This is a genomic window from Mycobacterium europaeum, assembly GCF_002102155.1.
GTDB lineage: Bacteria > Actinomycetota > Actinomycetes > Mycobacteriales > Mycobacteriaceae > Mycobacterium > Mycobacterium europaeum.
Genome location: NZ_LQOU01000015.1, coordinates 1 through 115,343 on the forward strand (window position 1 = coordinate 1; position 115,343 = coordinate 115,343).

The window sequence follows — 115,343 nt, forward strand, 5'->3', positions numbered from 1 at the left end:
CACCGCCTCCTCGACGAGGGCTGGACCACCCGAAAACGCGCCAACGGCGACACCGAATGGATCCCACCGCCGCACCTGGACCGCGGGCAACCACGCACCAACACCTTCCACCACCCCGAAAAGATCCTCGCCGAAGAGGATGACGAAGAAGCCGACGAAGCAGGGGCGGCTTAGCCCGCCGGCCCTCCGGCCTTCGGCGCCGCCGAGCCGACCGCATCACTGAGCGAGGCGAACCCGCCGTCGCGCAGCCGGCGCGCGATGCCGTCGTGAATGCGCTTGGCCCACAGGCCTCCTCCGTAGATGAAGCCGGTGTAGCCCTGCAGCAGCGACGCGCCCGCGGTGATCCGCTCCCACGCGTCGTCGGCGGTCTCGATGCCCCCGACGCTGATCAGCGCCAGGCGATCGCCCACCCGCCCGTAGAGCCGGCGCAGAACCTCGGCGGACCGGTGCGCCACCGGCGGCCCGGAGATGCCGCCGGGGCCCAGCGCGTCGACCCCCGGCGTCTTCAGGCCCTCGCGCGACACGGTGGTGTTGGTGGCGACGATCCCGGCCATGCCCAGCTCGACCGCCAGGTCGGCGACGTCGTCGAGATCGGCGTCGGAAAGGTCCGGCGCGATCTTCACGAGCACCGGTGTGGAGGTGACGGCGGCCTCGGCGAGGACGGCGGACAAGATGGGCCGCAGCGACTCGACGGCCTGCAGGTCGCGCAGGCCCGGCGTGTTCGGCGAGCTGACGTTGACCACCAGATACGACGCCAGCGGCCCGACCAGGCGGGCGCTGGCCCGGTAGTCGGCGACGGCGTCGGCGGCCGGCGTGGACTTGGTCTTGCCGATGTTGACCCCGATCGGGATGTCGGGACGGTGACGCGCGAGTTCGATCGCCAGCGCCCCGGCGCCGAGGTTGTTGAAGCCCATCCGATTCAGCAGGGCGCGGTCGGCGGGCAGCCGGAACATGCGCGGGGGCGGGTTGCCGGGCTGCGCGTTCGCGGTGACGGTCCCGACCTCCGCGTACCCGAAGCCCAACGCGCCCCAGGTCATCAACCCCTTGCCGTCTTTGTCGAAGCCGGCGGCCAGCCCGAGTGGCCCCGGGAAGCGCACCCCGAACACGGTGCTCGCCAGCGCCGGATCGGTGGGCCCGAGCAGGCGGTGCAACACCCGCCGGGCGACGGTGACGGCGGTGGCGCCGCGCAGCACCGCGAAGACCAGCGTGTGGATGCGCTCGGGCGGAATCAGGAAAAAGAGCCGTCGCACCAGGCCGTACACGATGCCTTCGCGAGGTAGGGTCACCGTCACAGTTGCGGCTGGTCGGGTCGCCGGTTGTCCAGTCGAGACTTCTTGCGGCGCAACAACACTCGCCTGCTGCCGTCGGTGTAGAGGCGCACTCGGGTCAGCTCCCAGCCCCGGTATTCGGCCTCGATGGACAGCCGGATGGACGCGCTGAGCCGGGTCACCTCGGGCGGCAGGCGCAGTGGCACCCACTCGTATTCGTCGGACAGTTCGGTGTCCCAGCCCGCGGGCAACTGGCTTCGGTGCGACGCCGTCAACGCCCACCCGCCGCGTTTTCGATGACCTGAACCCCCGCACCGGACCCGGACACCACGTACAAGGTGTCCGACGCTTCGTCGAAGCCCAGTGAGTTCGGTTGCTGCACGGTTGGGTAACGCACCTTTTCGACGGGAATTCCGGTGGACAGATCGTAACCAATGACCATATTAGAAGCGGTCTGCGAAACCCAGGCCAATGCGCGCGAGCCGGCCAGGCCGTACGGCGCCTGGGGCACCGGGTAGGCCTGGCGCAGGATCAGGGGGTCGACGCCGTACACGAGCAGTTGGCCGCCCCGGGTGTCGGCGACCAGGATGCGGCCCCAGGGGTCCGCGGCCATGGTGGTCGCCCCTTCGCCGGCCCGCAGCGCCTGTTGGACCCGGCCGTCGGCGCCTATCGTGGTCACCGAGGTCTGCCCCCGGTCCAGGACCGCCGTCGTATTCCCTTGCGTGGCAAGGCAATCGACGCGCGCGAAGATCTTGGTCCGGCTGCCGGCGGTCGCGGTGGCCACGGCCCCGGGTGTCGGGGAGGTGAGGGTATAGACGGCCCCGTCGGCGCTGCCCAGCACCAGCTTGCCGTCGGCGCGTTGGGCGACCGCGGTGAAGTCGGTCTGCTGAGCGTCGGCGACGCTCACCTCTCCCGTGTGGCCGGTGCGCAGGTCGACCACGAAATAGCCGCCGCGGGCAGCGAGGAAGAGGGTGCCGTGGCCGTCATCGGTCATGGCGCTCGCCGGGCCCGGCAGGTCGATGACGCGCGGTGCGGCCTCCGGGGCGTCGAAGACGGTGACGCTGGACCGCCCCGCCGGGGCGGCGCCGGGCGCCAGCACGGCCAGTCGGTGGGTGCCGCCGTCGAAGGCGGCCGCGGCCGCGTGCACCGGCAGCGGGCGCACCGTGCCGGCGGGGTTGTGTGACACCGGCGGGGACACCGCGGGGGCGGCCGGTTCGATGGTGGGCGGCGCGGACTTGAATGTATTGGACGAACAACCCGTCACCACGCTCAGCAAAATTGCGACGCCGAGTGTAACGCAGTGAGCTGCCGATTGATCACGACCGCGCAGTGACAGCAATTATTTTCCCTCGTGCAGTGAATGTGGACTTCCCACTCTAAGGAACGCCTTCGCATCCAATATCGCCATGTCGCGCACATCAAGTCTCACGGGCGAGGTATGGTCGGCTCATGGCCGTCATCGTTGACCGGCACAGTGCGGAAAAAGAGTTTGCTGTCGAAGACATGTCGACAGGAATATTCGCCAGCGGCTATGGACAAGTCGGTGATGGGCGCAGTTTCTCGTTCCACATCGAGCACGGCTCACTCGTCGTCGAGATTTACCGGCCGCGCCTTGCCGGGCCAGTTCCGCAGGCCGATGAGGTGGTCGCCACCGCGGTCCGCAGCCTGGTCGACATCGACCTCACGGACCAGCGCAGCCTGACCGCCGCCGTGCGGGACTCGGTGGCGCACGCGGTGCCGGTGGCGCGCTAGCCACGCGCTGATCATCGGGTCCGGGTTGCACCGGGTACGGTCGTGATCGTGGTTGACCCAATGTCTCGGACTTCCCGGTTGGGCACCGCGGCATGACGGTGATCCTGCTGCGCCACGGCCGGTCCACCTCGAACACGGCCGGCGTCCTGGCGGGTCGCTCGGAGGGTGTCGACCTCGACGACAAGGGCCGCGATCAGGCCGCCGGGCTGATCGACCGGATCGGCGACCTGCCCATCCGCGCGGTGATCAGTTCCCCGTTGCTGCGCTGCCGGCGCACGGTCGAGCCGCTGGCCACCGCGCTGTGCCTGGAGCCGTCCATCGACGACCGGCTCGCGGAAGTGGACTACGGGGACTGGACCGGCCGCAAGATCGCCGAGCTGGCCGGTGAGCCGCTGTGGAGGGTCGTGCAGGCCCACCCGAGCGCGGCGATGTTTCCCGGCGGCGAGGGTTTGGCGCAGGTGCAGGCCCGCGCCGTGGCGGCCATCCGGGAACACGATCGACGGCTGGCCCTCGAGCATGGCGGGGAACACGGCGGCGACGCCCTGTGGGTGGCCTGCACTCACGGGGATGTCATCAAGGCGGTCATCGCCGACGCGTACGGCATGCACCTGGACGCGTTCCAGCGGGTCACCGCCGACCCGGCCTCGGTCAGCGTGATCCGGTACACCGAACTGCGCCCGTTCGTGTTGCACGTCAACCACACGGGTGCGAAATTGGCCGCGGCGCTGCGGGCGGGACCGCCGCCCCAGGATGGGGCGAAGGCCAAGACCGACGGCGAGACCCCGGCTGCGCCAACGGAACAGGCACCAACCGAACAGGCGCCAACGGAACAGGCGTCAACCGAACAGGCCGTGTCTGGGCAGCAGCCGGCCGGGCTCGTGCCGTCCAGCGACGCGGTGGTCGGCGGCTCGACCGATTAATTCCGCTTAAAACAGGCAGAGCGGGGCAATCGAATCGCACGGCGAAGGCAACAGCCGGTATTTTGGAGGTGCCATGGCCCGCGCAATCCACGTCTTCCGCACACCCGACCGCTTCGTGGCCGGGACCGTCGGCCAGCCCGGAAACCGCACCTTCTACATCCAGGCGGTGCACGATTCGCGGGTGGTGTCGGTGGTGTTGGAGAAGCAGCAAGTCGCGGTGCTGGCCGAACGCATCGACGCGCTGCTGCTCGAGGTGAATCGCAGGTTCGGCACGCCGGTTCCGCCGGAGCCCGCCGAGGTCGAGGATCTCAACCCACTGGTCACGCCCGTGGACGCCGAGTTTCGGGTCGGAACGATGGGCCTGGGCTGGGATTCGGAGGCGCAGACCGTGGTGGTCGAATTGCTGGCCGTCACCGACGCGGAGTTCGACGCGTCGGTGGTGCTCGACGACACCGAGGAGGGGCCCGACGCGGTGCGCGTGTTCTTGACGCCGGAATCGGCGCGGCAGTTCGCCACGCGCTCGAATCGCGTCATCTCGGCGGGACGGCCCCCGTGCCCGCTGTGCGACGAACCGTTGGATCCGGAGGGCCATATCTGCGCGCGCGCCAACGGCTACCGGCGCAGCGCGCTGCTCGGGCCTGACGATGAACTTGAGGCCTGACGACCGTGAGGTGTTGCGGAACGGCGAGCTGACGGTCCTCGGACGCATCCGCTCTGCCAGCAACGCCACCTTCCTGTGCGAGTCCACGCTCGGCGAATCGACCGTGCACTGCGTCTACAAGCCGGTCTCGGGCGAGGCCCCGCTCTGGGATTTTCCCGACGGGACGCTGGCCGGCCGCGAACTCGCGGCGTACCTGGTGTCGACGCAGTTGGGGTGGAACATCGTGCCCTACACGGTGATTCGTCACGGGCCGGCCGGCCCCGGCATGCTGCAGCTGTGGGTGGAGCAGCCGGGTGACGCGGCCGGCTCCGACCCCAGGCCCGGCCCCGACCTGGTCGACCTGTTTCCCGCCGGCGAACCGCAGCCGGGTTACCTGCCGGTGCTGCGCGCCTACGACTACGCCGGCGACGAGGTCGTCTTGATGCACGCCGACGACATCCGGCTGCGGCGGATGGCGGTCTTCGACGTGCTGGTCAACAACGCCGACCGCAAAGGGGGCCACGTCCTGCGCGACATCGAGGGCCACGTCTACGGTGTGGACCACGGGGTGTGCCTGCATGTCCAGGACAAACTGCGGACGGTGCTATGGGGCTGGGCCAACCAGCCGGTCGACGAGACAATGCTCGAGGCGGTGGCCGGTCTCGTCGACGCGCTGGACGGCTCGTTCTGCGACGAGCTGTCCGAGCTGATCACGCGGGCGGAGATCGCGGCGCTGCGCCGGCGCGCGCACGCGCTGCTGAACGATCCGGTGATGCCGGGACCGAACCGGCACCGGCCGATTCCCTGGCCGGCCTTCTGAGGCGATGGCAAGCGCGGCGCAGCCGGTCGCAGCCGGTCGCCGACCCGCCCTTCTAGTGCCCGGCCTTCTGAGGCCCTCGTGGGCGTCGGAGATACTGGGTCGGTGAGCCAGGGCCCGGATGAGCTGACCGATGCCGCACTGGCTGCCGAACTCGCCGCGGACGCGGGGGAGTTGCTGCTCAAAGTGCGCGAAGAGATCGGCTTCGGTCAGCCGTGGGCGCTGGGTGACGCCGGAGACAGCCTGGCCAACGAGCTGATCCTGCGCCGGCTGGCCGCCGAGCGCCCCGACGATGCGGTGCTCAGCGAGGAGGCCTACGACAACCTGGTCCGGCTCAAGCACGACCGGGTCTGGATCATCGACCCCCTGGACGGCACCCGCGAGTTCTCCACGCCCGGCCGCGACGACTGGGCCGTGCACATCGCGCTCTGGCAGCGGCCCACCAACGGCCGGCCGGAGATCACCGACGCGGCGGTGTCGCTGCCGGCCCGCGGGAACACGGTGTACCGCACCGACACCGTGACCGCCGACGCCGCACGCGTCGGCGTCCCGCACACGTTCCGGATCGCCGTCAGCGCCACCCGGCCGCCCTTCGTGTTACACCGCATGCGGCAGTCGCTGGCCATCCAGCCGGTGGCGATCGGGTCGGCGGGCGCCAAGGCGATGGCCATCATCGACGGCGAGGTCGACGCCTACCTGCACGCGGGCGGCCAGTGGGAGTGGGACTCGGCGGCACCGGCCGGGGTGGTGATGGCCGCGGGCATGCACGCCTCGCGCCTGGACGGCTCGCCCATGCGCTACAACCAGTTCGATCCCTACCTGCCCGATTTCGTGATGTGCCGCGCCGAGGTGGCGCCGATCCTGCTCGCGGCCATCCGCGACGCATGGCGCTAACCACGCGCGTTTAGAGTCGATGCCATGCAGTCTTGGGCGTTTCCCCCGGTTCCGGTGTTGCCGGGGCGTGGCCCCGAGCTTCGGCTGTATGACACCTCCGACCGGCAGGTGCGCCCGGTGGCGCCCGGTTCGACCGCCACCATGTATGTCTGCGGCATCACCCCGTATGACTCCACCCACCTCGGCCACGCGGCCACCTACCTGACCTTCGACCTGGTCTACCGGCAGTGGCTGGACCTCGGCCACGCCGTGCACTACGTGCAGAACGTCACCGACGTCGACGATCCGCTCTTCGAACGCGCCGACCGCGACGGTGTCGACTGGCGCGAGCTCGGTGATCGGGAGGTCACCCGGTTCCGCGGGGACATGGCCGCGCTGCGGGTCCTGCCGCCGCGCGACTACGTCGCGGCCACGCAGGCGATCCCCGAGGTGATCGAGCTGGTCGAGAAGATGCTGGCGTCGGGCGCGGCGTACGTCGTCGACGGCGAGTACCCGGACGTCTACTACCGCGCTGACGCCACGCAGCAGTTCGGCTACGAGTCCGGCTACGACCGCGACACCATGCTGCGACTGTTCGAGCAGCGCGGCGGCGATCCGCACCGGCCCGGCAAGACCGACGAGCTGGACGCGCTGCTGTGGCGGGCGGCGCGGCCGGGGGAGCCGAGTTGGCCGTCGCCGTTCGGGACCGGGCGGCCCGGCTGGCACGTCGAGTGTGCTGCGATCGCGCTGAGCCGGCTCGGCAGCGGCCTGGACATCCAGGGCGGGGGCAGCGACCTGATCTTCCCGCATCACGAGTTCACCGCCGCCCACGCCGAATGTGTCCGGGGGGAGCGACGATTCGCGCGGCACTACGTGCACGCGGGAATGATCGGCTGGGACGGGCACAAGATGTCCAAGAGCCGCGGCAACCTGGTGCTGGTGTCGACGTTGCGGGCGCAAGGCGTCGAGCCGGCGGCGATCCGGTTGGGTCTGCTGGCCGGGCATTACCGCGCGGACCGGTTCTGGAGCTCCGACGTGCTCGACGAGGCCAACGCCCGGCTGCGGCGCTGGCGCACCGCCACCGGGCTGCCCGCTGGCCCGGACGCCGCCGACGTGATCGCGCGCGTACGCCAGTACCTGGCCGACGACCTGAACACTCCCAAAGCCCTTGCCGCGCTTGACGGCTGGGCCACCGACGCTCTGGAATACGGTGGTCACGACAGCGAGGCGCCGAAATTGGTGGCGACCGCGGTCGATGCGCTGCTCGGGGTGGAGCTGTGAACACCGAGCTGTAAAGGCGGTACCTTGGCGGCCATGACATCGCTGCAGGACCAAGTTGTTTTCATCACCGGCGGTGCCCGGGGCATCGGTGCCGCGGTCGCCCGTCGGCTGCGCAACAAGGGCGCCAAACTCGTGCTGACCGATCTCAACGACGCCGAGCTGAGCGCGCTGGCCGCCGAACTCGGCGAGGAGCACGTGCTGACCGCGGTCGCCGACGTGCGCGACCTGCCGGCCATGGAGGCCGCCGCCGCCCGGGCCGTCGAACGCTTCGGCGGCATCGACGTGGTGGTGGCCAACGCCGGCATCGCCAGCTACGGGTCGGTGCTGCAGGTCGACCCCGAGGCGTTCAAGCGGGTGCTGGACATCAACGTGCTCGGCGTCTTCAACACCGTGCGGGCCACGCTGCCCGCGGTGATCGAGCGCCGCGGTTACGTGCTGGTCGTCTCGTCGCTGGCGGCGTACGCCGCGTGTCCGGGCCTGGTCCCGTACAACGCGTCGAAGGCCGGCGTCGAGATCCTCGCCAACGCGCTGCGGCTGGAGGTGGCCCATCACGGCGTCCGCGTCGGCTCGTCGCACATGTCGTGGATCGACACCGCGCTGGTCCGCGACACCGAGGCCGACCTGCCGGCCTTCGGCAAGCTGCTCGCCAGTTTCCCGTGGCCGTTGAACAAGACCACCACGGTCGACAAGTGCGCGGACGCCTTCGTCAAAGGCATCGAGGGCCGCCGCAACCGGATCTACTGCCCGGGCTGGGTCGCCCTGTTCCGCTGGATCAAGCCGGTGCTGTCCACCCCGGTCGGCGAACTGCCCCTGCACAAACCCACGGCCGAGCTGCTGCCCCAACTGGACGCCCAGGTCGCCGCGCTCGGGCGCTCCACCAGCGCCTACAACCAGGGCCTCGGCAAGAAGCAGCTCTAGCGCCCGAAGCCGGGCCGCCGGCGGCGCAGGTAGCGCTCGAATTCCGCCGCCAGCGCGTCGCCGTCGATCTTGCCCAGCGCATCATTCATGTCGACCTCGGCGTCGCCGCGCTGCTCCAGCGACAGCACGTATTCGGCCAGGTCCTCGTCCTCGGTGGCCATCTCGGTGATCGCCTGCTCCCACTCCTCGGCATCCGTCGGCAGGTCGCCCAGCGGAACCTCGATGTCGAGCACGTCCTCGACGCGGCGCAGCAGCGCCACCGTCGCCTTGGGGTTGGGCGGCTGGGACACGTAGTGCGGCACCGCCGCCCAGAACGTCACCGCCGGGATCCCCGCGGCCACGCAGGCGTCCTGAAAGACCCCGGCGATGCCGGTCGGGCCCTCGTAGCGGCTTTCCTCGAGCCCGAAGCGTTTCGCCGACTCGGGGCTGTAGGCCGCACCGGAAACCGGAACCGGCCGGGTGTGGGGCGTGTCTGCCAGCAGGGCGCCCAGGATGACCACGGTGTCCACGTTGAGCTTGTCGGCGATGGCGACCAGCTCGGCGCAGAACGTGCGCCAGCGCATGTTGGGTTCCACGCCGTGCATCAGCACCACGTCGCGGTCGCTGCCCGGGGGCCGGCAGTGCGAGATGCGCATCGCCGGCCACACCAGTTCCCGGGTGACGCCGTCGACCTGCCGGATGACCGGGCGGTTCACCTGGTAGTCGTAGTACGCCTCGTCGTCGATCTCCAGGATCGGATCCGCTTCCCAGATGGCCTCGAGGTGCTCGAGCGCGTCGCTGGCCGCGTCGCCGGCGTCGTTCCAGCCCTCGAACGCCGCCACGACGATGGTGTTGTGCAGTTCGGGCAGTGCGGCTCCTCCATTAGGGGGGCCCTCGGGCGGGGTCACAGAATCAGCGTACGGGCTCCCGTCCGCCGCCGAGGCGGACCGTGCGCGGTCGGCCGGGGCGAAATACTTCGGCCGCGAACTGGTTAACATTGGTAACTACGACATCGCCGACACGATTCGCCGGATGGCGCTCACGGGCACCGCGGACGCCAAGCGGATCGGGTCGAGCTGGGCGTCCAGGCGTCGGGTGACGACGTAGACTTTTTTGGTCGAGAGGCGTTGCAACGGGTCCGGGTCTTACAGCCGGTATCCGCCACGCTCGGCAGAGTCAAGGACGCCTTCCGCTACGGAAGGAACGTATGTGAGCGCCTTGGACACCTCCGCACCGAACACATTCGTGCCTAACGTCCGCCCCGACTGCACCGACGAACTGACGGCAGCGCTGCGCCAGCGGATCATGGTGATCGACGGCGCGATGGGCACGGCGATCCAGCGCGACCGGCCGGACGAGGCCGGCTACCGCGGCGATCGGTTCACGGAGTGGCCGACCGCCCTGCAGGGCAACAACGACCTGCTGAACCTGACTCAGCCGCAGATCATCGAGGGGATCCACCACGAGTACCTCGAGGCGGGCGCCGACATCCTGGAGACCAACACGTTCAACGCGAACGCGGTCTCGCTCGCCGACTATGGCATGCAGGACCTGGCCTACGAGCTGAACTACGCCGGGGCCGCCCTGGCCCGCAAGGCGGCCGACGAATTCAGCACCCCGGAGAAGCCGCGCTACGTCGCCGGCGCGATCGGGCCGACGACGCGGACCGCGTCGATCTCGCCCGACGTCAACGACCCCGGGGCCCGCAACGTCTCCTACGACCAGCTGGTCGCCGCCTACCTGGAAGCCGTCAACGGCCTGGTCGACGGCGGTGCCGACCTGCTCATCATCGAGACGATCTTCGACTCGCTCAACGCCAAGGCCGCGGTGTTCGCCGTCGAGACGCTGTTCGAGGAGCGCGGGCGCCGCTGGCCGGTGATCATCTCGGGCACCATCACGGACGCTTCCGGGCGGACGCTGTCCGGTCAGGTCACCGAAGCGTTCTGGAACTCGATCAGGCACGCGCGGCCGATCGCGGTCGGCCTCAACTGCGCGCTGGGCGCGCCGGAGATGAGGCCCTACATCGCCGAGATGTCGCGGATCGCCGACACTTTCGTCTCCTGCTACCCGAACGCCGGCCTGCCCAACGCCTTTGGCGAATACGACGAGTCCCCCGAGCGTCAGGCGAGCTACATCGCCGACTTCGCCGAGGGCGGTCTGGTCAACCTGGTCGGTGGCTGCTGCGGGACGGCGCCGCCGCACATCGCCGAGATCGCCAAGGTCGTCGAGGGCAAGCCGCCGCGCGAGGTGCCGGAGATTCCGGTGGCCACCCGGCTCTCGGGCCTGGAGCCGCTCAACATCACCGACGACTCCCTGTTCGTGAACATCGGTGAGCGCACCAACATCACCGGCTCCGCCCGGTTCCGCAACCTGATCAAGGCCGAGGACTACGACACCGCCCTGTCGGTCGCCCTGCAGCAGGTCGAGGTCGGCGCGCAGGTCATCGACATCAACATGGACGAGGGCATGATCGACGGCGTCGCCGCGATGGACCGGTTCACCAAGCTGGTCGCGGCCGAGCCGGACATCAGCCGCGTTCCGGTGATGATCGACTCCTCCAAGTGGGAGGTCATCGAGGCGGGCCTGAAGAACGTGCAGGGCAAGCCGATCGTCAACTCGATCTCCCTGAAGGAGGGCGAGGAGAAGTTCGTCCGCGAGGCGCGGCTGTGCCGCAAGTACGGCGCGGCCGTGGTCGTGATGGCCTTCGACGAGCAGGGGCAGGCCGACAACCTGGAGCGCCGCAAACAGATCTGCGGGCGCGCCTACCGGATCCTGACCGAAGAGGTCGGCTTCCCGGCCGAGGACATCATCTTCGACCCGAACTGTTTCGCGCTGGCGACCGGTATCGAGGAGCACGCCACCTACGGGATCGACTTCATCGAGGCCTGCGCCTGGATCAAGGAGAACCTTCCCGGGGTGCACATCTCCGGCGGTATCTCGAACGTGTCGTTCTCGTTCCGGGGCAACAACCCCGTCCGCGAGGCGATCCACGCGGTGTTCCTGTTCCACGCCATCAAGGCCGGCCTGGACATGGGCATCGTCAACGCCGGCGCGCTGGTGCCCTACGACTCGATCGACCCAGAGCTGCGGGACCGCATCGAGGACGTCGTCCTGAACCGTCGCGAGGACGCGGCCGAACGGCTCCTCGAGATCGCCGAACGGTTCAACAGCAAGGAAGACGCCGGTGACACGGCGGTGGCCGAGTGGCGCAGCCTGCCGGTGCGCGAACGGATCACGCACGCCCTGGTCAAGGGGATCGACGCCCACGTCGACGCCGACACCGAGGAGTTGCGGGCCGAGATCGCCGCCGCGGGTGGCCGCCCGATCGAGGTGATCGAGGGTCCGCTGATGGACGGCATGAACGTCGTCGGTGACCTTTTCGGCTCGGGCAAGATGTTCCTGCCCCAGGTGGTGAAGTCGGCCCGGGTGATGAAGAAGGCCGTGGCGTACCTGCTGCCGTTCATCGAGGCGGAGAAGGCGGATAACACAGCGTCCGGCACGTCCAAGTCCAAGGACACCAACGGCACGATCATCATGGCGACCGTGAAGGGCGACGTTCACGACATCGGCAAGAACATCGTCGGGGTCGTGTTGCAGTGCAACAACTTCGAAGTGATCGATCTCGGGGTGATGGTGCCCGCCCAGAAGATCCTGGACGCGGCCAAGGAGCACGACGCTGACATCATCGGGCTGTCGGGACTGATCACCCCGTCCCTGGACGAGATGGCCAACTTCGCGGTCGAGATGGAACGCGAGGGGATGGAGATCCCGCTGCTGATCGGCGGCGCGACCACCTCGCGCGCCCACACGGCGGTGAAGATCTCGCCGCGCCGTAGCGGTCCGGTGGTCTGGGTCAAGGACGCCTCCCGCTCGGTGCCGGTGGCCGCCGCGCTGCTCGACGACAAGCAGCGTCCGGCCCTGCTGGAGGCCACCGAGGCCGACTACGCGTCCCTGCGCGAACGGCACGCCCAGAAGAACGAGCGGCCGATGCTGACGCTTCAGAAGGCCCGCGCGAACCGGACGCCGATCGACTGGGACGGCTACACGCCGCCGGTGCCCGCGATAGGTGCCGGAGTACGAGAATTTCGTGAGTACGACCTGGCCGAGTTGCGCGAGTACATCGACTGGCAGCCGTTCTTCAACGCCTGGGAGATGAAGGGCCGGTTCCCCGACATCCTCAACAATCCCGCGTCGGGCGAGGCCGCCCGCAAGCTCTACGACGACGCCCAGGAGATGCTCGACACGCTGATCAAGGAGAAGTGGCTGACGGCCAACGGGGTGATCGGGTTCTTCCCGGCGAACGCGGTTGGTGACGACATCGAGCTGTACACCGACGACACCCGTACCGAGGTGCTGACGACGTTGCACAACCTGCGCCAGCAGGGCGAGCACCGCGACGGCATCCCGAACCGGTCGCTGGGCGACTACATCGCGCCCAAGGACAGCGGTCTGGCCGACTACGTCGGCGCCTTCGCCGTCACCGCGGGGCTCGGCAGCCAGGAGAAGATCGCGGAGTTCAAGGCGGCCCTCGACGACTACAGCGCGATCCTGCTGGAGTCGATCGCCGACCGGCTGGCGGAGGCTTTCGCCGAACGCATGCACCAACGGGTCCGCAAGGAGTTCTGGGGATTCCAGCCCGACGAGCAGTTGGACAACGCAGCGCTCATCGACGAGAAGTACGTGGGAGTCCGCCCTGCCCCCGGCTACCCGGCCTGCCCGGACCACACCGAGAAGGTGACGCTGTGGGACTTGATGGACGTCAAGGGACGGACCGGCATCGAGTTGACCGAGTCGATGGCGATGTGGCCCGGTGCCGCCGTCAGCGGCTGGTATTTCTCACACCCGCAGTCGCAGTACTTCGTGATCGGTCGGATGGCCCAGGACCAGGTCGCCGACTACGCGAAGCGCAAGGGCTGGACCCTGCAGGAGGCCGAGCGCTGGCTCGCCCCGAACCTCGGCTACAACCCCGAGGACTGAGCCGTAGACTCCAGCACCGGTGCCACGTCAGTCGAGGCGCTGGACGCACCGTCCTGGTCGTGCCGAACCAGGGGGAGGGATGTTCATGCTGGTGCGAGAGTTGAACCGCATTGCCGACATCGCCGTGGAAGCCGTCAACGTCACGGTCCTGCATGTCCGGCGCATCGTCGGGGTGCTGTGTACCGCGCTCGGCCGCACGAAACGCGAAGTGAGCGACTTAGCCTGGGACTACGGCGATCTGGCGGCAACCGTTCGCTTCTCGGCCCGTAGCAGCCGTGCGTCCAGCGCGGACGACGGTCGGGTCGGGCCCAGCGAGCACTCTGCCGAGGTGATATCGATCGACGTGCGTCGCCGAAAGGCCAACTGAGACCACCCCGGCCGCGCGGTCCCTAGACGTGCGGTCCCTAGACGCGCAGGACCGGGGCCAGGGCCGACAGCGGGATGTGCGCTTGCACGGTGCCGCCGTCCACGAACCACTGCATGACACCGGGCGTGAAGTTGAGCGGTTCGTCGTGGCCCACCGGGTAGTCCGGCATGTAGAGGATCAACTCGTCCGGTGTCACCGCCCAGGCCTTGTACGCCCCGGAGTAGACCTTGTCCGGGGTCCAGCGGTCGACGACGAAGGGGTAGGTTCCGGGGTCGTGGGGCGGCGGCGCCTGGTTGAGCGCGGTCTCGATAAACGGTTGGGCCAGTGGGGGAATGGCGGTCAGCGGGTTTGACGTCGTCAGGTCCGCCAGCTGCACCCGCCGGCCACTTGCCATGTCGAACGTGAAGGTCCGGTAGGCGTTGTTGGGCTTCGGCCCGTCGGCATGGTAGTCCTCGTGGAACACCGCGCTGAGCAGGTTGCCGTGGCGGAATACCTCGAAGTTCTCCTCGCCGTAGCTGTCGGCGGCCATGGCGCCGTTGGCAGTTTTCCAATTGTTGACCAGGGTGCGCAGGTAGTCGCGGATCACCGGGCCGGTGGTCGGATTGTCCACCAGGTCGTCGGGCACGGCGACCTTGATGTCCCGGACGGCGTTGCGCTCCGACGTCACGGAGGTGTGGCAGTACTGGCCGTCCCAGTCGCCACCGAGTTCGCCACAGAAGGACGGGGCGGATGCGCGCGCGTGCGCCGTGCCGGGAAGCGTTGCGGCGGCGATCATCACCGACGCCGCGAGTATTCGGCGCATCACAGCAGCTGGACCTTGCTGGCCCGCCAGCGACCGTCGACCTTCTCCATGGTCATCTTGATCCGGCTGCGGTCGATGCGCGGGTCGGGCGCGGCCGTGTTGGTGACGGTCTGGTCGATGAAGACGAGCACGACGACCTTGTTCGTGGATTCGGACTGAATCGCCGAGTCCACCACCACGCCGTGCGCGGTCGCCTTGTTGTCGATCAGCAGCTGCCGGAGCTTGACGCTGGACTGCGTGTACATGTCCTTGAATTCGCCCGTCGCGCCGTCGAGCACCTGCCGGAAGTTTTCGTCGACCTTGTTCGAGTCGATGCTCGTCAGCACCTGCGCGTAGGCGATCGCCGCCTGTTGGGCCCGGTCGCCGGCCAACTTGACCTGATGCTCCTGCCAGAGCCGCCAGCCCAGGAACCCCGAAACAGCAAGTGACGCAATGAGTAGCGTCGGCAGCACGCCGCGACGCAGATGGCGCTTCCAGCGGCGCTTACCGCGCTCGGCCGCGGAGGGCTTGCGTTTGAGCAGCGCACCTTCGTCTTCGCCGGCTAATTCACCGGCGGGCATCTCGTCGACGTCTTCGATTGCGACGTCTTCGATTGCGGCGTCCGGTGTTTCGGCGTCCGGCGTTTCGGCGTCCGGTGTCACCTCGGCATGCGCCTTGGCCCTCGGGTTCTTCTCGGTGGTCACGATCACGGTCATCTCCTGGGGATCGGGTCAGCTGGTTTACGGCTCAGTGCGGCGGTTCGATCGGCAGCGGCGGACCGCCGTAGGGGGTGGGAATGGTGTAGCGGCCCCGCGGCGTCGGATCGGTTCGCCGGCCCAGGTCGGCCCCCGGTGGCGGGCCGGCGGTGTCGTCGCCGCCCGGCCGCGGCGCGTTCTTGGCGCCGCGGATCGAGACCGCGGGGTCGTCATCGCGGCAGTAGGTGTACATGAACGGCTCGTAATAATCGGCGGCCGAAGAGGCGTGCGCCGGTGTCCCGTAGTCGCACACGTAGCGGGGGTAGAGGTCGGCCGTCGCCCAGACGCCCCCGTCGTGGAAGGTGCTCGTCACCGCGTCCAGCACCGACCCGCGGTAGTCGGGGAACAGCGCGTTGAGCGCGGGGACCCGCAGGTAGAGCAGCTGCGACATGGTGGCCATGCTGCCCAGCAACTGCACCATCGTGTCGGAATTGTCGGCGAACAGGTTGTCGACGGCCGAAAGCGTGCGTGGCGTCTGATCGGTCAGGCGGCGATAGCCGGCCTGCATCCTGGCGACACCGGTCAGCGTCCTGTTGAGTTCGGTTGCCGCAGCGCCCAATCCGGCGTTTTTGTCGCTTGCCAGGTTGAGCACCACCCGGCTGGTCTTGATGATGCTGGTGGTTTGCGGCAGCACCGAATCCAGCGTCGAGAGCAGGAACGTGCCGCCGTCGACGATGGCGGTCAGCTTCGCCGGACCTTCCTTGCTCAGGCTCAGTTCCTTCTTGATCAACTCGATCTGGTGGGGGTCGACCTGGGCCAGCAGTCCGTCGGCGTCGCCGAGCAACTGCGCCAAGCTGACCGGCACGTCGGTGTGGTCGCGCGCGATGACGCTACCGTCGCGCAGAAACGGCCCGGCGTCCGATGCGGCCTCGAAGTTGATGTACTGCTCACCCGCGGGCGAGAGCGCCGACACGTGCACGACGCTGTTCGCCGGGATCCGCACCTTGGAGTTGATGCTGGCGACGGCATCCACCCCGTTGTCGGTGATCTGTAGCGACTCCACCCGGCCTACGCGCACCCCGCGCAGGGCGACATCCTGGTTGGGCAGCAGGCCGCCGGAATCCGGCAATTGCACGGTGACCCGGTAGGAGGAGGCGAACGGCTTCACCCGCAACGCGCCGATCAGCAGGTAGGCCGTAGCGACGATCAGGATGAGCGCCAGTCCGGCCACCGACAACCAGACCTGTTGGCGGTGACCGGTGCGCACCACTCGGACAACGAAACCGGCAAAGTTGTCGATGGCGCGGATCACGGTTGCCGTCCCGATGGCGGTTCCGGTGGCGGTCCCGGCGCGGGCGCCGGCGGGGCGCCAGGGGCGACATCGATCTGGCCCGGGACGGTCGGATCCGGAATGACGGGCACCTGCGGCGAGTTCGGTCCCCGGCCCACCACCCGTTCCTGCAGCCGCCACAGGGTGTACTTGAGTGTGCCGACGAGCAGGTTCACGTTGTAGTGGTGGGGTCCGTGCAGCCCGATATCGCCGGGGAACCCGATGTCGGGCAGCGACCCGAGCATGATCTTGTCCACCCCCACGTTCACCGAAATCGAGTTTCCCGCAGTCGATTTGACCAACGCGGGAATCAGCCGGTTGATCGAGAGCCAGCTGGTATCCGGGCTCATCGCGACGTCGTTGGCGGCCGCGGCGACCGTGTTGAGGTCGCGGATGATGCTGCGGCCGCTGGTGTCGGTCCCGCCGATCGACGGGAACCGGGCCAGCAGCCGGGAGGTGTCACCCACCTGCACGGCCACGTTGGAGAGCTGGGTGGTGTTGTCGGCCAGGGCCGCGGTGGCGGGGCGGGCGGCCGCCATCAGGTCGGTGACGGTCTGGTTCTTGGCGTCGAGCTGATCGGCCAGTTGCGACAGCTGGGTCAATGCGGCCGAGATCTGATCGGACCGGGAATCCAACTTGCCGAGCAGCTCGTTGGACTTGCGGATCATGTCGCCGAACGCCTGGCCCTGGTCACCGGTGGCCTTGCCGAAACCGTTGATGATGTTGGTGAAATTGCGCACCGCCCCGCCGTTGACCAGGATCGCCGCGGAGCTCAGCACCGACTCGACGGTTGCGGCCGCCGCGGTCGAATCGAGGCCGATGGTGTCGCCGTCCTTCAACAGCGGCGCGTCCGGTTCGCCCGCGGCCGGCGGCTTCAGCGCCACGAACACGTCGCCCAGCGGTGTCGCGGTGCGCAATTCGGCGGTGCTGCCCCGGGGCAGTTGCACGCCGTCCCTGATGCGCAGCCGGGTGACCGCCGTGTAGTTGCGGGCGACCATCGATTCGAGCTGCCCGACGTCGGCGCCGGCGAGCTTCACCTTGGCGTTCATCGGCAGGTTGAGCGCGTTGGAGAAGACCGCGTTCAGCGAGTAGCCACCAGAACCCAGCCCCGGCGCCGGAAGGGGCAGGCTGGCAAGCCCGTTCGTGGCACACCCCGCCGTCACCATCGCGGCGGCCATCACCGTCAGCACGCCGCGCGCGCCCGCGGTCATCATTTCTGCCCCATGGCGGCCATGCCGTCGAGCACGTACGTCAACCCGAAATCGGGGCCGAAGTCCTGGATGGTCCCGGTGCTGCAGCCCAGTTGCCGAAGCCCCATCAGGTTGCAGATCTCCTTGGTGTACTGGCTGTCGAAAAGCAATCGGTCCGTGAGGAAGCGGGCGCGCACGCTGCCGTTCGCCCGGTCGACCATGTTGTAGGCGTTGTCGGCCACCAGCGGAGCCAGGTCGAGGAGTTCGGCGAGGTCGCGCCGCTGGTCGGTCACCACCTCCAGGGTGGCGTTGCCGCTCAACGCGGCCCGCTTGATGTTGTCGCGGTTGGCGTCGAGCAGGTCGCCGGCCCGCTGGATCAGCTGGTCGAGTCTGCGTCCGGTGCTGCCGCTGCCGATGTCCTCGTCGGCCATGATCTGGCTGACCTGGTGGATGGTCGAGGCGAACTCGCGCAACTTCGAGTCGTTGGCGGCCACGGCGTCGAACAGGGTGCTGATGTTTCTGACGATCGTGGTGATCTGCTCGCGGGTCGTCGCGCCGCGGTCGCTGGACAGGCGCAGCGCCTTGGACAGCTCGCCCAGCGCCGCCTTGATCCGTTCGCCGTTGCCGTTGACCACTTCGGCGCCGCCGTTCAGCACGTCGGCGACCGGGCCGCCACCGTGGCCGTCGCCCTCGAGCGACTTGGTCACCTTGTCCAAAACGTTGAGGACGCTGCTGAATTCGACGGGCGTTTTGGTCCGCGGCAAGCCGATGGTGTCGTGATTCTCCAGCGTCGGCCCACCGCGATAGGGCGGCGTGAGCTCGATCTGTCGGTCGGTGAGGATGGAGGTCGACACCGTGACGGCCTGCACGGTGGCGGGAACCTTGACGTGGCGGTCGACGGTGAATTCGACTTCGACGTAGCCGCCCTTGGCGTTGATCTTGGTGACCTTGCCGACCGGCATCCCCAGCACCGCCACCACGTTGCCCTCGTAGAGGCCCGAGGCGTTGTCGAATTGGGCCGTCACGGTGATCGTGTCCTCGTCGGAACCCAGGTACCACCAGCCGATTCCGACCGCCGCGGCGACGACAGCGAGCACGGCGACGATGGCCGCCATCCTGGTCGCGAGGTTGAATCCCGCCTTCTTCACCGGCCCCTTCACTTGCAGTCCTTGAAGTACTGGATCATGCCGAACTGCTTGGCACGGCCGCTGATCGCGCACATCCACGAGTCGATCAGCGGAACGTTGGGGGCGTTGAAGTTGATCGCGTTGCCGTCACCGGTGAGGTTGGCGGCCTCGCGGAAGAAGATCGGGCTGGTTTGCAGCATGCTGTGCAGCAGGTCGTCGTGTTGAGCCATCAAGTCGGTGAAGTCCCGCATGTCCTTGATCAGCGAGTCCAGCCCGGACCGGTCGTTGACCACGACCTGACTCATGGTGTCGACGAGGCTGGAAAGGGATCGCATCATCGCGTGGAAAACGGCGCGCCGCACGACGAATTGGCCCAACAGGTCCTGGCCCTGGTCGACCAGATTGCCGATGCCGGCCTGCTGGCGCCGCAGCGTGTTGGTCACCTGCTCGGTGCTGCGCAGCAGCTGTCCCAGTTGGTCGCGTCGTAGCGCGATGATTGAGGACAAGGTGTTGATATTCGAAATGGCCTGGGGGACAACCGCGGGCAGCCCCTCGAGCTGCTTGCCGAGCACCGCGAGCGACTGTGCGAACCGGTCGGAGTCGACCTGCTCGAACGTGGTGGTGGCGTCCTGCAGCGCCGCTTGCAGGTCGTAGGGGACCTCGGTGTGCGCCAGGTCGAAGGTGTTGTCGGGCAGGTGCGCCGGGCCGGCGGGTTCCAGCGCCAGGTAGCGCGAACCCAGGATGGTGTGACCTTGATCTGCGCCCGGGAATCCTTGCCCAGCGCGATGTTGTCCCGGATCTTCAGGCCCGCCTCGACGTGGTCGCCGACGAGTTTCATGCTGGTGACGTTGCCCACCGGGATGCCCGCGACCACGATCGGGTTGCCCGCCCGCAGCGAGGCCGCCTGCAGGAACTCCGCGGTGTAGTGCCGGTATCCGGCGCCGAGCGCGTGCACGAGCAGCATGATGGCGATGAGCACCGCGACCACCGCGACGGCGATGAACCCAAGCCACGTCTTGCTGTAGCTTTCCAGCGGACGCCTCTTCATCCGCTCCCACACGGACTCGTCAGCCATCGGCCGTGCTCCTGCACCTCGGGGTGTGCCACGCCGTGTTGCCCGGCGTGGCGGCGTTGACGATGATCGGAACGACGTCGTTGAGCCCGGGGAAGAACCCCATGAAGTTCACGTCGCAGACGTAGGCGTTGCCGTAGGCGCCCTGGTTGCCGACCCGGGTCAGCCCCTTGAGTAGCAGGGGTATGTTGTCGCCGAAGAACGCCACCTGCGGTTCGACGTCCATGATGTGCTTGGTGACACCGGGCTGACGATCGACGAATTCGCGCAGCGCCGGGTACACGTCCGCCGCCGAGGCCGACAGCCGGCCGGTCACCCGCGCGAGCGAGCCCACCGAGGCGACCAGGTCCGGGCGCCGCGCGTCGAGTTCGCCGACGACGCTGCGGGTCTGGGTGATGACACCGTCGAGATCGTCGTTCTGTCGGGCCAGGTTGCCCATGACCTTGTCGAGGTTGGTGATCACACTGCCCAGCGCCTCATCCCTGCCCGCGAATGTCTCTGTGAGGGTGGAGGTCTGGCCGACCAGCGTGGCCAGTGACGACGTGTCGCCCTGCAGCGAGGCGATGATGCCCTTGGTGAGGTTGTCGGCGTCGTGGGGGTTCAACAGGCTGAACAACGGTTCGTAGCCGTTGAGGAGCGTGGTCACGTCGAACGAGGGTTCGGTGCGTTCCAGCGGGATGGTGCTTCCCGGGGGGAGCAGCGCCGGACTGCCTTCCTTGCCCAAAGACAGTCCGAGATAACGCTGGCCGACGATGTTCTGGTAGGTGACCGACGCCAGGGTGTTGCCGAACAACCGCTGTTCGGACTGCACCACGAACGAGACCTTCGCCAGTTTCCCGTCGAGCTCGATCTTTTCGACCCGGCCCACGCGCACCCCGGCCATCCGGACGTCGTCGCCCTCGCGAAGCCCGTACACGTCGCTGAACACCGCCGAATACTCGGCGGTGTTGCCGGCGACGTCGCGGCGCAGGCTCACGTACACCAGCCACGTCAGCGTCAACGAGACCACCATGAACAGGGTCAGCGCGATGAGCGGGCCGCGAAACTTCACTTGGGCTCCCCGGGTCGAGGAGCCGGTGCATGAGCTATGGACACCGTCGTTCCGCGGGCGACCGGACCCAGCAGCAGTTCGGTGGCGTCCGTCGCGGGCGCGCCGGTGATCACGCCCAGCATGTTCCGCTCGTATTGGCTCCCAACGGGTCCGACGTTCCCCCCGTAGGCGGCCCGGAACGAGGCTTGCGGTATCCACGGCGCCTTGGGGGCCACCGGTGCGACCCACGGTTCGTGCGGTTGCGGCGTCGCCGGCGCGCCGGGTGACGGGTTATCGGGGTTCGCGCTGCCGGGGACGGGTGGTGACGGCGTGATCCCGGCGGGCAGCGGGGGATTGGGGTCGGACAGGTTGGGGTTCGGGTTGATCAGCGGTGGGCCCACGGCCACGAGGTTGCCGTCGGGGCCGATCACGGTGCCCGGGGGCGGGGCCAGGTCCTTGGGCGGCTGGTAGTTCTGCGGCAGCAGCACTTCGGGCAGATCGGGACGCACCGGAATCAGCGGCGCGGTGAAGCAGCTGGGGCCCTTCAGCTCGCCGTAATGCGGGCAGTCGGCACGTGTGTACGTGGAACTCGGCGTGAACGTCAGCATCGCGCGCATGTTGCCGAGATTGGTCCGGGGGTTCCAGACCTGCTCCATGAACTGGTTGGCCAGGTTGTCCAGCTTGACGACGGCGGGCACGAAGTTGTTCGACTTCTGCGCCAGCACGCCGAGCACCGGCGTGAAATCGGTGGTGATCTGGATGAGTTGGTCGATGTGGTTGCCCAACGATTGGCGCGTCGTGCCGACCGTGTAGTCGGCGCCCGAGAGCAGTGAGGCCAGCTGCCCGCGTGTCTCGGCGAAGGTTTGCATCGGCTCGACGGCCTGATGCAGTGCGTCGAGAAGGTCGGGGGCGGTCTGCGCCAGCCCGCGCGTCGCATCCAGCAGCGCGGACACCGTAGAGGGGCCGGTGTCGGTGCTGACAATCGAATTGAGCTGGTCGAGAAGGCGATTCAGTTGAGCGCCGGCGTTGAGCAGGCTGACCCGGCGGTGGTCGGTGGCGGCACCGAGCGCGGCCAGAATCCCCACGGACCGGTCGTCACGTCCGCGCCCCGCCGCGGCGAGCACGTCGCGCAACTTGCTGACGGTCGTTTGGAAGAGAACGGTCGGAAGCCGATTGTCTTCCGGTATGTGCGCGCCTTCGCGGATCTTCTCGCCGGGGCCCTCTTGATTCGGGGAGCCCACCAACTGCACCGATGACACGGCGAACACGTTGCTGGGCACCACGCGTGCGGTCACATTGGCCGGAATCGACGTGGCGTATTCCCGTTTGAGGTCGATGTGGACGTAGTTGGGTTTGCCGTGCGCCGCGGGGACGACGCCGTTGACCATGCCGACGAGTACGCCGTGGTACTTGACGTCGGATTTCTGCGGAAGGCCGTCACCGACGTTCACCAGATCCGCGACCACCCGCACGTAATCGTTGAGCCGGCCAGTCGATTTGACCACCATCGCGGTGGTGAGCAGGGCGCTGACCGCCACGACCGCGATGCCGATGCCGAACAGCTGGCGGTCGGAGGGGCCGCGTCCGTCCAGCTCAAAGGAATTGGGCATGTTCCACCGACCTAGCCGCCGAATCTCGCGCCCGAGTCCACGCCCCACAGCGCCATGGTGAGCAGCATGTTGGCGATGATCACCACGGTGATGCTGGCCCGCATGCCGTGTCCCGCCGCGACGCCGACGCCCTCGGGCCCGCCGCCCGCGTAGTAGCCGTAGTAGCACTGGATCGTCGACGCGATCCAGACGAAGATGACGGCCTTGATCAAGGAGTACACGATGTCCTGTCCGGCCAGCATCAGCGTGAAGTAATGCAGGTAGGAACCGGTCGAGCCGCCACTGCTGATGCCCACCACCAGTTGGGTGCTCAGGTAGCCGATCGCCAGGCAGGCGGCGTACAGCGGGACGATCGCGACCACCGAAGCGATCAGCCGGGTGGTCACCAGGTAGGGGATCGGGCGAATCGCGATCGATTCCATGGCGTCGATCTCCTCGGCGATGCGCATGGAACCCAGCTGGGCGGTGAAGCGGCAGCCGCCTTGCATGGCAAAGGCGAGCGATGCCATCAACGGAGCCAGCTCGCGGGTGTTGACCAATGAGGAGACGAACCCGGTGGCGGGCCCGAGGCCGAGCAGATCCAGGAAGTTGTAGCCCTCGATCCCTACGAGCGCACCGACCGTCATGCCGAGCACCACGGCCACCCCCGCGGTGCCACCGCCCACCACGATCGAGCCGTTGCCCCAGGTGATGTTCGACAACAGCCGCAAGAACTCGCCGCGGTACTGCCGCAAGGCAAGCGGCACGGCGACCAGCGCGCGGACGAAGAAGACCAGCAGATGGCCCAGCCGGATGATCGGTACCTTCCCGCGGCGGTAGAGCCGGACGAGTGGGACCGAGATCGGTGCGAACGGTTGATACGCGGAGGCCGTCACGTCACAGCCCCGTTCTGGGCGACAGCATGATGTAGAGCTGGCTGATCGCGACGTTGACGATCATCAGCAGCAGGATCGCCTCGACCACCGCCGCGTTGACCGAGTTCGCGACGCCCGTCGGTCCGCCCTTGGTGGACAAGCCTTTCTGGCTTGACACGACGGCCACGATCGCGCCGAACACGATCGCCTTCACCAGCGCCAGGATCATGTCGCCGGTCGTCGCGAACGACGCGAACGTCGACACGAAGCTGCCCGGCGCCCCGTTCTGGAAGTACACGTTGAACATGTAGCTCGCGAAGAAGCCGGCGAAGCACACGACGCCGGTGAGGGCCACCCCGATCATCACCGCCGCGGCCAGGCGGGGGACGACCAGACGACGGATCACCGAGACGCCCATCACCTCCATCGCGTCGGTTTCTTCGCGCATCGTCCGCGAACCCAGGTCGGCGGTGATGGCCGAACCGACGGCCGACGCCATGAGCACCGCGGCCACCAGCGACGCCCCCTGTCGAATGACCGCGAGACCGCTGGCGGCCCCGGCCAGCGAGGTGGCCCCGACCTGGCCGGCCAGCAGCGCGAACTGGATGGAGAGGGTGACGCTGATCGGCAGCGACACCAGGATCGTCGGCAACACGGCGGTGCCGGCCATGAATGCGCCCTGCCGGACGAACTCCTGCCACTGGAACCGCCCGGTCACCAGGTCGACAAAGAAGTATTGAACGGTGCGCACACCCAAGACGAACTGTTCGCCGACCGTCGTCAGCGAGGCGACCGGGTGACGCCTGACGTACCCGACCGACCAGCTCCGAACGGCGGCGACGCCATCGAGTTGCGCCGTCATCGTGGCGTGAGCTGGAGTCCAGCCAGCAAACTCATGACACCGGTCATGGCGTGTCGGCTACCGCTTTCATCGGCCCTCTCCCCACCCGTTGAATCCCTGAGTGCCGAGCAGACGACTTCGGACGCCATTGACGCGATTTGATGCGAATCCTTATTAAAATAGTGTCAACAAGCCCTAAGAATCTGCAGTTCGTCGGTGTGTGCTGCATCACAGTAGCGTACTTGATAGGGACTTTCAATAGTGTAGAGTCACTCATCTGAGTTCGTCGTTGGACGGCATCATGGGGCTGGAATGTCGGATTGACGAAGGTGATGGCATGCCGTCAGCAAACACCGGTTCGCTGCGGGACCGGCGCCGGGCCGCGCTGCTCTCGCAGATTCAGCAGACCGCGCACCGGCTGTTCGCCGAGCGCGGCTTCGAGGCGGTGACGACCGAGGACATCGCGGCGGCCGCGGGGATTTCCATCAGCACCTACTTCCGGTATGCGCCGACCAAGGAAGGCCTGCTGGTCGATCCGGTCCGGGAGGCGGCCGCCGAGATCGTCGGTTCCTACAGCGCGCGGCCGGCACACGAGTCGCCGGTCGAGGCGCTGATTCAGCTGTTTGTCACACACGCCAAAGACGTCAGCGAAGTCGACGATCTCGATCTGTGGCGTCATGCCGTCGCGACCGCGCCCCACCTGTTGAGCAAATCCGTGCTTGTCAGCGAAACCGACCACCGCGAGTTGATCGAGCAAGTCGCGCACCGGATGGGTGTCGACGCGGCAGCCGACATCCGGCCCGCGCTGTTGGTCCATACCAGTTTGGCCACAGTGAAATTCGTCCTCGATGGGTGGCTGACCGCGGATATCGTCGCGAGCCCGCCGTTTCACGTGCAATTGGAAGAGGCGTTGCGGATCACGCTCGCCGGATTCGACTGACCGGTCGGCCGAAAACGCCGCCGGAGCGAAACCGCCGTGACTTTGCTCGCCACCGCGTGAAACAATCGCTGGCCGTGAAGACCTTCGAGGATCTGTTCGCCGAACTCGGTGACCGTGCGCGCACGCGGCCGGCCGGCAGCGCGACGGTCGCCGCGCTGGACGGCGGCATACACGGGCTGGGCAAGAAGATCCTGGAAGAGGCCGGCGAGGTGTGGCTGGCCGCCGAGCACGAGCCCGACGAGGCGCTGGCCGAGGAGATCAGCCAGTTGCTCTACTGGACGCAGGTGCTGATGATCGCCCGCGGACTGTCCCTCGACGACGTGTACCGAAAGCTGTGACCATGCTGCGCGTTGCGGTCCCCAACAAGGGCACGCTGAGCGAGCCGGCCAGCGAGATTCTCTCGGAGGCGGGCTACCGCCGCCGCACCGATGCCAAGGACCTCACCGTCATCGACCCGGCCAACCAGGTCGAGTTCTTCTTCCTGCGGCCCAAAGACATTGCGATTTATGTGGGTTCGGGTCAGCTGGACTTCGGCATCACCGGGCGAGATCTGGTGCGCGACTCGGACGCGCCGGTCCGCGAACGGCTGGCGCTGGGCTTCGGGTCGTCGAGCTTCCGGTATGCCGGCCCCGCCGGGCGCGAGTGGACGACCGCCGATCTGGCCGGCAAGCGCATCGCCACCGCCTACCCCAATCTGGTCCGAAAAGACTTGGCGGAACGGGGCATTGAGGCAACCGTCATCAGACTCGACGGGGCGGTGGAGATTTCGGTGCAGCTGGGCGTGGCCGACGCCATCGCCGACGTGGTCGGTTCCGGGCGCACCCTGAGCCTGCACGACCTGGTGGCCTTCGGCGATCCGCTGTGCGACTCGGAGGCGGTGCTGATCGAGGGCGCCGATCCCGACGGTCAGGACGGGACTCGTGCGGCGCGCGATCAACTGGTGGCGCGGATCCAGGGCGTGGTGTTCGGCCAGCAATATCTGATGCTCGACTACGACTGCCCGCGGTCCGTGCTGGACCGGGCCACGTCGATCACGCCCGGCCTGGAGTCGCCGACCATCGCGCCGCTGGCCGACCCCGACTGGGTCGCCATCCGCGCGCTGGTGCCGCGTCGCGGCGTCAACGAGATCATGGACGAACTGGCCGCCATCGGCGCCAAAGCGATTCTGGCCTCCGACATCAGGTTCTGCCGGTTCTGACCGAACGGGTGCGGAGCCCGCGGCTGTGTTAGCGTCCGCCTAGGGCTGCTTGCCCGTGTCACCCCCATGGGCCGTCATCCCTGCCGTTGCCGGGTCGTCTCCCAGGAGGGTCTTCGTGACACATGCGCTCATTCTGCTGCTGGCTTTGCTGATCGGTGTCGTCGCCGGGCTGCGCTCGCTGACGGCTCCCGCCGTGGTCGCCTGGGCCGCCTTCCTGGGCTGGATCGACCTGCACGGCACGTGGGCCTCCTGGATGGCCAACATCGTCACCGTCGTCGTGCTCACCGTCCTGGCCGTCGGTGAACTCATCAACGACAAGCTGCCCAAGACGCCGGCCCGCACCGCGCCACCGATCTTCGCCGCCCGGATCGTCATGGGTGGGTTGGCGGGCGCGGCCCTGGGCGCCTGGCCGCACTGGACCTTCTCCGCGCTCGGTGCGGGCGTCATCGGCGCCGTGCTCGGCACCGTCGCCGGCTACCAGGCACGCAAACGGCTGAGCGCCGTGGCCGGAAGGGACCTGCCCATCGCGCTGCTGGAGGACGCGGTCGCGATCGCCGGCGGACTCGCCATCGCTGCGGTGACGGGGCACGTGCTGACCGAATACCTGCTGACGGCCGTTAAGTGACAAAGCATTTCGATGCGATCATCGTCGGCGCCGGGCAGGCCGGCCCACCGCTGGCGGGGCGACTGACGGCCGCCGGGCAGCGGGTCGCGCTGGTGGAGCGCAAACTGATCGGCGGCACCTGCGTCAACACGGGGTGCATCCCGACGAAGACGCTGGTGGCCAGCGCGTACGCCGCTCACCTGGCCCGCCGCGGCGCCGACTACGGCGTGGCGACCGGGCCGGTCAGCGTTGACATGGCGAAAGTCAAGGCGCGCAAAGACGAAATCATGCTGGGCGACCGCAAGGGTGTCGAGGACTGGCTGGCGGGCATGGACGGCTGCACCGTTTTTCGCGGGCACGCCCGTTTCGAGGATCCGCACACCATCAGCGTGGAGGGCGACCTGCTGCGCGCCGACCGCATCTTCCTCAACGTCGGTGGCCGCGCCGTGGTCCCGGACATTCCCGGGCTGGCCGGCGTGGAGTTCCTGACCAACGTCTCGATTCTCGAACTCGACACACTGCCAGCCCATCTCGTCATCCTCGGCGGCAGCTACATCGCGCTCGAGTTCGCCCAGATGTACCGGCGCTTCGGGGCCCGGGTGACGGTCGTCGAAAGGGGTGCGCGCCTGGCGTCCCGGGAAGACGAGGACGTATCCGCCACCATCCGCGACATCCTGGAGGACGAGGGCATCGACGTCGTCGTCGGCGCCGATGACGTGCGAATCGCGAAGACGGACAGCGGTTTTGAGCTCACGCCGAGCGCGGGCGCCGCCCCCATCGCCGGCAGTCACCTGCTACTGGCCGTGGGCCGGCGGCCCAATACCGACGACTTGGGGCTGGACGCGGCCGGCGTGCGGACCGACGCCCGCGGTTACATCGTGGTCGACGACGAGCTCAAGACGAACGTCGAGCACATCTGGGCGATGGGGGACTGCAACGGCAAGGGTGCCTTCACCCACACCTCCTACAACGATTTCGAGATCGTCGCCGCCAACCTGCTCGACGGTGACCCGCGGCGCGTGAGCGACCGCATCACCACCTATGCCCTCTACATCGACCCACCGCTGGGGCGGGCGGGCATGACCGTCGCGCAGGTCCGTGCGTCGGGACGCAGGGCGCTGGTCGGCAAGCGGCCGATGACACGAGTCGGTCGGGCGGTGGAAAAGGGTGAGACGCAAGGCTTCATGAAGGTCGTGGCCGATGCCGACACGCGAGAGATCTTGGGGGCGGCAATCTTCGGCGTCGGCGGCGACGAGGCGATTCACGCCATCCTGGACGTCATGTCGGCCAAGGCGCCGTACACCACGCTGGCGCGGACCATGCACATCCATCCCACCGTCAGCGAACTCGTTCCCACCATGCTGCAGGAGATGACACCACTACCGGGCTAGTGGTGATCGCGAGCGGGGCCGTGGCGATCGCGAGCACGGTCAGCGGTAGCCGAGCGAAGCGGGTCGCCACCAACAAACTAGCGCGCGGTGGGCGCCGGCCGCCGGGACCGGCGTCGCCTGGTGCGCGCGCCGGACGGACCGTGATGCGCGGCGGCGGCCGGTTGCGGCCGGCGCGCCGCGACCGGCGCGGGAGCGACGGCCCGCCGGGGTGAGGCCTGGCCGGCCAGCGCTTCGATGACGGGGGAGGCCGCGGTGACCTGTTGGGGGACGGCGCGGATGGCGGCCTTGCGCATCATCGATTCGGTGTCGCGGCGTTGCTCGGGCAGCACGATGGTGACCACGTCGCCGGAGGCGCCGGCCCGGGCCGTGCGGCCGGACCGATGCAGATAGGCCTTGTGCTCCGGCGGCGGGTCGACGTGCACGACCAGCTCGATGTTGTCCACGTGCACGCCGCGCGCGGCGATGTCGGTCGCCACCAGCACTCGCGCGTCACCGGCCGCGAACGCCGCCAGATTCCGGTCGCGCACGGACTGGGACAGGTTGCCGTGCAACTCGACCGACGCGATACCGGATTGGGTGAGCTGGCGGGCCAGCTTGCGGGCCTGGTGCTTGGTCCGCATGAAGAGGATTCGCCGGGAGTCTCCCGCGGCCAACCGGTGCACCAACTCCTTCTTGGCCTGCGGGCCGTCGACACAGAAGAGGTGGTGTGTCATGGCGGGTGTCACGGACTTCGGTTCGGCGATCGATCGGGTCACCGGGTCGCTGAGGAAGCGCTTCACCAGGGTGTCGACCGCCGCGTCCAGGGTGGCCGAGAAGAGCATCCGCTGGCCGTCCGCGGGGGTGGCCGCCAGGATGCGGGTGACGGTGGGCAGAAAGCCCAGATCGGCGAGGTGGTCGGCCTCGTCGATGACCGTCACCTGCACCGCGCCCAGGTTGACGAGGCGTTGCTTCATCAGATCATCGAGCCGGCCGGGGCAGGCGACGACGATATCGACGCCCGACCTCAGCGCGGCGACCTGCTTGTGCTGCGGCACCCCGCCGTAGATCGTCACCACGCGCAGGCCCCGTACCGCGGCAAGCGGCTGGATGGTCGCGGCGATCTGGGTCGCCAGTTCCCGGGTGGGCGCCAACACCAGGCCGGTCGGCCTGCCCGGCCGCCGATCGCGGGCGTCGAGCCGGCTCACCAGCGGAATCGAGAACGCGAGCGTCTTGCCGCTGCCGGTCTTGCCGCGGCCCAACACGTCGCGGCCGGCAAGCGTGTCCGGCAGCGTCTCGATCTGGATCGGAAACGGCCGGTGGGCACCGCCCTCGGCGAGGGCGTCAACCAGCGGCGGGCTCACCCCGAGGTGAGCAAAGGTTTTGTCTTCAAGCATCTTTCATGTCCTACAGCTTCGGTGGTAACGAAATTGCCCGTACGGCAACATCGATCGTCGCGACTCGAGGCTGTGCGGTGCGCACCTAAGTCATCTCGGACTCGGCGCCCCGCGGGGATCTGAGAAGAAATAACGAATCGATCACGACTTGCCGGCCAAGCCAATCGGCGGCCAACGTTGTCACGAGCCTACCCCATGCGCCGCCCGGGCGCTTACCGGGGCGTCGAACCGCCGGGAACCGACGTCACGCCGCGGGCTCCGCCGGATCCGAAACAGGTTGGGCGGGTGAGTAATCCGGCCAACCGGGGTAGGTCGGCGGGGTTCCCCCGAACAGCGGGCAGTGCTGCTGGTGGGGGCACCAGTCGCACAGCCGCGACTGGCTGGCACGGAAATCGCCCGTCTGCCCGGCGGATTGGATGGCGCGCCAGATCGCCATCAGGGTCTTCTCGAAGCGCAGTAGCTCGTCGTGGTCCGGCGAGTAGTCCAACACCTGCGCGTCGGCCAGATAGATCAGCCGCAGCCGGGTGGGCGGCACGCCGCGCGTGCGCAGCAGGGCCACCGCATAGAACTTCATCTGGAACATCGCCTTGAACTCCGCCAGGGCCCGCGCGGCCGGCGGCGCCTTGCCGGTTTTGTAGTCGACCACGCGTAGCTCTCCGGTAGCCGCGACGTCGATCCGGTCGATGAATCCGCGCAGCAGCGTGCCGTCGGCGAGCTCCACCTCCACGCGCTCCTCGCAGCACTGCGGGTCGAAGCGGGTCGGGTCCTCGAGCCGGTAATACCCGGACAGCAACGTGCGTGCCTCGGCCAGCAGCTGGCCGCGCTGCTCGCGATCGAACTCGCCGGCCAGGTCGGGCGCCGAGGCGATGACCTGGTCCCAGGCCGGCTCGAGCAGTGCCAGGGCGGTCTCGGGACCGCGCTGCGCGGAGGGCAGGCCGTAGAGCTGCTGCAGGGCGGCGTGCACCACCGAGCCGCGCAGTTGGGCGGCCGACGGCGCCTCGGGCAAGCGGTCGATCGCCCGGAACCGGTACAGCAACGGGCACTGCTTGAAGTCGGCCGCCCGCGACGGCGACAGCGCCGGCTTGGCGGCCCGCCGCGCGCGCTCCTGCAGCTGGTCGGTCATGCCCGCAGCGTAGAACCGGGTGCCGACAACCCCGAGCACCGCCGGCGGCGAGTCGGCTGGCACGCTAGACGGCGTGTCCGCAACCGGCCCGTTCACCGTCGGGGAACGCGTTCAGCTCACCGATGCCAAGGGCCGGCACTACACGATGTCGCTCACGCCCGGCGCGGAGTTCCACACCCATCGCGGCTCGATCGCACACGATGCGCTGATCGGGCTGGAGCAGGGCAGCGTGGTCAAATCCAGTAACGGCGCACCGTTTCTGGTGCTGCGCCCGCTGCTGGTCGACTACATCATGTCGATGCCCCGGGGGCCACAGGTCATCTACCCCAAGGACGCCGCGCAGATCGTGCACGAGGGCGACATGTTCCCGGGTGCCCGCGTGCTGGAGGCCGGGGCGGGCTCGGGGGCGCTGACCTGCTCGCTGCTGCGCGCCGTCGGGCCCGGCGGGCGGGTGGTCTCCTACGAACAGCGCGCCGATCATGCCGAACACGCCCGCCGCAATGTGTCGGTGTTCTTCGACGGGGCGCCCGCGAACTGGGAGCTGATCGTCAGCGACGTCGCCGACTCGGACCTGCCCGACGGCTCCTTCGACCGCGCCGTGCTGGACATGCTGGCGCCCTGGGAGGTGCTCGACGCGGTCTCGCGGCTGCTGATCCCCGGCGGCGTGCTGATGGTCTATGTCGCCACCGTGACGCAGCTGTCGCGGGTCGTGGAGGCGCTGCGGGCTCAGCAGTGCTGGACCGAGCCGCGGTCATGGGAGACGCTGCAACGCGGCTGGAACGTGGTCGGCCTGGCCGTCCGGCCACAGCACTCGATGCGCGGGCACACCGCGTTCCTGGTGTTTACCCGGCGGCTCGCGCCCGGCGTCGTCGCGCCGGCGCCCTTGGGCCGCAAGCGCGAGGGCCGCGACGGCTAGCGGCGATCGCAAGCGCGGCGTAGCCGGGCGCGGCGGGTCGTCGCCAGTACAGCCAGCCACCAACGGTCAAGCTAGTCGTCGCTGCGCTGCAGCCCCCGCCGCACCGCGAGCAGCTCGAACTCCGGGTGCGCGGCCACCAGCCGTTCGGCCGCGTCCAGAACGTCGACCGCGTGGCTCCGGTCGCCGGACACCGTGGCCACCCCGATGCCCGCCCGTCGATACAGCTCCGGTGAACCCGTCTCGGCCGCCGACACGCTGAACTTGCGTCGCAGCTCGGCGACCACGGGGCGGATCACCGACCGTTTCTCTTTGAGCGATCGGACGTCGCCCAACAGCACGTCGAATTCGAGCCAGCCGACCCACATGCCGCGCGTCAACCGGGCGGACTCGTCGCCGGGGCGGGCGCCGGTGCCGGGGGCGGGTTGGGCGGCGGCACCGCCGGCGAACTGCCCAGCGTCAACAGCATCTCGGCGGTTCGCCGGGACAACTGCCAACCGCCTTGAAAGGGCGTGAATTCCATGGGGAAGTGGAAGCTGCCGTTCGCCGGCTGGGCCGTGTTGACGTCGATCGTCGCCACCACGTCGGAGGGGGTCTTGTCCGACCAGGCGATGTCGTGCGCGACGAAATTCATGGGCAGGTAGCCGTTGTCGCGCAACGCGTTGCTGAACTTGTCCAGGCTGGCGGCGCTCTCGGGGGTCGCGCCTTCGACCAGGCTCACCTTGTTGATACCGGGTACGTTCGGGTCGGCCAGCCGGGCCAAGATGTCGGTGAGGGCTTCGGGCGGCGGCAGCGGGGTAGTCGGAGAGACGACAACGGTGCTCGACGTGGCCGGCGCGGCAGCGGGCGCGGAGGAGGCGATCCTGGGTTGTTGATGCGACGAACATCCGGGGATCCCGACCGCCACCACCACCACGGTGGCGGCGCTCAACGTCGCGCGCAGGTGCCGGTGCATCCGGTCGATCAGGCGGGTCGCGGGGTCGGGGCGCTTTCCGGGGCGGGTGTCCGCCGCGCGGTGGGGCCAACGGGTGCAACTGAACTCACACCGCCGGTCGCCACGCCGGCGCCGGTCGTGCCGACTAAGCCCGTGGCGAGGCTTTTTGCGGTCACGGCGGCCCTTTCGATCGGCGAGATTAGTGGCCGAGGTTACCAGCGTGACGAAAATCTTAACTTTTCGTGGGTATTTGACTCCGCACATCATTGGCCAATCGCCGGTAGCTTTGAAGTATCCACCGCGCCAATTCGGTGTGGGAAAGGAGCGCAACATGGGTGGCTCAGAGCGTTCTGAAGCATTCGGTACCCCCAGCGAGTCGGGCATGTCCAGCGGCGATGCTGCCGAGTTGGAAGAATTGCGCCGCGAGGCAGCGTTGCTGCGCGAGCAACTCGAGCACGCGTCCGGGGCGCAGGGCGGCACCCGCTCGGCGCGCGACGTGCATCAGCTCGAAGCGCGCATCGACTCGCTGGCGGCCCGCAACTCGAAGTTGATGGAGACGCTCAAAGAGGCGCGCCAGCAACTACTTGCATTGCGGGAGGAAGTCGATCGGCTCGGACAACCGCCGAGTGGCTACGGTGTGTTGCTGGGCGCACACGAGGACGACACGGTCGACGTGTTCACCTCGGGTCGCAAGATGCGACTGACCTGTTCGCCGAACATCGACGTCTCCTCGCTGCGCAAGGGCCAGACGGTTCGCCTCAACGAGGCGCTGACCGTCGTCGAGGCCGGCACCTTCGAATCCGTCGGCGAGATCTCGACGTTGCGCGAGCTACTGGCCGACGGGCACCGGGCACTGGTCGTCGGCCACGCCGACGAGGAACGCATCGTGTGGCTGGCCGAGCCGCTGGTCGCCGAGGACCTGCCGGAGGGGCACCCCGACGCGCTCAACGACGACAGCCGCCCGCGCAAGCTGCGGCCGGGCGACTCGTTGCTGGTCGACACCAAGGCCGGCTACGCGTTCGAACGCATCCCCAAGGCCGAGGTCGAAGACCTGGTCCTCGAAGAGGTGCCCGACGTCAGCTACTCCGACATCGGCGGCCTGACGCGCCAGATCGAGCAGATCCGCGACGCCGTGGAGCTGCCCTTCCTGCACAAGGAGCTGTACCGGGAGTACGCGCTGCGCCCGCCCAAGGGCGTGCTGCTGTACGGCCCGCCGGGCTGTGGGAAGACGTTGATCGCCAAGGCGGTGGCGAACTCGCTGGCCAAGAAGATGGCCGAGGTGCGCGGCGACGACGCGCGTGAGGCGAAGTCCTACTTCCTCAACATCAAGGGTCCGGAGCTGCTGAACAAGTTCGTCGGCGAGACCGAGCGCCACATCCGGCTGATCTTCCAGCGGGCGCGGGAGAAGGCGTCCGAAGGAACGCCGGTGATCGTGTTCTTCGACGAGATGGACTCGATCTTCCGCACCCGCGGCACCGGGGTCTCGTCGGACGTCGAGACCACCGTGGTCCCGCAGCTGCTGAGTGAGATCGACGGGGTCGAGGGGCTCGAGAACGTCATCGTGATCGGCGCCTCCAACCGTGAGGACATGATCGACCCCGCGATCCTGCGGCCCGGCCGCCTGGACGTGAAGATCAAGATCGAGCGGCCCGATGCCGAAGCGGCGCAAGACATCTTCTCGAAGTACCTGGTCGAGTCGCTGCCGCTGCACGCCGACGACCTCGCCGAGTTCGGCGGGGACCGCACCGCGTGCATCAAGGCGATGATCGAGAAGGTCGTCGAGCGGATGTACGCCGAGATCGACGACAACCGGTTCCTGGAGGTCACCTACGCCAACGGTGACAAGGAAGTCATGTACTTCAAGGACTTCAACTCCGGGGCGATGATCCAGAACGTCGTCGACCGGGCGAAGAAGAACGCGATCAAGTCGGTGCTGGAGACCGGCCAACCGGGTCTGCGCATCCAGCATCTGCTCGACTCGATCGTCGACGAGTTCGCCGAGAACGAGGACCTGCCCAATACCACCAACCCCGATGACTGGGCGCGGATTTCGGGTAAGAAGGGCGAGCGGATCGTCTACATCCGCACCCTGGTCACCGGCAAGAGCTCGAGCGCGTCGCGGGCCATCGACACCGAATCCAACCTCGGCCAGTACCTGTAAGGCTGTTCAGCCCACGCCGGCGCTCAAACCTGGCACACCACGCGCCACGGTTTGAGTGCCGGCGAGGTGTTGCTAGCGGTCAGTCCGCCAAGCGTCAGCCGGTCACCAGCGAGTAGCTGTTGGTCAGGTTGTCCTGCAGCACCTGGGCCGCCCTGCTCCTGGTGTCCACCCGCAGCTCGTCGGTGAGCACCCGCGGCTGGTAGGTCCACCCGGCGGGCAGGTCGAGGCGGTCGGCGAGCCGCGGCAGGTCGGCCCGCGACAGGTTGGGGTCGGCGACCTGGCTCAGGGTCTGCATCACCCAGTGCTGTCCCTGCGGGTCGATGAGTTCGTAGATCTGCTCGCCGGCGTTGAAGACGAAGACCGTGTGGCGGTTGACCTTGTTGGGGATGTAGGGCGCCGGATTCATCGACGACAGCAGGACGGTGGCCTGCTGGATCATCTCGATCCCGCCGAAGGTTTTCGTCACCTGCGGACCCTGGGCTTCCTTTTCGATGGCGTTCATCAGCCAGTACCGGGGACCGTTCAGCAGGGCTGCGGCCACACCGTTTTCGGCGGCGATGGCATGCGGGTCCAGCGCGGACCACAGGTCGGCGGGGCAGTCGTTGAGCGGGAAGCTGTTGTAGACCGTTGCCTGCGGACCGGCCTCGCCGGCGGTCACGAGCAGCACTTCGCCGTAGCGTTTTCCGGCCAGATCGAGTGCGTGTTTGCCGACGTGGTCGGACTGGGGGGCGGACACACGGTGAAGTTAATCACTGCGGTCGGTGCCGTCAACAGCGGGCGCGGTGGGCGCGCCGGGGAAACGACGCCCCCGCACCGGTGGGTATCGCGTAGGCCGCGGGCGTGGGCACCGAGCGTGGCGACGGCCACCGCCTGCCTCCCCAACGCCCCGCCGCGCGGGGCGCATCGTCGGCGGGCGGAGCTTGATTGCCCGCCTCCTCAACGCCCCGCCGCGCGGGGCGCATCGTCGGCGGGCCTACGCTTAGGCCATGCAACGGATTATCGGGACGGAGGTCGAGTACGGCATCTCCTCACCGTCGGACCCGACGGCCAACCCGATCCTCACCTCGACCCAGGCGGTGCTGGCCTATGCCGCCGCCGCCGGCATCCAGCGCGCGAAGCGCACCCGCTGGGACTACGAGGTGGAATCACCGCTGCGGGACGCCCGCGGTTTCGATCTGAGTCGTTCGGCCAGCCCGCCACCGGTGGTCGACGCCGACGAGGTCGGCGCGGCCAACATGATCTTGACCAACGGGGCGCGGCTCTACGTCGACCATGCCCACCCCGAATACTCGGCGCCCGAGTGCACCGACCCGCTGGACGCGGTCATCTGGGACAAGGCCGGCGAGCGGGTCATGGAGGCCGCCGCCCGGCACGTCGCCAGCGTGCCCGGGGCCGCCAAGCTGCAGCTGTACAAGAACAACGTCGACGGCAAAGGCGCCTCCTACGGCGCCCACGAGAACTACTTGATGTCGCGGCAGACGCCGTTCTCGTCCATCATCGCCGGGCTGACCCCGTTTCTGGTGTCCCGGCAGGTGGTGACCGGCTCCGGCCGGGTCGGCATCGGGCCCTCCGGTGACGAGCCCGGCTTCCAGCTGTCCCAGCGCTCGGACTACATCGAGGTCGAGGTCGGCCTCGAGACCACGCTCAAGCGCGGCATCATCAACACCCGCGACGAACCGCACGCCGACGCCGACCGGTACCGCCGGCTGCACGTCATCATCGGCGACGCCAACCTCGCCGAGACGTCGACCTACCTGAAACTGGGCACCACGGCGTTGGTCCTCGACCTGATCGAAGTCGGCCCGGAACACGGCATCGACCTGAGCGACCTCGTTCTGGCCCGCCCGGTGCATGCGGTCCACGCGATCAGCCGCGACCCGTCGCTGCGGGCCGCGGTGGCCCTGGCCGACGGGCGCGAGCTGACCGGCCTTGCCTTGCAACGGATTTACCTGGACCGGGTGGCCAAGTTGGTCGACAGCCGCGACCCCGATCCCCGCGCGGCCGACATCGTGGAGACCTGGGCGCAGGTGCTCGACCAACTCGAGCGCGACCCGATGGAATGCGCCGAGGTGCTCGACTGGCCCGCCAAGCTGCGCCTGCTCGAGGGTTTCCGGCAGCGGGAGAACCTGAGCTGGTCGGCGCCGCGGCTGCACCTCGTCGACCTGCAGTATTCCGACGTTCGGCTGGACAAGGGGCTGTACAACCGCCTTGTCGCGCGGGGTTCGATGAAGCGTCTGGTCACCGAGCACCAGGTGCTCGAGGCGGTGGACAACCCGCCGACCGACACCCGCGCGTACTTCCGCGGTGAATGCCTGCGCAGGTTCGGCGCCGACATCGCGGCGGCCAGCTGGGACTCGGTGATCTTCGACCTGGGCGGCGACTCGCTGGTGCGCATTCCGACGCTCGAGCCGCTGCGCGGCAGCAAGGCGCACGTCGGGGCGTTGCTGGACTCGGTGGACAGCGCCGCCGAACTGGTGGAACAACTCACCAGCTAAGCCGGTTAGACCGGGGAACGTCGGGGTTGACCGGTAGGGTAGAGAAATACCAGCGGGCAGTGTGGCTCTCAGGAACCAGGCAAGCCGCTGAACAAGTTCAGATGAAGCAGGAGGCCGGCGATGGCTCAAGAGCAGACCAAGCGTGGCGGTGGTGGTGGCGAGGACGACGACTTCGCCGACAGCACGGCCGCGGGCCAAGAGCGCCGCGAGAAGCTAGCCGAGGACACCGACGATCTGCTCGACGAGATCGACGACGTCCTCGAGGAGAACGCCGAAGACTTCGTCCGGGCATACGTCCAAAAGGGCGGACAGTGACCTGGCCCTTCTCCGATCGCCTGTCCACTAACTCCGCACTCCCGGCAAATCCCGCCGTAGACCTGTCATCCTTTGCTGACTTTCTGCGCCGTCAGGCGCCGGAGCTGCTGCCGACCGGCCTCGGCGGCGGCGCGCAGGCCGATGGGGCCGGCTCGCAGCTGCCGCACGGGACCACCATCGTCGCCCTGAAATACCCCGGTGGCGTGGTCATCGCCGGGGACCGGCGTTCCACCCAGGGCAACATGATCGCCGGGCGCGACGTGAAAAAGGTGTACGTCACCGACGACTACACCGCCACGGGCATCGCGGGCACCGCGGCCATCGCGGTGGAGTTCGCCCGCCTCTACGCGGTGGAACTCGAGCACTACGAGAAGCTCGAGGGTGTGCCGCTGACGTTTGCCGGAAAGGTGAACCGGCTCGCGATCATGGTGCGCGGCAACCTGGCCGCGGCGATGCAGGGCCTGGTGGCCCTGCCGCTGCTGGCCGGCTACGACATCGACGCGCCCGACCCCGAGGGGGCCGGCCGGATCGTCTCCTTCGACGCCGCCGGCGGCTGGAACCTCGAGGAGGAGGGCTACCAGTCGGTCGGTTCAGGGTCGATCTTCGCCAAGTCGTCGATAAAGAAGTTGTACTCACAGGTGACCGATGCCGATTCCGCACTGCGGGTCGCCATCGAGGCGCTCTACGACGCGGCCGACGACGATTCGGCGACCGGCGGCCCTGACCTGGTCCGCGGCATCTACCCTTCAGCGGTTACCATCAGCGCCGACGGCGCGGCGGAAGTGCCGGAGCGCCGGATCGCCGAATTGGCCCGCGAGGTCATCCAGAGTCGCTCGCGCGCAGACACTTTCGGCCCCGACGGCGGTGAAAAGTGAGCTTCCCGTATTTCATATCGCCCGAACAGGCGATGCGCGAGCGCAGCGAGCTCGCGCGCAAGGGCATCGCACGCGGCAAGAGCGTGGTGGCGCTGGTTTACGCCGGGGGCGTGCTCTTTGTGGCGGAGAACCCGTCGCGGTCCCTGCAGAAGATCAGCGAACTCTACGATCGCGTGGGCTTCGCGGCCGCCGGCAAGTTCAACGAGTTCGACAACCTGCGCCGCGGCGGGATCCAGTTCGCCGACACCCGCGGGTACGCCTACGACCGCCGCGACGTCACGGGACGCCAGCTGGCCAACGTCTACGCGCAGACCCTGGGCACCATCTTCACCGAGCAGGCCAAGCCCTACGAAGTCGAGCTGTGCGTTGCTGAGGTGGCGCATTACGGCGAGACGAAACCTCCTGAGCTGTACCGGATCACCTACGACGGCTCGATCGCCGACGAGCCGCATTACGTGGTGATGGGCGGTACCACCGAGCCGATCACCACCGCGCTCAAGGAGTCCTACGCCGAGAACGCCGACCTGCGCGACGCGACGCAGATCGCCGTGAAGGCGTTGCGGGCCGGCAGCGGGAACGGATCCAGCGAGGATCAGCCCTCTCCCGACGTGGGCAGCCTGGAGGTCGCCATCCTCGACGTCAGCCGGCCGCGACGAGCGTTCCGGCGGATCAACCGCGCCACCCTGGAAAGCTTGCTGCAAGACGGCGATTCGAAGCAGCCGGAAACCAAAGGCGAAGCCCCGGAAACCAACGGCGAAGCCCCGGAAACCAACGGCGGCTCCGCGGGCTGAATCGGGCGGCATCGGCCCGGCCGGTGGTGCTCGCTCAGGGCGGAACGCTCGGCTGGCTGCGCGACGCCGACGTTGCCGGCCAGCGTTCTTGGCGGCCGAGACGCCTCGGCGTGAAACTCGTCGGACCCGTAGGCGCGGCTTCCGCACCGTCCCGGTCGGAGAACCAGTACCCTCGATTACGTGCAGCGGCGAATCATGGGCATCGAGACCGAGTTCGGTGTCACCTGCACCTTCCACGGACATCGGCGCCTGTCTCCGGACGAGGTAGCTCGCTATCTCTTCCGCCGCGTCGTGTCCTGGGGGCGCAGCTCCAACGTTTTCCTGCGCAACGGCGCCCGCCTGTATCTCGACGTGGGCAGCCATCCGGAGTACGCGACGGCCGAGTGCGACAGCCTGGTGCAGCTGGTCACCCACGACCGCGCCGGTGAATGGGTGCTCGAGGACCTGCTGATCGACGCCGAGCAGCGGCTCGCCGACGAGGGCATCGGCGGCGACATCTACCTGTTCAAGAACAACACCGATTCGGCGGGCAACTCCTACGGCTGCCACGAGAACTACCTGATCGTGCGGGCCGGTGAGTTCTCCCGGATCTCCGACGTGCTGTTGCCGTTCCTGGTCACCCGCCAGCTGATCTGCGGTGCCGGCAAGGTGCTGCAGACGCCCAAGGCGGCGACGTTCTGCCTGTCGCAGCGCGCCGAGCACATCTGGGAGGGCGTCTCCTCGGCGACCACCCGCAGCCGGCCGATCATCAACACCCGCGACGAGCCGCACGCCGACGCCGAGAAGTACCGGCGGCTGCACGTGATCGTCGGCGACTCGAACATGTGCGAGACCACCACCATGCTCAAGGTGGGGACCGCCGCACTGGTGCTGGAGATGATCGAGGCCGGCGTTCCTTTCCGCGACTTCTCGCTGGACAACCCGATCCGGGCCATCCGCGAGGTCAGCCACGACATCACCGGCCGACGGCCGGTGCGGCTCGCGGGCGGGCGTCAGGCCAGCGCGCTCGACATCCAGCGCGAGTACTACAGCCGCGCCGTCGAGCACCTGCAGACTCGGGAGCCCAACGCCCAGATCGAGCAGGTCGTCGACCTGTGGGGCCGCCAGCTCGACGCCGTCGAGAGCCAGGACTTCGCCAAGGTCGACACCGAGATCGACTGGGTCATCAAGCGCAAGCTGTTCCAGCGCTACCAGGACCGCTACAACATGGAGTTGTCCGACCCGAAGATCGCCCAGCTGGACCTGGCCTACCACGACATCAAGCGGGGTCGGGGTGTGTTCGACCTGCTGCAACGCAAGGGCCTCGCGGCGCGCGTCACCACCGACGAGGAGATCGCGGAGGCGGTCGACCATCCGCCGCAGACGACCCGCGCCCGGCTGCGCGGCGAGTTCATCAGCGCCGCCCAGGCCGCGGGCCGTGACTTCACCGTCGACTGGGTCCACCTCAAGCTCAACGACCAGGCCCAGCGCACGGTGTTGTGCAAGGACCCCTTCCGCGCGGTCGACGAGCGGGTCAAGCGGCTGATCGCCAGCATGTAGCCCGCCTGTTCCCTCAGTCACATCAGCCCCACCAGGGCAGGCCATGCTCGACGCGCGAACGTGATATCGCCGGCGCTATCAACTTTGCGAGGGCGGTAATGCCCGCCAGCTCGTGGCTGATGTGGCGCATGTGAAGGCTGCGACTTGCCAACCGGTGCAGGCGCCGGCGAGTCACCGGTTATAACCTGATGCGAATGGCAACCTCGAAGGTCGAGCGGTTGGTCAATCTCGTCATCGCCCTGCTGTCCACCCGCGGGTACATCAGCGCGGAGAAGATCAGGTCCAGCGTGGCCGGTTACGCCGACAGCCCCAGCGCCGAGGCCTTCTCCCGCATGTTCGAGCGCGACAAGAACGAGCTGCGCGATCTGGGCATCCCGCTCGAGGTCGGCAGGGCGTCGGCCTGGGATCCCACCGAGGGCTACCGGATCAACCGCGACGCCTACGCGCTGCCGCCCGTCGAGCTCACCCCCGACGAAGCGGCCGCGGTCGCCGTCGCGACGCAACTGTGGGAATCGCCCGAACTGATCACCGCCACCCAGGGTGCGCTGCTCAAGCTGCGCGCCGCCGGGGTGGACGTCGACCCCATGGAGACGGGGCCGCCCGTGGCCATCGCGTCACCGGCCGGCGTGCCGGGTTTGCGGGGTTCGGAGGAGGTCCTCGGAATCCTGTTGTCGGCCATCGATTCCCGGCAGGTGGTGCAGTTCCCGCACCGGCCGTCGCGGACCGAGCCGTACAGCATGCGCACGGTGGAGCCGTGGGGGGTCGTCACCCAGAAGGGACGCTGGTATCTCGTGGGACACGATCGCGACCGCGACGCCACCCGTACGTTCCGGCTCTCGCGGATCGGCTCCGAGGTCAGGCCGATCGGTCCGCCCGGAGCGGTCGTCGTGCCCGGGGATGTGGACCTGCGCCAGATCGTGGCCCGCACGATCGCCGAGACCCCGACCGGCGGGCAGGCGCGCGTGTGGGTCGCCGACGGGCGTGCGACCGCACTGCGGCGCGCCGGAAGGCAGACCGGCACGCGGGAAGTGGGCGGCCGCGACGGCGAGGTGATCGAAATCGACATCGGATCCAGCGATCGGCTGGCGCGCGACATCGCCGGCTACGGGGCCGACGCCGTCGTGCTCGAACCGCAGTCACTGCGCGAGGACGTGCTGGCCCGCCTGCGCGCCCACGTGGGCGGGGGCGAGCCGCAATGACCGCGATCTCGACGCGGTTGATCCGGCTGCTCAACATGGTGCCGTACTTCCAGGCCAACCCGCGGGTCACCCGGGCCAAGGCCGCCGCCGACCTCGGGGTGTCGGCCAAGCAGCTGGAAGAGGACCTCAACCAGCTGTGGATGTGCGGCCTTCCCGGCTACTACCCGGGCGACCTCATCGACTTCCAGTTCGCCGGCGACACCATCGAGGTGACGTTCTCCGCGGGCATCGACCGGCCGCTCAAGCTGACGTCGCCGGAGGCCACCGGTCTGCTTGTGGCCCTGCGGGCGCTCGCCGACATTCCGGGTGTGGTCGATCCCGAAGCTGCCCGCAGCGCAATCGCCAAAATCGAGGCGGCGGCCGGCGCCGTCGGGCACGACACCACCGGATCGGCGGCAGCGGTCGATCAGCAAGCACCCGCCGAGAGTCGCGCCGCGGCCGCGGTGCGCACCGCGGTCCAGGCCCGACACGCGCTGGCCATCGACTATTACTCCGCGTCGCACGACACCCTGACCAGCCGGATCGTCGATCCCATCCGGGTGCTGCTGATCGGCGGCCACAGCTACCTGGAGGCCTGGTCGCGCGAGGCAGAAGGGGTTCGGCTGTTCCGCTTCGACCGGATCGTCGACGCCACCGAGTTGGACGAGCCGGCGGCCGCGCCCGAACTGGCCGTCCAGGCGCCGCCGGACACCTCGCTGTTCGACGGCGACCCGTCCCTGCCGTCGGCGAGGCTCCGGGTCGCGCCGTCGGCGTCGTGGATGTTCGAGTACTACCCGATGCGCGAGGTGCGGGAGCTGGCCGACGGATCGTGCGAGGCGGTGATGACCTATGCCTCCGAGGACTGGATGACGCGCCTGGTGCTGGGCTTCGGGTCGGCCGTGCGGGTGCTCGAACCGGAGTCGCTCGCACGACGTGTACGGGATGCCGCGGCGGCGGCGTGCGAGTCGTATCAGGCGCTTGCGCCCTGAGGTCACGGCGCGGGCGGCCCGGTGTATCGCCGCACTGCGGTAGCATCGGGTAGACGTCTGGAGGTAATCAAAGTGGGCAGTCTTAGTCCGTGGCACTGGGCGATCCTTGCGGTGGTGGTGATCCTGCTTTTTGGTGCCAAGAAGCTCCCCGATGCAGCACGTTCGTTGGGCAAGTCGATGCGCATCTTCAAGTCTGAGCTGCGCGAAATGCAGAGCGAGAACAAGTCGGAACCGTCCGCGTTGGACACGAACAGCGCGCCCTCCGCGGCGAACCCCACTCCCGTGCAGTCGCAGCGGGTCGACGCTCCGGCGCCGGCCCCCGAGCAGGGGCACTCTGAAGCACGCCCGGCTTAGCCCGCCATCATCGTCGCGGTGCCCGAACGCCACTGAACGAGCGTCGTGAAAGGTTTCAAGGTTTCAGCGCGCACTGCCGGCGTGCTGAGGCGCCTCAATCCGCGTAACAGGCGCAGCCGCACCAATCCCGACGCGACGATGTCGCTCGTCGACCACCTGACCGAGCTGCGCACCCGGTTACTGCTGTCGCTGGCCGCCATCCTGGTGACCACGATTTTCGGGTTCTTCTGGTACTCGCATTCGCTCTTCGGGCTGGAAAGCCTGGGCGATTGGCTGCGCCACCCCTACTGTTCGCTGCCCCAATCCGCGCGCGCCAGCATCAGCGCCGACGGACAATGCCGACTGCTGGCCACGGCGCCGTTCGACCAGTTCATGTTGCGGCTCAAGGTCGGCCTGACCGCCGGGGTCGTGCTGGCGTGTCCGGTGTGGTTCTACGAGCTGTGGGCCTTCATCACGCCGGGCCTGTACCAGAAGGAGCGCCGTTTCGCGGTCGGGTTCGTGGTCCCCGCGGCGGTGCTGTTCGTCGCCGGCGCGGTGCTGGCCTACTTCGTGCTGTCCAAGGCGTTGGGCTTCTTGCTGACCGTGGGCAGCGACGTGCAGGTGACCGCGCTGTCCGGGGACCGGTACTTCGGGTTCCTGATCAACCTATTGGTGGTCTTCGGGGTCAGCTTCGAATTCCCGTTGCTCATCGTCATGCTCAACATGACCGGGGTGCTGCCCTATGAAAAGCTCAAGTCCTGGCGGCGTGGCCTGATCTTCGCGATGTTCGTGTTCGCCGCAATTTTCACGCCCGGCTCCGACCCGTTTTCGATGACCGCCCTGGGCGTGGCGCTGTCGGTGCTCCTCGAATTCGCCATCCAGATCGCCCGCCTGCACGACCGGCGCAAGGCCAAGCGCGAGGCCCAGGCCGTCATCCCCGACGATGAGGCATCGGTCATCGAGCCGCCCACACCCCTCCAGCAGTCGGTCCCGGAGCCGTCGTTCACCGCCGGCCAGCATGACGATGTCACCTGAACCGACAGCGCCGCAGGACGTCGCGGAGCTCGTCGAGCTGGCCCGGTTCACCGCGGAGCTGCCGTTCGCGCTGGACGGCTTCCAGCAGCGGGCGTGCGCGGCGCTGGAACGAGGGCACGGCGTGCTGGTGTGCGCGCCGACCGGCGCCGGCAAGACCGTGGTGGGCGAATTCGCCGTCCACCTGGCGCTGGCCGCGGGCGGGAAGTGCTTCTACACCACCCCGCTCAAGGCGCTGAGCAACCAGAAGCACACCGACCTGACCGCACGCTACGGCCGCGACCGGATCGGCCTGCTGACCGGTGACATGTCGGTGAACGCCGACGCGCCCGTGGTGGTGATGACCACCGAGGTGCTGCGCAACATGCTCTACGCCGATTCTCCCGCGCTGCAAGGGCTTTCCTACGTCGTGATGGACGAGGTGCATTTCCTGGCCGACCGGATGCGCGGCCCGGTCTGGGAGGAAGTGATCCTGCACCTGCCCGACGACGTGCGGGTGGTCAGTCTGTCGGCGACGGTGAGCAATGCCGAGGAATTCGGCGGCTGGATCCAGACGGTGCGGGGCGATACGACCGTGGTGGTCGACGAGCACCGGCCCGTTCCGCTGTGGCAGCACGTGCTGGTGGGGAAGCGGCTCTTCGACCTGTTCGACTACGGGAACGCGGAAGCCGGCGAGCGGCCAGGTGCCGGACGTGAGTCGCGGGTCAACCCGGACCTGGCGCGCCACATCGCGCACCGCCGGGAGGCGGACCGGATGTCGGACTGGCGTGGTCCCCGCCGGGAGGCGGGAAGGCGTGGCGGCGGCCGCGGCGCCCCGGGCCGGCCGCGTTTCTACCGGCCGCCCGGTCGGGCCGACGTGATCGCGACCCTGGACAGCGAGGGGCTGCTGCCGGCGATCACGTTCGTGTTCTCCCGCGCCGGCTGCGACGCCGCCGTCCAGCAGTGTCTGCGCTCGCCGCTCCGCCTGACCACCGAGGAGGAACGGGCGCAGATCGCCGAGGTGATCGACCACCGGTGCGGCGATCTCGCCGACGCCGACCTGGCGGTGCTCGGCTACTACGAGTGGCGGGAAGGGCTGCTGCGCGGCCTGGCGGCCCACCACGCCGGAATGTTGCCGGTATTCCGGCACACCGTCGAGGAGCTGTTCACGGCCGGTCTGGTCAAGGCCGTGTTCGCCACCGAGACGCTGGCGCTCGGCATCAACATGCCCGCCCGGACCGTGGTGCTCGAAAGGCTGGTGAAGTTCAACGGCGAGCAACACATGCCGCTGACGCCGGGGGAGTACACGCAGCTGACCGGGCGCGCCGGCCGGCGCGGCATCGACGTCGAAGGCCACGCGGTGGTGCTGTGGAACCCCGCCGAAGAGAACACCGAGCCCGCCGCGGTCGCGGGTCTGGCCTCGACCCGCACCTTCCCGCTGCGCAGTTCGTTCGCCCCGTCGTACAACATGACGATCAACCTGGTGCAGCAGATGGGTCCCGAGCAGGCGCATCGGCTGCTGGAGCAGTCGTTCGCCCAGTATCAGGCCGACCGCTCGGTCGTCGGTCTGGTCCGCGGCATCGAACGCGGCACCGCGATGCTCGCCGAGATCGCCGGCGAGCTGGGCGGCCCGAAGGCGCCCGTTCTCGACTACGCGCGGCTGCGGGCGCGCATCTCCGAGCTGGAGCGCGCGCAGTCCCGCGCGTCGCGGCTGCAGCGGCGGCAGGCGGCCAGCGACGCGCTGGCCGCGCTGCGCCGCGGTGACATCATCAACATCACCCAAGGCCGGCGCGGCGGGCTGGCGGTGGTGCTGGAATCGGCCCGCGACGACGAGGATCCGCGCCCACTGGTACTCACCGAAAACCGTTGGGCGGGGCGGATTTCGACGGCCGACTACCCGGGGGTGTCGGCCCGCGTCGGCTCCATGCCGTTGCCCAAGCGGGTCGAGCACCGCCAGCCGCGGGTCCGGCGTGATTTGGCGTCGGCGCTGCGGTCGGCGGCCGCCGGGCTGACGCTTCCGGCCCGGCGCCGCAGCGGCCGCGGCGAGCACGACGGCGCGTTTCAGGACCCGGAGCTGGCGTCGTTGCGCGACGAGCTGCGTCGGCACCCGTCGCACAACAGTCCCGGCCTCGAGCCCCAGGTCCGGCAGGCCGAGCGCTACCTGCGCATCGAACGCGACAACGCGCAACTGGAGAACAAGGTTGCCGCCGCGACGAATTCGCTGGCGCGCACGTTCGACCGCATCGTCGGCCTGCTCACCGAGCGCGGCTTCATCGAAGGCCCGGACACCGATCCCCACGTCACCGCCGACGGCCGGCTGCTGGCCCGCATCTACAGCGAGAGCGACCTGCTGGTTGCCGAATGCCTGCGCACCGGCGCGTGGGCCGACCTGAAGCCGCCCGAGCTGGCGGCGGTGGTCTCGGCGGTGCTGTACGAAAGCAGGGGCGGTGAAGGCCCGGGCGCGGCGTTCGCCGCCGAAGCCCCCACTCAGCGAGTGCGGCAGGCGCTGCAGCAAACGTCGCGGCTGTCGCACGCGCTGCGCGCCGACGAGCAGACGCACCGGATCACGCTCAGCCGGGAACCCGACGACGGGTTCGTCAATGTCATCTATCGGTGGGCCAAGACCGGGGACCTGGCGGCGGCGCTGGCGGCCGCCGACCCGGGCGGCACCGGCTCGCCCCTGCTGGCGGGGGACTTCGTACGGTGGTGTCGCCAGGTTCTCGACCTGTTGGACCAGGTCCGCAATGCCGCCCCGGACGCTGACCTGCGGGCCACCGCCAAGCGCGCCATCAATGACGTTCGGCGCGGCGTCGTCGCTGTTGACGCCGGGTAGGCTGAGCCGGAGCTACCGTAGATCCCGAAACCACCACGCCGATAGTTCATGCCGAGACACAAGGGGCTGAGGAGAGACGATGAGCGGACCGCAGGGACCGGAGCAGCAGTGGCAACCGCCGGGCCAGGGTAGCGATCCTTCCTCCGAGCCCACCCAGGCCGGTTCGCCCTGGCAACAGCAGCCGGGCCAGGAAGCGACGTGGCAGACCCCCGCGTACACGCCGCCCGCCGAGTACCCGCAGTACCAGCAGCCCGCCGAGCCGGCGTACCCGCAGCAATACCCGCAGCAGCCCGGCTACGGGCAGCCCGGGCAGTACGCGCAGCCCGGCCAGTACGGGCAGCCCGGTCAGTACCCCCAACCGGGTCAGTACGGGCAGCCCGGTCAGTACCCGCAGCCGGGCCAGTATGGGCAGCCGGGTCAGTACGGCCAGCCGGGCCAATACGGGCAGCCGGGCCAGTACCCCCAGCAGTACCCGCCCTACGACCAGCAGCCGGCCAAGAAGCGGTCGACGACGGTGATCCTGGGCGTGGCCGGGGCGATCGCCTTCCTGCTCCTCGCGGTCGTCCTGGTGCTGGGCTTTTGGCAGCCCGGTTTCTTCGTGACCACCAAGCTGGACGTGAACAAGGCGCAGGCCGGTGTGCAGCAGGTGCTGTCGGATGAGACCAACGGCTACGGCGCCAAGAACGTCCAGAACGTCAAGTGCAACCACGGCCAGAATCCGACCGTCAAGAAGGGCGCAACTTTCGACTGCGACGTCAGCATCGACGGCGCCCCCAAGCATGTGACGGTGACGTTCCAGGACAACAAGGGCACCTACGAGGTGGGACGCCCGCAGTAGTCGGTTACTCCGGCAGCGCGTCGAGCGCCTTTTGCAGTCGGGCGATCGAGGACCCGACGCCCAGCGTGGTCGCCAGCTTGGCGGTGCGCTGCGGGTCGTCGGCCGCCAGCGGTAGCGCGTCGGTTGCGGTCGACAGGCTGACGGGCGCGTCGGTGGCGACCCGCACCACCCGCCCGGCGGCCTCGATGTAATCGTTGGCGCCCAGCAGTTTCGAGCGCAGACCCTTGGCCATCTTCGATTTCGGGTCCCGGGCGGCCGCCAGGATCTGTTCGAGCGACTCGTGCTGGGCCAGCAGGGTCGCCGCCGTCTTCTCGCCGACGCCCGGCACGCCGGGCAGGCCGTCGGACGGGTCGCCGCGCATCAGCGCGAACTCGGCGTAGGCAGGCCCCGCGCGATGCTCGGGGACACCGTAGTGTTCGGCGACCTCCGCGGGCCCGAACAGCGTGGCTTTGGTCAGTCCGCGGCCCAGGTACAACACCCGGACCGGGACCGGGTCGTCGGACACCACCTGCAGCAGGTCGCGATCCCCGCTGACCACCACCACCGGGTCACGACGCTCGCGGGCGGCCAGCGTCCCCAGCACATCGTCGGCCTCGAACCCTTCGGCGCCCGCGGTCGGGATCCCGAAAGCGTCCAGCAATTCCATGATCATGTCGATCTGCGGCGCGAGGTCGTCGGGAACCTCTTCGACGTCCGGTTCGCCCTCGGGCTCGGGCTCCGCGACGCGATGCGCCTTATAGGACGGGATGAGGTCCACCCGGAACTGCGGTCGCCAATCCAGGTCCAGGCAGACCACCAGCCGGCCGGGGCGTTGCTGGTTGATCACCACGGCCATCGAATCGATGAATCCGCGCACGGCGTTCACCGGCCGGCCGTCGGGCGCGGTGATCGAGGAAGGCACCCCGAAATACGACCGGAACCACATGCTGGCCCCGTCGAGCAGCACTAGCGGCGATCGCGAGCGCGGCGAAGCCGGGCGCTGCGGGTCGCCGCTGGTACCTGAGGGTCTGGTCATGCCGGTATCGTCTCACGCCGCCGAGCGCCGGCCGGGTTAGCCTGGCTGCCATGGAATCTCATCGGTTCGACACCGGGGTGTATGCGCGCCGGCTGAAGGCGGCCGCCGATGCGACCGCCGACGCGGGATTGTCCGGCCTGGTCATCACCCCCGGCTACGACCTGCGCTACCTCGTCGGGTCCCGCGCCCAGACGCTCGAGCGATTCACCGCGCTGGTGTTGCCGGCGTCCGGTGACCCGACGGTGGTGGTGCCGCGGCTGGAGCTCGCCTCGCTCAAGGGGTCGGCCATCGCGGATCTGGGTCTGGCGGTGCGCGATTGGGTCGACGGGGACGACCCGTACCAATTGGTGGGCGCCGCATTGGGCAGGGCGCCCGTCGCGACCGCGGTCACCGACTCCATGCCGGCGCTGCACCTGCTGCCGCTGGTGGGTGTGCTCGGGATGCTGCCGGTCCTGGCCACCGAGGTGATGCGCAAGCTTCGGATGGTCAAGGAGGAATGCGAAACAGACGCGCTGCGCAAAGCCGGCGCGGCCATCGATCGGGTGCACGCCCGGGTCCCGGAGTTCCTTGTCCCGGGCCGGACGGAAGCCGACGTCGCCGCCGACATTGCGGAAGCGATTGTGGCCGAGGGGCATTCGGAGGTCTCGTTCATCATCGTCGGTTCCGGGCCGCACAGCGCCGACCCGCACCACGGCTACTCGGATCGCGAATTGCAGGTCGGCGACATCGTCGTCGTCGACATCGGCGGCGCCTACGAGCCCGGGTACCACTCCGACTCGACCCGTACGTACAGCATCGGCGAGCCGGATCCCGCAGTGGCACAGCAGTATTCGGTGCTGCAGCGGGCGCAGCGGGCGGCCGTGGAGGCGGTGCGCCCCGGGGTGACGGCCGCGCAGATCGACGCCGCCGCGCGCGACGTGCTGGCCCGCGCCGGGCTCGCGGAGGCTTTCGTCCACCGCACCGGTCACGGCATCGGGCTATCCGTCCATGAGGAGCCCTACATCGTCGCGGGCAACGACCTGCCGGTGGCCGCGGGCATGGCCTTCTCCATCGAGCCGGGCATCTACTTCCCGGGCCGCTGGGGCGCCCGCATCGAGGACATCGTCGTGGTCACCGACGATGGCGCGCTGGCGGTCAACAACCGTCCGCACGACCTCATCGTGGTGCCCGTGGCATAGCAGCCGGGGCTCACCGGCGCGTACGTTGGGCTTGATGTCACTTGTGGATTTGACTCTCCTTCCGATTAGCATCGCACGCCACATCGCCGACGCGCTCCTGCATCCCGCCGCGACGGCGCCCGCGCCACCGGCTGAGCTCGTCGTCGTCGACGGGATGCCCGAGGGGGTGCCACCGGCCGCGCTGCGCCCCGAGCCGCAACTCCCGGTGCCTGCGGGATGGCCGTTCGGCGAGGAGTTTCCGCGCACCTGCGGCGCGGGCCGCCTGGCCGGCGGTGCGCTGTTTTGGACCGACTTCCTCTACGACGATCACGGCGCGACGGGCCTGCCGATCGGTGATCTCAAAGTGCAGGCGCCGCCACGGGGCACCTACGTCTATCCCGACGGCCCTGCGGCCCGCAACGGCGCCGACATCTTCCGCGTCGCGATCGGGCTCACCGCGACCCACACGTGGTGGCGGGTCGACTGGAATACCTTGCTGGACGCGTCGGTCCCCATCGCGCTGTTCACCCTCGACACGGACCCCGCCCGGACCGCGCCGGACCAATGGCCCGCCGGGGCCGGGGTGCGCTCGGCCGGAATCGACATGGCCTTGCTGGTTTCGGCCAGTGGTGCCGCGCTGATCGACCTGACCACCCAGTCGAGGACGCCCGTACCGCACAGCGTCGACATGGGATCGCGCACGTTTCTGGCCCAGGTGCCGCGCACCCTGCTGGAGCCGCGCGGCACCTGGAAAGTGCGGCTGGCGGCGGGGCTGGCCAATGCGGCGGGCGACGGGTTCGCCGACGTGCCCGCCGAGCACGGCGCGCTGCCCGGGCAACCCAATGTCTACAACGTGGCATTCCGCACCAACGAGCAGGAGCCGCCCCATCTGAACTTCTGGTCGGATGCCGCGCAGGCCGAGGCCCTGACCGCCGGCGACGTGTCGAGGTTCGCCGTGACGGTGGAGTGGGGGCGCCTGGCCGCCGGCGAGACCGCTCCCGAGCCGGTGATCACCGGCCCGTCGACGCGCTGGTATGTGTCCTCGATCGAGCTCGGCCAGGGCGTGGCCGCCGACGATATCTTGAGCACCAAGCCGCAGTTCCTCGGCCGGGTGCAGCCCTATTCGGTGTGTCTGCCGTCGAGTTTCAAGCCCGGCCGGAGCCTGCCGTTGACCCTGCTGCTGCATTCGCTTGCGTTGGGGCAGAGCCAGTTCGCCGCGATCGACCCCCGCCTGCTGCACCAAGTGTGCGAGGTTCGCGACTCGGTGGTCATCACGCCGCTGGCCCGAGGCCCGTCGACGTGGTACTTCGACACCGGGGAACTCGACGTGTGGGAGGTGTGGGCGCGCGTCGCCGAGCAACTGGGCACCGATCCCAATCGCACCGTGATCTCCGGTTACTCGATGGGCGGTTATGCGGCATACAAGCTGGGACTGACCTACCCGCAAGTGTTTTCGCAGGCCGTCGTGCTGGCCGGGCCGCCGACGTGCGGCGTGCGGCTGCTTCCCGACATCGACATCCCGGCCGACCTCGACCCGGACTCGCCCTGTGCCCGCGAGGGCGACACGTGGAAGCTGCTGGTGAATGCCCGCTGGTTGCCCTACGTCATCGCGCACGGGCTGGTCGACGAGCTGGTGCCATTCCCGTCGGCCGCCGAGCAGGTGCTCGAACTCGACCGGCTGGGCTACCGGCACCGCTTCACGGTGTATCCGTTCGAGGACCACATCGCCTGGGTGTTGCAGGACAAGTTCGAGGATCCGATCGCCCACATGGAAACCGGCCTGCGGCAAGCCGATCCGGGACACATCACATTCGCGTGGCACCCGCAACTGGTGCGCGACGACTTGGGTATCGGGCCGCATCGGGTGTGGTGGTTGTCGGGCCTGGCCGCGGATCCCGCGGTGACGGCGCGGCGCGGGGCCATCGCCGAAGTCGACGCCCGGTCCTATGCGCGCCCGGATCCGACACACACCGTTCGGCATCATCGCGGGGTCATCCTGAACTTCGACCCGACCCCGGGCGTGTACACCGAACTGGACTGGCGGGTAGGCCCGCCCGTCGGTCCGCTGCCGTATCTGACGCTGCGGCTCAGCGGCGTCGCCGCGATCACGGTGGATGTCCAGCGGGCCGGTCTGGCGGCGTTGCCGGCGTCGACCATCACGGTGGCCACCGATACCGCCGCGCGGATCACGCTGAGTGGACTGCCCGCCGGGGTCAGCGTGCACCTCGACGGTCAGCCGGCCGAACCGACCCTGGCGGTGCCGGTGGGACGGCACCGCATCACGCTGGCCGCGCGGGCTGTTGATAAACGAGTTGTGGCTGCTAGCGGCGGCCGCTAGCTTGGCAAAGCCATCATTGGGTGAGTAGCTTCTGCGCGCGGTCTCGACGAGAATTTCGCGCGTGGCTCCGTTGTCCGTCGACCCCGAGGCGATGTTCGCTGCGGGTAGTGCGGTGCAGGCCGCCGGTGAGGGGTTGGCGGCGAATCTGGCGGTGCTGACCGCCGGTTTTTCGGCGCACACCGGTGTTGACCGGGCCGGCGAGGTGTTCGGCTTGGCGTATCAGGAGAAGGCCGAGTCTGTGCTGAAGGCGGCCGCTGCCGCCGTCAACGCTTGCCGCAAAAGCGGGGCCGTCATCCAGCAAGGCGCGTCGAACTACTCCCACGTCGAGGCGGCTTCGACGCTGGGCGGTGGAGGCGGAGCTTTGGAGCCACCGTCCCCGCCGGCCGAGCTTGCCGCGCCGGGGCCGCCCGGGACGTGGGGGCCAGGCCAGCCGCCCCCACCGCTGTGGGCGCTCGTGCAATCGTTTGTCCTCGAGGCATGGCCCGATGGTGATGTGGCGGGTCTGCGTGCGGCTGCATCTCGTTGGCGTGCGTTCGGTGCGGCGGCAGAAGGTGTCAAGGGAACTCTCAACGCATCGAAGACGCTGTTCGACAGCCAACACATTCCTGAAGGCGAGAAGATCGACAACGCTTTGAGCGAAATCGGCTCGTCGACAGCGATTATCGGCGAGTTGTGCGGCTCACTGGCCCGTACCATCGACACGTTCGCGAACAGGGTGGACCACGCCCAAACCGCGATCCGGGATCTGTTGCGCCGGATCGAGTCCCTGGGCGACCTCGGTCACGACGTCATGCTCATCATCGACGGTGACGCCTGGGATGAGATCAAACAGATCGTTAAGGACATCAACGCAGTGCTGCAGCACCTTGGGCAGGAAGCCAGGGCCTGCGAGGAGGCGATCAAGTTCCTCGTGCAAGAGGCCGATCGCGCGGTCGTCACATGCGAGAAGTACGCGCGCCGCGGGCTGGTCCAATTCCTGGGAGACGACGTCGGTAACCCCGTCGCCACCGTCGCCGACACGTGGATCAATGGCTATACCGGTGTCCTCAAAGGTGCGGTCGGCGTGGGGCTGGGCCTCGTCGACCTGAGCCCGCACTGGATCGCTGCCGACCCCGAGGGTGCGGCCGCCACCTGGACGGGCGTAGTGAAAAATGCCTGGAAAGAAAGTTTGATCAATGCCGCGGTCAATCCCGAAGAATTTTCGGATGCGAGGCTGCAGGAGCTGAAAGGCCTTGTGCACGCCAAGGATTGGACTACGGCTCGGCCGGGATTGGGCGCCGGTGAAGTCCTCTTCGACGGCGTCACGCTGATCGCCCCGGGCCTCGGTGAGGCAGGTGCGGCGGCCGATGGTGCGGGTGCCGCCGCACGTGGCGCAGAGGAAGAGGCGGAGGCCGCGGGTGGGGCTGCTGGGCGTGCCGGTGGGGAAGGCGCGGCGGGAGCGCGTGGCGCGCTGACCGACATCACCAAGGCCGGCGGCGACGTGACCAAGGACCTCGAAGGCGCCACCGGGGACCTGCCGGAAATCAAAGCTCCGCCCGCCGGCGGTACTCCTGTCGGTCTACCGGCGGGCAAGCCACTCGAGGCGCCCGTCGAGGCGACACCACACCCGCCCGATGCTGCGCCGGGTGCGCATGATCCAACTGGCGTGCCGGGGCCGTCCGCTCCCGAGGCTCCGGGACCCGGCACCGGCGGCGGTCCACATGAGCCGGTGGCGGCGCCTGCGGCCGGTGGTCCGCACGACCCGGCACCAGTGCCGGCCGAGGCTCCCGCTCCTGCTGCACCTGCGGGCGGGGTCCCACATGAACCAGGATCGGTTCCTCCTGCGAGTCCCCAAGAACCGGTGTCGGCGGCGGAAAGTCCCCATGAATCGGTGCCCTCTTCCGTGGCTGATCCGCGCGAACCGATGCCGGCTACGGCACCCGAGTCAGCTCCGACGGCCCTACCCGCCGGTGCGGGCGACCGTGTGCCCGGGAGTGTTGCGCAGCTAGCCGAACACTCGCCGGCGCGTGCACCGGTAACGCCGAGCGCATCGCCGGTTGACACCGCCCCGGGCAATGCCGGCGCTCCACGATTTGCGGCCCCTCCTTCTGCAGCCCCCGCGCCTTCCTCTGCACCGATGGCTGCACCGCATTTCGGTGCATTTGGCGGTCGCCCTGCGGAAATGCCAGCCCCGGGGCGCGCATGGCACAGTCCCGGGGGCGCCGGTCCGCCGGACGGCCAGCCGCCGCACGGCGGAGAACCACCGGGGCCCGGCGACGGCCATCCGGCCGGCGGTAAGCCGGACGGACAACCACCGGGCGGCGACGGCCGGCGAGGGAATGGCTACGGAGATTCACCTGGTGACCGCGGGGAGGCGGGCCCTCACGACGGCGATGGCTCAAAGGGCCCGGGTGATGGTGGACATCCAGGCGGTCAACGCCAGGACCCTGTGCATTCGCACGAGCCTGCGGGAGATGGGTGGCATCGGTTACCGGATGAGCCTCTTGACCCGCATTACGGGGAACCGCTGAATGAACACTGGGATTTCGCTGACGATCCGGTTGATCCTTCGAAGATCGATAAAGACGTGGCGAAGCTCATTCGTGACCCCGAAGCACCATTTGGTCGTGACCCGCAAGGTCATCCTTACGCCGAAGAGGAATACGCAGAACGCTTCAATGACGTAGGGCCAGAAGGCCAGAATTGGTCTAAATTTCCCCTCAATGCCGGTGCCGTCCCGGGGACGCGGGTTGCCTACACCAATGCTGCATCCTTCCTGCGAGACTATGGCTCTTTCGTCGATCGGGTCGGCAAAACTAATGGTAAGTATCTAGCCGTCATGGAAGATGGCCAACCGGCTTCATGGGAGCAGAGGGCTCTCCACGTCAGCAGCCTCCGCGACCCCTACCACAGCTACACCTTCGGCGAGCTACCGGAAGACTGGACCATCGAAGTATCGGAGGTCGGGCCTGGAGTGGGCCAAGAGGGTGGGTCGATCCAAGTTCGGGTACTCGATGGGGATGGAAAAGTACAAATAATTGACAAGCTCATAGAGCGAGGAGTTTTGGAGTGATGACAGGCTCCGTGGATCTCTCTCCCGACCTACAAAGGTGGATTCGTCGCGCTGACTTGGGTATGGTTCAGGGAAGCCAAACGAACGATGGTCGAACGATCATCTGGAACACCGGCGGCGAAGCCCGATACTTCATTGGCGTCAATGATGGGTGGTACGTCGTCACATCCTCTGATCGTATGGGGCCCGAAGCGTACGATTTCGCGGGACGAACGATGCCGGTAGTGGAAAAATACCTGTACGGATTGTTTGGGGGATCCGCCCGAGGCGAGAATCTCCCGCGACTAAAGATCCCGTTTCGACGCGACGAGCTGCGGCCGGGCTACAGCATCAGCAAACGAGAATTTGCCGGACGAGAACGCCACGCGTTGGTTGATCAGTCAGGGATGGTTGTGGCTATTGCGGGTGTGGAAGACCTTGTCGAGTTATCTCATTATTTGGATGCGACTGAAAGGACGATAGAGGATTCCTATCTGTCTCCCGGCGGTAAGCCGCTCTTTGGCGTGCGAGATTCGAAAAATTCGTCATAAAACTAAATCTCGATGCTTGCTTTGTTGCGAGGTAAATTCGCCTTTTCATTGACCTCGAAAGTTTCGACAATTGGAATTTGAGGACGAATACGTTTCGCCCGTGTACCAATATTCTATTGGCATTGAAAAGATATCGTGTCGCTATTACCTGTCGATAGCGGTGAGCAACGGTATCGTGGATTACGAGGAATATTATGAGTTGACGCCGAATCAATATCGCCAATTTTTGCGTGATCCGGCCGATGCACTCGACTTCGTCGAAGCATGCCGGAGGCGCGAGCACGACGACCTACTCTTGCAGAGGCCCGGGAGTAACCGAGGAACGCCTGTATGACGGCATGTGAAAGAACTCAACTGAGCGCCAGAGGTGAGGAGAAAGCGGGATACGGCGTCATGAGGAAAATCGCCGGGAAGATCTTCTCTACGCCAGAAGAGGCTGGCGTGACTCCGCCGACGAAAGCGGAGTTGGCGGAGGCACGCAGAGCTTTCGATGAATTTGAGCAGAAAGTAAACGCTGTTGCTCCGGAAGACAGGGCGACAGATGTCTCGCCAAAGTTCTGGGATGACATTTCAGGGACGGAGTACGACCCTCGGAGGAAGGGCAGTTAGCAACGGTCCGATATGTCGGCGGGCGTGGCCTACGTCTCGCCCCGGTCCAGCAACCCGGAAGACCCCAGCACTCGCTCCACTCGCACCTCGATGACCACCCGCCGCGGATTCGGTCGCGGGGTCCGGTAACGCTGGGCGTACCGCAACTCGGCATCGCGGACAGCGTCGACATCGGTGTTTACCTTGGACCGGCCCTCCAGCGACAACCACCGCGCGCCGTCGACCTGACTGAGCACCGCCACGCCGCCGCGGTCGGCGTTCACCGCTTTCTGCGAACCGCCGGTGGTGATCACTCGCGCGATGTGCGTCTTGGGGTCGAACGTGAAACCGACCGCCACGACATGCGGTGAATTGTCGGCTCGCAGCGTGGTCAGCATGGCCAGATGCCGTTCGGACAGGAACGCCAGCGCATCGTCGGTGAGCCGGGTAGTGGTATTCGCCATCAACGCTCACGCTAGCGCAGGTCATAATCGCAGCCGTGGACGACACGGGCGCAGGCCCAGTACTGATCCTGGGCGGCCGCAGCGAGATCGGCATCGAGCTGGCGCGGCTCCTGGCGCCCGGGGCCACGGTGGTGCTGGCCGCGCGCAAGGCCGACCAACTCGACGAGCAGGTCGCCGCGGTGAAAGCCGCCGGGGCCCAAACGGTGCGCACAGTCGAGTTCGACGCCGACGACCTGGCGTCGCACGGTCCGCTGGTCGACTCGGTCGTCGCCGAGCACGGACCCATCACCACGGCGGTGCTGGCCTTCGGCATCCTCGGCGACCAGGCCCGCGCCGAGGCCGACGCCGCACACGCGGTCGCGATCGTGCACACCGACTACCTCGCCCAGGTCAGCATGCTCACCTATCTGGCGGCCGCCATGCGCCAGGCCGAAAAGGGCCGACTGGTGGTGTTCTCCTCGATCGCCGGCGCGCGGGTGCGTCGCGCCAACTATGTCTACGGCTCGGCCAAGGCCGGCCTGGACGGCTTCGCGAGCGGCCTGGCCGACGCCCTGCACGGCACCGGCGTGAAACTGCTGATCGTCCGCCCGGGATTCGTGATCGGACGCATGACGCAAGGCATGGATCCCGCGCCGCTGTCCAGCACGCCCGCACAGGTGGCCGGGGCCACGGCCCGTGCGCTGGCCAAGGGCCGACGCACCGTGTGGATCCCCTGGGCGCTGGGGCCCGCCGCTGCGGTGATGCGGCTGCTGCCGCAGTTTGTGTGGCGCAGGATGCCGCGATGATCCGCGCCGGTGACGATGCAGAGCGGAGCGAGGGGGAGGAACGGCGCTCATGATCATCGTGGTCGGCATCGGGGCCGACGGCATGGCGGGGCTCGCGGAAGCCTCTCGCGATGAACTGCGAAGGGCCACAGTAATTTACGGATCCAAACGGCAGCTCGACCTGCTCGACGGCACCGTGGCCGCACCGCGCCGGCAGTGGCCCTCGCCGATGCTGCCCGCGCTGCAAACCCTGCGAGACCGCCACCCCGAAGACATCCATGTGGTGGCCAGCGGCGACCCCCTCATGCACGGCATCGGGGGCACGCTGATCCGGCTGTACGGCCTGGAACACGTCCGGGTGATGCCGCACGTGTCCTCGGTGACGCTGGCGTGTGCGCGGATGGGCTGGAACGCCCACGACACCGAGGTGATCAGCCTCGTCACCGCGCCACTGCACACCGCGGTGCGCCGCGGCGGTCAAGCGATCGTGCTGTCGAGAAACGGGGCCACGCCGCAAGAGCTCGCCGCACTGCTGCAAGACCACGGCCGCGGCGACTCCGAGATGAGCATCCTCGAAAACCTCGGTGGCCCAACCGAACGGCGCCGGGAGAGCACGGCACGGCAATGGGCGCGGGACGCGCCCGAACACGTCGACGACCTCAACGTCATCGCCATCCGCTACCTGCCCGAGGAACGGCTGTCGCCGCTGCCCGACGACGCGTTCCGTCATGACAGACAGATCACCAAGCGCGGCATCCGCGCGGTGACGCTGGCGGCGCTGGCGCCACGCCCGGGCGAGCGGCTGTGGGACGTCGGCGCGGGCTCCGGCAGCATCAGCGTCGAGTGGTGCTTGAGTGGAACCGGTTGCAGCGCAGCCGCATTCGAGCGCGACGAACGACGCCGCGGCAACATCGCCTTCAACGCCGCGGCCTGCGGTGTGGGCATCGACGTCCACGGCGACGCCCCGGGCGCGTTCGGCGGCCTCGAGCCACCGTCAGCGGTCTTCATCGGCGGCGGACTCACCCAACCCGGCCTGCTCGACGCGTGCCTCGCCGGCCTGCCGACCGGCGGCCGCCTCGTTGCCAACGCGGTCACCGCGGAATCTGAAGCGCTTCTGGCACAATCGCATTCGCGTCTCGGCGGCCAGCTGCGACGGTTCCAGCACTACCACGGCGAGCCGCTCGGTGGCTTCACCGGATGGCGCCCGCAGATGCCGGTCACCCAGTGGTCGGTGACGAAATGACGGTGTACTTCATCGGCGCGGGCCCGGGCGCCGCCGACCTGATCACGGTCCGCGGCCAGCGGCTCCTCGAAACGTGCCCGGTGTGCCTGTACGCGGGATCGATCATGCCCGACGACCTGCTGGCGCTGTGCCCGTCCGGGGCGAAGGTCATCGACACCGGCCCGCTGACACTCGAGCAGATCATCACCGAAATCGCGGGCGCCGACGCCGCCGGCCACGACGTCGCGCGCCTGCATTCCGGTGACCCGTCGCTCTACAGCGCGCTGGCCGAACAATGCCGCCGGCTCGACACGCTGGGCATCGACTACGAAATCGTGCCCGGCGTACCGTCTTTCGCCGCGGCGGCGGCCGCGCTCAAGCGCGAGCTCACGGTCCCCGGTGTCGCGCAGACGGTGACGCTGACCCGGGTCGCCACGCTGTCGACGGCCATGCCGCCCGGGGAAGACCTGGGCACCCTCGCCCGCTCCGGCGCCACGCTGGTCCTGCACCTGGCCGCGGCGCAGATCGATGCCATCGTGCCGCAACTTCTCGAAGGCGGCTATCGGCCCGAAACACCCGCCGCCGTCGTGGCTTTCGCGAGTTGGCCACAACAGGTGGTGCTGCGGGGAACGCTCGCCGACATCGCTGCGCAGACGCACCGGGCCGGCATCACCAAGACGGCGGTGATCGTCGTCGGCGACGTGCTGGCCGCCGAGGGATTCACCGACAGCTACCTGTATTCGGCCGGGCGGACGCGGGGGAGCGGGCACTGATGCGCGTGCTGCTGCTCGGCGGCACCGCCGAAGGTCGCGCGCTGGCGAAAACCCTGCACCCGCACGTCGACATCGTCAGCTCGCTGGCGGGCCGGGTGCCCGACCCCGCGCTGCCGGTCGGCCCGGTACGCATCGGCGGCTTCGGCGGCGTCGAGGGGCTCCAGCGCTGGCTGCTCGAGGAAGGCATCGACGCCGTCATCGACGCGACCCATCCGTTCGCGGCGACCATGACCGCACACGCCGCCCAGGCGTGCGCCGAGTTGCGGATCCCGCACCTGGTGCTGGCCCGCCCGGCGTGGGAGCCTGGCGATGCGATCGTCGTCGAATCCGACACCCAGGCGGCCGAAACCGTTGCAAAGGAAGGCTTCTCGCGGGTGTTCCTCACCACCGGACGTTCGGGGACGAGGGCCTTCGCGGGCAGCGGCGCGTGGTTTTTGATCCGCGCCGTCACCGAACCCGATCCCGCGTCGCTGCCCCACCGTCACCAGCTGCTGCTATCCCGCGGCCCGTACCACTACGACGGCGAGGTCGCCGTGCTGCGGGAGCACCGCATCGACGCCTTGGTCACCAAGAACAGCGGAGGAAACATGACGCGGGCGAAAGTGGACGCCGCGGCGGCATTGAGCATTCCGGTGGTGATGGTGGCCCGGCCGCCGCTGCCGGCCGGGGTGAGCGTGGTGGGCAGCGTCGAGCAAGCCGCCGAATGGCTGACGGGACTGGATTAGCCGGTCAGGTCGTCGCGCTCGGCGTCGGCGGCCAGCAGCGCGTCGCGGGCGCGTGCCACCCGGGATCGGATCGTGCCCACCGGGCAGCCGCACACCGCTGCTGCGTCGGCATAGGACAGCCCGAGCAACTGGGTGAGCAGCAAGGCTTCTCGTTGCTCGGCGGTGAGGTTCGCGATCATCGTGGTGACCTCGACCAGGTCTTCGAAACCGCGGGCGTGGCGATCGCCGCGCAGAACGAGCTCCGGGTCGGCGCCGAGGGCGGCGCGGGGCCGCGACCGGACGTGGCGGATGTGATCGGCCACGACGCGGCGCGCGATGGAAAGCAGCCAGGTCCGGGCGCTCGAGCGCCCGGAGAACCGCTCGATGGCGCCGATCGCGCGCAAGAACGTCTCTTGGGTCAGGTCGTCGGCGCTGCCCGCGTCCGACAGATACGCCACGAACCGCCACACGTCTTGCTGGGTGGCTTTGATGAAAGCCTCGAGCGCCCTGTCGTTCCCGCGCGCGGCTGCCAATGCGAGCTCGGTAACGGCCTCGTCATCGCTGGGCGCGATCATGGCGAACCACCTTTGTCTCGCGGGCTCACCGAGTCTACGACGACCCGTCGTAGACTCGGTGGCGGGGTCGGAAGCCGATCGGTTGATGGGCCACAGGTGACCGCGCCCTCGTGCGGCGGGCGGCTCTGCCGGCCAGACGGCGTCGTCGGTTGCCCCGGACGCGCCCGCTCTGTCCGACCTCACCCGTTCCCGCGCCACCAGTAACGCGAAGGCAAGCCCCAACAGCAGCGGCATGTGACTGGCGATGCGTGCCGCGGTGACCTCGCCGGCGAAGGCATCGACGACCACGTAGCTCAGGAGCGCGACCGAATAGACGCCCGTAATCGCCGCCACCCCAATCGCGGCGACGGGCCAGATGCCGGCGGCCACCATCGCCAGCCCCAGCGCCAGCAACCAGGCGGTGGACTCGTGCATCAGATGTTCGCCGGACATCGCGCCATGCATATGGCTCGACACCATCCCGAAGTCGATGCCGCCGATTTGTGCGGCGGCGATCGCCACCTGGAACAAGCCGACACCGATGAGGCCCCAGCGGCGGTAGTGCTTGCGCAGCCAACGCATCCTGCGCTGGCGCCCGGAGGATTCCTCGCCGATGCTCGCCATGATCTGCGCAACCAGGTCGGGCCCGTCGCCCGGCTCAACGCCGGCCAGCCGGCGGGTCTGGGCCGCGGCGCCGATCAGCCAGGTGCGGCAACGCCGGCACGATTCGAGATGAGCGTCGACCTGCTGCGCGAGCACCTGGGGACGCTCGCCGTCCAGTCGAGCCGAAAGCGCCTCACGCGCCGCGTCACACCGCATCCCTGCATCGTTGCGCATGCCCGGTTCGGGTGCAAAGAGCATTCGAGACGGACCGCCGGGAACTAATCCGTCCGGCAAACCGACCACTGAACATCAGCAGCGCCAGCCCACCTTTGACATTCACCGAAGAGGTATTCGTGCCCGAAGGCCCCCGACGATGACCGCCCCGATCTGGATCGCCTTCCCCCCGGAAGTGCACTCGACCTTGCTCAGCAGCGGTCCCGGAGCCGGACCGCTGCTTTCCGCCGCCGCGACGTGGTCCTCGATGAGCGGCCAATACGCCGAGGCCGCAGCGGAACTCGGCGCGCTGCTGGGCGCCGTGCAGGGCGGTGCGTGGGAAGGCTCCAGCGCCGAACAGTACGTCGCGGCCCACGCGCCGTACCTGGCCTGGCTGCAGGAGAGCTCCGCCACCAGCGCGACCGCGGCCGCGTTGCACGAAATGGCGGCCGGCGCGTACACCGTGGCGCTGGCCGCCATGCCGACGATTCCGGAGCTCGCGGCGAACCATGCGACCCACGCGGCGCTGGTGGCAACGAACTTCTTCGGCATCAACACCGTTCCGATCGCGGTGAACGAGGCAGACTACGCGCGCATGTGGGTGCAGGCCGCCACGACGATGACCACGTATCAGGTGGCGGCCGAATCCAGCCTCGCGGCGGTCCCGGCCAGCACGCCCGCACCGCCGATCGTGGCTCCGGGCGCGGAGGCGAGCGTGGCGACCGCGCACGCCGCCGTCACCCAGCAGCAAGCCACCCAGACCTATCCGTCCTGGCAGGACCAGCTCACCGCCTGGCTGCAGCAGTACACCAGGAATTTCGCCTGGCCGGTGTCCAAGGACCTCAACCCCGGCGGCTGGCCGTTCCCACCGGTGCCGTTCGTCAACGGCCTCGCCTCGTTCTTCGGTCAGCTGGGATTCTCGCCGGCCCTTTCCAGCGCGCTCGGCTGGGCGATCTTCCACACGCTGATGATCTTCTGGCCGTTCATGCAGGCCGCCATCCAGATGGCCGTCGTGTTGGCGCCGATGGTCGTGTCCGTCCTGGGCGCCGCCGCGGCCGGCGGCGCGGCGGCCGCGGTCACCGCGGTGAGCGTCGCGGCCCCGCTCTCGGTCGCCGCGCCGCTGCCCGCGCCCGCGGCCTCCCCGGCGCCGATGGCGTCCGCGCCGGCTCCGGCCATCACCACCGCTCCGGCGAGCGTGAGCAACGCCCCGACGATGTCCAGCAGCCCCGCGTCGACCGTGGCCACACCCGCCGGGGGTGGACCGACCGGCGGGGGACCCGGGGTGGGCTTCGGGCCGACGGCCACGGACGGCATCGGCGCGGGTATGTCGGACGCCCTGTACGCCGCGGCGCTGTCGGGGCTGGCGGCCCGCGGCAGCGCCAGCGGCCGGGCGCGGCGCACGGCCGAGGAGCCCGCCCCCGACGACGTCGATGCGCCGGAGGCGGCCGCGGCGGCCGCAGGGGCCAAGAGGAAGGCGCGGGCGCGACGACGCCGCGCCGGTACCGCCACCGACCGCGCCTACCGCTACGAATTCATGGATCTCGAACAGGATTTGGATGCTGACGAGGAGGGCTTCGACGCCGTGCGCGCCTCTCTCGAGGACGGGGGGCCGCTCGGATTCGCCGGGGCCGCAGCGAGATCCGGTGTCAGCCAACCGGCCGGGCTGGCGACGCTGACCCGCGGCGGGCTGGGCGACGGCCCCGCCATGCCGATGATGCCCAGCAGCTGGGGTGGCGACACCTAGCCGACGGGATACCGCCGCGGCGTGAACACCCGGTCGCCGGAATCGCCCGGGTACCACTGCGTTTGGGAGGAACCGACGATCAGCAGGCAGCGCATGTCCACCTCGGCGGGATCCAGGTCGGCCAGCCGCACCACGCGCACGTCCTCGTCGGGGCCGGAAACGTTGCGGCCGACCACCACCGGGGTCCCGGGTTCGCGGTGTTCCAAGAGCAGGTCCCGCATCGCGGCAACCTGCCACGTCCGGGCCTTGGAGGCCGGGTTGTAGATGGCCAGCACGAGGTCGGCGGCGGCCGCGGCGGCCAACCGCTCGGCGATGATCTCCCACGGCTTGAGCCGGTCGGACAGCGAGATCACCGCGTAGTCGTGGCCCAGGGGAGCCCCGACTCGGCTGGCGACGGCCTGCGCGGCGGTCATCGCCGGAATGACCCGCACCTGCACTCCCGGCCATTCCTTGGCCTCTTCCAATACGGCGGTGGCCATCGCGAAGATCCCGGGATCGCCCGATGACACCACCGCGACGGACCGTCCCTGCTCGGCCAGCGCGCAGGCCAGGCGGGCGCGAGCGGGTTCGTCGGTGTTGTCGCTGGGATGACGCCGCTGGCCGTCGCGAACCGGGACGCGGTCCAGGTAGCCGCCGTAGCCGATGAGGTCGGTGGCGGCGGCCAGCTCGCGCCGGCTCTGCGGCGTCATCCAATCGGCGTCGCCGGGCCCCAGGCCCACCACCGCGACGCCGCCGGCCGGCGAAGGCTGCCGCCCACGCCGCCCACCCGGCAGCATGGCCAGCGAGAAGTACGGCACGCCCGCCTCGTCGACGTCGGCGGCGGGCAGGATACGCTGCCCGGCCGTGCTGGCCCGCTCGACGTAATACGCGTCGTCGAGCTGTCCGGAAGCCGAAAGAGCTTCGCGCACAGCGTGATACGAGCGACCGAGCTTCAGCACCACGGCGGCGTCGGCGTCGGCGAGGCGGCGGGTCAGCTCGGCGACGGGCAGGGTGCCCGGCAGCACCGAGAGCACCTCGTCACCGGCGACCAAGGGGGTCGCGATCGCCGCGGAGGCGGCGCTCACCGACGTCACACCCGGCACGATGACGGCGTCGAACCGCTCCGTCAGCCGGGTGTGCAGATGCATATACGAGCTGTAGAACAGCGGATCACCCTCCGCGAGCAGCGCCACATTGCGGCCCGCGTCGAGGTGGGCGGCGATGCGTGCGGCGGCCTCGACGTAGAAGTCCTCGAGCGCGCCGGCGTAGCCGCCGGGATGGTCGGTCACCTCGGTGGTCACCGGGTAGATCAGGTGCTCCTCGATCTGGCCAGGCCGCAGATAGGGCTCGGCGATGCCGCGCGCGATACTGCGGCCGTGCCGGGCGCTGTGGTAGGCCACCACGTCGGCCTCGCCGATCACCCGGGCCGCCTTGACGGTGACCAGCTCCGGGTCGCCGGGCCCCAGGCCGACGCCCCAGAGCGTGCCTCTCCGATTGGCCGCAGCGGTCATTCGCGGTCGCTCGCGATCGCGTTGACGGCGGCGGCGGCCATCGCGCTGCCGCCGCGGCGGCCCCGCACCACCAGATACGACATCCCGCGGGGACGGTCGATGAGCTCCTGTTTGGACTGTGCCGAACCGACGAACCCCACCGGGCCGCCGAGCACGCCGGCCGGCGGCGGCACCCCTTCGTCGATCAGCTCGAGCAGCCGGAACAGTGCGGTTGGCGCGTTGCCGATCGCCAGCACGGCGCCCGACAGCCGGTCGGACCACAGCTCCACCCCGGCGGCCGACCGGGTGGTGTGCCGGCGCGCCGCCAGCTCCGGGGCGCGCGGGTCGGCCACCAGCGACACCACCTCGTTGCCGGCGGGCAGCCGCGCACCGGTGATCCCGGCCGCCACCATCGACGAATCGCACAGCACCGGGGCGCCGTCGCGCAGGGCGGCGCCGACCCGGTCGACGACATCGTCGGTGAACGCGACGTGCTCGGCGACGTCGACCTGCCCGCAGGTGTGGATCAACCGGACCACCACGCGCGCGACGTCGTCCGGGAACCGGGCCAGGTCGGCTTCGGCGCGGATGGTCGCGAACGACTGGCGGTAGATCTCCGCCGCGTCGCGGATGTAGTCGAGCACCCGATTACCGTAGCTGGCGGTATCCGTCGCCGGTCGTCGCCAGTAGCACCTCACCGGCGAGCGGGCTGCCGCAGGCGCGGTCGCAGCCGACGAAGTGACGATGCACTCCCGAATCCGCGTCCAGCGCGCGGGCGGCGTCGGCCCGGACATCGGCGGCCGCGTGCGCGCACCCGGGGCTGCCGGTGCAGGCGCTGACGTTGAGCCAGGGCGAGTTCTCGTCGAACACCAGACCCAACGGCGCCAGCACCCGCAGCGCGACGTCGGCGACGGCCTCGTCGAGATCGCACACCAGCACCGACCGCCACGGCGTGATCACCACCGGCGCCTCGATCGCCGCCAGGTACTCCGCGACGCGGGCGGGCAGCACCCCCAGCGGCACCGCGGCGCCGAGCGCCACTCGGCCCTCTGAACCGGGCCGGTCCTGGTTGATCCAGCCCACCGGCGCCCGGGTGACCGCGGGGAAGGGGGCGGCGCCGAGTTCGACGCCGGGCAGCAGGCTGGCGATATCGTCCAATTCCTTGATGCGCCAAGCGGTTCCACGCGTGGCCGCAAAGCGCGTCGCGATGACGACCAGCGTCTCGACCACCTCGTCGGCGCTGAGCCGGACACCGGTGTCGCGCCCGGCCAGCAGCAGCGCGCAGCCCTCGGGGAACGCGTGCACGCCGACGTCGGCGCACAGGCCCGACACGTCGCCGCGCCCGTCGTCCAAGCCGAACCAGAACCGGCCGCCGAGCCCGGTCAGGCCGGGTTCGGCGCAGATCGCCGCGTCCAGTTCGGCCACCCACGGCCGCACGTCGGCATTGCCGCCGGCCCGGCCGGACAGCGGGGACGCCACAATGTTGCGGACCCGCTCGTGCGTCTCCGAGGGCAACAGGCCGGCCCGGGCGATCGCCTGCGCCGCCGCCGCCACGTCTGTGATTCCACGCACCTGCAGGTTGCCCCGCGCGGTGAGCTCCAGCGTCGCCGAACCGTGTTCGCTGGACACCCGCGCCAACGCGGCGAGTTGAGCGGCCGTCAGCGCACCGCCGGGCAGCCGGATCCGCGCCAGGGCGCCGTCGGCCGCCCGGTGCACCTGCAGCGCGCCCGGGCAGGCGTCGCTGTTGCGCGTCCTGGCCACCCGTCCACGGTACGGGCCAGCCGTCGCCGACCCCGCTGGGGAATTGGTTAATGGTGGCTCGCCAGGGTCCCATGACGGCGGACCTGGCTGCCGGGCTGGCTCGGCTATAAGCACCGTAGCGAGCGACGCGTCATGTCCCGAACAATCCGCCGCCGTCTCCGACGTGGCCGAACAGGTCTATAAGACTGAAATCAGCGCGCTCGATCCTGTGTTCGATCCCGCCCGGACGCGGGTTCCGGCGCAAGAGTGGGCGCGGCGCCAAGTCGGCCAGGGCGCCGGCGGAGGGCGCCGCAATATCGAAGTTGCCGTCAGGGTCGGCCGGCGGTTGGGATTCCTGCGGCTCGACCGGCCGTCCGCCCGTCCAGAGCGTGCGGCGTCCGATACGCGTAAGCGCGACGTCGACCATGTTACTGATGTTCCTTCCGAGCTGGGCTTGTTGCTATGCGTGTTTCCCGGCGCTTGGGCTCACCGGGTGAGCTTCTGCGCAATGGCAGTACAGCGAGTTACGAAGCCGGCAATCCCTAACTAATCGAATGGAGGGGCGATTCGTCGTCACCGCGATACAGCATGTATCAACCCATGATACATGCTGTATCGCGGTGTGGGGCATCTCTGTGGCGCACTGTTGCTCGGGCATACTTGTGCGGTGCGGACGGTCGAGTACGGACCGGGACGGTGCGCCGACGTCTACGGCGATCCAGCCCAGCCCACCGTGCTGCTGTGGCACGGCATGCAGATCGACGCCCGCGGCGCCTTCCGTCCGCTCGCCGGCATGCTCGCCGGGCGCGGCGCGGCGGTGGTGGCACCGGACTGGAACTCCCACGCCGACGACGGCGGGCGCGCAGACCTGCTGCGATCGTTGGACTTCGCCCAGCAGCGCGCGGGCGAGGGCAACGCGATCGTCCTCGTCGGGTGGTCGATGGGAGGTGTCGCCGCGGCTGCGGTCACCCTCGGCGGCGACGCGCGATTGGCGCACACCGTTTGCCTCGCGGGCGCCTTCATGGTCCCGGACCCGATCTTCGGTCGTCGCGTGACCGAGGGCCTCGCGGCGCGGCGCATCGGCACGCCGTTCACGCTGCTGCACGGGCCGGCCGACGACGTCGTCCCCGTCGCGGCCAGCAGGGACTTCGCCGCCGGCCTCCGACGGGTCGGCTGGCCGGTCGAACTGGTGGAGTTGCCGGCCGATCACGGGTCCATCGCCGGCGCCGACTATGACCGCGCCGCGGATCGCTACGAGCCGGGCACGAGCGAAGAGGCGGTGCGGGTGGCCGGTGAGGTCGCCGCCCGCATCGCGGCGACGCTGCTGTACGAATGAGGAGTGGCTGAGCCAACCATCCTGCTGCTGTCGACATCCGACACGGACCTGATCAGCGCCCGTTCCAGCGGCAAGAACTATCGGTGGGCGAACCCGTCGCGCCTGGATGAAGGCGTGGGGGCACCTCCCGCTCGCGGGGGACTGCCGGATTTGCTGGCCGGCGCCGCGATCGTCGTGGTGCGCATCCTCGGTGGCTACCGCGCGTGGCAGAGCGGTATCGACGCGGTGATCGCGAGCGGCGTGCCGACGGTGCTGGTCAGCGGCGAGCAAGCCGCCGACGCCGAGCTGACCGGCCTGTCGACCCTCGCGGCGGGCATCGCGGTGCAGGCGCACATCTACCTGGCGCACGGCGGCGTGGAGAACCTGCGCCAGCTGCATGCCTTCCTGTCCGACACCGTGCTGATGACCGGGTTCGGGTTCGGTCCGCCGGTGGTCACGCCGACCTGGGGCGAGCTGGAGCGACCCACCGCCGACGCCGGCGGTCCGACGATCGCCGTCCTGTATTACCGCGCGCAGCAGTTGGCCGGCAACACCGGCTACGTCGAGGCGCTGTGCCGGGCCATCGAGGACGCCGGGGGGCGGCCGCTGCCCGTCTACTGCGCGTCGCTGCGCACCGCCGAACCCGAACTGCTGCAACGGCTGGGTGACGCCGACGCGATGGTGGTCACCGTGCTCGCCGCCGGGGGACTGAAGCCGGCCGCGGTGTCCGCCGGTGGAGATGACGACAGTTGGAACGTCGAACACCTGGCGGCCCTGGACATTCCGATCCTGCAGGGGCTGTGCCTGACCAGCGCTCGTGCTCAGTGGAGCGAAAACGACGACGGGCTCAGCCCGCTCGACGTCGCTACCCAGGTGGCGGTGCCGGAGTTCGACGGCCGCATCATCACGGTCCCGTTCTCCTTCAAGGAGATCGACGACGACGGGTTGATCTCGTACGTCGCCGACCCGGAGCGATGCGCCCGGGTCGCGGGTCTGGCGGTCCGGCACGCCCGGCTGCGGCACGTCGCCCCCGCCGACAAGCGGGTGGCCCTGGTGTTCTCGGCCTACCCGACCAAGCACGCCCGCATCGGCAACGCGGTGGGCCTGGACACCCCGGCCAGCGCGGTCGCGCTGCTGCGCGCCATGCGCGAGCGCGGGTATCAGATCGGTGAGCTGCCCGGTGTCGAGGCCAACGACGGTGACGCCCTGATCCACGCCTTGATCGAGCGTGGTGGGCAAGACCCCGACTGGCTCACTGACGGGCAGCTGGCCGGCAATCCGATCCGGGTGTCGGCCAAGGACTATCGCGACTGGTTCTCGACGCTGCCCGCGGAGCTGACCGACGCGGTGACGCAGCACTGGGGCCCGCCGCCCGGCGACCTCTTCGTGGATCGCACCAACGACCCCGAGGGTGAAATCGTTATCGCCGCAATGCAAGCCGGCAACCTGGTGCTGATGGTGCAGCCACCCCGAGGTTTCGGGGAGAACCCGGTGGCGATCTACCACGACCCGGACCTGCCGCCCAGCCACCACTACCTGGCCGCCTACCACTGGCTGGACTCCGGTTTCGGCTCGCACGCGATAGTGCACCTGGGCAAGCACGGCAATCTGGAATGGCTGCCCGGCAAGACGCTGGGCATGTCGGCGGCCTGCGGATCCGACGCCGCGCTGGGCAACCTGCCGCTGGTCTACCCCTTCCTGGTCAACGACCCGGGTGAGGGCACCCAGGCCAAGCGGCGGGCGCACGCGGTGCTGGTCGACCACCTGATCCCGCCGATGGCGCGCGCCGAAACGTATGGCGACATCGCCCGTTTGGAGCAGCTGCTCGACGAGCACGCCAACGTCGCCGCGCTCGATCCCGGCAAGCTGCCCGCCATCCGTCAGCAGATCTGGACGCTGATCCGGGCCGCCAAGATGGACCACGACCTCGGCTTGACCGAGCGCCCGCCGGAGGACTCCTTCGACGACATGCTGCTGCACGTCGACGGGTGGCTCTGCGAGATCAAGGACGTGCAGATCCGCGACGGCCTGCACATCCTGGGCCAAAAGCCAACCGGTGAAGCCGAACTCGACCTGGTGCTGGCCATCCTGCGGGCCCGCCAGCTGTTCGGCGGCGAGCACGCCCTTCCCGGCCTGCGGCAGGCGTTGGGCCTGGCCGAGGACGGCACCGACGAGCGATCGGCGGTGGATGACACCGAGGCCGCAGCCCGCGAACTCGTCGCTGCGCTGCAGGCCAGCGGATGGGATCCCGACGCCGCCGAACGGATCACCGGGAACGAGGACGCGGCAAAAGTGTTGCGGTTTGCGGCCACCGAGGTGGTGCCCCGGCTCGCCGGCACCGCCGCCGAAATCGACCAGGTGCTCAACGCGCTCGACGGCCACTTCATCCCCGCCGGTCCCTCGGGCTCGCCGCTGCGTGGCCTGGTGAACGTGCTGCCCACCGGACGCAACTTCTACTCCGTCGACCCCAAGGCGGTTCCGTCGCGGCTGGCCTGGGAAGCCGGTGTGGCGCTGGCGGATTCGCTGCTGGCCCGCTACCGCAACGACCACGGGCGGTGGCCGCAATCGGTTGGGCTGTCGGTGTGGGGTACCTCGGCGATGCGCACCGCCGGCGACGATATCGCCGAAGTGCTTGCACTGCTGGGCGTTCGGCCCGTCTGGGACGACGCCTCGCGGCGCGTCGTGGGCCTCACGCCGATCCCGCCGGCCGAACTGGGCCGCCCCCGGATCGACGTCACCGTGCGGATCTCCGGCTTCTTCCGGGACGCCTTCCCGCACGTGGTGACGATGCTCGACGACGCGGTGCGGTTGGTCGCCGGCCTCGACGAGCCGGCCGAGGACAACTACGTGCGCGCACACGCCCAGGCCGACCTGGCCCAGCATGGCGATCAAAGACGCTCCACTACAAGGATTTTCGGTTCCAAGCCGGGCACCTACGGGGCCGGGCTGCTGCAGCTGATCGACAGCCGCAACTGGCGCGACGACGCCGACCTGGCGCAGGTCTACACCGCGTGGGGCGGCTTCGCCTACGGCCGCGACCTGGACGGCCGCGAGGCGATCGACGACATGAACCGCCAGTACCGGCGGATCGCGGTGGCCGCCAAGAACACCGACACCCGCGAACATGACATCGCCGACTCCGATGACTACTTCCAGTACCACGGCGGCATGGTGGCCACGGTCCGGGCGCTGACCGGCCAGGCGCCGGCGGCCTATATCGGCGACAACACCCGGCCCGACGCGATCCGCACCCGCACGCTGTCCGAGGAGACCACGCGGGTGTTTCGCGCCCGCGTCGTCAATCCGCGCTGGATGGCGGCGATGCGCAGGCACGGTTACAAGGGCGCGTTCGAAATGGCGGCGACCGTGGACTATCTGTTCGGGTACGACGCGACCGCCGGGGTGATGGCCGACTGGATGTACGAACAGCTCACCGAGCGCTACGTGCTGGATCCCGAGAACCGGAAGTTCATGGCCGAATCCAACCCGTGGGCGCTGCACGGCATGGCCGAACGGCTGCTGGAGGCCGCCGGCCGCGGCATGTGGGAAGAGCCGCAGCCCGACACCCTCGCCCGGCTGCGCCAGGCGCTGTTGGAAACCGAAGGCGACCTGGAGGGCTAGTTCCCTGGCGAGCAGACGCAGAATCGCACGCGAAGGCACCGTCCGATGCGATTCTGCGTCTGCTCGCCGGACCGGCGTCAGATGAAGTCCGATCCGCCGTCGACGTTTACGGTCGCCCCGGTGACATAGCCGTTTCGCCGCGACACCAGGTAGGCGGTGACGGAAGCGACCTCTTCGGGAAGTCCGGCACGCCCGAGGTCGCAGGGCTGGTGAAAGTTGTTGTCGATCCAGGTCATGACGTCGACCGGATCGGTGGCGTCGAGGCCATCGGCGGCCAGGATGTCCTTGAGGGCCTCCGTGAAGCTGGCCGTCACGATGGTTCCCGGGCACACACAGTTGACCAGAATGTCGTCCTTGGCAAGGCTCTTCGAGAGGTTCTTGGTGACGCTGGCCAGTGCGGCCTTCGATGCGGTGTAGGCGACGATGCGCGGGTTCTGCCGTTGAATCGAGTGTGCGGACAGCGTCACGATGCGCGCCCAGTCGGCGGAGCGCAACAGCGGCAACGAGGCGCGGATCGATCGCACAGCCGACATCGTGCCAAGGGTGAACGCCTCTTCCCATTGGGCGTCGTCCATCTGCTCGAAATAGCCGTCGCCCGGGCCGATCGTGTGAACCAGGCTGTTGAGGTGGCCCCAGCGCTCCGAGACGGCCGTGAAGCCGTCAGTGATGGACTCGGCGTCGGCCATATCCACGCTGATCCCCACGGCGTCGGGAGCGCCAGCCTGGCGCAGCGATTCCACCGCGGCGTCGAGCGCCCCTCTGCCACGAGCCATCACGGCCACCCGGGCCCCCTCGGCCGCGAGGGTTTCGGCGATGGCCAGTCCCATACCCTTACTGCCGCCGGTGACCACGGCCGTCGAGCCGGTGAAACCCAGGTCCATCGATACTCCTTCGGTCAGTCGGTTGAGCAGACTTGATCGACCGCTTCGGGTGCCACGCCCAACGCACGCAGGCAGAAACGGAGGGCGTCTGCGCGGACTTTGTCACGGTCGCAATTTCCGGTCCGCCACTGCCGGTTGGTGCTCGCCCACACCACACCGTGGATGAACTCGGCGTCGGTCACCGGGTCGATGCGGCGGAACACCCCGGCCTGCTGTCCGCGCTGCAGCACTGCGCTGAGCGGCTTGAGCATTTCCGCGTATGCGGGCTGGACCAGCCCGGGCGAGGCGAAGGTCTGCGATTGAGCTTCCAGCGACAGCCGCCGCAGATCGGATTTGATGTTCTCGTCGAACGCAAGGTCGAGTCGCCCGTCGATCCACGCCGCAACGGCTTCGATCTCTGTTGCGGCGGCCGACATTCGGCGTTGCAGTCGCCGCCGTTCCGCGCGCGCGGTGTCCAGGAACACCGCGGCCACCAGCTCATCCTTGGAGTCGAAATGCCGATAGAAGGCGCGGGTGCTCAACTTGGCGCGGTCCAGCACCGCGGCAATGCTCAATCCGCGAACTCCCTGCTCGCGCAGCGTTGTTGACGCGGCTACCAGAATCTCGCGGCGCACCGCCGGGTCCGGGTCCAGCTTGTCGCGTCGCCGCGCCCGGGGAGCGCTCATCGGCTCAGGCGGTTGCATCGTAGGCGGCGAGGTAGTCCGCAAATCGCTCACGGACCCCTGCGGCTGTGAGGCCATATGCGGCCAGGTCATAGTCGTGCGCACCACGAGAGCCGGGTTGGTGTCCTTCCGCCCACTGCTTGACCGACTCTGCGGTGGCGTCGGTAAAGCTCAACCCCAGGCGCTCATAGCTGGATTGCAGCGTGCGCACCGGATCAGCTTGCAGATCCGCGAACGAGACGTCGGCGAATCGGTCGTCACCCACCCGGCTGCGGAAATCCATTGCCCGCCGCACAGCTTCGACCCAGCTGTCCAGCTGTTCGGCGCCGAGCTCGTTGGCGTCGTTGCGGTCGCTGCTCCAGCTGCGCACGTACTGGATCAGGCTGCATACCGAGCCCATCACCTTGGCCGGGTCCCGGTGACTCCAGAGAAATTTCGCATTCGGGTAGGCCTCGACGAGTGCGTCGAGGGCGAACATGTGTACCGGGGTCTTCAGATGCCACAGCGTCGGCGGGCAATGCCACTGCAACAGCTTGAGGACCCGTCGGTGAAAGGTGTACGTCTCGCGCATGTCGCATTCCATCAGCCATGCCAGGTATCCCGGGGCGCGCACTGCTCCGTCAAAGTGGAAGGTGCGAAAGCTCATTCCCATCAGATCCTGGCATTCGGTCGCGGCCGTCGGCTCCGAGTTGTACAGCGTCCTCATCAAGGGGAACATGTCGTCGAGCATCTTCAGCCCCGCCTCGGCCTGCGCGATCCGCGGATCGACGTGTTGGGTGGCGCTCTCCGGCGGGGGTGTGGGCGCCTGCGACTCCCACATCCGCAGCGACCGGAATTGCGGATCGGCGGCCACCAGTTGGCTCAGCGCCGTGGTGCCGGTGCGGGGTAAACCGATCACGAAGACGGGTCCGTCAATCACCTCGTCGTCGATCTCGGGATGTTGTCGATAGGTGTCCTCGACCTTCAGGCGCTGAATCAACGCGTTGCTGATCGTCGCGTGCTGGATGACCTGGCCGATGTCGTTGAGGTCCGCCTCGGTGTTCAGCGCGTCGACGATGCGTTCGAGCCCCGCACGGTAGTACGAGGATCCGAAATCGTCGAGACCGGTTGCGGCACGGGCGCCGGCCTCCAACTCGTCGGCGTCAAACATCGTTATCCGAACCTTTCGCGCACGGCGCTGCGGCGCGCGGCGATCACCGACGCACGCTCTCGGGGTGTGACGGTCGCGGTGTCCGGGGGCAGGTGGGCAGGTATGTCGCCGAACGGCACGACGAGCGTCGACGGCGTCGGCGCGGTCTCGGTGCGCACGCAGCGCAGGATGATGGGGCCGTTGCTGTGGCCTGCGGTGTCAAGCCAATTCGCGACGCCGGGGTCTTCCGAGCACAGCACCACACGCACCAAGCCGTCGGAGTCCACCGTCGCCTGATGAGCGTTCAGGCTGGACTGGTGGCGCCCGTAATGGATCGTCTCCCACCACGGATTGCCGATAGAGAAGCTCCAGTAGAGGCCTTGTGGCGGCTCGACTTCCACGATGAGCGCCTCGTCCGGGCGCAGCTCCCACCGACCGATCACCGGCCGGTTCTCCGCGGCCGCCCCCATCGCGGTGCGGTCGATCGGCGGCAAGAACCCGTTCGTCGGCGCCGCGGCACCGAATTGCAGAAAGAACGCCAGGTTGTCTTTGACGAAGTCGCCAAGGGCAACCAACTGTCGCGACACCGCCACCGCGGCGTGGACCGAACGGTGCCCGGCGCCAGCCCCGTCGCCGACTCGCTCGATGTGCAGCGATGAAGCCACTTCGGTGTCCCAGTCGTAGAAGAAGTGCCGCACCGTCAACGTGGGATTGTCACCTTCGATCCGCATCCAATTGCCCGGTCGTTCGTCAGGCGACAGCGAGACCTCGAAGTTGCCGTCGGCGTCCACCTCGAGTTCGTCGACCAGTGCGTTGGCCGTTGCGGCGACGCCGTTCATCGTCTGCAGCCCGACGTAGCGTGCGGTGCCTCGATTCCCGAACAGTCGGTAACTGTCTCCGCCGCACAGCACGGCGCGGGTGTAAATGCAGTCGGGGCATTCCATTCCCCAGGTCACGAGGTCGTCGGTGCTGGTGGGCCGGACAGACAGGATCGGGTCGGTGTCGAACCGCAGCACCTCATCGATACCCGCGGTGAGCAGCACGAGCAGGTGGCGCATTCCCGCGGCGAGATCGAGTCGATTGCGACTGGCCGGATCCGATTGCACGATCTGTGCTGCGTCGCGGAGCCGTGTCTGCAGATATGACCACGCCTGGGAGAGGTCCGCATTGTCGTCGTCGGATCCCGAGAGCGCTGCCTCGGCGATCGAGAACGGCAGCCACGTCATCGGGTTCTTCGGATCGCTCATGCGTTTCCCCACTCCGGTCGCGGCTGCATGCGCTTAAGCGAAAACAATGTTTTCACTTAAGGGCTGACTATTGCAGCTGACGTCTGAGAATGTCAACGTCGCCGAGTAGGTTGGTACCGTGACGCCCACCTTCGCCGATCTCGCCAAGGCGCAATACATTCTGCTGACCACCTTCACCAAGGACGGCAGGCCCAAGCCGACGCCGATCTGGGCCGCGGCGGACAAGGACCGGTTACTGGTCATCACCCAGGAAAGGTCGTGGAAGGTCAAGCGGATCCGCAACACTCCGCGGGTCACGCTGGCCACCTGCACCATGCAGGGCCGCCCGACCAGCGAGGCCGCCGAAGGCACCGCCGCCATCCTCGACAAGTCGCACACCGCCACGGTCTATGACGCGATCGGCAAGCGTTACGGCGTGATGGGCAAGGTGTTCAACGTCTTCAGCAAGCTACGCGGCGGCATGGAGAACAACGTCGGTCTCGAGCTCAGGGTGGCGCAGGCCTGATCCTGCGGGGCGCCGCGTTGGTGGGCGACGACGGGGTGGCGGAACGCGCTACGTTCCGGCCGCCAGATGCTCGCCGAAGAAGGCGAAGACGCGGCCCCACGCGTCCTCGGTGGCCGCGCGGTCGTAGCCGAAGCCGGTGATGCGAAGCAGCGGCTGGGCGGGCAATTCGTTGGCGAAGCTGTGCCCGACTCCGGGGTAGACCTTGACGTCGGCGGTGATGTTCTTGCGGGCGACGGTCGCGCGCAGTTTCTCGGGCGCGCCCCGGCCCAGCGGGTCGCGGGCGCCGAAGCTGGCCACGATGGGGCACGCCCCGTCGAGGGTCTCGTCGAGGTGCCGCGGCAGGGGAGCGCCGTAGAACGGCGCGGAGGCACCGAAACCCTTGGGCGCCATCACGAGTGCGAACTGGCCGCCCATGCAGAAACCCGCGATGCCGACCTGGCCGGAACATTCGGGCATGGACTTCAGGTGATCGCGGGCGGCCAGGATGTCGTCGAGGGCGCGGCCGCGCTGCGTCTGCAGCTCCTTCATGACCCGGGTGATGCAGCGGATGCGCCCGCCCCGCGCGTACATGTTCGGCGTGATCGCCACGTAGCCGGCCTGAGCGATGCGCTTGTTGGTCGACTCTTTGTCCCTGCCGTAGCCGAACGCGTCGTGGACCACCACCACGCCGGGCCACGGGCCCTGACCGGTGGGCAGGTCCAGCAGCGCGTCGATCGGTCCATCCGGGGTGTCGATCTCAATCGTCGTCATATCGTCATCTAACTGCAATCGGCCCGGACGCCACCATGGGAACTTCGGCTCGGCCGGCGGACGTTGGCGTGACATGTTGTCACGGCTGTTTCTCGTCTACGCCGTCGTCGAGCTGGCGGCGATCACCGCCCTGGTAGCGACGATCGGGTGGGGTTGGACGCTGCTCGTGCTGCTGGGCAGCTTCGTGCTCGGCTGGGGGCTTTTGGTGCCGATGACGGGCTCGCACCTGCTCCGCCAGATCGGGCACCTGCGGTCCGGCCTCGCCGAGCGGCGTGCGGCGGTGCGGGACGGGACGCTGGTCACGCTGGGCGCCCTGCTGGTCGTGATACCCGGACCGGTCACCACGGTGTCGGGGCTCCTGCTGCTGGTGCCGCCCATTCGCTCGGCCGTCGGCCCGGGGTTGGCCGCTCTCGCGATGCGCGGTCTGCGGAGGCGCGTGCCGCTGCTCGCCGACACGGCGCTGTTCGGCGCCGGCGAGCGTCAGGGCGCGGCCGCGGGGGACGGCTCCCTCGACGGGTACATCGACGGCGAGGTCGTCGACGTCCGGGACATCCGGCCGCCCGCGCTGCCGAACGAGCCGGTGCGGGGCGGATTCCCGGGCCGGCCCGCCTGGGACTGACCACGGGCCCACCGGCACACGTAGCTTTGCCCTGTGAGCGAGACGTCCCCCACGCTGCTGGTCAACGGCCGGGTGCACAGCCCGACCCACCCCGACGCCACCGCGATGGCGGTGCGCGGGGACGTCGTCGCGTGGCTGGGCAGCGATGACGTCGGCCGCAGCCTCTTTCCCGGCGCCGACGTCGAGGACTTGGCCGGCGGTTTCGTGGCGCCGGGCTTCGTGGACAGCCATCTCCACCTCACCGCCACCGGTTTGACGCTCAGCGGCCTGGACCTGGGCGCGGCGCGCTCGCGGGCGCAGTGCATCCAGATGGTCGCCGACCACGCGGCCGCCCACCCCGACCGGCCCGTGTGGGGGCACGGCTGGGACGAGTCGTCCTGGCCCGAGAACAGCCCGCCGCGCACGGCCGACCTCGACGCCGTCCTCGGTGACCGGCCCGCCTACCTGTCCCGGGTGGACGTCCACTCCGCGCTCGCCTCGACCGGGTTGCGCCGGCTGGTCGCGGAGCTCCCGGCGGCGGCCGGCTACACCCCCGACCGGCCGCTCACCGGCGACGCCCATCACCTGGTCCGCGCCGCCGCCCGCGGCCTGCTGACGCCCGGGCAGCTGGCGCAGGCCCGGGCGGCCGCGCTCCGGGCCGCCGCGGCCGCCGGCATCGTCGCGGTGCACGAATGCGCCGGACCCGAGATCGGCGGGCTGGACGACTGGCTGCAACTGCGGGCCCTCGATCACGGCGTCGAGGTGACCGGCTACTGGGGCGAGGCGGTGAGCACGCCCGCGCGGGCGCGCGCGCTCATCGAGGAGACCGGGGCCCGCGGGCTGGCGGGCGATCTCTTCGTCGACGGTGCGCTCGGGTCGCGCACCGCCTGGCTGCACGAGCCGTACGCGGACGCCGCGGACCGGCTCGGCACCTGCTACCTCGACCCCGACGCCATCGAGGCGCACGTCCGGGCCTGCACCGAGGCCGAGGTGACCGCGGGTTTCCACGTCATCGGCGACGCGGCCGTGTCGGCGGTGGTCACCGCCTTCGAACGGGTCGTCGCGCGGCTCGGCGCGGTGGCCGTCGCCCGGTGCGGTCACCGCCTCGAGCACGTCGAAATGGTCAGCGAGGAGCAGGCCGCCCAGCTGGGGCGATGGGGCGTCATCGCCAGCGTCCAGCCCAACTTCGACGCGTTGTGGGGCGGCACCGACGGCATGTACGCGCGCCGCCTCGGCGCCCCACGAGGCAGCCGGCTCAACCCGCTTGCGCTGTTAGCATCCCAAGGCGTGCCCCTCGCGCTAGGTTCCGACGCCCCGGTAACGGGCCTCGACCCGTGGGCGAGCGTGCGCGCGGCGGTCAATCATCGAACCCCCGGCAGCGCGATCTCCGTGCGGGCCGCGTTCGCCGCCGCCACCCGCGGCGGCTGGCGGGCGGCCGGCGTCCAGGACGGCAGGACCGGGACGCTGGTACCCGGCGCGCCGGCCTCCTACGCCGTCTGGGACGCCGGGGAGCTGGACGTCCACGCACCCCGCGACGCCGTCGCGCGCTGGTCGACCGATCCGCGCGCCCGGGTGCCGGCGTTACCACGCCTCGGCCCGACCGATGCCCTGCCGCGCTGCCGTCGAACGGTGCATCGGGGCGCTGTCATCCATGGCTAGGGAGTGGTCCGGCCGGCACGGTCGTCCCGACGGGGCCGACGAACCCGGCGCGGTGGACGACGGCCCCGCGGCGCACCTGGATACCGACCCGATCAGCGACGAAGCCGAAGCCGAGCGCGACGACGAACCCGTCGACGTCCGGCCGGCGCCCGGGCCGCAACCCGAGGACGCCGACGGACTCGGCGCCCCGCAGCCTGGCGCGCCAGCGCTGACCGACCGCCTGGGGCGCGCGGAGCGCCGGGTGTCGGCGCGGCTGCCCGCCGTCCGGGCCGCCATGCTGCCCCGCCTGACCCGGCTGGTGTGCGCCGTCGCGGGGGGCGTGCTGCTGTTCACCAGCTTCCCGACGCTGAACTGGTGGTGGGGCGCGGTCGTCGCGGCCGCATTGCTGGCGTGGGTGCTCAAGCACCCGGCGACGACGCCGGCGGGCGGCTTGGGCTACGGGTTCCTGTTCGGGCTGGCGTTCTATCTGCCGCTGCTGCCCTGGATCAGCATGCTCGTCGGCGCTGTGCCGTGGATGGCGTTGGCGCTGACGTGTGCGCTGTTCCCCGCGCTGTTCGGGCTGTGCGCCGTGGTTGTGCGCCGGCTGCCGGGCTGGCCCGTCTGGTTTGCGCTGGTGTGGGCGGCCCAGGAGTGGCTGAAGTCGGCCGTCCCGTTCGGCGGCTTCCCCTGGGGCGTGGTGGCCTTCGGCCAGGCGCAGGGCCCCTTCTTGCCATTGGCCCAACTCGGCGGCCCGGCGCTGCTTTCGATGGCGATCGTGCTGGTGGGGTTCAGCGCGACCGCCATCGAGCTCGAGATCGTGAAATGGTGGCGCACCGGGAACCGGGCCCATCGCGGCGGCGACGAAGCGGCGAGAGCCGACGCGGCACCGCCGGCCGTGGTGTTGCCCGGGGTCTGCATCTGCCTGGTCTTGTTCGCGTCCGTCGTCGTCTGGCCCCAGGTTCGTCATGCCGGCGCCGGATCGGGCGGCGAGCCGACGGTCACCGTGGCGGTGGTGCAGGGCAATGTGCCGCGGCTCGGTCTCGACTTCAACGCGCAGCGCCGGGCGGTGCTCGACAACCATGTTCGCGAGACGCTGCACCTGGCGGAGGACGTGCGCTCGGGACAGGCGCCGCAACCTCAATTCGTGATCTGGCCGGAGGACTCATCGGACATCGACCCGCTGGTGAACATCGACGCCGCGCTGGAGATATCGCAGGCCGCGACCGCGATCGGCGCGCCGATCCTGATCGGCACCGTGTCCGAGCTGCCCGGCAGCCCGCCGGACAATCCGCAATACACCAACACCATGATCGTGTGGAACCCGGCGACCGGACCGGCCGACCGGCACGACAAGGAAATAGTGCAGCCGTTCGGCGAATACCTGCCGATGCCGTGGCTGTTCAGGCATCTCTCCAACTACGCCGACCGCGCCGGGAACATGGTGCCCCGCCCCGGCCGGGACATCGTGCACATCGCCGGGGTTCCGGTCGGGGTCGCCACCTGTTGGGAGGTGATCTTCGACCGTGTCCCGCGCAACGCGGTCCGCAACGGGGCCCAGTTGCTGGCCGTGCCCAGCAACAACGCCACCTTCAACAAGACGATGAGCGAACAGCAGCTGGGCTTCGCGAAGGTACGGGCCGTCGAGCACGATCGATACGTGGTGGTCGCCGGCACCACCGGGATCAGCGCGGTGATCGCGCCGGACGGGGCGGAGCTAGTGCGCACCGACTTCTTCCAGCCCGATTACCTGGACATTCAGGTTCGCCTGAAGACGAAGTTGACGCCGGCCACCCGCTGGGGCCCGCTGTTGCAGTGGCTCATGGTCGCGGCGGCCGGGGCGGCCATCCTGGCCGGGATACGGCACAATGGGTGGTTCCCGCGTCCGGTTCGCCGGAGGTCCGAGGCCACGGACGAATCCCCGGACGGCGGCATGCCCCCGGGCGAAACCCCACCGGGCGAGGTTGACTCGGACACCCCGCCCGACGGGGGCGGGGACCAGACGCCGCCGGATGACGGCGGTGACTACACTCCGCTCCACGAGGGCGGCCGACGACCGTCGCGTAATTTCGGGCGACACAGAGGAGCTACATGACCACCGGCCAGCCGGCGCCCCGGGACTCGGGCAGTCGCCCCAGCGAGCGCGTCCTGGTGATCATCCCCACCTACAACGAGCTGGAGAACCTGCCGGTGATCCACCGGCGGTTGAAGGACGCGTGCCCCCACGTGCACCTGCTCATCGTCGACGACAGCAGCCCCGACGGCACCGGCGAGCTCGCCGAGGAACTGGCCGCCGCCGACGCCGGTCGCACCCACGTGATGCACCGCACCGCCAAGGACGGGCTGGGCGCGGCGTATCTGGCGGGCTTCGCCTGGGGGCTCAGCCGCGACTACTCGGTGCTGGTGGAGATGGATGCCGACGGCAGCCACGCGCCCGAACAGCTGCACCTCCTCCTGGACGCCATCGACGCCGGAGCCGATCTGGCCATCGGCTCCCGCTACGTCGAGGGCGGGTCGGTGCGAAATTGGCCGTGGCGACGCTGGGCGCTGTCGTGGACGGCCAACACCTATGCGCGGCTCGCGTTGGGTATCGGCGTGCACGACATCACCGCCGGCTACCGCGCCTACCGCCGCGAAGTTCTCGAGGCGATCGGCCTCGACGCCGTGGATTCCAAGGGTTACTGCTTCCAGATCGACCTGACGTGGCGCACGGTGTGCAACGGGTTCGTCATCGCCGAGGTGCCGATCACCTTCACCGAGCGTGAACTCGGCGTCTCGAAGATGAGCGGATCGAACATCCGCGAGGCGCTGGTCAAGGTCACCCGGTGGGGTATCGAGGGCCGCACGAGCCGCGCCGGCACCCAGCGCGCGGACAACCGGAGCTAAGCCGGCGGGATCAGCCCCGGCGGCGTGACCGGATGATTTCGAGCCGCTCCTTGAGCAGCTCTTCGAGCTCTTCGACGCTGCGCCGTTCCAGCAGCATGTCCCAGTGGGTGCGCGGCGGCTTCACCTTCTTGGGCTCGGGCAGGTCACCCTCGATCAGGGTGCCTTCCATGCCGTTGCGGCACAGCCAGGTGCCGGGGATCTCCGCATCGTCGGCGAACGGAACCTCGAACTCCTCGCCGTTCTCGGTGCGGTACCGCGCGATCTGGCGCGGCGCGAGGTCGTGGTTGCGGTCGGTCTCGTAGCTCACGGCTCCGAGACGACTGCCCCTAAGGACGCGATCAGCCATGTTGCTACTCCTCTAGGTGCTTCGAACTTGTGGGCTGCTCTTGTGGGCTGCTGTAGTGCACTTCTGTCCGCTTGGCAAACGTCGTGGCGCTCTGCGTAGTTCCCGGTTCGGTGGCCGGCGTACGCGACGCGACCTTCAATGATACCGGGATCGCCGCGCGAACCCGACTAAAGTCGGCAGGCGTGAGCCGTCGACCCCATCCGCAACCCTGTCGCTGGTGCGGTCGCGACGTGTCCGACGCGGGGATGGGGCGTCGCCGCCAGTACTGCCGGCAGTCGTGCCGGCAGCGGGCGTACGAACAACGTGCCTCGTTGACCAGGGGCGCCGCCGGGGCCCCATTGGCGCTGCCCCCTGACGCCGTCGTCCTGTCGGCCGACGATGCGGTCGACCTGTCCGACCGCGTCTACCAGGTGCGCTGCGCGGCCGAGGACGTCGTCACCGCCCTCGAAGAGGGAGCCCGGGCCGCCGAACTGCGCGAACTGTGCGACGTGCTGATCCGGGCCGCCCGCGCGGCCGACGGCTGGCGCCGGGCCGGTGTCTGAGCCGTCCTGACCACTGTCGATGCACAGCCGGGTACAGTCGCGCCATGGAAGGCGCGTCAGTTGTATCCCGGCTTACCCGGATCGGGGCACGCCCAGGCATCCCCGGGCGCAACGGCGCGTTTTCGATCCCCTTGGACAAGGCGTTCCGCACGCCGAAGCCGGTCCTCCCGTAGCAGCCGGGAGCATCGGACGTTTTGAAATCCCGTCGGAGTTGGCGATACTCACCAGCGACATTCTTGGGCCGGAGCGGCACGACATCGCATCGTGCGGCAATTTCCGTGACTCGGCGAGAGTCGCATCAGGGCAGCTGACGGCCATGTTAGGCGAGAGGTATTGATGGTGGATCAACTCCAGCATGCGACCGAAGCGTTGCGCAAAGCGCTGGTCCAGGTCGACCGCCTGAAACGCACCAACCGTGCGCTGCTGGAGCGGTCGAGCGAGCCGATCGCGATCGTCGGGATGTCCTGCCGTTTCCCCGGCGGAGTCCAGACACCGGAAGACCTGTGGCGGATGGTCGCCGACGGCCGCGACGTGATCACGGATTTTCCCACCGACCGCGGCTGGGACCTGGCGAGCCTGTACGATCCGGACCCCGACGCGCGCCACAAGACATACGCGAAGACCGGCGGATTCGTCGACGGTGTCGCCGACTTCGATCCGGCCTTCTTCGGCATCGCCCCGAGCGAGGCGCTCGCGATGGACCCGCAGCATCGGATGCTGCTGGAGCTGTCCTGGGAGGCGCTGGAGCGGGGCGGGATCGACCCCAGCGGGCTGCGGGGCAGCGCGACCGGTGTGTTCGCCGGCCTGATCGTCCAGGGCTACGGCATGCTCGCCGAGGAGATCGAGGGCTACCGGCTGACCGGCATGACCTCCAGCGTCGCCTCCGGCCGGGTGTCGTACGTGCTGGGGCTCGAGGGTCCGGCGGTGTCGGTGGACACGGCATGTTCGTCGTCGTTGGTCGCCTTGCACATGGCGGTGCAGTCGCTGCGTTCGGGGGAGTGCGACCTGGCGCTGGCCGGCGGCGCGACCGTCAACGCCACCCCGACGGTCTTCGTCGAATTCAGCCGTCACCGCGGGCTGGCCCCCGACGGCCGGTCCAAGGCCTACGCCGGAGCGGCCGACGGCGTCGGCTGGTCGGAGGGCGGCGCGATGCTGATCGTCGAGCGGCTCTCCGACGCCCGGCGTTTGGGTCATCCGGTGCTGGCGCTGGTGCGCGGATCGGCGGTCAACCAGGACGGTGCGTCGAATGGGTTGACCGCGCCGAACGGCCCGTCGCAGCAGCGGGTGGTGCGTGCCGCGCTGGCCAATGCCGGCCTGTCGGCGGCCGACGTGGACGTGGTGGAAGGCCACGGCACGGGCACCACGCTGGGTGACCCCATCGAGGCGCAGGCGTTGCTGGCGACCTACGGGCAGGACCGGTCCGAGCCGCTCTGGCTGGGGTCGATCAAGTCGAACATGGGCCACACCCAGGCCGCGGCGGGTGTGGCCGGCGTGATCAAGATGGTTCAGGGCATGCGCCACGAAATGCTGCCGGCGACATTGCATGTGGACGTACCCAGCCCGCACGTCGACTGGTCGGCGGGATCGGTGTCGTTGCTGACCGAGGCGCAGCCCTGGCCTGCTGGGAGCCGGGTGCAACGCGCCGGCGTGTCCTCGTTCGGGATCAGCGGCACCAACGCACACGTGATCATCGAGGCGGCCCCCGCGCCCGAGCCGCGCGAGGACCACCCGAAACCCGTGGTCGTACCGTGGGCGGTGTCGGCGAAATCTTTGTCGGCGTTGAGGTCTCAGGCTGCCCGGCTGGCCGCGCATGTTCGCGCGCACGATGAGCTGGACGTCGCCGACGTGGCCTGGTCGCTGGCGGGCCGCGCGACCTTCGAGCATCGGGCCGTCGTCGTCGGTGGCGATCGGGATCGGTTGCTGGCGGGGCTGGACGAGCTGGCCGGCGACGATCTGGCGCGGTCGGTCATTCAGGGCAGCGCGGCACCGGCCGGCAAGAACGTCTTCGTGTTCCCCGGGCAGGGTTCCCAATGGCTTGGCATGGGCGTCGAGTTGCTGGACACCGCACCGGTTTTCGCCCAGCAGATCGACGCGTGCGCGGAAGCGTTCGCCGAATTCGTCGACTGGTCGCTGATCGACGTCCTGCGCGGCGCGCCCGGTGCTCCTGGTATGGATCGCGTGGACGTGGTCCAGCCGGTGCTGTTAGCGGTGATGGTGTCGCTGGCCGAACTGTGGAAATCGGTCGGGGTCAACCCGGATGCGGTGATCGGCCATTCACAGGGGGAGATCGCCGCCGCGTATGTCGCCGGCGCGCTGTCGCTGCGCGACGCCGCTCGGGTGGTCACGCTGCGCAGCAAGTTGCTGCGGTCACTGGCGCACCCCGGGGGCATGCTGTCGATCGCCTGCAGCACCGAGCGGGCGCGGGAGTTGTTGGCGCCCTACGGCAACCGTGTCAGCATCGCGGCCGTCAACGGCCCGTCGGCGGTGGTGGTATCGGGTGAGGTGGCCGCGCTGGAGGAACTCGTCGGCTTCTGCGCCGACCTCGAGCTGCGCACCCGCCGGATCGATGTGGACTATGCGTCCCACTCGGTCGAGGTCGAGGCCATCCGTGACGAGCTGATCCAGGCTCTGGACGGTATCGAACCGAACTCCTGCCGCGTCGCCTTCTTCTCCACGGTGACCGGGAATCGTTTGGACACCGCAGGTTTGGACGCCGCCTACTGGTATCGCAACATCCGGCAGACCGTGCAGTTCGACCAGGCGGTGCGCGCCGCCTGCGAGCACGGGTACCGCACGTTCGTCGAATCCAGTCCGCATCCCGCGCTGATCGCCGGCATCGAAGACACCTGCAACGACTGCACCTCCGGCGACTCCGAGGCGATCGTCGTTCCCACCCTCGGGCGCGATGACGGCGGCCTCGAGCGATTCCTGACGTCGGCCGCCGCCGCGTTCGTGGCGGGGGTGAGCGTGAACTGGCGCGGCCTCCTGGCCGGCGCGAGCTTCGTGGAACTGCCGACGTACGCCTTTGACCGGCGCCGGTTTTGGCTGTCGGGTGAGGGTATGGCGGCCGACGCCGCGGGCCTGGGGCTGGGCACCAGCGAGCACGCGTTGCTCAGCGCGGTCGTGGAGTTGCCCGCGTCGGGTGGGGTGTTGCTGACGGGTCGGCTGTCGCCCAGCCTGCAGGGCTGGCTGGCCGATCACGCGGTCTCCGGGGCCGCGGTGTTCCCGGGTGCGGGGTTCGTCGAGTTGGCGATCCGGGCCGGCGACCAGGTCGGCTGTTCGGTGGTCGATGAACTGACGCTGCAGGCGCCGCTGATGCTGCCCGCCGGCAGTTCGGTTGCCGTGCAAGTGGTTGTCGGTCCCGGCGAAGAGTCGGGACGGCGCGGAGTCTCGGTGTTCTCCCGGGCCGACGCCGGTTCGGGGTGGGTGTGCCACGCGGAGGGCGTGTTGAGCTCCCGCTCGATCGAGCCGAGCGCCGACCTGGCGGTGTGGCCGCCCGAGGGCGCGGTCGCGGTGGACGTGGCCGACGGTTACGACCGGTTGGCCGCCCACGGATACGGCTACGGCCCGGCGTTCCGGGGGTTGACCGCGACGTGGATCCGCGGCGACGAGGTGTTCGCCGAGGTCCGGCTGCCCGACGCGGCCGGAGGCGTCGGTGGCTTCGGAGTGCACCCCGCGTTGCTCGACGCGGCGATGCACGCCGTCATCATGGCGCAGCAGGCGGCGGGCCAGCCCGTCGACGTGATGCTGCCCTTCTCGTGGCAGGACGTTTCGTTGCACGCCGCGGGTGCGACCGCGGTACGCGCCCGCATCGCGCCGGCGAACCCACCGGCCGGCGGCGGCGCCACCGCGATCTCGATCGAGCTCGCCGACGGTCTCGGTTTACCGGTGTTGTCGGTGGGTGCAATGGTGGCCCGCCCGGTCAGCGAGCGACAGTTGCGCGCGGCGGTGTCGAGTTCTGGCCCCGAGCGACTGTTCGAGGTGGCGTGGTCGCCGGCGACCGCGGCGGCGGCGACCGGCCCCGCACCGTCCTACGAGGTACTGGAATCTCTGTCCTCCGAACAGGATCCGCTCACCGCAACGTACGAGCGCACCCATCGGGCACTGGCCGCGGTGCAGGCGTGGCTGACCGAACGCGACTCCGGCGTGCTGATCGTGGCGACTCGCGGCGCCGTGGGATTGCCGGGGGAGGACATCAGCGACCTGCCCGGCGCGGCGGTGTGGGGTCTGGTGCGTTCGGCGCAAGCGGAGCACCCCGGCCGCGTTGTCCTGGTGGATTCCGATGTGCCACTGGACGATCCGGCTGCCGCGTCGGTGCTCGCGGTGGGGGAGCCGCAGGTGCTGCTGCGGGCCGGCCGGCTCTACACGGCGCGGGTGCGGCCCAGCCGCGCAGCCGACGATCTCCTGGTGCCCCCGGCCGACGGGCCCTGGCGTCTGGGTATCGGCAACGCCGGCACCTTCGAAAACCTGCGGCTGGAGCCGGTTCCCAACGCCGACGCGCCGCTGGAGCCCGGTCAGGTGCGGGTGGCGCTGCGCGCCATCGCGGCCAACTTCCGCGACATCATGATCACTCTGGGCATGTTCACCCACGACGCCCTGCTCGGCGGTGAAGGCGCCGGCGTGGTGACCGAGGTCGGTCCGGGCGTCACCGAATTCGCCGTCGGCGACTCGGTTTACGGGTTCTTCCCCGACGGCAGCGGCACGCTGGTCCCCGGCGACGTGCGCCTGCTGCAGCCGATGCCCGCGGACTGGTCCTACGCCGAAGCCGCCGCCATCTCGGCCGTCTTCACGACCGCGTACATGGCCTTCGTGCACCTGGCCGATGTCAAGCCGGGTCAACGCGTGCTGGTGCACGCCGCGGCCGGCGGTGTCGGCATGGCCGCGGTCCAGTTGGGCCGGCACTTGGGTCTGGAGATCTTCGCGACGGCCAGCAAGGGCAAGTGGGACACGTTGCGGGCCATGGGCTTCGACGACGACCACATCGCGGATTCGCGCAGCCTCGAGTTCGAGGACAAGTTCCGGGCGGTGACGGGTAGGACCGGCAGGGCCGGAATGGATGTGGTGCTGGATTCGCTGGCCGGCGACTTCGTGGACGCCTCGCTGCGGCTGGTCGCGCCCGGCGGTGTGTTCCTGGAGATGGGCAAGACCGACATCCGCGACCCCGGCGTGATCGCGCAGGAATATCCGGGCGTGCGCTACCGCGCCTTCGATCTTTTCGAGCCCGGCCGTCCCCGGATGCACCAGTGGATGATCGAGTTGGCCGGTCTGTTCGACGCCGGCGTGCTCGAGCCATTGCCGGTGACCACGTTCGACATCCGGCGCGCCCGTGCGGCGTTGCGGTATCTGAGCCAGGCGCGCCACATCGGCAAGGTCGTCATGACTTTGCCTTCCGGGCCGGGTGGCGCGGAGGTGGCGGGCACCGTGCTGATCACAGGCGGGACCGGAATGGCGGGTTCGACGCTGGCCCGCCACCTGGTGACGCACCACGGGGTGCAGAGCCTGGTGTTGTTGAGTCGCAGCGGTCCCGACGCGCCCGGCGCGGCCGAGCTGGTTGCCGAGCTGGAGGAAGCCGGAGCCCGGGTGCGCGCGGTCGCGTGCGACGCCGCGGACCGCCAAGCCCTGGCCTCGGTGATCGGCGACATCCCGGCGAGCCACCCACTCACCGGGGTGGTCCATGCCGCCGGCGTGCTCGACGACGCGGTGGTCACGTCGTTGACCCCGGAGCGGGTGGATGCCGTGTTGCGCGCCAAGGTCGATGCCGCCTGGAACCTGCACGAGCTCACCCGCGACCTCGACCTGTCGGTGTTCGTCATGTTTTCCTCGATGGCCGGGCTGGTCGGGTCTTCGGGGCAGGCCAACTACGCGGCGGCCAACTGCTTCCTGGACGCGCTGGCCGCGCACCGGCGCGCCCACGGGTTGCCGGCGGTCTCGCTGGGCTGGGGGCTGTGGGACCAGGCCAGCGCTATGACCGGCGGGCTGGACGCCGCCGACCTGGCCCGGCTCGGCCGCGACGGCATCCTGGCCTTGTCGTCGGACGAGGCGATGGAGTTGTTCGACACGGCGCTGATCGTCGACGAGCCGTTCCTGGCGCCCGCCCGCATCGATCTGAGCGCGTTGCGCGCCCACGCCGCCGCGGTGCCACCCATGTTCGCCGACCTGGTCAACACGTCGGCGCGGCGCCAGGTCGACGACTCGCTGGCCGCCGCGAAGTCGAAATCGGCGCTGGCGCACCGCCTGCACGGGCTGCCCGAGCCCGAGCAACACGCCGTGCTGCTCGATCTGGTCCGCTCGCACATCGCCACCGTCTTGGGCAACACCACGCCGGAGGCGATCGACCCGGACAAGGCGTTCCAGGACTTGGGCTTCGACTCCCTGACCGCGGTCGAAATGCGTAACCGGCTGAAAACCGCGACGGGTCTGGCGCTTTCACCCACCCTCATCTTCGACTACCCGACACCGAACGGCCTGGCGGGCTACATCCGCGGCGAACTCGCCGGGGTGCCACAGGAAATCGCGCCCACCCCGGTGGTTCGGGCCGTCGGCGACGACCCGATCGTGATCGTCGGGATGGCGTGTCGCTATCCGGGCGGGGTGAATTCGCCCGACGACCTGTGGCAGATGCTCGTCGAGCGCCGCGACGTGCTCTCGGCCTTTCCCACCGACCGCGGCTGGGACCTGGCGGGCATCTACAACCCGGATCCCGACGTCCCGGGCACCTGCTATACCCGCACCGGCGGCTTCGTGGACGGTGTCGCGGACTTCGACCCCGCCTTCTTCGGCATCGCGCCCAGCGAGGCGCTGGCGATGGATCCCCAGCAGCGGATGTTCCTCGAGCTGTCGTGGGAAGCGTTGGAGCGGGCCGGAATCGAACCCGGCGCGTTGCGCGGCAGCGCCACCGGCATGTTCGCCGGGGTCTACACCCAGGGTTACGGCATGGGCGCGGCCCCGGCCGCGGAGGGCTTCCGCCTGACCGGGCAGTCGTCGAGTGTGGCGTCGGGCCGGGTGTCCTACGTGCTGGGGCTCGAGGGTCCGGCGGTGTCGGTGGACACGGCGTGCTCGTCGTCGTTGGTGGCGCTGCACATGGCGGCGCAGTCGTTGCGTTCGGGGGAGTGCGATCTGGCGCTGGCCGGCGGCGTCACCGTCAACGCCACGCCCGACATCTTCGTGGAGTTCAGCCGCATGCGCGGGCTGTCCGCCGACGGCCGCTGCAAGGCGTACGCGGGGGCCGCCGACGGCACCGGATTCTCCGAGGGCGGCGGCATGCTCGTGGTCGAGCGCCTCTCGGACGCGCAGCGGCTCGGCCATCCCGTGCTCGCCGTGGTGCGCGGATCGGCCATCAATCAGGACGGCGCCTCCAACGGATTGACCGCACCCAACGGCCCGTCGCAGCAGCGGGTGGTGCGCGCGGCGCTGGCCAGTGCCGGATTGTCCGCGGCCGAGGTCGACGTGGTCGAAGGCCACGGCACGGGAACCACGTTGGGCGATCCCATCGAGGCCCAGGCGCTGCTGGCCACCTACGGGCAGGACCGCTCCGAGCCGCTCCGGTTGGGGTCGATCAAGTCGAACATCGGCCACACGCAGGCCGCCGCCGGCGTGGCCGGTGTGATCAAGATGGTGCTCGCGATGCGCCACGGCCTGTTGCCGGCGACGCTGCACGTCGACGAGCCCAGCCCGCACGTCGACTGGTCGGTGGGATCGGTGGAGCTGCTCACCGAGCCGCAGCAATGGCCGGCGGACCGCGCACGCCGGGCGGGCGTGTCGTCGTTCGGCATCAGCGGCACCAACGCGCATGTGATCATCGAGGCCGCCCCCGTCGAGTCCGCGCCGGTCGTGGAACGCGGCACACTGCCGGTCGTGCCCTTGGCGGTGTCGGCGAAGTCGTTGGCGGCGTTGAGTTCCCAAGCCGGTCGGCTCGCCGAGCACCTACGCCGGCGCGCTGAGCTCGAGGTCGGCGATGTGGCATGGTCGCTGGCGGGCCGGTCGAACTTCGAGCACCGGGCCGTCGTCGTCGGTGGGGATCGTGACGAGTTGCTGGCCGGCCTCGATGGGTTGGCCGCCGGTGAGGCCGGGTCGGTCCTGCAGGGCACGGCGACGCCGGGCGGCAAGACCGTGTTCGTCTTCCCCGGCCAGGGCGCCCAGACGTTGGGCATGGGAATGGGCCTGCACGGCGCCTACCCGGTGTTCGCCGAGGCGTTCGACACGGTCGTGGCGGAGCTCGACCGGCACCTGCTGCGGCCCCTGCGCGAGGTCATGTGGGGTCATGACGAAAACCTCCTGAACACCACCGAATTCGCCCAGCCGGCGTTGTTCGCGGTCGAGGTCGCCCTGTTCCGGTTGCTCGAATCGTGGGGTGTCCATCCCGACGTCGTGCTGGGCCACTCGATCGGCGAGCTGTCGGCCGCGCACGTCGCCGGCGTGCTGTCGCTGGAGAACGCGGCCGTGCTGGTGGCCGCGCGCGGTCGCTTCATGCAAGCGCTGCCGGAGGGCGGGGCGATGATCGCCGTGCAGGCCGCCGAGGAGGAGCTGCGGCCGCTGCTGGTGGACTCCGAACAAGCCGGCGTCGGCATCGCCGCCGTCAACGGGCCTGCGTCGGTGGTCATTTCCGGCGCCGAGGACGAGGTGGCCGCGATCGCGGACCGGCTGCGCGCCGACGGTCGCCGCGTCCACCGATTGGCGGTTTCCCACGCGTTCCACTCGCCGCTGATGGACCCGATGATCGACGAATTCGGCACGGTCGCAGCCGGACTGGCCGTCGGCAAGCCGGTGATCCCGATCGTGTCGAACGTGACCGGAGAGCTGGCGGCCGACGACTTCGCCTCGGCGGCCTATTGGAAACGGCACATTCGCGAGGCGGTGCGGTTCGCCGACAGCGTGCGCCTGGTGCATTCGGCCGGCGGAAACCGCTTCCTCGAGGTCGGCCCCGCCAGCGGGCTGACGGCGTCCATCGAGGAAACACTTCCCGATGCTCCCGTGATCACCATGTCGGCGCTGCGCAAGGACCGCCCCGAACCGGTGAGCCTGACCCGCGCGGTCGCGCAGGGATTCGTCGCCGGGATGGACGTGGACTGGCGCGCGGCCATCGGGGGTGCCGGATTCACGGGCACTTTCGTGGAGCTGCCCACCTATGCCTTCGAGCGCCGGCGGTTCTGGCTCTCCGGCGGCGCCGCCGCGGTCGACGCCGCGGGTCTGGGGCTCGCGCCCGGCGAGCACCCGCTGCTGGGCGCGGTGGTGGAGCTGCCGGCGTCCGGCGGGGTGGTGCTGACGGGCCGGTTGTCGCCCGGCGCGCAGGGCTGGCTGGCCGACCACGCCGTCGGCGGCGTCGTGCTGTTCCCCGGCGCGGGATTCGTCGAGCTGGCGATCCGCGCCGGCGACGAAGTGGGCTGCGGCGTGGTCGACGAGCTGAACCTGGCCGCGCCTCTGGTGTTGCCCGGTTCGGGCTCGGTCGCGGTGCAGGTCGTGGTCGGCGGTGCCGACGACTCGGGTGCCCGTGCCGTGTCGGTCTTTTCGCGTGCCGACGCGGGTGCGGGTTGGTCGTTGCACGCCGAGGGCGTGCTGCGCGCCGGGTCGGTGCAGTCGAGCGCGGACCTGTCGGTGTGGCCCCCGGTGGGTGCGACCCCGGTCGACGTCGGGGACGGATATGAGCGGCTGGCCGATCGCGGGTACGGGTACGGGCCCGCGTTCCGCGGCCTGACCTCGATGTGGCGTCGCGGCGACGAGGTTTTCGCGGAGGTGACCCTGCCGGCGGACGCGGGGGTCTCGGTGGCCGGGTTCGGCGTCCACCCGGTGATCCTCGACGCCGCATTGCACGCGGTGATCTTGACCTCCGACGGTGACGAGCTCCCCGAAGGCTCGATGCTGGTGCCGTTCTCGTGGCAGCGGGTGTCGCTGCACGCGGCGGGCGCCACGGCGGTGCGGGCGCGGATCGTGCCGGTGAGTGATTCGGCGGTGTCGATCGAACTCGCCGACGGATTGGGGCTGCCGGTGCTCTCGGTGGGCTCGATGGTGGCCCGGCCGGTGACCGATCAGCAACTGCTGGCGGCGGTCTCGAATTCGGGACCGGACCGGCTCTTCGAGGTCATCTGGTCCGCTCAGCGGTCGACATCGGTGCAGCCCGTCTCGGTGTCCGCTTGGGGTGCAACGGAATCCGACGATGCCGCGGCGCAACCCGCGGCGGTGGTGTTCGAGTCGGCGCCGGTGGCCGGCGATGTCGTCGCCGATGTCTACGCGGCCACCCGCGCGGTGCTGCCGGTGCTGCAGTCCTGGCTGGCCCGCGAAGGGGCCGGCACCCTGGTGGTGGCGACCCGCGGCGCGATGGCGTTGCCGGGCGAGGACGTCACCGACCTTGCGGGCGCGGCGGTGTGGGGCCTGGTGCGTTCGGCGCAGACCGAACACCCCGGCCGGATCGTCCTGGTCGACACCGATGGCAGGTTGGACGACGAGTCCGTCGCCGCGGCCTTGTCGGCCGGTGAGCCGCAGGTAGTGCTGCGCGGCTCCACGGTGTACACCGCCCGGGTGCACGGCAGTCGTGCCGTCGGCGGTCTGCTGGTGCCCCCGGCCGACGGGCCGTGGCGTCTGGGCATGAGCAGTCCGGGCACCTTCGAGAATCTGCGGCTGGAACGCATCCCGGACGCCGACGCCCCGCTGGGCGGCGGACAGGTTCGCGTTGCGCTGTCGGCCTTGGCTGCCAACTTCCGCGACGTGATGATCGCGCTGGGGCTGTACCCGGACCCGGATGCCGTCATGGGTATCGAGGCGTCCGGTGTGGTCGTCGAGGTCGGCCCGGAAACCGGCTCGGGCGAGCGACGTTTCGCCGTCGGCGACCGCGTGATGGGCCTGTTCCCCGACGGCACCGGAACCATCGCCAGGACCGATCAGCGCTTGCTGGCCAAGGTGCCGGCCGGCTGGTCGCACACGGCGGCCGCGACGACCACGGTCGTGTTCGCCACCGCCTTCTACGCGCTGGTGGACCTGGCCGCGGCCAAGCGGGGCCAGCGGGTGCTGGTGCACGCCGCCGCCGGTGGGGTCGGCATGGCCGCGGTCCAGCTGGCCCGCCACCTGGGAATGGAAGTGTTCGCGACCGCCAGCCGTGGCAAGTGGGACACCTTGCGGGGCATGGGGTTTGACGACGACCACATCGCGGATTCGCGCAGCCTGGACTTCGAGGACAAGTTCCGGGCGGTCACCGGCGGGCGCGGCGTGGACCTGGTGCTGGATTCGCTGTCCGGCGACTTCGTGGATGCGTCCCTGCGACTCGTCGCCCCCGGCGGTGTGTTCCTGGAGATGGGCAAGACCGACATGCGCGAGCCGGAGGCCGTCGCCCGGGAGCACCCCGGCGTGCGCTACCGCGCCTTCGATCTTTTCGAGGCCGGGCCGGACCGCATCGCGCAGATCCTCGACGAGCTGGTCGCCCTGTTCGGCGACGACGTGCTACGGCCGTTGCCGGTGACCAGGTTTGACGTACGGCGTGCGCCGGCAGCGCTGCGGTATCTGAGCCAGGCCCGCCACGTGGGCAAGGTCGTGATGACGCTGCCCGATGCCTGGTCGGCCGGCACGGTGCTGATCACCGGTGCCACCGGGATGGCGGGTTCGGCGTTGGCCCGCCACGTCGTGACCCGCCACCACGCACACAATTTGGTGTTGGTGAGCCGGCGTGGTCTGGATGCGCCGGGCGCCGCGGAACTGGTGACGGAGCTCAGCGCCGCCGGCGCCCAGGTGCAGGTGGTGGCATGCGATGCGGCCGATCGAGAGGCACTGGCCAAGGTGATCGCCGATATCCCGGTGCAGCGGCCGCTGTCGGGCGTGATCCACGCCGCCGGTGTGCTCGACGACGCGGTGATTTCCTCGCTCACCCCGGAGCGCGTGGCGGCGGTGCTGCGGGCCAAGGTCGATGCGGCGTGGAACCTGCACGAGCTGACCCGCGAGCTGGATGTGGCGGCGTTCGTGATGTTTTCGTCGATGGCGGGATTGGCGGGCGCCTCGGGGCAGGCCAACTACGCGGCGGCCAACTCGTTCCTGGACGGGTTGGCGGTGTACCGGCGCACACGGGGGTTGCCGGCGATGTCACTGGCCTGGGGCCTGTGGGATCAGGCCAGCGGCATGACCGGCGCGCTCGGTGCCGCCGATCGCGCCCGGTTCGGCCGCGACGGGATCGTCGCGATGTCCTCGGACGAGGCGCTCGAGCTGCTGGACACCGCCCTGATCGTCGACGAGCCGTTCCTGTTGCCCGCCCACATCGACCGGGCCGCACTGCGGGTCAAGTTCGACGGCGGAACGCTGCCGCCGATGTTCGTCGATCTGATCAACGTGCCGACCCGGCGCCAGGTCGACGATTCGCTGGCCGCGGCGAAGTCGAAATCGGCCCTGCTGCAGCGGCTGGAGGGGCTGCCCGAGGACGAGCAGCAGGCGGTACTGCTGGACTTGGTGCGGTCCAACATCGCCACCGTGCTGGGCAACTCCAGCCCCGAGTCCATCGATCCGGACCGGGCGTTCCAGGAGTTGGGCTTCGACTCGCTGACCGCGGTCGAGATGCGCAACCGGCTGAAATCGGCCACCGGCCTGGCGCTGTCGCCCACGCTGATCTTCGATTACCCGAACTCCGGCGCGCTGGCCGGTTACATGCACCGAGAACTCGTCGGCGCATCCGAGCAGCAGAGTCCCGTGGCCGCGCCCGGGGAAGCCGAGATACAGCGCGCGGTGGGATCGATTCCGGTCAAGCGCCTGCGGCAGGCCGGGGTGCTGGAGCTGTTGCTGGCGTTGGCGAACGAGGACGGTAACGCGCAACCGACCGCCGAGGTGACCTCCGAGAAGGACATCGCGGACATGGATCTCGAGGACCTGGTCAACGCGGCGCTGATGGACGACGACGAATAATCATGGTCTTGGGCAGGGGCGCTCAGTGAGAATCGCCGTCACCGGGGCCGGCGGCGTGCTCGGCCGGGGTCTGACGTCCCGCTTGCTCAGCCAGGGCCACGACGTCGTCGGGATCTCCCGGCACCGGCCTGAAAGCTGGCCGAGTGCCGCCGAATTCGTCGCGGGCGACATCCGGGATGCCGGCGCGGTCAGCCGCGCGGTCGCCGGCGCCGACGTCGTCGCGCACTGTGCCTGGGTGAACAGCCCGGGCGCCGGGGCCCGCAGCGGCGACCAGGTCAACATCGGTGGCACGGCCAACGTGCTGCACGCGATGGCCCAGACCGGTGCCGGCAGGATCGTCTTCGCGTCGTCGGCACATGTTTACGGCGGCGGAGACGCGCCGAAGACCGAGCACGACGCGAGAACGCCGGTGACCGCCGACGGACAGTACAAGGCCCGGGTCGAGCAGATGCTCGAGGAATCGGACCTGGAATGGGTCGCGATCCGCTCCGCGCTGGTCCTCGGCCGAAGCGTCGACAACTGGGTGCGTCGGCTGCTGGCGCTGCCCGGCTTCCCCGACGGGTCGGCCGACCGTCTCATGCAGGTCGTCCACCTCGACGATGCGCTTCGGCTGTTCAACCGGGCGCTGGTGGACACCGAAATCGGCAGTGGCCCAGTCAACCTCGCCGCCCCCGGTGAGCTGACCTTCCGGCGGGTCGCCGCGGCGCTCGGCCGCCCCGTCGTGCGGTTGGGCTTCGAACTGGCCGAGCTGCGACTGGTGCACGGCGCCGCGTTCATGGATACCGCGCGGCTGCGTGAGCAGTGGGGATTCCGGCCCGCGTGGAGCTGCGGCGAATGTGTCGAAGACTTCGCGCTCGCGGTGCGCGGCCGGGTCACCGTGGGTAAGCGGGTGGTGTCGCTGCCATGGCGGATGGCCACCATCGCTGACCTCCCGTCGGTTGACGCGCCTTCCGAGGACGGGGTGAAACCCGAATGGGCCGGCCCGCCAGGGGATAACGGGGAATTCGACACCCCGATCGATCCGCGCTTCCCGACCTTTCTCGCGACCAATCTGTCGGAGGCGCTGCCCGGCCCGTTCTCGCCGGCGTCGGCCTCGGTGACCGTGCGGGGGCTGCGCGCCGGCGGCGTGGCCATCGCCGAGCGGCTACGCCCCGGCGGCATCGTCCAGCGTGAAATCGCCATGCGCACCGTCGCCGTCTTCGCCCACCGGCTCTACGGGGCGATCACGTCGGCGCATTTCATGGCCGAGACGGTGCCGTTCGCCAAGCCCTCGACCATCGTCAGCAACAGCGGATTCTTCGGGCCCAGCATGGCGTCGTTGCCGGTCTTCGGTGCGCAGCGTGCACGCTCCGAAACCAGTCGGATCCGCAAACAACTGCGGACCACTCGCAACATCGGGGTGTTCGGTGTCAACCTCATCGGCCTGTCCGCCGGCGCGCCCAGGGACACCCAGGAGTTCGTTGCCGATGTTGATCGCCTCGAACTCCTGGCCGACGACGTCACCCGGCTGGACGATCGTCGGCTGCTCAGCCTGATCTCGCTGGCGCGCGACGATGTGGTGCACGGCTGGGTGCTGGCGTCGGCGTCGTTCATGCTGTGCGCCGCGTTCAACGTCCTGCTGCGCGGCGCGTGTGGGCGAGACACCGCAGCGCCGGCCGGACCGGAATTGGTCAGCGCACGATCCGTCGAGGCAATGCAGCGGTTGGTGGTTGCCGCCCAACGTGATCCGGCCGTGACAGCGCTGCTGGCCGAACCGGGGGATCGGCTGGGCAAGCTGGCGGTCGAGGCGCCGGAGTTTCACGCCGCCGTACTGGCCGAGCTGACGCTGATCGGGCATCGCGGCCCGGCCGAACTCGAGATGCTGTCGATCAGCTACGCCGACGATCCCGAGCTGCTCGTCCGGATGGTGACCAAAGCGATGAGCGCTCCTCCCGCGCCCCAGCCGCGGCGCCCCCGGATTCCGCTGCACGCCAAGCCGATTGCGCGGCTGGCCGCGCGCCAACTCCGCGACCGCGAAGTCCGTCGCGACAAGGTCGTGCGGGCCAACTGGGTGCTGCGCAACCTGATGCGCGAGTACGGGCGCAGGTTGGCCGAGGCCGGAATCCTCGGCGCCGCCGATGACGTGTTCTACCTGCTCGTCGATGAGCTCGACGCGTTGCCGACCGACGTCGGGACGGTGATTGCCCGCCGCCGTGCCGAACAACGCCGGTTGGTCGCCGTGGTTCCGCCCACGGTGTTCAGCGGGAGCTGGCAACCAATCACGACGAAGTCGGCGGCTCTCACCAGCGGGGAAACCCTGCATGGTGTCGGGGTGTGCGGCGGGAAGGTACGCGGCCGCGTGCGCATCGTGCGCCCCGAAACCATCGACGATCTGCAGCCCGGCGAGATCCTCGTCGCCGAGGTCACCGACGTCGGGTACACCGCGGCCTTCTGCTACGCCGCTGCCGTGGTGACCGAACTCGGCGGCCCGATGTCGCACGCCGCGGTGGTGGCCCGCGAATTCGGGTTCCCCTGTGTGGTCGACGTGCAGGGGGCCACCAAGTTGTTGCCGCCCGGCGCCCTGGTCGAGGTGGACGGTACCTCGGGCGAAATCCGGGTGCTCCAACTGTCCAACGGGGACAACCCGTCACCGTCGGCGAGCGACCCGGGGCCCAACGTCGCGCATTAGCGGGCTCACTTGGTGTCGCCGGCTACCGGCCGCTCACGCTCCAAACCCCCACAGCACAAGTGGTTTTCGTATGAACGCCATTACTCTCATCGGCCTGTCCGGGCGGGCCGAATCCGTCGGAAACGCTTCTGCAGGGTGTCAGCACCCAGGACCGCCGGTATGGCGAGGAGCGCGGCCAGCAGGCCGATCCACGACGGGCCGGTCTGGCCGAGAAGGTGGGCCAGGGGCGGCAGGTAAAGGAACGCCACCAGCATGCCGACCTCGGCCCCGACGGCGACCAACAGCAGCCGGTTGGCCCGCCGGCGGAGTGCCCACACTGGCCGCGTGGTGCTGCGACACGCGAAGGCGTTGGCCACCTGCCCGAATACCACGGCGGTGAACGCGGCGCCCGAGGCGGCCAGCAACGCCGAACCATGCGGGAAGGGCGCGCCCGGACGCCAGCCGAGGGCGAGCATCGCGACGACGAAGGCGACCAGTTCCGCGGCGGCCTCGGCGGGGCCCAGCACCCCGAACGCGCGCCCGAACAGGGTGCGGTCGAGCAGGTGCCGGCGCGTCGGGGGCCGATCGAGAACGTGCGCGCCGGCCGGCTCGGCGCCCAGGGCCAAGGCCGGCAGGACATCGGTGCCGATGTCGAGAGCCAGGACCTGCAGCACCCCGATCGCGAGGGGGAATACCCCCGCGCTGAGGGCCCAGACGACGAACGGGGCGAGCTCGGCCACGTTGTCGGTGAGGTGGTAGGTGAGGAATCGGCGCAGGTTGGCGAAGGTGGCTCGGCCCTGTTCGACCGCGGCGACGATGGTGCCGAAGTCGTCGTCGAGCAGCACCAAGTCGGCGGCCTCGCGGGCCACGTCGGTGCCGGAACGGCCCATTGCCACGCCGATCGCGGCCTCGCGCAGCGCCGGGGCGTCGTTGACGCCGTCGCCGGTCATCGCCACGACATGGCCGCGGTGACGCAACGCTTGGGCGATCCGTAGCTTGTCTTCGGGCGTGACCCGGGCGACGACGACCCCGTCGTTGTCGAGCAGCGCACCCAGCTCCGCATCGTCGCTGGGCAGATCGTGTCCCGTCGCCACGAACTGGTCCGGACCCAGGAGGCCCACTTCGACGGCGATGGCCCGCGCGGTGTCGGGATGATCGCCGGTCACCATGGCCACCCGGATGCCGGCGCGACGGCAGGCGGCCAATGCGGCGGCCGCGCCCTGGCGCGGCGGGTCTTCCAGCGCGATCAGCCCCAGCAAAGTGAGGTCCCGCTCCGCGTCGGAGTCGGATTCGGGCGTTTCGCCGGTGAGCTCGCGCGCGGCGACCGCCAGCACGCGCAGGCCGCGGCGAGCCAGCGCCCGCAGGGTGTCGGTTGATTCGGGCGGAACGGTGCAGCGCGGAAAGACTGCGTCAGGAGCACCTTTGACGAACACCATGTTCCCGGCGACCACCGACATGCGGCGGCGACGGGTGTCGAACGGAAACCTCGCCACGTCCGGGGTCCGGTGAGCGTCGTCGTCGGCGCTGATGCCGACGCGGCGTGCGAAAGCATCCAGCGCCGCCTCCATCGGGTCCCCGTGCGCTACCCAGCGACCGTCCTTTTCGCTCACGCGCCCAGACGAGCAGCGCACGGCGACGCGGGCCAGATCCCGGAGAGCGGCCTCGCTGCCCGTGCAGTGCACCGTGGCCGTCGGTTCGTAGCCGTTGCCGTCGATGGTGGCGGTCCCGTCTGGCATCCACACCTCGACGACCGACATCTCGTTGCGGGTCAGGGTGCCCGTCTTGTCGGTGCAGATGAACGTTGTTGAGCCCAGCGTCTCCACGGCTTCCAGGTTTCGCACCAGCGCGTGCCGGCCGGCCATGCGCTGCGCCCCCATTGCCAGCGACAGGGTGACGGTGGGCAGCAGACCTTCCGGCACCACGGCCACCGTGACTCCGACCGCGAACAGAAACCCGGCGGAGGGCGGCATGCCGAGCAGTAGCGCGACGCCGAAGAAGACCGCTCCCACGGCGACCGCGACGGCAGCGATGAGGCGTGACACCCGGTCGAGTTCTTTGCGCAGCGGGGTCGGCGCGGGCCGCTGCGCCTGGGTCAGGCGGGCGATCCCCGCCAGCCTGGTGTCCCGGCCGGTCGCCTCGACCGTGGCCCGGCCTTCTCCTTCGACCACGAAACAGCCCGCAGCCACGCTCTCACCGACCCCCGGATGCTCGGGCACACTCTCTCCGGTCAGCGCCGAGGTGTCCACCGCCAGCGCGTGCACAACGCCCAGACGTAGGTCCGCCGAGATGCGATCGCCCTCGGCGAGCAGCACCACATCACCGATCACCAAGTCTTCGGCCGGTATCAGCCGGCGCACCCCGTCGCGGATGACGGTGGCGCGCCGTGGCAGGAGCTCACCCAACCGTTCCGACGCGTGCTCGGCACGTTGTTCCTGAGCGAACGCGAACAGCCCGTTGAGCACGATCACGACGAAAACCGCCAGACCCAGTTGCGGCATCCCCGCGATGAATGCCAGGCCGCCGGCCACCCAGAACAACAGCGCGAAAAAGTGCACCATCTCGGCGAGCAGCCGTCGCCAAGCCGGCATTCTGCGCGGTGCGGGCAGCCGGTTCGGACCCTCCGCGTGCAATCGCGCGGCAGCCTGCTCCGAGGTCAAGCCCAGCCGCGGCGGCGCGGATCCCGTCACGCTCACTGCACCGACCGCCCTACCGGTCCGGCCGGATGACCGCCGTCACACACCGCGCCGGCGCTCGCCGGTGCGGCCGTTCAGCGGTCGCCGTCGTACCCACCCCACCGCGATGCTCACCGCGATCACGCACAAGACCGACGCCACCACCACGCCCGCAACCCCCAGAGCGATCATCTCGACCGTTCCCATGGCCCCTCCTGTCCCTCACCAAGCCAGCGAAAACGACCTGGGCTCCGGGGGATAGGGCCCAACGTCACACCCGGGATGGCAACGGGCCTGAAATGTCAGTCGATCACTCAGGGGTGCGGGGAAGCGTGCTGTTGGACCGCCTGGCGAGCGAGCCGCTCGTTGTGGATCCTGACCAGTTCGCGGAATCCGAGCCGGTGATACTTCGGTATCGGCTGGATGCCCCACACGTCTTGCGCGGTGGCCTTGCCCTCGGCGCCCTCCGGCGGTCCGAACGGCGGGTACGGGTACTTGCACTCCAGCGTGTCGTTGGAGTAGCGAATCTTCAGCAGCTCGCTGCAGATTTCGGTGAGGCTCAGGGTGGGGTAGCCGTAATACACGGCCATGAACGGCAACGTGAAGGCGCCTTCGATGACCAACGCCACCAGGCACACCAAAACGGCACGCTTGATCCATTTGTGCATGCGCGCGTAGTACGGCGTGGTCCCCGGCTCGAGGGCCGCGGCCGGGTCTTTTCCCTCGGTAGGCGCGGATGCGGTCATAGCATTACTCCTTAAACCTGTTCAGTCGGAGAAGATTTCGCGGTTAACCGTGTGCAGGTACGGGATCGCCAGGAAGGGGGTGATGTAGAAGATGTCGTAGAGCCACCAGCCGACGACCGGAAACACCACCCTGGCGTAGCGGACGTCGGCGAACATGGTCATGTTGAAGACGTAGGCGGACCAGATCACCACGCCCATCCAGCAGGTGACGACCATCCACTGATGGCCCCACCGCTTCATCTGCAAGAATCCGATCGCGGCGGCCACCCGCATCGAGAACACCGTGAGGATCAGCCCCGCCACGTAAGCCTTTTCGCCGGGCCCCGCCGCGCCGCCGACCCACAGCTCGTTGTAATGCCAGAAGTAGCCGGCATCAAACATGTTGCCCCAGCCGACCATCAGCACCCGGTTGATCAGCGTGTGGTTGGCGACCAGGTCCAGGGCCCAGCCCAGGCTGTTGAGCATGCCGTCGATCAGCACCAGATAGCCGATCAGGGTGACGATCATGGGCCGGACCGAGAGGCCGGCGCGCAGGGCTTGGCGCTGCAGCCAGACCCCGCGCATGAAGACGGGAAATCCGATCAGCCCCGGCGCCCACATGCCCATCAGCGCGGCGCCGACGATCATCCATTTGTCGGCGCGGCGCTGTGCCCGGCGGGACTCGTCGTGGTGATCCTCGAGGCTGACCGGGCCGGCCGCCTGCGCGGCAACGGGATTCATAGATCCCACCACCCTCGGGCGAACGACATGTACAGCTGGACGCCGAACATCACCAGCAAGTAGCCGTAGATGAATATCTGGAAGACGATGAGCGCCCGTTTGCGCTTCTTTTCCTGTTGGTCCATGCCGGGTTCCCTTCCTAGAGCCGTGCGTGAGGGGTGTTCGTGGTGGCGAGGCCGGCCGCCGCGACCTCACGTAGACCATCGGTGACCGCGCCGTCGGTGCTCAATGGCGCGAGTATGCAGGCGTCGGCCGCATCCAATTCGGTTGCGCCGGCGGCGATCAAATGCGCGGCCGCGACCAACACCCTGGTCGACGGCGGCTCGAAGTGAAAGGCTTCGTCGGCGGTGCGGATCGCCACGGCGCAGTCGACCAGCCGCCGTGCCGTCTCGATCGGAATTCCGGCTTCGCCGACGATCACTTCGGCCTCGCGGTCGGGTGGCAGATACCTCATCGCGAGGGTGACGAACCGCTGCCGGAAGGACGGTTTGAGCTCCTTGAGCGAGCTGCGATATGCCGGGTTGTAGGAACACACCAGCATGAACTCCGCCGGCGCCGCGACGACTTCGCCGGCTCGGTCCAGGTACAGCGATCGCCGGTGATCGGTGAGCGAATGCAGGATGGCCAAGGAGTCGTGGCGAGCTTCGACGACTTCGTCGAGGTAGCAGATGGCCCCGGCCTTGACAGCCCGGGTCAGCGGGCCATCGGTCCAGATAACGTCGCCGCCGGTCACCACGAAGCGGCCGACGAGGTCGGCGCTGGTGAGATCGTCGTGGCAACTGACGGTGACGACCGGTCGCTGCAACAGCACGCCCATGTGCTCGACGAAACGGGTCTTGCCGCAACCGGTCGGGCCGGTGAGCATCACGGGCATGTGCCGGCGGAAGGCCCACTCGAACAGCTGGACTTCGTTGCCGTTGGCGAAATAGGTGTCGGCGGCGGCGTTCATGCGGCGACCAGTTCACGATGGACATGAGCCAACACCCGCGGAAGCTCCTCTACGCGTCGGATCCGTTGGGAACGTCGAGGCCCGAACACCTCGGGAAGGGGATCGACGCGGGTCGGCCCGACGCCGACGTAGTACATCGACACCCCCGCGTCCTTGGCCTCCTCGACGGCGTGCGCGGCGTCGGCCCAGGCGTACCGGCCTTCATAGCCCTCGTCGGAGATCAGGCCGTCGCCGATGACGATCAGTAGCCGCCGCTCGGAGGGCTGCGCCAGGAGTCGGCTCGTCAAATGGCGTAGCGGTGCACCGAGTCTGGTGTATCCGCGGGTGGAGAGTCCGAGCCCGCTGGGAGCCACGAACCGGCGGTCCTCGAAGTCCTTCAGGCACCGGACTTCGACTCGGTGACGGGTATTGCCGGTGAATACGAAGACGCCGTGGCGTTCGCGCGCGAGCGTCATGGCGCGAGAGAGTGCGTCGGCGCAGGCCAGTTCCAGTTGAAAGATCCGGCCGCCGTGCACCCCGAGCGACGAACTACCGTCGAGCAGCACCGCCGTGGTGACGTCGCGGCTGCGGGGGAGCAACTCGCGGAACATCCTCGGTTCGTTGGCCTCGCCCGTGGCGAGGTCGATGTAGTGGTTCACGTACTGGTCGACGTCGAGGTCGGATCCGTCCTCGAGGCGGTTCGTCACCGCGCGATGGGTGTGCTCTTGGAACCACGTGCGTAGGTCAACGCCCACGGGCACCGGCTCCGGACGGCGGGGGTGCCGGGCGTCGGCACGCTCGATGACGGCGACGTGGTCCCGCAGGAACCGCTGAGTCCAGATGTTCCATTCGGGATACGGGATTCCGGGCCGATGTTCGGGCGTGACGTCGAGATCGTTGTCCTGCGGCCGGCTCGCGGGCGGGAGGTTGGGGTTGGCGATGCCCCCGTCGCCGCCGACGGGAACCGAGTACGGCCGCGGGAGGCGCTTTTGCGTTGTCGTCCAAGGCATCCTGCCGAAGCTTCGTCGCAACCTGTCGGCCAGGCCCTGCGGCATCGTGTACGCCGATGGCAGATCGCCCAGCAGGGGAGGAATCGCCAGCGACCGCTGCGTGGCCGCCACCGCGACTGCCCGGTTGAGCATCTGTTCGGCTGTCAGATCGCCGGGTTCGGGATGGATTTCCGGGAGTCGCCGCTGCAGCTCGGGGAGTAGACCCGGCCACCGGGACGCTATCCAGCCGAACGCGACGCCGGCCTCGACGAGCGTCAACGCACGCAATTCCCTGGCGGTGAGCTCGTTCAGGCGATATTCGGTGATGCGTTCCTTGGACGGCGAACACTGCAGGGCCACACCGCATGTCAGGGTTCTGCGGGTCCAATCGGGCGGTGCGGGGTAGGGGACATGGACGAATGTGAGCGCTGAGTTCAACCCGAAGACCCGGCGCTCGCCGGTGAGGAGCCGGGCGCCCTCGCGGCGTTGCTCGCTGAGCGCGACGGCCGTGACGGAGCAACTCCGCTCCAGCGCCATCGCGCGGGAATCTTCAGCCATCGGACCGAACCCCTGCGTTCCGGCGGCCCGGCCCGGTGTTCAGAACGTACCGATGTTGGAGAACAGCCAATACCAGAACCAGATGATCAGCCCGGTGCCGCCCCATGCAGCGACATAGCGAAGGATCTCCCACAGATAGTCCACGACTTGCCCTCCTTGATGACGCGCACTTGGCCACGTGCTGTGCGAATCCGACTTGTGGTCTGTCCCGCCCAACAGGGCGTCGACATACTCTCTGAGACAACGAGATTCCGCCGGGGTGATCGGCTGGGCGGCCGGTCATCGGCTGGCGGGAAGGGGCAGCGAACAGTTTCTCCCGCATTTCAGTCGGCGAAGAGTTCGCGGTTGACGGTGTGCAGATAGGGGATGGCCAGGAAGGGGGTGATGTAGAAGATGTCGTAGAGCCACCAGCCGACCACTGGCAACACGACCCCGGCGAAGCGGACGTCGGCGAACATGGTCATGTTGAAGACGTAGCCGATCCAGATCACCACGCCCATCCAGCAGGTGACGACCATCCACTGATGGCCCCACCGCTTCATCTGCAGAAAGCCGATGGCCGCGGCGATGCGCATCGTGAACACCGTCAGGATCAGCCCGACTTCCCAGGCTTTTTCACCGGGGCCCGCAGCGCCGCCGACCCACAGTTCGTTGTAGTGCCAGAAGTAACCGGCGTCGAACATGTTGCCCCAGCCGTTGAGCAGCACGCGGGCCAGCAGCGTGTGGTTTGCCACCAGGTCGAGCGCCCAGCCCACGGTATTGATGGCGGCGTCGATGATGACCAGATAGCCCAGCAACGTGACCAGCATCGGCCGCACGGAGAGGCCATCTCGTAGGGCCCGGCGCAGCAACCGGACTCCCCAGAGAAAAAGCGGCAAGCCGAAGACGCCCAGGGCCGCGGTGCCGATCAGGAGGCTGCCGGAGATGAGCCATTTGTCGGCCTGACGCTGCGCCGCATGCGACCGTTCCATGTGCTCGTCGATCGTCAGACCCGTTGCGGCAGCGGCGGCGCCGTCGCGTGAACGGTCGGCTGTGCCAACGCCCGCATTGCGCTGGTGCAGCTTCGGCGGATTCACGGACCCCTCCCCGTCATCAACGCTGATTGGATCGGCGTGAGCACTATAGCAGGCTGACTACAGTCAGCAGAAGATGTCGAGTTGGTCGTTCCGCATTGAGGACCGGCTGTTGCACGTCGTTGTGCTTATGCGGTGGTCATGCGCCATAACGCTGAGTACGGCCCACAAGCCGGCCGTACGCGTCGGCTCGCCGGAGAAAAACTGCTGACAGCAGTCAGAGCCCGGGGACGGTCCGTCAGGGCTGCAGGCTGCGCAATGTCCTCGCAACGTAGTCTTCGAGCAAGGTGTGACCGGCGGGCCAATGGTTGGTGGTGACCAACAGGGCGTAGAGGCCCAGCAGGAAGAACACCGCGCTGTTCATCGGATTGACGTCCGGATCGGTCTCGCCGCGGTCTTGAGCCTGCGCGATCTCTTGGGCGACCAAGACGATCAAGGGATGATCCCGCCCATCCTCGGACTGCGGCCGGGTTTGGGAGAAGTGCAGCGCGAGAAAGTCATTGAAGAGCAGATCACCCAGGCGGCGCTCCAAGCCGACCACCAGGCGGACCGCCTCCCGCAATGCGGAAGCGAGATCGTGCTTGGATTTCAGGAATTGGGCGAACTGCTTGGCGATCCGGTCCTCTTCACGGCGTTCCAGCTCCAGCAGCACGTGCTCCTTGGTGGGGAAGTGGAAGAAGAAGGTGCCGTGGGCGACTCCGGCCGCGGCCACGATGGCGCTGACGTCGGCCTCAGCCATGCCGGCGCGGGTGAATTCGGCGATCGCGGCGCCCATTAAGCGCTCTCTCGTCTGCAGGCGCTTCGCTTCCCGTGCCGACAGCCGGTCCGTCACTGCCATTTCGTCCTCATCGTTGACCTGACTCGTGCGAGCCGTTGCACGCTAGGCCCCATCATTATGCCGCCTTCTCGGCAAAACAGCTTGCATTGTCTTGTCTTTGTGAAGGCACGCTCATCGCCGAAAACTCTCGTCACCCGAAATCGTTGACTTTAGTCAGCATAATTCTTAAATTGAACCGCGCCCGCCACGCACGATCGAAGGAGCCCGGCATGGCACTGGAGCAGTTCCGGCTGGATGGACTAGTCGCGATCGTCACGGGTTCAGGCAAGGGCGTCGGCGCAGGCATTGCCCGGGTATTGGCGGAGGCCGGAGCCACGGTGGTCGGCACCGCCCGCACCGAGGCGGATATCGTGGGCACGATCGAGCGTATCGAGGCCGCGGGCGGCAAGGGGCTGGCGCTCGTCGCGGACGCGATGAGCCGTCCGGACGGAGAGCGGGTCGTGAACACGGCGATGGACCGCTTCGGCCGCATCGACATTCTCGTCAACAACGTCGGGGGCTCGACCTACGCGCGGTTTCTCGACATCACCGACGAGGATTTCCGGCACACCTTCGACTGGTGCGTGACGTCGGCCTTCATCATGAGTCAGCTGGTGGCCCCCCACATGCTCAGTGCGGGGCGCGGTTCCATCATCAACATCTCGTCGGGCTCGGCGCGGTTCGGCATCCGGGCACTGGCCGCGTATTGCGTTGCCAAGGGCGGGCTGGAAGCGCTTACCCGCGCGATGGCACAGGAACTCGCGCCGAAGATTCGTGTCAACGCCATCGCCCTGGGGTCATTCGCCACCGACGGCCTGAAGGGCAGCCTGGATTTGATGCCAGGGTCGTTGGAGAAGATGCTGGGGGCCACGCCGCTGCACCGGCTGGGTGACGTCGAGGATCTCGGGCGGCTCGCGGTGTATCTGTGCACTCGGGATTGTTATGCGACCAACGCCACCTTCCACATCGACGGCGGCATCGACTCCAACAATTCGCCGCTGCCGATACCCGATTACTGACCCGCCCCGCGACCGGACGCGCGATGATGGGCCATCACCCGCCGTTGGAAGGACGAGGGCAACCGTGCGCAGAGTCATTCAATTCTCCACCGGCAATGTGGGCCGGCATTCGTTGCGGGCCATCATCGGCAGGCCTGACCTCGAACTGGTCGGCGTGCACGCCGCAAGCCCGGAGAAGGTCGGTCAGGACGCGGCGCGGCTGTGCGGCCTGGACGAACCGACCGGCGTCGTTGCCACCGACGACATCGACGCGCTGGTGGCCCTCGCCGCTGACTGCGTGGTTTACACGTCTCAGGGCGAAACTCGGCCGACGGAAGCCATTGAACAGATGGCCGCGTTCCTTGCTGCGGGCACCAATGTCGTCGGCACGTCGATGGTGTGGCTGGTAACGCCGCGCCATGCCGACGAATGGTTGCGCGAGCCGTTGGCACAGGCCTGTGCGGCCGGTAACACTTCGCTCTACGTCAACGGCATCGACCCCGGTTTCTCCGGCGATACGTTGGTGCACTCGGCGGCCAGCCTGACCGCCCGGATCGATTCGATCACGGTGCAGGAGATCTTCGATTACGGGAACTATGACGATGCCGAGTTCACCGGTGCCGCAATGGGATTCGGAACCACGGCCGACGACGACTCCCCGATGATGTTTCTGCCGGGAGTGATCGTGTCGATGTGGGGAGGTCAGGTCCGTGGCCTGGCGGACCATCTCGGCATCAAACTCGACGACGTGCGCCAACGCGTCGAGCCCTGGTACACGCCGGAGCGCATCGAATGCACGATGATGACGGTGGAGCCGGGGCAGATGGCCGCGGTGCGGTTTGCCACGGAGGGGGTGCTCGGTGGTGAGCCGGTGATCACGCTCGAGCACGTGACCAGACTTACCCAGGCGGCGGCGCCCGACTGGGAGTTCCCGCCCGAGGGGCACACCGGCGTACACCGCGTCGTCGTGGAGGGCGAACCCCGGGTGGAAATCAACACCCACGTTTCCCATCCGGTGCTGGATTCCACGGACGCCGGCTGCATCGCCACGGCGGCCCGGGCCGTCAATGCCATCGACTGGGTGTGCCGCGCGCCGCAAGGACTGATCGGCGTGGAAGACATCCCGCCGTCCGCGGCGATGCGGGGCCTGATGTGGCGCGAGCAGTAGCCGCGATGACCACCAGCCGAATCGCCTACAGTGGCCAGCTATTCGGCTCTGTGGTGTAACGCAGGGCCGCGGCGGGAGGCAGCGGCCGCCGTGCGTTGACCGATATCGCATCGACAACGAGGGCGACGTAACGTCGCCAACCGCCGCTGCCCTCATCCATGGTCGACAGCACGCTATAGAGCATCGCGACCAGGCGGGGCAGGTCATCGGTGACCAGGTCGGCGCGGATGCTGCCGGCAAGCTGACCTCTGCGGAGGAGGTCGCCCAGCGCTTCGTTGAGTGCAACCGAGATATCGGCCGAAAGCGCCCCCGACCGGTGCGCGGCCGTCAACAGGTTGTGTTCGCGGGCCCCCAGGGAGATCGCTGCTTCGATCAGTTGGGTGAGGCCGCTCAGCGGATCCTTGGCGTGGCGGGCCGTGTGGATCACCGGCGTGAGGTCCTCGGCGATGCTTTGATCCAGGGCGGCCCGAACCAGGTCGGCCTTCGCCGGGAACCTGCGGTAGAGGGTTCGCTCACCGACGCCGGCCCGCCGCGCGACCGCCTCCACCGGCGCATCGGGCCCCAACTCGCCGTAGACCTCGCGTGCCGCGCGCAGAATGCGCTCGACGTTGCGTGCCGCGTCCGCCCGCAACGGCCGGTCCTCAACCGCGGTCATGCTGACAGCCTAACTGACAGTTGACTGCCAACAAGGGGAGCTTTACGCTCTACAACTGGCAGGTAACTGACACTTAATGGGAAACATGGCTGATGTCAATATCTTTCGAGGCTTCCGAATCGAGCCCTGAAGCGGATCTTCCTGTGTTGCCCGTCCCGCGGCCGACGCATTGCCCGCTCGCGGCCCCGCCCGCGTTCGCGGAGTGGCGTGAACAGCCCGGCCTGCGGCGGGCGATGTTCCAGGGCAACCCGGTCTGGGTGATCAGCCGCTACCACGACATCAGGGCCGCGCTGGTCGATCCGCGCTTGTCCGCGAAGACCATTCCGGATTCGATCCTCCCGACCGATGCCGACGACAAGGTCGCGGTGATGTTCGCGCGGATTGACGATCCCGAGCATCACCGGTTGCGGCGCATGATGACGAGCAACTTCACCTTCCGGCGTTGCGAATCGATGCGGCCGCACATTCAGGACATGGTCGACCACTATCTCGGCCAGATGATCGCCAACGGTGCGCCGGCCGATCTGGTGCGTGAATTCGCCTTACCCGTGCCGTCAATGGTGATCGCGCTGCTGCTCGGGGTGCCGCCCGAAGACCTCGAAATCTTCCAGCACAACACCACGAGGGGGCTTGACCAGAAATCCACCGACGAGGAAAAAGGCCAGGCGTTCGGGGCCATGTACGCCTACATCGAGGAGCTGGTGGAACGCAAAGCGCGGGAACCCGGCGACGACTTGATCAGCCACCTGCTCACCGAATACGTGGCGAAAGGCCAACTGGACCACACCACCACGGCCATGAACAGCGTGATCATGATGCAGGCGGGCCACGAGACCACCGCCAACATGATCTCGTTGGGAACGGTTGCGCTGCTGGAACACCCCGACGTGTTCGAGCGACTCGGGCAGACGGACGACCCGGCGGTCATCGCGAACACCGTCGAAGAGCTCATGCGCTACCTCACCATCGTGCACAGCCAGGTCGATCGCGTGGCGGCCGAAGATCTGATGATCGGTGGTCAGCTGATTCGCGCCGGGGAGTACGTCATGATGAACCTGCTCGCCGGGAACTGGGACGCCGAATTCGTCGACAACCCCGAATCCTTCGACGCCGATCGAAACACGCGCGGGCACTTGGGCTTCGGTTACGGCGTGCATCAATGCATCGGAGCGAACCTGGCCCGCGTCGAGATGCAGGTCGCGTTCGCCACGCTGGCCCGCCGACTACCCGGGCTCAAACTCGCGGTGCCGCCGGAGGAATTGAGGTTCAAAGAGGCCCACATCTACGGCATGAAGGAACTTCCGGTGACCTGGTGAAGGCGATGAGGTTCGACGGGCAGGTCGCCGTGATCACCGGCGCGGGCGGCGGCCTGGGTAGGCATTACGCACTGCTGCTGGCCTCCCGTGGCGCGCGGGTCGTGGTCAACGACATCGGCGGATCGGTGACTGGAAGTGGCGCCGACATCGAGCCCGCGAGCGTCACCGCGGCCGAGATCCGCCGGCAAGGCGGCGAGGCTGTCGCCGACGGTCACAGCGTGACCAGTCCGGAAGGCGCAGCGGCGATTATCGACACCGCCCTGCGCACCTGGGGGCGGGTGGACATCTTGATCAACAACGCGGGCATCGTCGGCGACGCGCCGTTCGAAGACATGACCGCGGATCGGCTGGAACCCCTCCTCGAGGTCCACCTGAACGGCGCGTTCTACGTCACCAGGCCAGCCTGGAAAGTCATGTGCGAGCAGAGGTATGGTCGCATCCTGAACACCTGCTCGGCCGCCGGAATCCTTGGCGCCGAAGGCATGAGCAACTACGGTGCGGCCAAGACCGGCTTGATCGGTTTGACCCGCGTGCTGGCCGCCGAAGGGGCCGAGCACGGCATCAAGGTCAATGCCATTGCGCCGATCGCCTACACGCGGATGCTGACGCACTCGCTCGAGAGCGTGGGCCAGCAGGATGCCCCCGCTGCGCGGGCGGTACTGGATGATCTTGTGGGCCAATACCTTCAGCGGCTGGACCCCGCGCGGGTCGCGCCAGTTGCGGCCTTCCTGACGCACCGGGATTGCCCGGTCTCCGGAGAGATCTACACGGCGGGCGCCGGACACGTCGCGCGCTTCTTCATCGGCAGGACAACGGGCTTCTATGACCCGGAGCTGTCGATCGAGGATGTGCGTGATCATCTCGACGAGGTCCGCGACGAGGCCGGCTACACGGTTCCCCGCGGTCCGGGCGAGGAGATGGCTGAGCTGTTCGCGGCCATCGCCGACCGGACACTCAGCAGGTGAACGCCGTGCCGACGCCGTCCGGGGCGGGCGCCGGCCGTAGACAGCCGAACGGCTCGATGCCCGCGGGACTGAATCGTGCCGCCGACTGGTGCGCGTAGTTCACGCAATACAGCCCGGTCGGATCGGCCCGGCAGCGGTCGTCGCCGAATGACAACGAATCGCCGCCGGCCAGCTCGGGCCCGTTGCCGTTGATGAACGGACCGGGGTCTCCGCGCGACGCACCGACCTGGAGGTTCACGCCGTCGAAGGTCACCCAGCCGCCCTGCCAGTCGCCGTAGGACGTCGGCGGGGCCGGCGGCGGATTGGTCAGGCTCACCAGGCACAGCAGGGCGGCACCGGTGTGCTTGGAGTCGGTCAGGCAGGAGACTTTGCCCCCCGCCGCCGTGAAGGCGATGTCGTCACCAAGCGCGGTGGTGGCGCCGTCGCGGACCGCGTTGTGAAAGTGACCCGGATCCGCGGGATGGGCCGCCTCGATCCAGGCGATCACCGCGGAGATCGGTGCCCCGGCCTGCGGCGCCGCCGAGGGGGCCGGCGGTGTGCCTGCGGGGGCAGTGGCCGAAGCGCCCCCGGATGTCCGAGTGTGCTGCGCCTGGCCGCCGACCGTGTGGGAACACCCGGCGACCAGTAACGACGCTGCCAGCAGCGCGGCAATCCGCATCCAGTCAGGCTAACCGCCACGCGGTGAAAATAAGGCGCTGCGCGCGCGTTACGCCCGTCATGTCCGCTAACGTCGGGTTATGCACCAGCGCACTGTGCGCGCACGCACGACGATCGGCACCGTGGAAGGCTTCACCCGCGACGGTGTCCACCGCTGGCGATCCATTCCCTACGCGCGGCCACCGGTCGGGCCCCTGCGGTTACGGGCCCCCGAGCCGGCGCAACCGTGGTCGGGTGTGCGGCATTGCCACGGCTTCGCCAACTGTGCACCCCAGCAGCGGCGCTACACCATGCTCGGGGTGGGCCGTTACCAGCCGATGGGGGAGGACTGCCTCACGCTGAACGTCGTCACCCCCGAGGCGCCGGCCGAACACCCGCTGCCCGTCATGGTTTTCATTCATGGCGGTGGCTACATACTGGGCAGCTCGGCCACGCCGCTGTACGACGGAGCGGCGCTGGCGCGCCGCGGGTGTGTGTACGTATCGGTGAACTACCGGCTCGGCGCGCTGGGTTGCCTGGACCTGTCGTCGCTTTCGACCCCCGACATCACCATCGACGGCAACCTGTTCCTGCGCGACCTGGTGATGGCGCTGCGCTGGGTGAAAGACAACATCTCCGCGTTCGGCGGTGACCCGGACAAGGTCACGATCTTCGGGGAAAGCGCCGGGGCGCACATCACCGCCACCCTGTTGGCGGTGCCGGCCGCCGAAGGGTTGTTCGCCCGCGCCATCGCGGAAAGCCCCGCCTCCGGAATGGTTCGGTCGCGAGAGACGGCCGCGGAATTCGCGACGCGATTCGCCGCGATCCTGGGCGCTCGCCCGCAGGACGCCGCGGAGGCGCTGATGCAGGCGTCCCCGGCGCAACTGGTGGACGCCCAGCACCGGCTGATCGACCAGGGCATGGAGGACAGGCTCGGCGCCTTCCCGATCGGCCCGGTCGCCGGCGACGACGTCGTGCCGCTCGATCCCGTCGAGGCGATGCGGGCCGGCAGCGCGCACCGGGTCCCGCTCATCGTGGGCACCAACGCCGAAGAGGGCCGCCTGTTCACCCGCTTCCTCAAGATGCTGCCGACCAATCAAGCGATGATCGAGGAGCTGCTGGCCGACACGGAACCGGCTGCTCGCGAACGCATCACCGCCGCCTACCCCGATTACCCCGCGCCCTCGGCGTGCATCCAGCTCGGCGGTGACTTCGCGTTCGGCTCGGCGGCCTGGCAGATCGCCGAGGCGCACAGCGCCCACGCGCCCACCTACCTGTACCGGTACGACTACGCGCCGCGCACGCTGCGCTGGTCGGGCCTGGGCGCCACCCACGCCACCGAGTTGCTGGCCGTCTTCGACGTCTACCGCACCCGATTCGGCGCGCTGTTGACCGCCGCCGCCGATCGCCGCGCCGCGCTGCGGGTCAGTAACCAGGTACAACGGCGGTGGCGGGCCTTCAGCCACTCCGGTGCGCCGGGCGACGACTGGCCCACCTACACCACCGCCGACCGTGCCGTGATGGTCTTCGACCGCAGGAGCCGCGTCGAGTTCGATCCACATCCGCACCGCCGGATTGCCTGGGATGGCTTCTCCCTGGCGCGGTGACCTGGCACGCTGACCCCATGCATGCCGACATCGCACAAGTCATCGAACGACCCGGAGACCTCACCGCCGAATGGCTGACCGCGGCGATCGGCGCCGGACCCGTCGCCGACTTCTCCGTGGAGCGCATCGGCACCGGGCAGATGAGCGAGTGCTACCGCATCCGTCTCGACTACGCCGACGGCGCGGCGGGCCCCGACCGGCCCGAGTCCGTGGTGCTCAAGGTGGCGGCCACCGACCCGGTGAGTCGGCAGACGGGGCTGGCCCTGGGCCTCTACGAACGGGAGGTGCGGTTCTACGGCGACATCGCGCCACGGCTGGGCGGGCCGATAGCGCCGTGCTATCACGCCGCCGTCGATACCTCCACCGGTGCGTTCGATCTGCTGTTGGGTGATGCCGGGCCGGCGGTCGTGGGGGACGAAATCGCCGGCGCGACAGCCGAACAGGCGCACCTGTGCGTCGTCGAGCTGGGACGGCTGCACGGCCCGCTGCTCGGCGACACCGCGCTGGCCGAAGCGCCGTGGCTGAACCGCGATTCACCGCTCAACCAGGCGATGATCGCGCCGCTGTACGCCGGGTTCGTCGACCGCTACGGCGACCAGATCGCGCCGGAGCACCGCGTGGTGTGCGAACGCCTGGTCGCGTCCTTCGACGGATACCTGGCCCAGGAGGCGGCACCCGACCGCGTCCAGGGCCTGATGCACGGCGACTACCGGTTGGACAACCTGCTGTTCGGGACGGCCGGGGCCGACCGTCCGTTGACGGTCGTCGATTGGCA

The 115,343-nt window shown here is 68.9% G+C and carries 92 protein-coding genes and 5 pseudogenes (1 of these 97 running past the window's edge); 53 read left to right on the forward strand and 44 right to left on the reverse strand.

Features of this window, described 5'->3' with window-relative positions:
* Positions 1-174, forward strand: a pseudogene (locus AWC03_RS28375) (HNH endonuclease signature motif containing protein); the annotation flags it as partial.
* A gap of 10 nt (positions 175-184) precedes the next feature.
* Here AWC03_RS28375 and AWC03_RS06995 read toward each other — a convergent pair.
* From AWC03_RS06995 to AWC03_RS07005, 3 genes and pseudogenes are all read right to left on the reverse strand, one after another.
* Positions 185-1,262: pseudogene (locus AWC03_RS06995) on the reverse strand (quinone-dependent dihydroorotate dehydrogenase); the annotation flags it as partial.
* 26 nt (positions 1,263-1,288) lie between these two features.
* Positions 1,289-1,543 carry a DUF5703 family protein gene (locus AWC03_RS07000; RefSeq protein ID WP_085239798.1) on the reverse strand — a complete coding sequence of 85 codons (255 nt, stop codon included), beginning with the start codon at positions 1,541-1,543 and terminating at the stop codon, positions 1,289-1,291.
* Positions 1,540-2,598 (reverse strand): YncE family protein, encoded by a 1,059-nt coding sequence (locus tag AWC03_RS07005; RefSeq protein WP_142278346.1) that lies wholly within the window; start codon positions 2,596-2,598, stop codon positions 1,540-1,542. Before AWC03_RS07005 ends, AWC03_RS07000 begins: the two co-directional genes overlap by 4 nt.
* Before the next feature lie 119 nt (positions 2,599-2,717).
* Here AWC03_RS07005 and AWC03_RS07010 point away from each other — a divergent pair, with 119 nt between their 5' ends.
* The 7 genes from AWC03_RS07010 to AWC03_RS07040 all read left to right on the forward strand — a co-directional run bounded on the left by AWC03_RS07010 (position 2,718) and on the right by AWC03_RS07040 (position 8,469).
* Entirely contained in the window at positions 2,718-3,020 is a 303-nt protein-coding gene (locus AWC03_RS07010; RefSeq protein ID WP_085239800.1) for a hypothetical protein, read from the forward strand.
* A gap of 92 nt (positions 3,021-3,112) precedes the next feature.
* On the forward strand, positions 3,113-3,940 hold the full coding sequence (locus AWC03_RS07015) for a histidine phosphatase family protein (RefSeq protein WP_085239801.1): 828 nt from the start codon (positions 3,113-3,115) through the stop codon (positions 3,938-3,940).
* A 73-nt stretch (positions 3,941-4,013) separates the two neighbouring features.
* Positions 4,014-4,601, forward strand: a complete 588-nt coding sequence (locus tag AWC03_RS07020) for a DUF3090 domain-containing protein (protein ID WP_085239802.1) — start codon at positions 4,014-4,016, stop codon at positions 4,599-4,601.
* Positions 4,585-5,400 carry an SCO1664 family protein gene (locus tag AWC03_RS07025; protein ID WP_085239803.1) on the forward strand — a complete coding sequence of 272 codons (816 nt, stop codon included), beginning with the start codon at positions 4,585-4,587 and terminating at the stop codon, positions 5,398-5,400. Before AWC03_RS07020 ends, AWC03_RS07025 begins: the two co-directional genes overlap by 17 nt.
* Before the next feature lie 102 nt (positions 5,401-5,502).
* On the forward strand, positions 5,503-6,291 hold the full coding sequence (locus tag AWC03_RS07030) for a 3'(2'),5'-bisphosphate nucleotidase CysQ (RefSeq protein ID WP_085239804.1): 789 nt from the start codon (positions 5,503-5,505) through the stop codon (positions 6,289-6,291).
* Positions 6,292-6,315: 24 nt separating this feature from the next.
* Complete coding sequence (gene mshC, locus AWC03_RS07035; protein WP_085239805.1) at positions 6,316-7,551, forward strand: cysteine--1-D-myo-inosityl 2-amino-2-deoxy-alpha-D-glucopyranoside ligase; 1,236 nt, start codon at positions 6,316-6,318, stop codon at positions 7,549-7,551.
* A gap of 33 nt (positions 7,552-7,584) precedes the next feature.
* Positions 7,585-8,469, forward strand: coding sequence for an SDR family oxidoreductase (locus AWC03_RS07040; RefSeq protein ID WP_085239806.1), 885 nt, complete (start codon positions 7,585-7,587; stop codon positions 8,467-8,469).
* On the opposite strand, the gene AWC03_RS07045 is transcribed toward AWC03_RS07040, so the two are convergent.
* Positions 8,466-9,356: a PAC2 family protein gene (locus tag AWC03_RS07045; RefSeq protein ID WP_085239807.1), complete on the reverse strand. Its 891-nt coding sequence runs from the start codon at positions 9,354-9,356 to the stop codon at positions 8,466-8,468. The two genes, AWC03_RS07040 and AWC03_RS07045, sit on opposite strands and share 4 nt — an antisense overlap.
* Before the next feature lie 301 nt (positions 9,357-9,657).
* On the opposite strand from AWC03_RS07045, the gene metH reads away from it, so the two are divergent.
* Both metH and AWC03_RS07055 read left to right on the forward strand, forming a co-directional pair.
* Entirely contained in the window at positions 9,658-13,425 is a 3,768-nt protein-coding gene (metH, locus tag AWC03_RS07050; protein ID WP_085239808.1) for a methionine synthase, read from the forward strand.
* Positions 13,426-13,504: 79 nt separating this feature from the next.
* Positions 13,505-13,792 carry a hypothetical protein gene (locus AWC03_RS07055; RefSeq protein WP_085239809.1) on the forward strand — a complete coding sequence of 96 codons (288 nt, stop codon included), beginning with the start codon at positions 13,505-13,507 and terminating at the stop codon, positions 13,790-13,792.
* 37 nt (positions 13,793-13,829) lie between these two features.
* On the opposite strand, the gene AWC03_RS07060 is transcribed toward AWC03_RS07055, so the two are convergent.
* The 10 genes and pseudogenes from AWC03_RS07060 to AWC03_RS07105 form a co-directional block, all read right to left on the reverse strand.
* Complete coding sequence (locus AWC03_RS07060; protein ID WP_085239810.1) at positions 13,830-14,597, reverse strand: mannan-binding family protein; 768 nt, start codon at positions 14,595-14,597, stop codon at positions 13,830-13,832.
* Complete coding sequence (locus AWC03_RS07065) at positions 14,594-15,289, reverse strand: hypothetical protein (RefSeq protein WP_085239811.1); 696 nt, start codon at positions 15,287-15,289, stop codon at positions 14,594-14,596. The genes AWC03_RS07060 and AWC03_RS07065 overlap by 4 nt, the downstream gene beginning before the upstream one ends.
* A 31-nt stretch (positions 15,290-15,320) precedes the next feature.
* Positions 15,321-16,580 (reverse strand): MlaD family protein, encoded by a 1,260-nt coding sequence (locus AWC03_RS07070; RefSeq protein WP_085239812.1) that lies wholly within the window; start codon positions 16,578-16,580, stop codon positions 15,321-15,323.
* Positions 16,577-17,812, reverse strand: a complete 1,236-nt coding sequence (locus tag AWC03_RS07075) for an MlaD family protein (protein WP_085239813.1) — start codon at positions 17,810-17,812, stop codon at positions 16,577-16,579. Before AWC03_RS07075 ends, AWC03_RS07070 begins: the two co-directional genes overlap by 4 nt.
* Complete coding sequence (locus AWC03_RS07080; RefSeq protein ID WP_085239962.1) at positions 17,809-18,903, reverse strand: MCE family protein; 1,095 nt, start codon at positions 18,901-18,903, stop codon at positions 17,809-17,811. Before AWC03_RS07080 ends, AWC03_RS07075 begins: the two co-directional genes overlap by 4 nt.
* A 41-nt stretch (positions 18,904-18,944) precedes the next feature.
* Positions 18,945-19,990: pseudogene (locus AWC03_RS07085) on the reverse strand (MCE family protein).
* Complete coding sequence (locus tag AWC03_RS07090; protein WP_085239814.1) at positions 19,983-21,038, reverse strand: MlaD family protein; 1,056 nt, start codon at positions 21,036-21,038, stop codon at positions 19,983-19,985. Before AWC03_RS07090 ends, AWC03_RS07085 begins: the two are co-directional and overlap by 8 nt.
* Complete coding sequence (locus AWC03_RS07095; RefSeq protein WP_085239815.1) at positions 21,035-22,627, reverse strand: MlaD family protein; 1,593 nt, start codon at positions 22,625-22,627, stop codon at positions 21,035-21,037. Before AWC03_RS07095 ends, AWC03_RS07090 begins: the two co-directional genes overlap by 4 nt.
* A gap of 11 nt (positions 22,628-22,638) precedes the next feature.
* Positions 22,639-23,502 carry an ABC transporter permease gene (locus AWC03_RS07100; RefSeq protein WP_085239816.1) on the reverse strand — a complete coding sequence of 288 codons (864 nt, stop codon included), beginning with the start codon at positions 23,500-23,502 and terminating at the stop codon, positions 22,639-22,641.
* 1 nt (position 23,503) lies between these two features.
* Entirely contained in the window at positions 23,504-24,343 is an 840-nt protein-coding gene (locus tag AWC03_RS07105) for an MlaE family ABC transporter permease (RefSeq protein WP_085239817.1), read from the reverse strand.
* Positions 24,344-24,659: 316 nt separating this feature from the next.
* Between AWC03_RS07105 and AWC03_RS07110 the strand changes: the two genes are divergently transcribed.
* The 5 genes from AWC03_RS07110 to AWC03_RS07130 all read left to right on the forward strand — a co-directional run bounded on the left by AWC03_RS07110 (position 24,660) and on the right by AWC03_RS07130 (position 28,455).
* Entirely contained in the window at positions 24,660-25,262 is a 603-nt protein-coding gene (locus tag AWC03_RS07110) for a TetR family transcriptional regulator (protein ID WP_085239818.1), read from the forward strand.
* Between the two features lie 56 nt (positions 25,263-25,318).
* Positions 25,319-25,600, forward strand: a complete 282-nt coding sequence (locus AWC03_RS07115; protein ID WP_085239819.1) for a phosphoribosyl-ATP diphosphatase — start codon at positions 25,319-25,321, stop codon at positions 25,598-25,600.
* 2 nt (positions 25,601-25,602) lie between these two features.
* A complete protein-coding gene (gene hisG / locus AWC03_RS07120) occupies positions 25,603-26,460 on the forward strand; it encodes an ATP phosphoribosyltransferase (RefSeq protein ID WP_085239820.1) in 858 nt (285 codons plus the stop codon).
* 115 nt (positions 26,461-26,575) lie between these two features.
* Positions 26,576-27,085 (forward strand): DUF4126 domain-containing protein, encoded by a 510-nt coding sequence (locus AWC03_RS07125; RefSeq protein ID WP_167542727.1) that lies wholly within the window; start codon positions 26,576-26,578, stop codon positions 27,083-27,085.
* Positions 27,082-28,455 (forward strand): FAD-containing oxidoreductase, encoded by a 1,374-nt coding sequence (locus tag AWC03_RS07130; protein WP_085239821.1) that lies wholly within the window; start codon positions 27,082-27,084, stop codon positions 28,453-28,455. Before AWC03_RS07125 ends, AWC03_RS07130 begins: the two co-directional genes overlap by 4 nt.
* A 77-nt stretch (positions 28,456-28,532) precedes the next feature.
* On the opposite strand, the gene AWC03_RS07135 is transcribed toward AWC03_RS07130, so the two are convergent.
* Positions 28,533-29,828 carry a DEAD/DEAH box helicase gene (locus AWC03_RS07135; protein WP_085239822.1) on the reverse strand — a complete coding sequence of 432 codons (1,296 nt, stop codon included), beginning with the start codon at positions 29,826-29,828 and terminating at the stop codon, positions 28,533-28,535.
* 244 nt (positions 29,829-30,072) lie between these two features.
* Complete coding sequence (locus AWC03_RS07140) at positions 30,073-30,951, reverse strand: RecB family exonuclease (protein WP_085239964.1); 879 nt, start codon at positions 30,949-30,951, stop codon at positions 30,073-30,075.
* Positions 30,952-31,024: 73 nt separating this feature from the next.
* On the opposite strand from AWC03_RS07140, the gene trmI reads away from it, so the two are divergent.
* Positions 31,025-31,867, forward strand: coding sequence for a tRNA (adenine(58)-N(1))-methyltransferase TrmI (trmI, locus tag AWC03_RS07145; RefSeq protein WP_085239823.1), 843 nt, complete (start codon positions 31,025-31,027; stop codon positions 31,865-31,867).
* A 71-nt stretch (positions 31,868-31,938) separates the two neighbouring features.
* On the opposite strand, the gene AWC03_RS07150 is transcribed toward trmI, so the two are convergent.
* Together AWC03_RS07150 and lppK are read right to left on the reverse strand one after the other, a co-directional pair.
* A complete protein-coding gene (locus AWC03_RS07150) occupies positions 31,939-32,232 on the reverse strand; it encodes a DUF503 domain-containing protein (protein WP_085239824.1) in 294 nt (97 codons plus the stop codon).
* Positions 32,233-32,240: 8 nt separating this feature from the next.
* Positions 32,241-32,819, reverse strand: coding sequence for a lipoprotein LppK (gene lppK, locus AWC03_RS07155; protein WP_085239825.1), 579 nt, complete (start codon positions 32,817-32,819; stop codon positions 32,241-32,243).
* Between the two features lie 310 nt (positions 32,820-33,129).
* On the opposite strand from lppK, the gene arc reads away from it, so the two are divergent.
* Entirely contained in the window at positions 33,130-34,959 is a 1,830-nt protein-coding gene (gene arc, locus AWC03_RS07160; RefSeq protein WP_085239965.1) for a proteasome ATPase, read from the forward strand.
* A 94-nt stretch (positions 34,960-35,053) separates the two neighbouring features.
* Here arc and AWC03_RS07165 read toward each other — a convergent pair whose 3' ends face one another.
* Complete coding sequence (locus AWC03_RS07165; protein WP_085239826.1) at positions 35,054-35,695, reverse strand: hypothetical protein; 642 nt, start codon at positions 35,693-35,695, stop codon at positions 35,054-35,056.
* Positions 35,696-35,945: 250 nt separating this feature from the next.
* Here AWC03_RS07165 and dop point away from each other — a divergent pair, with 250 nt between their 5' ends.
* The 11 genes from dop to AWC03_RS07220 all read left to right on the forward strand — a co-directional run bounded on the left by dop (position 35,946) and on the right by AWC03_RS07220 (position 48,156).
* Entirely contained in the window at positions 35,946-37,454 is a 1,509-nt protein-coding gene (gene dop / locus AWC03_RS07170) for a pup deamidase/depupylase (RefSeq protein ID WP_085239827.1), read from the forward strand.
* A gap of 120 nt (positions 37,455-37,574) precedes the next feature.
* Positions 37,575-37,769 (forward strand): ubiquitin-like protein Pup, encoded by a 195-nt coding sequence (locus tag AWC03_RS07175; protein ID WP_068060237.1) that lies wholly within the window; start codon positions 37,575-37,577, stop codon positions 37,767-37,769.
* Positions 37,766-38,644 carry a proteasome subunit beta gene (gene prcB, locus AWC03_RS07180; RefSeq protein ID WP_085239828.1) on the forward strand — a complete coding sequence of 293 codons (879 nt, stop codon included), beginning with the start codon at positions 37,766-37,768 and terminating at the stop codon, positions 38,642-38,644. The genes AWC03_RS07175 and prcB overlap by 4 nt, the downstream gene beginning before the upstream one ends.
* Positions 38,641-39,435 (forward strand): proteasome subunit alpha, encoded by a 795-nt coding sequence (gene prcA / locus AWC03_RS07185; RefSeq protein ID WP_085239829.1) that lies wholly within the window; start codon positions 38,641-38,643, stop codon positions 39,433-39,435. Before prcB ends, prcA begins: the two co-directional genes overlap by 4 nt.
* A gap of 180 nt (positions 39,436-39,615) precedes the next feature.
* Entirely contained in the window at positions 39,616-40,974 is a 1,359-nt protein-coding gene (gene pafA / locus AWC03_RS07190; protein ID WP_090422251.1) for a Pup--protein ligase, read from the forward strand.
* 194 nt (positions 40,975-41,168) lie between these two features.
* Positions 41,169-42,173 carry a helix-turn-helix transcriptional regulator gene (locus AWC03_RS07195; protein WP_085239830.1) on the forward strand — a complete coding sequence of 335 codons (1,005 nt, stop codon included), beginning with the start codon at positions 41,169-41,171 and terminating at the stop codon, positions 42,171-42,173.
* The gene (locus AWC03_RS07200; RefSeq protein WP_085239831.1) at positions 42,170-43,141 is read left to right on the forward strand and encodes a helix-turn-helix transcriptional regulator; all 972 of its coding nucleotides are present in this window, start codon (positions 42,170-42,172) and stop codon (positions 43,139-43,141) included. Before AWC03_RS07195 ends, AWC03_RS07200 begins: the two co-directional genes overlap by 4 nt.
* Before the next feature lie 72 nt (positions 43,142-43,213).
* Positions 43,214-43,495 (forward strand): Sec-independent protein translocase subunit TatA, encoded by a 282-nt coding sequence (tatA, locus tag AWC03_RS07205; RefSeq protein WP_085239832.1) that lies wholly within the window; start codon positions 43,214-43,216, stop codon positions 43,493-43,495.
* Positions 43,496-43,540: 45 nt separating this feature from the next.
* Positions 43,541-44,509, forward strand: coding sequence for a twin-arginine translocase subunit TatC (gene tatC / locus AWC03_RS07210; RefSeq protein ID WP_090422249.1), 969 nt, complete (start codon positions 43,541-43,543; stop codon positions 44,507-44,509).
* Positions 44,499-47,318, forward strand: coding sequence for a DEAD/DEAH box helicase (locus AWC03_RS07215; protein ID WP_085239967.1), 2,820 nt, complete (start codon positions 44,499-44,501; stop codon positions 47,316-47,318). Before tatC ends, AWC03_RS07215 begins: the two co-directional genes overlap by 11 nt.
* Before the next feature lie 79 nt (positions 47,319-47,397).
* The gene (locus AWC03_RS07220) at positions 47,398-48,156 is read left to right on the forward strand and encodes a DUF4333 domain-containing protein (protein ID WP_085239833.1); all 759 of its coding nucleotides are present in this window, start codon (positions 47,398-47,400) and stop codon (positions 48,154-48,156) included.
* A gap of 4 nt (positions 48,157-48,160) precedes the next feature.
* Here AWC03_RS07220 and AWC03_RS07225 read toward each other — a convergent pair whose 3' ends face one another.
* The gene (locus AWC03_RS07225; RefSeq protein WP_208859409.1) at positions 48,161-49,171 is read right to left on the reverse strand and encodes a 5'-3' exonuclease; all 1,011 of its coding nucleotides are present in this window, start codon (positions 49,169-49,171) and stop codon (positions 48,161-48,163) included.
* A 50-nt stretch (positions 49,172-49,221) separates the two neighbouring features.
* Between AWC03_RS07225 and AWC03_RS07230 the strand changes: the two genes are divergently transcribed.
* From AWC03_RS07230 to AWC03_RS27780, 5 genes are all read left to right on the forward strand, one after another.
* On the forward strand, positions 49,222-50,349 hold the full coding sequence (locus AWC03_RS07230; RefSeq protein WP_085239835.1) for a M24 family metallopeptidase: 1,128 nt from the start codon (positions 49,222-49,224) through the stop codon (positions 50,347-50,349).
* 34 nt (positions 50,350-50,383) lie between these two features.
* Positions 50,384-52,666, forward strand: a complete 2,283-nt coding sequence (locus tag AWC03_RS07235; protein WP_085239836.1) for an alpha/beta hydrolase-fold protein — start codon at positions 50,384-50,386, stop codon at positions 52,664-52,666.
* A 61-nt stretch (positions 52,667-52,727) separates the two neighbouring features.
* Positions 52,728-55,718 (forward strand): TNT domain-containing protein, encoded by a 2,991-nt coding sequence (locus AWC03_RS07240; RefSeq protein WP_085239837.1) that lies wholly within the window; start codon positions 52,728-52,730, stop codon positions 55,716-55,718.
* A complete protein-coding gene (locus tag AWC03_RS07245; RefSeq protein ID WP_085239968.1) occupies positions 55,718-56,248 on the forward strand; it encodes a TNT antitoxin family protein in 531 nt (176 codons plus the stop codon). Before AWC03_RS07240 ends, AWC03_RS07245 begins: the two co-directional genes overlap by 1 nt.
* 70 nt (positions 56,249-56,318) lie before the next feature.
* The gene (locus AWC03_RS27780) at positions 56,319-56,582 is read left to right on the forward strand and encodes a hypothetical protein (RefSeq protein WP_085239838.1); all 264 of its coding nucleotides are present in this window, start codon (positions 56,319-56,321) and stop codon (positions 56,580-56,582) included.
* Between the two features lie 304 nt (positions 56,583-56,886).
* Here AWC03_RS27780 and AWC03_RS07260 read toward each other — a convergent pair whose 3' ends face one another.
* Positions 56,887-57,300, reverse strand: a complete 414-nt coding sequence (locus AWC03_RS07260) for a F420-dependent biliverdin reductase (protein WP_085239840.1) — start codon at positions 57,298-57,300, stop codon at positions 56,887-56,889.
* Positions 57,301-57,335: 35 nt separating this feature from the next.
* On the opposite strand from AWC03_RS07260, the gene AWC03_RS07265 reads away from it, so the two are divergent.
* From AWC03_RS07265 to AWC03_RS07280, 4 genes are read left to right on the forward strand one after another with little or no spacing between them, the layout of a single operon-like run.
* Entirely contained in the window at positions 57,336-58,085 is a 750-nt protein-coding gene (locus AWC03_RS07265) for a decaprenylphospho-beta-D-erythro-pentofuranosid-2-ulose 2-reductase (protein WP_085239841.1), read from the forward strand.
* Positions 58,086-58,134: 49 nt separating this feature from the next.
* Positions 58,135-59,307, forward strand: a complete 1,173-nt coding sequence (gene cbiE, locus AWC03_RS07270; RefSeq protein ID WP_085239842.1) for a precorrin-6y C5,15-methyltransferase (decarboxylating) subunit CbiE — start codon at positions 58,135-58,137, stop codon at positions 59,305-59,307.
* Complete coding sequence (gene cobM / locus AWC03_RS07275) at positions 59,304-60,059, forward strand: precorrin-4 C(11)-methyltransferase (protein ID WP_085239843.1); 756 nt, start codon at positions 59,304-59,306, stop codon at positions 60,057-60,059. Before cbiE ends, cobM begins: the two co-directional genes overlap by 4 nt.
* A complete protein-coding gene (locus AWC03_RS07280) occupies positions 60,059-60,784 on the forward strand; it encodes a cobalt-precorrin-6A reductase (protein ID WP_085239844.1) in 726 nt (241 codons plus the stop codon). Before cobM ends, AWC03_RS07280 begins: the two co-directional genes overlap by 1 nt.
* On the opposite strand, the gene sigC is transcribed toward AWC03_RS07280, so the two are convergent.
* A complete protein-coding gene (sigC, locus tag AWC03_RS27785; RefSeq protein WP_244275501.1) occupies positions 60,781-61,338 on the reverse strand; it encodes an RNA polymerase sigma factor SigC in 558 nt (185 codons plus the stop codon). The two genes, AWC03_RS07280 and sigC, sit on opposite strands and share 4 nt — an antisense overlap.
* 162 nt (positions 61,339-61,500) lie before the next feature.
* Positions 61,501-62,178, reverse strand: a pseudogene (locus tag AWC03_RS28090) (DUF2275 domain-containing protein); the annotation flags it as partial.
* Between the two features lie 115 nt (positions 62,179-62,293).
* On the opposite strand from AWC03_RS28090, the gene AWC03_RS07290 reads away from it, so the two are divergent.
* A complete protein-coding gene (locus tag AWC03_RS07290) occupies positions 62,294-63,877 on the forward strand; it encodes a PPE family protein (RefSeq protein ID WP_085239846.1) in 1,584 nt (527 codons plus the stop codon).
* Here AWC03_RS07290 and AWC03_RS07295 read toward each other — a convergent pair.
* The 4 genes from AWC03_RS07295 to AWC03_RS07310 form a co-directional block, all read right to left on the reverse strand.
* The gene (locus tag AWC03_RS07295; protein ID WP_085239847.1) at positions 63,874-65,367 is read right to left on the reverse strand and encodes a precorrin-2 C(20)-methyltransferase; all 1,494 of its coding nucleotides are present in this window, start codon (positions 65,365-65,367) and stop codon (positions 63,874-63,876) included. The two genes, AWC03_RS07290 and AWC03_RS07295, sit on opposite strands and share 4 nt — an antisense overlap.
* Positions 65,364-65,990 (reverse strand): precorrin-8X methylmutase, encoded by a 627-nt coding sequence (locus AWC03_RS07300; RefSeq protein ID WP_085239848.1) that lies wholly within the window; start codon positions 65,988-65,990, stop codon positions 65,364-65,366. The genes AWC03_RS07295 and AWC03_RS07300 overlap by 4 nt, the downstream gene beginning before the upstream one ends.
* Positions 65,991-65,994: 4 nt before the next feature.
* On the reverse strand, positions 65,995-67,107 hold the full coding sequence (cobG, locus tag AWC03_RS07305; RefSeq protein WP_085239849.1) for a precorrin-3B synthase: 1,113 nt from the start codon (positions 67,105-67,107) through the stop codon (positions 65,995-65,997).
* A 130-nt stretch (positions 67,108-67,237) separates the two neighbouring features.
* The gene (locus AWC03_RS07310) at positions 67,238-67,513 is read right to left on the reverse strand and encodes a hypothetical protein (protein ID WP_085239850.1); all 276 of its coding nucleotides are present in this window, start codon (positions 67,511-67,513) and stop codon (positions 67,238-67,240) included.
* A gap of 240 nt (positions 67,514-67,753) precedes the next feature.
* On the opposite strand from AWC03_RS07310, the gene AWC03_RS07315 reads away from it, so the two are divergent.
* Positions 67,754-68,422, forward strand: coding sequence for an alpha/beta hydrolase family protein (locus AWC03_RS07315; protein ID WP_249025838.1), 669 nt, complete (start codon positions 67,754-67,756; stop codon positions 68,420-68,422).
* 3 nt (positions 68,423-68,425) lie between these two features.
* Positions 68,426-72,022, forward strand: a complete 3,597-nt coding sequence (gene cobN, locus AWC03_RS07320) for a cobaltochelatase subunit CobN (RefSeq protein WP_085239852.1) — start codon at positions 68,426-68,428, stop codon at positions 72,020-72,022.
* 77 nt (positions 72,023-72,099) lie between these two features.
* Here the strand turns inward: cobN and AWC03_RS07325 are convergent, their stop codons facing one another.
* From AWC03_RS07325 to AWC03_RS07340, 4 genes are read right to left on the reverse strand one after another with little or no spacing between them, the layout of a single operon-like run.
* Positions 72,100-72,903 carry an SDR family NAD(P)-dependent oxidoreductase gene (locus AWC03_RS07325; RefSeq protein ID WP_085239853.1) on the reverse strand — a complete coding sequence of 268 codons (804 nt, stop codon included), beginning with the start codon at positions 72,901-72,903 and terminating at the stop codon, positions 72,100-72,102.
* 14 nt (positions 72,904-72,917) lie between these two features.
* Positions 72,918-73,568 (reverse strand): TetR/AcrR family transcriptional regulator, encoded by a 651-nt coding sequence (locus AWC03_RS07330; RefSeq protein WP_085239854.1) that lies wholly within the window; start codon positions 73,566-73,568, stop codon positions 72,918-72,920.
* 4 nt (positions 73,569-73,572) lie between these two features.
* Positions 73,573-74,715: a sulfotransferase family protein gene (locus tag AWC03_RS07335; RefSeq protein ID WP_085239855.1), complete on the reverse strand. Its 1,143-nt coding sequence runs from the start codon at positions 74,713-74,715 to the stop codon at positions 73,573-73,575.
* Positions 74,716-74,717: 2 nt separating this feature from the next.
* Complete coding sequence (locus AWC03_RS07340; protein ID WP_211279215.1) at positions 74,718-75,941, reverse strand: DUF1214 domain-containing protein; 1,224 nt, start codon at positions 75,939-75,941, stop codon at positions 74,718-74,720.
* Positions 75,942-76,059: 118 nt separating this feature from the next.
* On the opposite strand from AWC03_RS07340, the gene AWC03_RS07345 reads away from it, so the two are divergent.
* On the forward strand, positions 76,060-76,446 hold the full coding sequence (locus AWC03_RS07345; RefSeq protein WP_085239856.1) for a PPOX class F420-dependent oxidoreductase: 387 nt from the start codon (positions 76,060-76,062) through the stop codon (positions 76,444-76,446).
* A gap of 48 nt (positions 76,447-76,494) precedes the next feature.
* Here AWC03_RS07345 and AWC03_RS07350 read toward each other — a convergent pair whose 3' ends face one another.
* On the reverse strand, positions 76,495-77,196 hold the full coding sequence (locus AWC03_RS07350) for a dienelactone hydrolase family protein (protein ID WP_085239857.1): 702 nt from the start codon (positions 77,194-77,196) through the stop codon (positions 76,495-76,497).
* A gap of 73 nt (positions 77,197-77,269) precedes the next feature.
* On the opposite strand from AWC03_RS07350, the gene AWC03_RS07355 reads away from it, so the two are divergent.
* From AWC03_RS07355 to lnt, 3 genes and pseudogenes are all read left to right on the forward strand, one after another.
* Positions 77,270-77,815: an FxsA family protein gene (locus AWC03_RS07355; RefSeq protein ID WP_085239858.1), complete on the forward strand. Its 546-nt coding sequence runs from the start codon at positions 77,270-77,272 to the stop codon at positions 77,813-77,815.
* Positions 77,816-77,920: 105 nt separating this feature from the next.
* Positions 77,921-79,453, forward strand: a complete 1,533-nt coding sequence (locus AWC03_RS07360) for an amidohydrolase (protein WP_142278347.1) — start codon at positions 77,921-77,923, stop codon at positions 79,451-79,453.
* A gap of 274 nt (positions 79,454-79,727) precedes the next feature.
* Positions 79,728-82,315 (forward strand): annotated as a pseudogene (lnt, locus tag AWC03_RS07365) (apolipoprotein N-acyltransferase).
* 10 nt (positions 82,316-82,325) lie between these two features.
* On the opposite strand, the gene rbpA reads toward lnt, so the two are convergent.
* Entirely contained in the window at positions 82,326-82,661 is a 336-nt protein-coding gene (gene rbpA, locus AWC03_RS07375) for an RNA polymerase-binding protein RbpA (protein ID WP_023364597.1), read from the reverse strand.
* Between the two features lie 182 nt (positions 82,662-82,843).
* Here rbpA and AWC03_RS27605 point away from each other — a divergent pair, with 182 nt between their 5' ends.
* The 3 genes from AWC03_RS27605 to AWC03_RS07390 all read left to right on the forward strand — a co-directional run bounded on the left by AWC03_RS27605 (position 82,844) and on the right by AWC03_RS07390 (position 98,741).
* On the forward strand, positions 82,844-83,203 hold the full coding sequence (locus tag AWC03_RS27605; RefSeq protein WP_085239862.1) for a hypothetical protein: 360 nt from the start codon (positions 82,844-82,846) through the stop codon (positions 83,201-83,203).
* Between the two features lie 336 nt (positions 83,204-83,539).
* Positions 83,540-96,073, forward strand: a complete 12,534-nt coding sequence (locus AWC03_RS07385; protein WP_085239863.1) for a type I polyketide synthase — start codon at positions 83,540-83,542, stop codon at positions 96,071-96,073.
* Between the two features lie 25 nt (positions 96,074-96,098).
* A complete protein-coding gene (locus AWC03_RS07390; RefSeq protein WP_085239864.1) occupies positions 96,099-98,741 on the forward strand; it encodes a sugar epimerase family protein in 2,643 nt (880 codons plus the stop codon).
* A gap of 86 nt (positions 98,742-98,827) precedes the next feature.
* On the opposite strand, the gene AWC03_RS07395 is transcribed toward AWC03_RS07390, so the two are convergent.
* The 9 genes from AWC03_RS07395 to AWC03_RS07425 all read right to left on the reverse strand — a co-directional run bounded on the left by AWC03_RS07395 (position 98,828) and on the right by AWC03_RS07425 (position 107,244).
* Positions 98,828-101,413: a cation-translocating P-type ATPase gene (locus AWC03_RS07395; protein WP_085239865.1), complete on the reverse strand. Its 2,586-nt coding sequence runs from the start codon at positions 101,411-101,413 to the stop codon at positions 98,828-98,830.
* Positions 101,414-101,452: 39 nt separating this feature from the next.
* Entirely contained in the window at positions 101,453-101,599 is a 147-nt protein-coding gene (locus AWC03_RS27245) for a hypothetical protein (protein ID WP_158089952.1), read from the reverse strand.
* Positions 101,600-101,706: 107 nt separating this feature from the next.
* Entirely contained in the window at positions 101,707-102,138 is a 432-nt protein-coding gene (locus tag AWC03_RS07400) for a hypothetical protein (protein ID WP_085239866.1), read from the reverse strand.
* Between the two features lie 21 nt (positions 102,139-102,159).
* Positions 102,160-102,858: a hypothetical protein gene (locus AWC03_RS07405; protein WP_085239867.1), complete on the reverse strand. Its 699-nt coding sequence runs from the start codon at positions 102,856-102,858 to the stop codon at positions 102,160-102,162.
* Complete coding sequence (locus AWC03_RS28095; RefSeq protein ID WP_276327164.1) at positions 102,855-102,983, reverse strand: hypothetical protein; 129 nt, start codon at positions 102,981-102,983, stop codon at positions 102,855-102,857. Before AWC03_RS28095 ends, AWC03_RS07405 begins: the two co-directional genes overlap by 4 nt.
* A gap of 14 nt (positions 102,984-102,997) precedes the next feature.
* Complete coding sequence (locus tag AWC03_RS07410) at positions 102,998-103,807, reverse strand: CbbQ/NirQ/NorQ/GpvN family protein (RefSeq protein WP_085239868.1); 810 nt, start codon at positions 103,805-103,807, stop codon at positions 102,998-103,000.
* Positions 103,804-105,333, reverse strand: coding sequence for a nitric oxide reductase activation protein NorD (locus AWC03_RS07415; RefSeq protein ID WP_085239869.1), 1,530 nt, complete (start codon positions 105,331-105,333; stop codon positions 103,804-103,806). The genes AWC03_RS07410 and AWC03_RS07415 overlap by 4 nt, the downstream gene beginning before the upstream one ends.
* A 323-nt stretch (positions 105,334-105,656) precedes the next feature.
* The gene (locus AWC03_RS07420) at positions 105,657-106,304 is read right to left on the reverse strand and encodes a hypothetical protein (protein ID WP_211279216.1); all 648 of its coding nucleotides are present in this window, start codon (positions 106,302-106,304) and stop codon (positions 105,657-105,659) included.
* A 340-nt stretch (positions 106,305-106,644) separates the two neighbouring features.
* Entirely contained in the window at positions 106,645-107,244 is a 600-nt protein-coding gene (locus AWC03_RS07425; protein ID WP_085239870.1) for a TetR/AcrR family transcriptional regulator, read from the reverse strand.
* 209 nt (positions 107,245-107,453) lie between these two features.
* Here AWC03_RS07425 and AWC03_RS07430 point away from each other — a divergent pair, with 209 nt between their 5' ends.
* Both AWC03_RS07430 and AWC03_RS07435 read left to right on the forward strand, forming a co-directional pair.
* Positions 107,454-108,242 (forward strand): SDR family NAD(P)-dependent oxidoreductase, encoded by a 789-nt coding sequence (locus tag AWC03_RS07430; protein WP_085239871.1) that lies wholly within the window; start codon positions 107,454-107,456, stop codon positions 108,240-108,242.
* Between the two features lie 64 nt (positions 108,243-108,306).
* The gene (locus AWC03_RS07435) at positions 108,307-109,389 is read left to right on the forward strand and encodes an NAD(P)H-dependent amine dehydrogenase family protein (RefSeq protein WP_085239872.1); all 1,083 of its coding nucleotides are present in this window, start codon (positions 108,307-108,309) and stop codon (positions 109,387-109,389) included.
* A 25-nt stretch (positions 109,390-109,414) separates the two neighbouring features.
* On the opposite strand, the gene AWC03_RS07440 is transcribed toward AWC03_RS07435, so the two are convergent.
* On the reverse strand, positions 109,415-110,044 hold the full coding sequence (locus tag AWC03_RS07440) for a TetR/AcrR family transcriptional regulator (protein WP_085239873.1): 630 nt from the start codon (positions 110,042-110,044) through the stop codon (positions 109,415-109,417).
* Between the two features lie 92 nt (positions 110,045-110,136).
* Here AWC03_RS07440 and AWC03_RS07445 point away from each other — a divergent pair, with 92 nt between their 5' ends.
* Positions 110,137-111,360 (forward strand): cytochrome P450, encoded by a 1,224-nt coding sequence (locus AWC03_RS07445; protein WP_085239874.1) that lies wholly within the window; start codon positions 110,137-110,139, stop codon positions 111,358-111,360.
* Between the two features lie 5 nt (positions 111,361-111,365).
* Positions 111,366-112,325 carry an SDR family NAD(P)-dependent oxidoreductase gene (locus tag AWC03_RS07450; RefSeq protein ID WP_085239971.1) on the forward strand — a complete coding sequence of 320 codons (960 nt, stop codon included), beginning with the start codon at positions 111,366-111,368 and terminating at the stop codon, positions 112,323-112,325.
* Here the strand turns inward: AWC03_RS07450 and AWC03_RS07455 are convergent.
* Positions 112,315-112,983, reverse strand: a complete 669-nt coding sequence (locus AWC03_RS07455) for a hypothetical protein (RefSeq protein ID WP_085239875.1) — start codon at positions 112,981-112,983, stop codon at positions 112,315-112,317. The two genes, AWC03_RS07450 and AWC03_RS07455, sit on opposite strands and share 11 nt — an antisense overlap.
* A 79-nt stretch (positions 112,984-113,062) precedes the next feature.
* Here AWC03_RS07455 and AWC03_RS07460 point away from each other — a divergent pair, with 79 nt between their 5' ends.
* Both AWC03_RS07460 and AWC03_RS07465 read left to right on the forward strand, forming a co-directional pair.
* Positions 113,063-114,568: a carboxylesterase/lipase family protein gene (locus tag AWC03_RS07460; protein WP_085239876.1), complete on the forward strand. Its 1,506-nt coding sequence runs from the start codon at positions 113,063-113,065 to the stop codon at positions 114,566-114,568.
* Positions 114,569-114,585: 17 nt separating this feature from the next.
* Positions 114,586-115,343, forward strand: the 5' portion of a protein-coding gene (locus AWC03_RS07465) for a DUF7064 domain-containing protein (protein ID WP_085239877.1). Its footprint extends 1,255 nt past the window's final position; 758 of the gene's 2,013 nt are visible here — the first part of the coding sequence; it begins with the start codon at positions 114,586-114,588; its stop codon lies off the right edge, out of view.

Coding starts and splice junctions, on each gene's coding strand:
- AWC03_RS07010 (WP_085239800.1), top strand. CDS start 2,718: ATGGCCGTCATCGTTGACCGGCACAGTGCGGAAAAAGAGTTTGCTGTC.
- AWC03_RS07015 (WP_085239801.1), top strand. CDS start 3,113: ATGACGGTGATCCTGCTGCGCCACGGCCGGTCCACCTCGAACACGGCC.
- AWC03_RS07020 (WP_085239802.1), top strand. CDS start 4,014: ATGGCCCGCGCAATCCACGTCTTCCGCACACCCGACCGCTTCGTGGCC.
- AWC03_RS07025 (WP_085239803.1), top strand. CDS start 4,585: ATGAACTTGAGGCCTGACGACCGTGAGGTGTTGCGGAACGGCGAGCTG.
- mshC (WP_085239805.1), top strand. CDS start 6,316: ATGCAGTCTTGGGCGTTTCCCCCGGTTCCGGTGTTGCCGGGGCGTGGC.
- AWC03_RS07040 (WP_085239806.1), top strand. CDS start 7,585: ATGACATCGCTGCAGGACCAAGTTGTTTTCATCACCGGCGGTGCCCGG.
- AWC03_RS07055 (WP_085239809.1), top strand. CDS start 13,505: ATGTTCATGCTGGTGCGAGAGTTGAACCGCATTGCCGACATCGCCGTG.
- AWC03_RS07065 (WP_085239811.1), bottom strand. CDS start 15,289: ATGACCGTGATCGTGACCACCGAGAAGAACCCGAGGGCCAAGGCGCAT.
- AWC03_RS07075 (WP_085239813.1), bottom strand. CDS start 17,812: ATGATGACCGCGGGCGCGCGCGGCGTGCTGACGGTGATGGCCGCCGCG.
- AWC03_RS07080 (WP_085239962.1), bottom strand. CDS start 18,903: ATGGCGGCCATCGTCGCCGTGCTCGCTGTCGTCGCCGCGGCGGTCGGA.
- AWC03_RS07095 (WP_085239815.1), bottom strand. CDS start 22,627: ATGCCCAATTCCTTTGAGCTGGACGGACGCGGCCCCTCCGACCGCCAG.
- AWC03_RS07105 (WP_085239817.1), bottom strand. CDS start 24,343: ATGACGGCGCAACTCGATGGCGTCGCCGCCGTTCGGAGCTGGTCGGTC.
- AWC03_RS07110 (WP_085239818.1), top strand. CDS start 24,660: ATGCCGTCAGCAAACACCGGTTCGCTGCGGGACCGGCGCCGGGCCGCG.
- hisG (WP_085239820.1), top strand. CDS start 25,603: ATGCTGCGCGTTGCGGTCCCCAACAAGGGCACGCTGAGCGAGCCGGCC.
- AWC03_RS07135 (WP_085239822.1), bottom strand. CDS start 29,828: ATGCTTGAAGACAAAACCTTTGCTCACCTCGGGGTGAGCCCGCCGCTG.
- AWC03_RS07140 (WP_085239964.1), bottom strand. CDS start 30,951: ATGACCGACCAGCTGCAGGAGCGCGCGCGGCGGGCCGCCAAGCCGGCG.
- AWC03_RS07150 (WP_085239824.1), bottom strand. CDS start 32,232: ATGTGGGTCGGCTGGCTCGAATTCGACGTGCTGTTGGGCGACGTCCGA.
- lppK (WP_085239825.1), bottom strand. CDS start 32,819: ATGCACCGGCACCTGCGCGCGACGTTGAGCGCCGCCACCGTGGTGGTG.
- arc (WP_085239965.1), top strand. CDS start 33,130: ATGGGTGGCTCAGAGCGTTCTGAAGCATTCGGTACCCCCAGCGAGTCG.
- dop (WP_085239827.1), top strand. CDS start 35,946: ATGCAACGGATTATCGGGACGGAGGTCGAGTACGGCATCTCCTCACCG.
- AWC03_RS07175 (WP_068060237.1), top strand. CDS start 37,575: ATGGCTCAAGAGCAGACCAAGCGTGGCGGTGGTGGTGGCGAGGACGAC.
- AWC03_RS07195 (WP_085239830.1), top strand. CDS start 41,169: ATGGCAACCTCGAAGGTCGAGCGGTTGGTCAATCTCGTCATCGCCCTG.
- AWC03_RS07200 (WP_085239831.1), top strand. CDS start 42,170: ATGACCGCGATCTCGACGCGGTTGATCCGGCTGCTCAACATGGTGCCG.
- AWC03_RS07215 (WP_085239967.1), top strand. CDS start 44,499: ATGTCACCTGAACCGACAGCGCCGCAGGACGTCGCGGAGCTCGTCGAG.
- AWC03_RS07220 (WP_085239833.1), top strand. CDS start 47,398: ATGAGCGGACCGCAGGGACCGGAGCAGCAGTGGCAACCGCCGGGCCAG.
- AWC03_RS07225 (WP_208859409.1), bottom strand. CDS start 49,171: ATGACCAGACCCTCAGGTACCAGCGGCGACCCGCAGCGCCCGGCTTCG.
- AWC03_RS07230 (WP_085239835.1), top strand. CDS start 49,222: ATGGAATCTCATCGGTTCGACACCGGGGTGTATGCGCGCCGGCTGAAG.
- AWC03_RS07235 (WP_085239836.1), top strand. CDS start 50,384: ATGTCACTTGTGGATTTGACTCTCCTTCCGATTAGCATCGCACGCCAC.
- AWC03_RS07245 (WP_085239968.1), top strand. CDS start 55,718: ATGACAGGCTCCGTGGATCTCTCTCCCGACCTACAAAGGTGGATTCGT.
- AWC03_RS07260 (WP_085239840.1), bottom strand. CDS start 57,300: ATGGCGAATACCACTACCCGGCTCACCGACGATGCGCTGGCGTTCCTG.
- cbiE (WP_085239842.1), top strand. CDS start 58,135: ATGATCATCGTGGTCGGCATCGGGGCCGACGGCATGGCGGGGCTCGCG.
- cobM (WP_085239843.1), top strand. CDS start 59,304: ATGACGGTGTACTTCATCGGCGCGGGCCCGGGCGCCGCCGACCTGATC.
- AWC03_RS07280 (WP_085239844.1), top strand. CDS start 60,059: ATGCGCGTGCTGCTGCTCGGCGGCACCGCCGAAGGTCGCGCGCTGGCG.
- sigC (WP_244275501.1), bottom strand. CDS start 61,338: ATGATCGCGCCCAGCGATGACGAGGCCGTTACCGAGCTCGCATTGGCA.
- AWC03_RS07290 (WP_085239846.1), top strand. CDS start 62,294: ATGACCGCCCCGATCTGGATCGCCTTCCCCCCGGAAGTGCACTCGACC.
- AWC03_RS07295 (WP_085239847.1), bottom strand. CDS start 65,367: ATGACCGCTGCGGCCAATCGGAGAGGCACGCTCTGGGGCGTCGGCCTG.
- AWC03_RS07310 (WP_085239850.1), bottom strand. CDS start 67,513: ATGGTCGACGTCGCGCTTACGCGTATCGGACGCCGCACGCTCTGGACG.
- AWC03_RS07325 (WP_085239853.1), bottom strand. CDS start 72,903: ATGGACCTGGGTTTCACCGGCTCGACGGCCGTGGTCACCGGCGGCAGT.
- AWC03_RS07330 (WP_085239854.1), bottom strand. CDS start 73,568: ATGAGCGCTCCCCGGGCGCGGCGACGCGACAAGCTGGACCCGGACCCG.
- AWC03_RS07335 (WP_085239855.1), bottom strand. CDS start 74,715: ATGTTTGACGCCGACGAGTTGGAGGCCGGCGCCCGTGCCGCAACCGGT.
- AWC03_RS07340 (WP_211279215.1), bottom strand. CDS start 75,941: ATGAGCGATCCGAAGAACCCGATGACGTGGCTGCCGTTCTCGATCGCC.
- AWC03_RS07350 (WP_085239857.1), bottom strand. CDS start 77,196: ATGACGACGATTGAGATCGACACCCCGGATGGACCGATCGACGCGCTG.
- AWC03_RS07355 (WP_085239858.1), top strand. CDS start 77,270: ATGTTGTCACGGCTGTTTCTCGTCTACGCCGTCGTCGAGCTGGCGGCG.
- AWC03_RS07360 (WP_142278347.1), top strand. CDS start 77,921: ATGGCGGTGCGCGGGGACGTCGTCGCGTGGCTGGGCAGCGATGACGTC.
- rbpA (WP_023364597.1), bottom strand. CDS start 82,661: ATGGCTGATCGCGTCCTTAGGGGCAGTCGTCTCGGAGCCGTGAGCTAC.
- AWC03_RS07385 (WP_085239863.1), top strand. CDS start 83,540: ATGGTGGATCAACTCCAGCATGCGACCGAAGCGTTGCGCAAAGCGCTG.
- AWC03_RS27245 (WP_158089952.1), bottom strand. CDS start 101,599: ATGGGAACGGTCGAGATGATCGCTCTGGGGGTTGCGGGCGTGGTGGTG.
- AWC03_RS07400 (WP_085239866.1), bottom strand. CDS start 102,138: ATGACCGCATCCGCGCCTACCGAGGGAAAAGACCCGGCCGCGGCCCTC.
- AWC03_RS07405 (WP_085239867.1), bottom strand. CDS start 102,858: ATGAATCCCGTTGCCGCGCAGGCGGCCGGCCCGGTCAGCCTCGAGGAT.
- AWC03_RS28095 (WP_276327164.1), bottom strand. CDS start 102,983: ATGGACCAACAGGAAAAGAAGCGCAAACGGGCGCTCATCGTCTTCCAG.
- AWC03_RS07410 (WP_085239868.1), bottom strand. CDS start 103,807: ATGAACGCCGCCGCCGACACCTATTTCGCCAACGGCAACGAAGTCCAG.
- AWC03_RS07415 (WP_085239869.1), bottom strand. CDS start 105,333: ATGGCTGAAGATTCCCGCGCGATGGCGCTGGAGCGGAGTTGCTCCGTC.
- AWC03_RS07420 (WP_211279216.1), bottom strand. CDS start 106,304: ATGGAACGGTCGCATGCGGCGCAGCGTCAGGCCGACAAATGGCTCATC.
- AWC03_RS07425 (WP_085239870.1), bottom strand. CDS start 107,244: ATGGCAGTGACGGACCGGCTGTCGGCACGGGAAGCGAAGCGCCTGCAG.
- AWC03_RS07430 (WP_085239871.1), top strand. CDS start 107,454: ATGGCACTGGAGCAGTTCCGGCTGGATGGACTAGTCGCGATCGTCACG.
- AWC03_RS07440 (WP_085239873.1), bottom strand. CDS start 110,044: ATGACCGCGGTTGAGGACCGGCCGTTGCGGGCGGACGCGGCACGCAAC.
- AWC03_RS07445 (WP_085239874.1), top strand. CDS start 110,137: ATGTCAATATCTTTCGAGGCTTCCGAATCGAGCCCTGAAGCGGATCTT.
- AWC03_RS07450 (WP_085239971.1), top strand. CDS start 111,366: ATGAGGTTCGACGGGCAGGTCGCCGTGATCACCGGCGCGGGCGGCGGC.
- AWC03_RS07455 (WP_085239875.1), bottom strand. CDS start 112,983: ATGCGGATTGCCGCGCTGCTGGCAGCGTCGTTACTGGTCGCCGGGTGT.
- AWC03_RS07460 (WP_085239876.1), top strand. CDS start 113,063: ATGCACCAGCGCACTGTGCGCGCACGCACGACGATCGGCACCGTGGAA.